101 protein-coding genes, 1 tRNA gene and 1 riboswitch (2 of these 103 running past the window's edge) are annotated in these 112994 nt (G+C 68.9%); of the genes, 55 read left to right on the top strand and 47 right to left on the bottom strand.

Features of this window, described 5'->3' with window-relative positions; all coding sequences use genetic code 11:
- Window positions 1–1240, top strand: partial view of an NADP-dependent phosphogluconate dehydrogenase gene (gndA, locus tag ACFVWL_RS12975; protein ID WP_387183273.1) — the 3' portion only. The gene continues 209 nt to the left of window position 1, outside the view; only the last 1240 of its 1449 coding nucleotides appear in the window; its start codon lies off the left edge, out of view; its stop codon occupies window positions 1238–1240.
- A gap of 75 nt (window positions 1241–1315) precedes the next feature.
- Here the strand turns inward: gndA and ACFVWL_RS12970 are convergent, their stop codons facing one another.
- From ACFVWL_RS12970 to ACFVWL_RS12955, 4 genes are all read right to left on the bottom strand, one after another.
- Window positions 1316–2041 (bottom strand): ABC transporter ATP-binding protein, encoded by a 726-nt coding sequence (locus ACFVWL_RS12970; RefSeq protein WP_387183271.1) that lies wholly within the window; start codon window positions 2039–2041, stop codon window positions 1316–1318.
- Between the two features lie 58 nt (window positions 2042–2099).
- Window positions 2100–3563, bottom strand: coding sequence for an ABC transporter permease (locus ACFVWL_RS12965; RefSeq protein WP_387183268.1), 1464 nt, complete (start codon window positions 3561–3563; stop codon window positions 2100–2102).
- Window positions 3564–3666: 103 nt separating this feature from the next.
- Complete coding sequence (locus tag ACFVWL_RS12960) at window positions 3667–4311, bottom strand: bifunctional 4-hydroxy-2-oxoglutarate aldolase/2-dehydro-3-deoxy-phosphogluconate aldolase (RefSeq protein WP_387183265.1); 645 nt, start codon at window positions 4309–4311, stop codon at window positions 3667–3669.
- Entirely contained in the window at window positions 4308–5216 is a 909-nt protein-coding gene (locus ACFVWL_RS12955; RefSeq protein ID WP_387183262.1) for an SMP-30/gluconolactonase/LRE family protein, read from the bottom strand. The genes ACFVWL_RS12960 and ACFVWL_RS12955 overlap by 4 nt, the downstream gene beginning before the upstream one ends.
- 112 nt (window positions 5217–5328) lie before the next feature.
- On the opposite strand from ACFVWL_RS12955, the gene ACFVWL_RS12950 reads away from it, so the two are divergent.
- Both ACFVWL_RS12950 and ACFVWL_RS12945 read left to right on the top strand, forming a co-directional pair.
- Window positions 5329–6246: a dihydrodipicolinate synthase family protein gene (locus ACFVWL_RS12950; RefSeq protein ID WP_387183260.1), complete on the top strand. Its 918-nt coding sequence runs from the start codon at window positions 5329–5331 to the stop codon at window positions 6244–6246.
- A complete protein-coding gene (locus tag ACFVWL_RS12945) occupies window positions 6243–6962 on the top strand; it encodes an SDR family NAD(P)-dependent oxidoreductase (protein ID WP_387183257.1) in 720 nt (239 codons plus the stop codon). The genes ACFVWL_RS12950 and ACFVWL_RS12945 overlap by 4 nt, the downstream gene beginning before the upstream one ends.
- Window positions 6963–7114: 152 nt before the next feature.
- On the opposite strand, the gene ACFVWL_RS12940 is transcribed toward ACFVWL_RS12945, so the two are convergent.
- The 3 genes from ACFVWL_RS12940 to ACFVWL_RS12930 are packed head-to-tail and all read right to left on the bottom strand — an operon-like array spanning window position 7115 to window position 10273.
- Window positions 7115–8428 (bottom strand): hypothetical protein, encoded by a 1314-nt coding sequence (locus ACFVWL_RS12940; protein WP_387183254.1) that lies wholly within the window; start codon window positions 8426–8428, stop codon window positions 7115–7117.
- A gap of 49 nt (window positions 8429–8477) precedes the next feature.
- Window positions 8478–9335 (bottom strand): carbohydrate ABC transporter permease, encoded by an 858-nt coding sequence (locus tag ACFVWL_RS12935; RefSeq protein ID WP_167253394.1) that lies wholly within the window; start codon window positions 9333–9335, stop codon window positions 8478–8480.
- Window positions 9335–10273: a carbohydrate ABC transporter permease gene (locus ACFVWL_RS12930; protein WP_387183252.1), complete on the bottom strand. Its 939-nt coding sequence runs from the start codon at window positions 10271–10273 to the stop codon at window positions 9335–9337. Before ACFVWL_RS12930 ends, ACFVWL_RS12935 begins: the two co-directional genes overlap by 1 nt.
- 229 nt (window positions 10274–10502) lie before the next feature.
- Here ACFVWL_RS12930 and ACFVWL_RS12925 point away from each other — a divergent pair, with 229 nt between their 5' ends.
- The gene (locus ACFVWL_RS12925; RefSeq protein WP_387183250.1) at window positions 10503–11306 is read left to right on the top strand and encodes an IclR family transcriptional regulator; all 804 of its coding nucleotides are present in this window, start codon (window positions 10503–10505) and stop codon (window positions 11304–11306) included.
- 96 nt (window positions 11307–11402) lie between these two features.
- Window positions 11403–12563, top strand: coding sequence for a mandelate racemase/muconate lactonizing enzyme family protein (locus ACFVWL_RS12920; RefSeq protein ID WP_387183247.1), 1161 nt, complete (start codon window positions 11403–11405; stop codon window positions 12561–12563).
- A 70-nt stretch (window positions 12564–12633) separates the two neighbouring features.
- Here ACFVWL_RS12920 and ACFVWL_RS12915 read toward each other — a convergent pair whose 3' ends face one another.
- Window positions 12634–16641: a hypothetical protein gene (locus ACFVWL_RS12915; protein ID WP_387183244.1), complete on the bottom strand. Its 4008-nt coding sequence runs from the start codon at window positions 16639–16641 to the stop codon at window positions 12634–12636.
- Window positions 16642–16766: 125 nt separating this feature from the next.
- Here ACFVWL_RS12915 and ACFVWL_RS12910 point away from each other — a divergent pair, with 125 nt between their 5' ends.
- The 3 genes from ACFVWL_RS12910 to ACFVWL_RS12900 all read left to right on the top strand — a co-directional run bounded on the left by ACFVWL_RS12910 (window position 16767) and on the right by ACFVWL_RS12900 (window position 20101).
- Entirely contained in the window at window positions 16767–17732 is a 966-nt protein-coding gene (locus tag ACFVWL_RS12910) for an acetylxylan esterase (RefSeq protein ID WP_387183241.1), read from the top strand.
- Between the two features lie 114 nt (window positions 17733–17846).
- Window positions 17847–18575, top strand: a complete 729-nt coding sequence (locus tag ACFVWL_RS12905) for a response regulator transcription factor (protein WP_017828429.1) — start codon at window positions 17847–17849, stop codon at window positions 18573–18575.
- Window positions 18576–18601: 26 nt separating this feature from the next.
- Window positions 18602–20101, top strand: a complete 1500-nt coding sequence (locus tag ACFVWL_RS12900; protein WP_387183237.1) for a sensor histidine kinase — start codon at window positions 18602–18604, stop codon at window positions 20099–20101.
- Between the two features lie 24 nt (window positions 20102–20125).
- On the opposite strand, the gene ACFVWL_RS12895 is transcribed toward ACFVWL_RS12900, so the two are convergent.
- From ACFVWL_RS12895 to ACFVWL_RS12870, 6 genes are all read right to left on the bottom strand, one after another.
- A complete protein-coding gene (locus ACFVWL_RS12895) occupies window positions 20126–21700 on the bottom strand; it encodes a flavodoxin reductase (protein ID WP_387183234.1) in 1575 nt (524 codons plus the stop codon).
- A 53-nt stretch (window positions 21701–21753) separates the two neighbouring features.
- Complete coding sequence (locus tag ACFVWL_RS12890; RefSeq protein WP_387183231.1) at window positions 21754–22635, bottom strand: FAD:protein FMN transferase; 882 nt, start codon at window positions 22633–22635, stop codon at window positions 21754–21756.
- Window positions 22636–22649: 14 nt separating this feature from the next.
- Complete coding sequence (locus ACFVWL_RS12885; RefSeq protein WP_387183229.1) at window positions 22650–23123, bottom strand: hypothetical protein; 474 nt, start codon at window positions 23121–23123, stop codon at window positions 22650–22652.
- Window positions 23124–23216: 93 nt separating this feature from the next.
- Entirely contained in the window at window positions 23217–24251 is a 1035-nt protein-coding gene (locus ACFVWL_RS12880; protein ID WP_387183227.1) for a ribose-phosphate diphosphokinase, read from the bottom strand.
- A gap of 6 nt (window positions 24252–24257) precedes the next feature.
- On the bottom strand, window positions 24258–25688 hold the full coding sequence (gene glmU / locus ACFVWL_RS12875) for a bifunctional UDP-N-acetylglucosamine diphosphorylase/glucosamine-1-phosphate N-acetyltransferase GlmU (protein ID WP_387183224.1): 1431 nt from the start codon (window positions 25686–25688) through the stop codon (window positions 24258–24260).
- Window position 25689: 1 nt separating this feature from the next.
- Window positions 25690–25761 (bottom strand) — tRNA-Gln (locus ACFVWL_RS12870).
- 112 nt (window positions 25762–25873) lie between these two features.
- On the opposite strand from ACFVWL_RS12870, the gene ACFVWL_RS12865 reads away from it, so the two are divergent.
- Genes ACFVWL_RS12865 through ACFVWL_RS12855 form a run of 3 tightly spaced genes read left to right on the top strand, consistent with a single transcriptional unit; the run spans window position 25874 to window position 27830 of the window.
- The gene (locus ACFVWL_RS12865) at window positions 25874–26347 is read left to right on the top strand and encodes a GNAT family N-acetyltransferase (protein WP_387183221.1); all 474 of its coding nucleotides are present in this window, start codon (window positions 25874–25876) and stop codon (window positions 26345–26347) included.
- Window positions 26348–26377: 30 nt separating this feature from the next.
- On the top strand, window positions 26378–26872 hold the full coding sequence (locus tag ACFVWL_RS12860) for a MarR family winged helix-turn-helix transcriptional regulator (protein ID WP_029260528.1): 495 nt from the start codon (window positions 26378–26380) through the stop codon (window positions 26870–26872).
- A 19-nt stretch (window positions 26873–26891) separates the two neighbouring features.
- A complete protein-coding gene (locus ACFVWL_RS12855) occupies window positions 26892–27830 on the top strand; it encodes a pseudouridine synthase (RefSeq protein WP_387183217.1) in 939 nt (312 codons plus the stop codon).
- On the opposite strand, the gene ACFVWL_RS12850 is transcribed toward ACFVWL_RS12855, so the two are convergent.
- From ACFVWL_RS12850 to ACFVWL_RS12840, 3 genes are all read right to left on the bottom strand, one after another.
- Window positions 27817–28476, bottom strand: coding sequence for a methionine ABC transporter permease (locus tag ACFVWL_RS12850; RefSeq protein WP_021198776.1), 660 nt, complete (start codon window positions 28474–28476; stop codon window positions 27817–27819). The genes ACFVWL_RS12855 and ACFVWL_RS12850 overlap by 14 nt on opposite strands.
- Window positions 28476–29519 carry a methionine ABC transporter ATP-binding protein gene (locus tag ACFVWL_RS12845; protein WP_387183213.1) on the bottom strand — a complete coding sequence of 348 codons (1044 nt, stop codon included), beginning with the start codon at window positions 29517–29519 and terminating at the stop codon, window positions 28476–28478. Before ACFVWL_RS12845 ends, ACFVWL_RS12850 begins: the two co-directional genes overlap by 1 nt.
- Before the next feature lie 102 nt (window positions 29520–29621).
- Entirely contained in the window at window positions 29622–30533 is a 912-nt protein-coding gene (locus ACFVWL_RS12840) for a MetQ/NlpA family ABC transporter substrate-binding protein (RefSeq protein WP_387183210.1), read from the bottom strand.
- Window positions 30534–30828: 295 nt separating this feature from the next.
- On the opposite strand from ACFVWL_RS12840, the gene ACFVWL_RS12835 reads away from it, so the two are divergent.
- Window positions 30829–31458 carry a hypothetical protein gene (locus tag ACFVWL_RS12835; RefSeq protein WP_387183208.1) on the top strand — a complete coding sequence of 210 codons (630 nt, stop codon included), beginning with the start codon at window positions 30829–30831 and terminating at the stop codon, window positions 31456–31458.
- 85 nt (window positions 31459–31543) lie between these two features.
- Here the strand turns inward: ACFVWL_RS12835 and ACFVWL_RS12830 are convergent, their stop codons facing one another.
- From ACFVWL_RS12830 to ACFVWL_RS12820, 3 genes are all read right to left on the bottom strand, one after another.
- Window positions 31544–32521 carry an NADP-dependent oxidoreductase gene (locus ACFVWL_RS12830; protein WP_387183205.1) on the bottom strand — a complete coding sequence of 326 codons (978 nt, stop codon included), beginning with the start codon at window positions 32519–32521 and terminating at the stop codon, window positions 31544–31546.
- Between the two features lie 90 nt (window positions 32522–32611).
- Entirely contained in the window at window positions 32612–34378 is a 1767-nt protein-coding gene (locus ACFVWL_RS12825) for a Na+/H+ antiporter (RefSeq protein WP_387183202.1), read from the bottom strand.
- Window positions 34379–34418: 40 nt separating this feature from the next.
- Window positions 34419–36236 carry an ABC-F family ATP-binding cassette domain-containing protein gene (locus ACFVWL_RS12820; RefSeq protein ID WP_387183199.1) on the bottom strand — a complete coding sequence of 606 codons (1818 nt, stop codon included), beginning with the start codon at window positions 36234–36236 and terminating at the stop codon, window positions 34419–34421.
- A gap of 42 nt (window positions 36237–36278) precedes the next feature.
- Between ACFVWL_RS12820 and ACFVWL_RS12815 the strand changes: the two genes are divergently transcribed.
- A complete protein-coding gene (locus ACFVWL_RS12815) occupies window positions 36279–37235 on the top strand; it encodes a spermidine synthase (RefSeq protein WP_387183196.1) in 957 nt (318 codons plus the stop codon).
- On the opposite strand, the gene ACFVWL_RS12810 is transcribed toward ACFVWL_RS12815, so the two are convergent.
- Window positions 37232–38347: a DUF998 domain-containing protein gene (locus ACFVWL_RS12810; protein ID WP_387183193.1), complete on the bottom strand. Its 1116-nt coding sequence runs from the start codon at window positions 38345–38347 to the stop codon at window positions 37232–37234. The two genes, ACFVWL_RS12815 and ACFVWL_RS12810, sit on opposite strands and share 4 nt — an antisense overlap.
- A gap of 152 nt (window positions 38348–38499) precedes the next feature.
- On the opposite strand from ACFVWL_RS12810, the gene ACFVWL_RS12805 reads away from it, so the two are divergent.
- From ACFVWL_RS12805 to ACFVWL_RS12795, 3 genes are read left to right on the top strand one after another with little or no spacing between them, the layout of a single operon-like run.
- Window positions 38500–39150 (top strand): HAD-IA family hydrolase, encoded by a 651-nt coding sequence (locus tag ACFVWL_RS12805; RefSeq protein WP_387183190.1) that lies wholly within the window; start codon window positions 38500–38502, stop codon window positions 39148–39150.
- 58 nt (window positions 39151–39208) lie between these two features.
- Window positions 39209–39565: a YidH family protein gene (locus ACFVWL_RS12800; RefSeq protein ID WP_028503454.1), complete on the top strand. Its 357-nt coding sequence runs from the start codon at window positions 39209–39211 to the stop codon at window positions 39563–39565.
- Complete coding sequence (locus tag ACFVWL_RS12795) at window positions 39562–39984, top strand: DUF202 domain-containing protein (protein ID WP_387183187.1); 423 nt, start codon at window positions 39562–39564, stop codon at window positions 39982–39984. Before ACFVWL_RS12800 ends, ACFVWL_RS12795 begins: the two co-directional genes overlap by 4 nt.
- Before the next feature lie 32 nt (window positions 39985–40016).
- Here ACFVWL_RS12795 and ACFVWL_RS12790 read toward each other — a convergent pair whose 3' ends face one another.
- The gene (locus tag ACFVWL_RS12790) at window positions 40017–40454 is read right to left on the bottom strand and encodes an Lrp/AsnC family transcriptional regulator (RefSeq protein ID WP_196802707.1); all 438 of its coding nucleotides are present in this window, start codon (window positions 40452–40454) and stop codon (window positions 40017–40019) included.
- Window positions 40455–40604: 150 nt separating this feature from the next.
- Here ACFVWL_RS12790 and pdhA point away from each other — a divergent pair, with 150 nt between their 5' ends.
- The 8 genes from pdhA (at window position 40605) to paaZ (ending at window position 50704) form a co-directional block, all read left to right on the top strand.
- Window positions 40605–41723, top strand: coding sequence for a pyruvate dehydrogenase (acetyl-transferring) E1 component subunit alpha (gene pdhA, locus ACFVWL_RS12785; protein WP_387183183.1), 1119 nt, complete (start codon window positions 40605–40607; stop codon window positions 41721–41723).
- Window positions 41720–42748 (top strand): alpha-ketoacid dehydrogenase subunit beta, encoded by a 1029-nt coding sequence (locus tag ACFVWL_RS12780; RefSeq protein WP_387183180.1) that lies wholly within the window; start codon window positions 41720–41722, stop codon window positions 42746–42748. Before pdhA ends, ACFVWL_RS12780 begins: the two co-directional genes overlap by 4 nt.
- A complete protein-coding gene (locus tag ACFVWL_RS12775; protein ID WP_387183177.1) occupies window positions 42745–44166 on the top strand; it encodes a dihydrolipoamide acetyltransferase family protein in 1422 nt (473 codons plus the stop codon). The genes ACFVWL_RS12780 and ACFVWL_RS12775 overlap by 4 nt, the downstream gene beginning before the upstream one ends.
- 136 nt (window positions 44167–44302) lie before the next feature.
- Complete coding sequence (locus ACFVWL_RS12770) at window positions 44303–45622, top strand: MFS transporter (RefSeq protein ID WP_387183175.1); 1320 nt, start codon at window positions 44303–44305, stop codon at window positions 45620–45622.
- A gap of 132 nt (window positions 45623–45754) precedes the next feature.
- Window positions 45755–46960 (top strand): thiolase family protein, encoded by a 1206-nt coding sequence (locus ACFVWL_RS12765; RefSeq protein ID WP_387183172.1) that lies wholly within the window; start codon window positions 45755–45757, stop codon window positions 46958–46960.
- Window positions 46960–47715 carry an enoyl-CoA hydratase/isomerase family protein gene (locus ACFVWL_RS12760; RefSeq protein ID WP_387183169.1) on the top strand — a complete coding sequence of 252 codons (756 nt, stop codon included), beginning with the start codon at window positions 46960–46962 and terminating at the stop codon, window positions 47713–47715. The genes ACFVWL_RS12765 and ACFVWL_RS12760 overlap by 1 nt, the downstream gene beginning before the upstream one ends.
- Window positions 47712–48581, top strand: coding sequence for a 3-hydroxyacyl-CoA dehydrogenase family protein (locus tag ACFVWL_RS12755; protein ID WP_387183167.1), 870 nt, complete (start codon window positions 47712–47714; stop codon window positions 48579–48581). The genes ACFVWL_RS12760 and ACFVWL_RS12755 overlap by 4 nt, the downstream gene beginning before the upstream one ends.
- A gap of 41 nt (window positions 48582–48622) precedes the next feature.
- On the top strand, window positions 48623–50704 hold the full coding sequence (gene paaZ, locus ACFVWL_RS12750; protein ID WP_387183166.1) for a phenylacetic acid degradation bifunctional protein PaaZ: 2082 nt from the start codon (window positions 48623–48625) through the stop codon (window positions 50702–50704).
- Window positions 50705–50726: 22 nt separating this feature from the next.
- On the opposite strand, the gene ACFVWL_RS12745 is transcribed toward paaZ, so the two are convergent.
- The 7 genes from ACFVWL_RS12745 to dhaK all read right to left on the bottom strand — a co-directional run bounded on the left by ACFVWL_RS12745 (window position 50727) and on the right by dhaK (window position 58932).
- Window positions 50727–51368, bottom strand: a complete 642-nt coding sequence (locus tag ACFVWL_RS12745) for a TetR/AcrR family transcriptional regulator (RefSeq protein ID WP_387183164.1) — start codon at window positions 51366–51368, stop codon at window positions 50727–50729.
- An 88-nt stretch (window positions 51369–51456) separates the two neighbouring features.
- Window positions 51457–52782: a phenylacetate--CoA ligase PaaK gene (paaK, locus tag ACFVWL_RS12740; protein ID WP_387183162.1), complete on the bottom strand. Its 1326-nt coding sequence runs from the start codon at window positions 52780–52782 to the stop codon at window positions 51457–51459.
- Between the two features lie 21 nt (window positions 52783–52803).
- Window positions 52804–53232 carry a hydroxyphenylacetyl-CoA thioesterase PaaI gene (paaI, locus tag ACFVWL_RS12735; RefSeq protein ID WP_387183159.1) on the bottom strand — a complete coding sequence of 143 codons (429 nt, stop codon included), beginning with the start codon at window positions 53230–53232 and terminating at the stop codon, window positions 52804–52806.
- A 136-nt stretch (window positions 53233–53368) separates the two neighbouring features.
- Window positions 53369–54655, bottom strand: a complete 1287-nt coding sequence (locus ACFVWL_RS12730) for a hypothetical protein (RefSeq protein ID WP_387183156.1) — start codon at window positions 54653–54655, stop codon at window positions 53369–53371.
- A 151-nt stretch (window positions 54656–54806) separates the two neighbouring features.
- Window positions 54807–57299 (bottom strand): phosphoenolpyruvate--protein phosphotransferase, encoded by a 2493-nt coding sequence (gene ptsP, locus ACFVWL_RS12725; RefSeq protein WP_387183153.1) that lies wholly within the window; start codon window positions 57297–57299, stop codon window positions 54807–54809.
- The gene (dhaL, locus tag ACFVWL_RS12720) at window positions 57299–57940 is read right to left on the bottom strand and encodes a dihydroxyacetone kinase subunit DhaL (protein WP_387183150.1); all 642 of its coding nucleotides are present in this window, start codon (window positions 57938–57940) and stop codon (window positions 57299–57301) included. Before dhaL ends, ptsP begins: the two co-directional genes overlap by 1 nt.
- On the bottom strand, window positions 57940–58932 hold the full coding sequence (gene dhaK, locus ACFVWL_RS12715; RefSeq protein WP_105526754.1) for a dihydroxyacetone kinase subunit DhaK: 993 nt from the start codon (window positions 58930–58932) through the stop codon (window positions 57940–57942). Before dhaK ends, dhaL begins: the two co-directional genes overlap by 1 nt.
- A gap of 156 nt (window positions 58933–59088) precedes the next feature.
- Here dhaK and ACFVWL_RS12710 point away from each other — a divergent pair, with 156 nt between their 5' ends.
- Window positions 59089–59856, top strand: coding sequence for an IclR family transcriptional regulator (locus tag ACFVWL_RS12710; protein WP_105526753.1), 768 nt, complete (start codon window positions 59089–59091; stop codon window positions 59854–59856).
- A gap of 28 nt (window positions 59857–59884) precedes the next feature.
- On the opposite strand, the gene ACFVWL_RS12705 is transcribed toward ACFVWL_RS12710, so the two are convergent.
- Entirely contained in the window at window positions 59885–62020 is a 2136-nt protein-coding gene (locus ACFVWL_RS12705) for a RecQ family ATP-dependent DNA helicase (RefSeq protein ID WP_387183145.1), read from the bottom strand.
- Between the two features lie 92 nt (window positions 62021–62112).
- Here ACFVWL_RS12705 and ACFVWL_RS12700 point away from each other — a divergent pair, with 92 nt between their 5' ends.
- The 8 genes from ACFVWL_RS12700 (at window position 62113) to ACFVWL_RS12665 (ending at window position 68787) form a co-directional block, all read left to right on the top strand.
- On the top strand, window positions 62113–62532 hold the full coding sequence (locus ACFVWL_RS12700) for a pilus assembly protein CpaE (RefSeq protein WP_387183142.1): 420 nt from the start codon (window positions 62113–62115) through the stop codon (window positions 62530–62532).
- Window positions 62533–62617: 85 nt separating this feature from the next.
- On the top strand, window positions 62618–63592 hold the full coding sequence (gene paaA, locus ACFVWL_RS12695) for a 1,2-phenylacetyl-CoA epoxidase subunit PaaA (RefSeq protein WP_387183139.1): 975 nt from the start codon (window positions 62618–62620) through the stop codon (window positions 63590–63592).
- Entirely contained in the window at window positions 63592–63897 is a 306-nt protein-coding gene (gene paaB, locus ACFVWL_RS12690; protein WP_017828375.1) for a 1,2-phenylacetyl-CoA epoxidase subunit PaaB, read from the top strand. The genes paaA and paaB overlap by 1 nt, the downstream gene beginning before the upstream one ends.
- Window positions 63894–64757 (top strand): 1,2-phenylacetyl-CoA epoxidase subunit PaaC, encoded by an 864-nt coding sequence (paaC, locus tag ACFVWL_RS12685; protein WP_387183136.1) that lies wholly within the window; start codon window positions 63894–63896, stop codon window positions 64755–64757. Before paaB ends, paaC begins: the two co-directional genes overlap by 4 nt.
- Complete coding sequence (gene paaD / locus ACFVWL_RS12680; protein ID WP_387183132.1) at window positions 64751–65245, top strand: 1,2-phenylacetyl-CoA epoxidase subunit PaaD; 495 nt, start codon at window positions 64751–64753, stop codon at window positions 65243–65245. Before paaC ends, paaD begins: the two co-directional genes overlap by 7 nt.
- 1 nt (window position 65246) lies before the next feature.
- Complete coding sequence (gene paaE / locus ACFVWL_RS12675; protein ID WP_387183129.1) at window positions 65247–66410, top strand: 1,2-phenylacetyl-CoA epoxidase subunit PaaE; 1164 nt, start codon at window positions 65247–65249, stop codon at window positions 66408–66410.
- An 11-nt stretch (window positions 66411–66421) separates the two neighbouring features.
- Entirely contained in the window at window positions 66422–67192 is a 771-nt protein-coding gene (locus tag ACFVWL_RS12670; RefSeq protein WP_387183126.1) for an enoyl-CoA hydratase/isomerase family protein, read from the top strand.
- A 71-nt stretch (window positions 67193–67263) separates the two neighbouring features.
- Window positions 67264–68787 (top strand): ATP-dependent DNA ligase, encoded by a 1524-nt coding sequence (locus tag ACFVWL_RS12665; protein WP_387183124.1) that lies wholly within the window; start codon window positions 67264–67266, stop codon window positions 68785–68787.
- A 14-nt stretch (window positions 68788–68801) separates the two neighbouring features.
- On the opposite strand, the gene ACFVWL_RS12660 is transcribed toward ACFVWL_RS12665, so the two are convergent.
- Window positions 68802–69311, bottom strand: a complete 510-nt coding sequence (locus tag ACFVWL_RS12660) for a phosphoribosyltransferase (protein WP_387183122.1) — start codon at window positions 69309–69311, stop codon at window positions 68802–68804.
- Between the two features lie 163 nt (window positions 69312–69474).
- Here ACFVWL_RS12660 and ACFVWL_RS12655 point away from each other — a divergent pair, with 163 nt between their 5' ends.
- The 3 genes from ACFVWL_RS12655 to ACFVWL_RS12645 all read left to right on the top strand — a co-directional run bounded on the left by ACFVWL_RS12655 (window position 69475) and on the right by ACFVWL_RS12645 (window position 72427).
- Window positions 69475–71124, top strand: coding sequence for a thiamine pyrophosphate-binding protein (locus ACFVWL_RS12655; protein ID WP_387183119.1), 1650 nt, complete (start codon window positions 69475–69477; stop codon window positions 71122–71124).
- 150 nt (window positions 71125–71274) lie between these two features.
- Entirely contained in the window at window positions 71275–71964 is a 690-nt protein-coding gene (locus ACFVWL_RS12650) for a hypothetical protein (RefSeq protein ID WP_387183116.1), read from the top strand.
- Window positions 71965–72031: 67 nt separating this feature from the next.
- Window positions 72032–72427 carry a VOC family protein gene (locus ACFVWL_RS12645; RefSeq protein ID WP_387183114.1) on the top strand — a complete coding sequence of 132 codons (396 nt, stop codon included), beginning with the start codon at window positions 72032–72034 and terminating at the stop codon, window positions 72425–72427.
- On the opposite strand, the gene ACFVWL_RS12640 is transcribed toward ACFVWL_RS12645, so the two are convergent.
- The 6 genes from ACFVWL_RS12640 to ACFVWL_RS12615 form a co-directional block, all read right to left on the bottom strand.
- On the bottom strand, window positions 72424–72798 hold the full coding sequence (locus tag ACFVWL_RS12640) for a VOC family protein (RefSeq protein WP_387183111.1): 375 nt from the start codon (window positions 72796–72798) through the stop codon (window positions 72424–72426). The two genes, ACFVWL_RS12645 and ACFVWL_RS12640, sit on opposite strands and share 4 nt — an antisense overlap.
- Window positions 72799–72910: 112 nt before the next feature.
- On the bottom strand, window positions 72911–73540 hold the full coding sequence (locus ACFVWL_RS12635) for a response regulator (protein ID WP_387183109.1): 630 nt from the start codon (window positions 73538–73540) through the stop codon (window positions 72911–72913).
- Window positions 73534–74643: a histidine kinase gene (locus ACFVWL_RS12630; RefSeq protein ID WP_387183107.1), complete on the bottom strand. Its 1110-nt coding sequence runs from the start codon at window positions 74641–74643 to the stop codon at window positions 73534–73536. Before ACFVWL_RS12630 ends, ACFVWL_RS12635 begins: the two co-directional genes overlap by 7 nt.
- A gap of 44 nt (window positions 74644–74687) precedes the next feature.
- Window positions 74688–75443: an ABC transporter permease gene (locus ACFVWL_RS12625; protein ID WP_387183105.1), complete on the bottom strand. Its 756-nt coding sequence runs from the start codon at window positions 75441–75443 to the stop codon at window positions 74688–74690.
- 1 nt (window position 75444) lies between these two features.
- Complete coding sequence (locus ACFVWL_RS12620) at window positions 75445–76419, bottom strand: ABC transporter ATP-binding protein (RefSeq protein WP_387183102.1); 975 nt, start codon at window positions 76417–76419, stop codon at window positions 75445–75447.
- A gap of 84 nt (window positions 76420–76503) precedes the next feature.
- Window positions 76504–78375, bottom strand: coding sequence for an FAD-dependent monooxygenase (locus ACFVWL_RS12615; protein ID WP_387183101.1), 1872 nt, complete (start codon window positions 78373–78375; stop codon window positions 76504–76506).
- A gap of 160 nt (window positions 78376–78535) precedes the next feature.
- Between ACFVWL_RS12615 and ACFVWL_RS12610 the strand changes: the two genes are divergently transcribed.
- The gene (locus tag ACFVWL_RS12610) at window positions 78536–79246 is read left to right on the top strand and encodes an IclR family transcriptional regulator (protein ID WP_387183099.1); all 711 of its coding nucleotides are present in this window, start codon (window positions 78536–78538) and stop codon (window positions 79244–79246) included.
- A 71-nt stretch (window positions 79247–79317) separates the two neighbouring features.
- On the opposite strand, the gene ACFVWL_RS12605 is transcribed toward ACFVWL_RS12610, so the two are convergent.
- Window positions 79318–80697, bottom strand: a complete 1380-nt coding sequence (locus ACFVWL_RS12605; RefSeq protein WP_387183097.1) for an MFS transporter — start codon at window positions 80695–80697, stop codon at window positions 79318–79320.
- A 153-nt stretch (window positions 80698–80850) separates the two neighbouring features.
- Here ACFVWL_RS12605 and ACFVWL_RS12600 point away from each other — a divergent pair, with 153 nt between their 5' ends.
- The 9 genes from ACFVWL_RS12600 to ACFVWL_RS12560 all read left to right on the top strand — a co-directional run bounded on the left by ACFVWL_RS12600 (window position 80851) and on the right by ACFVWL_RS12560 (window position 90050).
- Window positions 80851–82320: a fumarylacetoacetate hydrolase family protein gene (locus tag ACFVWL_RS12600; protein WP_387183096.1), complete on the top strand. Its 1470-nt coding sequence runs from the start codon at window positions 80851–80853 to the stop codon at window positions 82318–82320.
- Window positions 82317–83030, top strand: a complete 714-nt coding sequence (locus ACFVWL_RS12595; protein ID WP_387183094.1) for a GntR family transcriptional regulator — start codon at window positions 82317–82319, stop codon at window positions 83028–83030. Before ACFVWL_RS12600 ends, ACFVWL_RS12595 begins: the two co-directional genes overlap by 4 nt.
- The gene (hpaE, locus tag ACFVWL_RS12590; RefSeq protein ID WP_387183091.1) at window positions 83027–84526 is read left to right on the top strand and encodes a 5-carboxymethyl-2-hydroxymuconate semialdehyde dehydrogenase; all 1500 of its coding nucleotides are present in this window, start codon (window positions 83027–83029) and stop codon (window positions 84524–84526) included. Before ACFVWL_RS12595 ends, hpaE begins: the two co-directional genes overlap by 4 nt.
- A gap of 93 nt (window positions 84527–84619) precedes the next feature.
- On the top strand, window positions 84620–85783 hold the full coding sequence (gene hpaD, locus ACFVWL_RS12585; RefSeq protein ID WP_017828355.1) for a 3,4-dihydroxyphenylacetate 2,3-dioxygenase: 1164 nt from the start codon (window positions 84620–84622) through the stop codon (window positions 85781–85783).
- Window positions 85784–85792: 9 nt separating this feature from the next.
- Window positions 85793–86578: a 2-keto-4-pentenoate hydratase gene (locus ACFVWL_RS12580; protein WP_387183088.1), complete on the top strand. Its 786-nt coding sequence runs from the start codon at window positions 85793–85795 to the stop codon at window positions 86576–86578.
- Window positions 86563–87363 (top strand): HpcH/HpaI aldolase/citrate lyase family protein, encoded by an 801-nt coding sequence (locus ACFVWL_RS12575; RefSeq protein ID WP_387183085.1) that lies wholly within the window; start codon window positions 86563–86565, stop codon window positions 87361–87363. Before ACFVWL_RS12580 ends, ACFVWL_RS12575 begins: the two co-directional genes overlap by 16 nt.
- A gap of 114 nt (window positions 87364–87477) precedes the next feature.
- On the top strand, window positions 87478–88722 hold the full coding sequence (locus tag ACFVWL_RS12570) for an MFS transporter (protein WP_387183080.1): 1245 nt from the start codon (window positions 87478–87480) through the stop codon (window positions 88720–88722).
- Window positions 88723–88744: 22 nt separating this feature from the next.
- Window positions 88745–89467, top strand: coding sequence for a DUF6882 domain-containing protein (locus ACFVWL_RS12565; protein ID WP_387183077.1), 723 nt, complete (start codon window positions 88745–88747; stop codon window positions 89465–89467).
- Window positions 89468–89498: 31 nt separating this feature from the next.
- Window positions 89499–90050 (top strand): hypothetical protein, encoded by a 552-nt coding sequence (locus tag ACFVWL_RS12560; RefSeq protein ID WP_387183074.1) that lies wholly within the window; start codon window positions 89499–89501, stop codon window positions 90048–90050.
- 100 nt (window positions 90051–90150) lie between these two features.
- Here ACFVWL_RS12560 and ACFVWL_RS12555 read toward each other — a convergent pair whose 3' ends face one another.
- Window positions 90151–91029, bottom strand: a complete 879-nt coding sequence (locus ACFVWL_RS12555; protein WP_387183071.1) for a bifunctional methylenetetrahydrofolate dehydrogenase/methenyltetrahydrofolate cyclohydrolase — start codon at window positions 91027–91029, stop codon at window positions 90151–90153.
- Window positions 91026–92300, bottom strand: a complete 1275-nt coding sequence (gene glyA / locus ACFVWL_RS12550; RefSeq protein ID WP_387183068.1) for a serine hydroxymethyltransferase — start codon at window positions 92298–92300, stop codon at window positions 91026–91028. Before glyA ends, ACFVWL_RS12555 begins: the two co-directional genes overlap by 4 nt.
- Before the next feature lie 37 nt (window positions 92301–92337).
- Window positions 92338–92422: riboswitch (ZMP/ZTP riboswitch) on the bottom strand.
- Window positions 92423–92530: 108 nt separating this feature from the next.
- Here glyA and ACFVWL_RS12545 point away from each other — a divergent pair.
- The 6 genes from ACFVWL_RS12545 (at window position 92531) to ACFVWL_RS12520 (ending at window position 100125) form a co-directional block, all read left to right on the top strand.
- Window positions 92531–94042, top strand: a complete 1512-nt coding sequence (locus tag ACFVWL_RS12545) for a family 20 glycosylhydrolase (protein ID WP_387183064.1) — start codon at window positions 92531–92533, stop codon at window positions 94040–94042.
- A complete protein-coding gene (nagA, locus tag ACFVWL_RS12540; protein WP_387183061.1) occupies window positions 94039–95211 on the top strand; it encodes an N-acetylglucosamine-6-phosphate deacetylase in 1173 nt (390 codons plus the stop codon). Before ACFVWL_RS12545 ends, nagA begins: the two co-directional genes overlap by 4 nt.
- A 711-nt stretch (window positions 95212–95922) precedes the next feature.
- Window positions 95923–97941, top strand: coding sequence for a sigma-70 family RNA polymerase sigma factor (locus ACFVWL_RS12535; RefSeq protein WP_387183058.1), 2019 nt, complete (start codon window positions 95923–95925; stop codon window positions 97939–97941).
- Between the two features lie 9 nt (window positions 97942–97950).
- A complete protein-coding gene (locus ACFVWL_RS12530; RefSeq protein WP_387183056.1) occupies window positions 97951–98322 on the top strand; it encodes a YrdB family protein in 372 nt (123 codons plus the stop codon).
- Between the two features lie 38 nt (window positions 98323–98360).
- A complete protein-coding gene (locus tag ACFVWL_RS12525; RefSeq protein ID WP_387183054.1) occupies window positions 98361–99725 on the top strand; it encodes an FAD-binding oxidoreductase in 1365 nt (454 codons plus the stop codon).
- Entirely contained in the window at window positions 99718–100125 is a 408-nt protein-coding gene (locus tag ACFVWL_RS12520; protein ID WP_387183051.1) for an NUDIX domain-containing protein, read from the top strand. Before ACFVWL_RS12525 ends, ACFVWL_RS12520 begins: the two co-directional genes overlap by 8 nt.
- A gap of 29 nt (window positions 100126–100154) precedes the next feature.
- Here the strand turns inward: ACFVWL_RS12520 and nagB are convergent, their stop codons facing one another.
- The 5 genes from nagB to ACFVWL_RS12495 all read right to left on the bottom strand — a co-directional run bounded on the left by nagB (window position 100155) and on the right by ACFVWL_RS12495 (window position 107695).
- Window positions 100155–100934 carry a glucosamine-6-phosphate deaminase gene (gene nagB / locus ACFVWL_RS12515; protein ID WP_387183048.1) on the bottom strand — a complete coding sequence of 260 codons (780 nt, stop codon included), beginning with the start codon at window positions 100932–100934 and terminating at the stop codon, window positions 100155–100157.
- Window positions 100927–101892 (bottom strand): ROK family protein, encoded by a 966-nt coding sequence (locus ACFVWL_RS12510; RefSeq protein ID WP_387183045.1) that lies wholly within the window; start codon window positions 101890–101892, stop codon window positions 100927–100929. Before ACFVWL_RS12510 ends, nagB begins: the two co-directional genes overlap by 8 nt.
- A gap of 43 nt (window positions 101893–101935) precedes the next feature.
- Window positions 101936–103123, bottom strand: a complete 1188-nt coding sequence (locus ACFVWL_RS12505) for an ROK family protein (RefSeq protein WP_387183043.1) — start codon at window positions 103121–103123, stop codon at window positions 101936–101938.
- Window positions 103124–103202: 79 nt separating this feature from the next.
- Entirely contained in the window at window positions 103203–106487 is a 3285-nt protein-coding gene (locus ACFVWL_RS12500; RefSeq protein ID WP_387183040.1) for a family 20 glycosylhydrolase, read from the bottom strand.
- Window positions 106478–107695: an amino acid deaminase gene (locus tag ACFVWL_RS12495; protein WP_387183037.1), complete on the bottom strand. Its 1218-nt coding sequence runs from the start codon at window positions 107693–107695 to the stop codon at window positions 106478–106480. The genes ACFVWL_RS12500 and ACFVWL_RS12495 overlap by 10 nt, the downstream gene beginning before the upstream one ends.
- A 25-nt stretch (window positions 107696–107720) precedes the next feature.
- On the opposite strand from ACFVWL_RS12495, the gene ACFVWL_RS12490 reads away from it, so the two are divergent.
- Both ACFVWL_RS12490 and ACFVWL_RS12485 read left to right on the top strand, forming a co-directional pair.
- Complete coding sequence (locus ACFVWL_RS12490; RefSeq protein WP_387183033.1) at window positions 107721–108125, top strand: RidA family protein; 405 nt, start codon at window positions 107721–107723, stop codon at window positions 108123–108125.
- Between the two features lie 108 nt (window positions 108126–108233).
- Window positions 108234–109724, top strand: a complete 1491-nt coding sequence (locus ACFVWL_RS12485) for a L,D-transpeptidase family protein (RefSeq protein WP_387183030.1) — start codon at window positions 108234–108236, stop codon at window positions 109722–109724.
- A gap of 178 nt (window positions 109725–109902) precedes the next feature.
- On the opposite strand, the gene ACFVWL_RS12480 is transcribed toward ACFVWL_RS12485, so the two are convergent.
- Window positions 109903–112122 (bottom strand): NADP-dependent isocitrate dehydrogenase, encoded by a 2220-nt coding sequence (locus ACFVWL_RS12480; RefSeq protein ID WP_387183028.1) that lies wholly within the window; start codon window positions 112120–112122, stop codon window positions 109903–109905.
- A 175-nt stretch (window positions 112123–112297) separates the two neighbouring features.
- Here ACFVWL_RS12480 and ACFVWL_RS12475 point away from each other — a divergent pair, with 175 nt between their 5' ends.
- A complete protein-coding gene (locus tag ACFVWL_RS12475; protein ID WP_387183025.1) occupies window positions 112298–112756 on the top strand; it encodes a GNAT family N-acetyltransferase in 459 nt (152 codons plus the stop codon).
- Between the two features lie 122 nt (window positions 112757–112878).
- Here the strand turns inward: ACFVWL_RS12475 and ACFVWL_RS12470 are convergent, their stop codons facing one another.
- A protein-coding gene (locus ACFVWL_RS12470) for a hypothetical protein (protein WP_387183024.1) crosses the window boundary here: on the bottom strand, window positions 112879–112994 show its 3' end. The gene runs 703 nt beyond the window's last position; the window shows 116 of its 819 coding nt (coding positions 704–819); its start codon lies beyond the right edge, outside the window — the gene reads right to left on this strand; its stop codon occupies window positions 112879–112881.

Below are 112994 nucleotides of genomic sequence, written 5' to 3'. Positions count from 1 at the left end.
GCGCACCGCGATCATCATGGTCAAGGCCGGCGGCCCGACCGACGCCGTGATCGACTCGCTGGTCGAGGTCTTCGAGCCGGGCGACATCATCGTCGACGGCGGCAACGCCTACTTCCCCGACACCATCCGTCGGGAGAAGGCCGTGCGCGAGACCGGCATCAACTTCGTCGGCGCCGGCATCTCCGGCGGCGAGGAGGGCGCCCTCACCGGCCCCTCGATCATGCCCGGCGGCTCCGACGAGTCCTGGATCACGCTCGGACCGATCCTGAAGTCGATCGCCGCGATCGCCGAGGGCGAGCCGTGCGTCACCCACGTCGGCCACGACGGCGCCGGTCACTTCGTCAAGATGGTGCACAACGGCATCGAGTACGCCGACATGCAGCTGATCGCCGAGGCCTACGACCTCATCCGCCGCGGCACCGGCAAGTCGCCGGCCGAGATCGCCGAGATCTTCGCCGAGTGGAACAAGGGCGAGCTCGAGTCGTACCTGATCGAGATCACCGCCGAGGTGCTGCGCCAGGTGGATGCCGAGACCGGCAAGCCGCTCGTCGATGTGATCCTCGACCAGGCGGGAGCCAAGGGCACCGGCGCCTGGACCGTGCAGACGGCGCTGTCGCTCGGCGTCCCCGTCTCCGGCATCGCCGAGGCGACCTTCGCCCGTTCACTCTCCTCGCACCCCGAGCAGCGCGCGGTCTCCCGCGATCTGCCGGGTCCGGAGGAGGAGTTCTCGGTCGAGGACACCGACGCGTTCATCGAAGATGTCCGTCTGGCGCTCTACGCCTCGAAGATCGTCGCGTACTCGCAGGGCTTCGACGAGATCCGCGCCGGTGCCGCCGAGTACGGCTGGAACATCGACCTCGGCGCGATCAGCAAGATCTGGCGCGGCGGCTGCATCATCCGTGCGCAGTTCCTCAACCGCATCGCCGACGCGTACGCCGAGACGCCGGAACTGCCGGTTCTGCTCACCGCCCCGTACTTCACCGAGGCGATCACCCGTGCCCAGGCAGCCTGGCGCCGAGTCGTCATCGCGGCAGCCGAAGCCGGTATCCCCGCCCCGGCGTTCTCGTCGTCGCTGTCGTACTACGACGGCATCCGCGCCGACCGCCTCCCCGCCGCCCTCGTGCAGGGTCAGCGCGACTTCTTCGGTGCGCACACCTACAAGCGCATCGACAAGCCGGGTACCTTCCACACGCTGTGGTCGGGCGACCGCACCGAGATCGAGGCGGAAGACACGCACTGACATCTTGCCGTCGAAGGGCCGGGTACCGCGAGGCGCCCGGCCCTTCGTGCGTCCCACCGCGATGATCGCGATCCCCTACTTCGTGATGTCCTGCACCACGCCCTTCGCGAGGCGCAGACGCCGTGTCGCACGCTGCGCCACCGCGGAGTCATGCGTCACCACGATGATCGTGATCCCCTCGGCACAGAGCGACTCGAGCAACGTCAGGATCTCGTCGCGCATGCTCTCGTCGAGATTCCCGGTCGGCTCGTCGGCGAGGAGCACCCGCGGCCTCTTGACGATGGCTCGTCCGATCGCGACGCGCTGCTGCTGACCTCCGGAGAGTTCGGTGGGCAGATGGTCGCCTCTGTCATCGAGGCCGACGTGGGCGAGAGCTTCGGCGACCCTGGTGCGGCGCTGCGCCCTGTCGACTCCGAGAGGCTCGAGCGCCATGTCGACGTTCTGCGTCGCGGTGAGCGTGGGGATCAGGTTGAACCCCTGGAACACGAACCCGATCTCCTCCGCCCTGATGCGGCCGAGCTCCTTCGCCGACGCCGATGCGAGTTCTCTGCCGTCCAGCAGGAGCGACCCGGTCGATGGGGTGTCGAGAGCGCCGAGCAACTGCAGCAGGGTCGACTTCCCTCCTCCGGTCGGGCCCTGGATCGTGACGAACTCGCCGGGCATGATGTCGAGGTCCACGCCCATCAACGCCTTCACGATGCGCCCCTTCTGGGCGTAGGTCCTGGTGACGCCCGCGACACGATAGAGCGGCTGCTCGTTCTCGGTCCGCGCCGCCGTCTGCTCGAGGTCTGCCATGGTCATGTGCTTCTCCTTCTCGTCGATTGTCGGGTTCAGTCGGTTCTGCTCGTGCGGGCAGCGCTCATGCCACCGAGCGCAATGCTTCCGCCGGGCTCAGGCGCGCGGCACGCCAGCCGCCGAACGCACCGGCGACCAGACCACCGAGCACCGCGAGACCGACGGCCGCCACCAGGACCCAGGGTGTGAACGGCGCCTGCAGGACGATGTCTGCGGCCGGCTGGCTCTGGAACACCGCGCCACCGCCGGTGGGGCCGCCGCCCATACCGCCGGGGCCTACGCCCTGACCTGCGCCGCCCGCGGCGACAGTGGGCCTCAGGACATTGATCAGCACGATGCCGGCGACGCCGAGGACGAGGCCGACCGCTCCTCCGATGAGCCCCTGCACCATCGACTCTCCGGCGACCTGACGCACCACCCGGCCATTCGACCAGCCGATCGCCTTGAGCGTTCCGAACTCCCTCGTGCGACGCCCGACGCCGGACAGCGTGAGCAGCACCGAGAGCAGCACGGCGACGGCGAGCACGATGGCCGACAGCCAGGTTCCGAGGTTCGTGATCAGCGCGGTCGCGCTGGAGAGGGATCCGGAGACGGTCGAGGCGAGCTCGGACTGCGAGGTGACGGTCGCATCGGGGAGCTCATCTGCGAGCGCGGACTGCACCGCGTCGATCGAGGCGGCCGAATCCGCCTGCACGTAGACGGTGGAGATGACGTCGTCGACGCCGGCGAGTGTCTGCGCGGTGCGCAGCGGGAGATACACGTTCGCCGCCGTGTCCGCACTGTCCGAGGTCGACCCGAGGATGCCGACGACCTCGACATCGGAGCCGGCGACATCGATCGTGTCTCCCACCGCGATCTCGTTCGTACCGGCGTAGGTGCTGTCGACGAGGGCGACGAACGCTTCGGCGTCATCACCATCGAATCCGCGGCCGTCCGTCACCTCGGCCGACGCGAGCGGACCGACCGAGGTTGCTGCGGGGTCGATCCCGAGCACGGAGAACGAGTCGACTCCGAAGGAGCTTCCGCCGCTACCCTGTCCGCCCTCCGGTGGCGACTGTCCTTCCTCGGGAGCGGCCGGCTGCTCGCCGTCCTGCTGCGCGAATCCGCCGCTGGGCACCTCGCCGGAGAAGGTGGAATTCGTGAGGCTCAATGCCCCGGATGCTGCCGCTACGCCGTCCGTAGCGGCGACGGTGTCGAGCACCGAGGAGTCGAGCGTGCCGCGCAGGAGGTCGGTCCGCAGTGCGGACTGTGCGAGCGTGGTGGTCTCGCCGTCGCTCTCGCCCGCATCCGCGTCGAAGTCGAAGCGCGGCCCCTCGCCCTGGCCGGGCTCGACGGCCGCGCCCGTCACGGTGAGATCGGTGCCGACCCCGTAGACGGAGGCGAGGGCCTGCGCCTGCGCATCGCGCACTCCTGCGGTGAGGGCGTTGACGACGATCACGAGAGCGATCGCGATCGCCAGCCCGATCGCGACGATCACCGTCTGCTTCTTGCGGCCGGCGAGTTCGCGCCGCAGATATGTTCCGTACATCTCTCTCCTTCCGCCGCGGCCATCGCGGGGCGAGATCGACGTTAGGAATCGCGCATATGCGGGATCGAGGGACCGGTGATGAGGAGCCTATGGAACGCGCGGGTCACCCCGCGCGCACTGCCTGCACGAATGCCCTGGCGCGCACAGCGAGCGCCTCGAGGTCGCCCCCGGGGGTCGCGGCATCGCCGACGAGGGGTCCGCCGACTCCGATGCCGAAAGCACCGGCGGAGAGGTATTCGCCGACGGTGTCGACGCGCACGCCTCCCACGGGGATGATCCGCGCGTGCGGGAAAGGGTCACGGACCGCGCGGATGAAGCCGGAGCCGAGCGCCGACGCCGGGAACAGCTTTACCGCCGCACTGCCGAGGTCGTGGCCTCGCTGGATCTCGGTGGGCGTGTAGACGCCCGGCAGCACGCCGATGCCCTGACCGACCGCATAAGGAACGGATGCGCTGAGGGTGGGCGTCACCATGAACTGCGCGCCGGCGGCGACCGCCCGTTCGACATCGGCCTCGTCGAGCACGGTACCGGCGCCGATCAGAGCCTCGGCCGGCGCATCGTGCACGACCTGGGCGATCGCCTCCTCCGCGTCCTGCAGAGTGAGCGCGATCTCGAGGGTGAGCACGCCCTCCTCCAGGAGTGTGCGCGCCGCAGCGACGGTGGCGTCGACGTCCGTCCCGCGGAGGATCGCGACGAGCTGCGTACGGCGCAGCCGTTCCTGCAGCTGCGCGTTGTCGACGGTGCTCACCGCACGACCTCCCCTGCGCTGCGGGCGGTCGGCGCCGTGCCGCGCCACGGGAACGCGGGGGCGCCGCCGACATCGACCTGCACGCCGAGCAGAGCGCCGTCGGCATCGGCGGGCTCCGACAGCCCGATGCTCGCCGTCGTGATCACCAGCAGCCGGTCGACGAGTGCCACAGCGGTCGGTCGCTTCGCCGGAAGGGCGATCGTCTCGACGAGCTCACCCTCGGGCGAGTAGCGGCGCACCTCGGATGCGTCCCACACCGCAACCCAGAGCATGCCGTCGAGGTCGATCGCCATGCCGTCGGGGTTGCCTCCCTCGACCCGGCACAGGGTGCGGCGATTCGACAGCGCGCCGTCGGAGGCCACGTCGAAGGCCTCGATGCTGCGGTGCGGCAGCGTGTCGATGTAGTACAGCGTCGAGCCGGTGTGATCGAAGGCCAGTCCGTTGGAGACGGTCACCCCGTCGAGGCGTGCGCTCGGCTCACCGTCTGGGCCGATGCTCCACAGCGTGCAGTGCGGATCGCGGGGCATCGACTGGCTGCCGACCCAGAAGCGGCCGGACGGATCGCCGCCGCCGTCGTTCATGTAGTCGCCCGGGCCCGCGATGTCGCCCGTGAGGGGAGAGACGACGCCGTCGTCGCCGACATGCACCACGCGACGGTCGACGCCGACGAGCCAGCCCTCCCCCTGCTGTGCGAGCGGGATTGGCGCGCCGATCTGCGCGCCGACGAACACGGCGGTCTCGGGAATCACCCTCCCGTGCTCGATGCGGCCGCGGTGCAGCGAACCCGTCGCCATGTCGATCCAGGCGAGGCCCCCGTCGCGAGCGTCCCAGCGCGGCGACTCGGCCTGGACGTATCGGGCATCGGAGAGGATCTCGACGGTTCGGGAAGTCTGGGTGTGCGGCATCCGGGTCATCCTTCTCTGGTAGCTCGTAACCGTTATGTGGCAGACTATCTCACAATATGCATAACACTTGCGAGAAATGTGGACACACGATGATGAAGCGGGGAAACAGCTGATGGCTCCGACACTCCACGGCTTGATGCCCATCCTGGCAACTCCTTTCGACGAGTCGGGCGCCCTCGACCGCGAGAGCCTGCGCCGACTGGTCGAGTTCCAGCTCGCATCCGGAGTCGACGGCGTCGCCGTCTTCGGCATGGCGAGCGAGGGCTTCGCCCTCACCACCGAGGAGCGGCGCACGATCCTGGACGACGTCGTCCGGGTGGTCGACGGCCGGATCCCCGTGATCGCCGGCGTCAACGGCACCTCGACGGCGACCTCGGTCGAGCAGGCGCTCCTCGCGGAAGAGGGTGGTGCAGACGCCCTCATGGTGCTTCCGCCGTTCATGGTGAAGCCACCCGCCGGGACGCTCGTCGACTTCTACGGAGACGTCGCCGACGCCACCTCCCTCTCGGTCATGGTGCAGGACGCCCCCGGCGTCACCGGAGTCGTGATGGCACCGGCGCTGATCGCCGAGATCGCCCGCCTCGAGGGGGTCGACTCCGTCAAGGTCGAAGCACCGCCGACCGCGCCCAAGGTCGGCGCCGTGGTCTCGGCGATCGACGACCCCGACTTCGCGGTGCTCGGCGGACAGAACGCCCAGTTCTGCCTGGAGGAGTATGCCAGGGGCGCCGTCGGCACGATGCCGGCCTGCGAGTTCCCCGACCTGCTCGGTCCGGTGCTCGCCCAGTTCCTCGAGGGGCGCGTCGACGAAGCCCGCGCCGAGTTCCGTCGTATGCTCCCTCTCGTGCTGATCGGTCTGCAGGGCGGCATCGCGTGGGCGGTGCACAAGGAGATCCTCGTCGCGCGCGGCATCATCGACCACGCGACGGTCCGCTATCCGGCCTCGCGCCTGGATGCCGGCAGCCGCGCATCGGTCAAGCTCGTGATCGACGAGCTCGCCCTTCCGCCGATCCCCACCACGGTGCGCGTGTGACCCGCCGCGGCGTGCTGCTGATCGGCGGCAGCTCCGACATCGGTCTCGCGATCGCCCGCGCCTTCGTCGACGGCGGAGACGCCGTCGTCGGGGTGGGGCTCGAGCACTCCGACGACGCCGTCTTCGAGCGTTACCTCGTCGCGGACTGCAGCCGACCGGAGGCCGCGGACGGCGCCGTCGCGGATGCGGAGCACGCGCTCGGCCGACTCGACGTGGTCGTGCTCGCGGCCGGCCGCATGCCGATCGCCCGTGCCGAGGCGACGAGCGACGACGACTGGCGCGGCGCCCTGGGCGCCACCCTCGACTCGGCGTTCTTCGTGGCACGGGCGGCTCTTCCCCGCCTCGCCGCCGGATCGTCGATCGTCGCGGTGACCTCGGTCAACTCGTCGCTCGCGGCACCCGCCCTGCCGGCCTACGCGGCCGCCAAGGCCGGTGTGGACGGCCTCATCCGACAGCTGGCGCTCGACTACGGCCCCCGCGGCATCCGCGTGAATGCCGTGCAGCCGGGCAGCATCTCGGCCGTCGACACCGGCGAGAGCGAGGGCTACCCGCTCGGACGCATCGGCCGCCCGGAGGAGGTCGCGTCAGTCGTGGCGTTCCTCGCCTCCGACGCCGCGTCGTTCGTCACCGGCACCTCGATCCCCGTCGACGGCGGCCTGTCCATCTCGTCCCCCGCCGCCTGGCTGAAGCCCATACTGCGCGACCGCTGGCTCTAGCCGCCCGTTCGCACGACGAAGGCCGCGTCCCCTTGTCGGGACGCGGCCTTCGTCGTTGTTCTTTGCACCTCACCGCAGACGTTCGAATCGCGTGAATGGCCGCATCTCCGGTGGGAACACGACCATTCACGCGATTCGAAGCCGTTGGCGGCTCAGGCGTTGGCGTCGAGCAGCCCCTGCACTTCCTTCTTCAACGCGTTGAGGCCGGCCTGCACCTCGACCTGACCCGCGAGGATCGTCGCGACACCCGCGCCGATGGCCGCGTCGATCTGGGCGGTCACGGCGACACGGTCCCACGCGGCCCCGCGCGCGTGCTCGGAGACCTCGGTGCGGAACGCGCCCTGGAACTTGTCGGCTGCGAGAGCGGGGATCTTGTCAGCCACGCTCTTGGCGGCAGGAGCGACCGCCGAGTTCTCGTACAGCGCGGTCGCCGCCTCGACGTTCGTCGCCGCGTAGAGGATGAAGTCGCGGCTCGTGAGTTCTCCCTCGCCCGCCGTCGCGAAGACACCGCTGCCCCAGGCCCGGTTGAAGGAGTCCTTGCCCCCGGCGGTCGGACGCGAGATGGCGCCGATGTTGTCGATGATGTTCTGCGCGGCACCGTTCGTCTTGACGAAGGTCGACGCGAGCGGGGCGTCGTCGTACAGGGCCGCCCGGCCGCTCGCGAACAGGATGCGGGCATCGCTGCGCGCCACGTTCGTCTGCGTCAGACCGGCATCCTGCAGGGACTTGTACCAGGTGACAGCCTTGACGCTCTCGGCGTCGCCCAGGGTGCACTTCAGGTCGTCGGTGACCACGTCGCTGCCGAAGCCCCACATCCACGGGACGGCGTCCTTGAGGTCGGGGTTCTTGGTGACCGCCGCGTACGGGATCAGCGAGGAGTCCTGCTTCTTGATCTTCTCGAGCGCCGTGGCGAACTGCTCCACGGTCATGCCCGACTTGATCCCGACGCTCTTCGCGATCTCGCCGTTGGTGATGATGCCGATACCGGCGGCCGTCAGCGGCAGCACGAGCAGCTTGCCATCCATCGTGTACGAGTCGAGCACACCCTGCGGGATGCCCAGACCCTTCGCGAGGTCGGTGAGGTCGGCGAGCACGTTCATAGGGGTCAGCACCTGCCACCCGCCCGACTGTCCGACGCCCATGAGGTTGCCGGAGCGTCCGGTCAGAGCCAACTGCGTGGCCGCCTGATCGTACGGGTAGATGACCGGGGCGACCTTGACGCCCTCCTGCTTCGAGAAGCCGTCGAGGATGCCCTGCCAGGCCGACTTCAGGGCCTCCTCGCCGAGCGAGTTGCCGTAGAAGTTGATGCTCTTGGCCTTCGTGGCACCGGCGGCCGTGGCTCCGGCTCCGGCACCGGGGGCGGCGGGGGTCGCGCAGCCGGCGAGCGCGAGAGCGCCGAACGCGGCCAGGACGGTTCCGCCTCCGAGGAAGGCTCGGCGGCTCAGCTGCGAGTTCGAGATGTTCATGAGACTGCTCCTTCGGGATGAGGGGGACGAGCTGTTCTGCGGTGCATCGCTAGCCCTTGACCGCTCCGGCGGCGAGGCCGGAGACGAAATAGCGCTGCAGGAGGATGAAGATGATGACGAGCGGGAGGGAGGTGATGAGGGACGCCGCCATGAGTGCCGGCCAGTCGGCCGTGCCCTCGCGGATGAACGCCTGAGTGAGGCCTGCCGGCAGCGTCTGCTTGTCGGGGCCGGCGAGCGTGAGGGCGAAGAGGAGATCGCTCCAGCCGCGCATGAAGGCGAACATCCCCGCCGTGATGAGACCGGGGACCACGAGCGGGAACACGATGCGGAACATCGTCCCCGTGCGCGAGAGCCCGTCGACCTTGGCCGCCTCGATGATGTCGTCGGGGAGTGCGTCGATGATGCCCTTCAGCAGGAACACCGCGAGCGGCAGCGTGAAGGTCGTGAACGAGATGATCAGCGCGGTGTAGGTGTACAGCAGCCCGGCCGAGCTCAGCATCAGGTACAGCGAGATGAGCAGCAGGGCGCCCGGGATCAGCTGGCCGATGAGGAACATGAACATGACGGCGTTGCGGCCGCGGTAGCGGAACTTCGACAGCGAGTACGCCATCAGACCGCCGACGAGGACCGCGAGCAGCGCGGTGCCGGTCGAGACGATGATGCTGTTCATGAGGTTCTTCAGCAGCAGGTCGTTCTGGAAGAAGCCGATGAAGTTCTCGAACGTCGGGTCGACCGGGAAGAACGGACGGTCGAGGGAGAAGACATCCTCCTTCTTCGTGAACGCGGTCGCCGTGAGCCAGTACACCGGCAGCAGGCCGAACAGGGCGAGCAGGAGGAGCAGCACGCGCCCCGGGATGGACAGGTGGGGGCGGATGATCGACTCCCCCACATCGCGACTACGGCGCATCACTTCTCCAGCCGTCGGTTGAGGAACAGGTATCCGGTCGTGATGATCGCGAGCAGGACGAGCCACAGCGTGCCCATGGCGGAGGCCTTGCCGAGCTCGTAGCTGCCGAAGGCGAGGTCGTAGAGGCTGACCGCGAGCGTGGTCGTCGAGTTGCCCGGCCCGCCGCCGGTCATCACGAAGATCGTGTCGAAGTTTCCGAAGTTGTAGATGAACTCCAGCACCGCGACCAGGGTGACGGGGCCGGCGATGTGCGGGAGCGAGATGTGACGGAACCGCTGCGCGCGCGTCGCACCGTCGATCGTGGCGGCCTCGATCTGCTCGCTCGGGAGGGTCTGGAGCACGGCGAGCGCGACGACCATGATCCACGGGAACGAGTGCCACGTCTTGGCGATGACCACGGCGGCCATCGCGCCGGTCGGAGTGCCGAGCATGCTGACCTCCGGCAGGCCGAAGACCGAGAGCACGTGGTTCACGACGCCGTAGCTGTCGTTGAAGATCCACGCCCAGAGGAAGGAGACGACCACACCGGGGAGCAGCCACGGCAGCATGAGGGCGCCGCGCAGGATGTTGCGGCCGCGCATGCGGGCGTTCAGCAGCAGCGCGAGGGCCACACCGAGCACGAGGGGGAAGACCGTGGAGAGCGACGCGAACACGAGGGTCGTTCCGAGCCGGGCGAAGAACTCCTCCCAGACGGCCGCGTAGTTGTCGAGGCCCACGAACGTGCGGTCGGGGCGCAGGAGCGATTGGTCGAAGAGGCTCGTGAAGATGCTCGACACGAGAGGGAAGATCGCGATCACGAGGAACAGGAGGACCGCAGGAAGTGCGATCATGAAACCGAAGGTGCGATCCTTCGCGCCCAGCGTGGAGCGTCGCCCTGAGCGTGGCTCGACGGCCTTCTGCTCGCTCTCGGCGGGCCGCTCGAGTATGGCTTGTTGCATTGCAGTCACTTTCCCGTAGAGACGACCCCGCGTGGGGCCCTGCGCATCGTCGTCACAGTCGTCGACGTCGACGTGGGGCTATTCAACCACAATGCGGATGCGAAATCCACAAAATGCATAAGACACCCACATTTGTGTTGCTCGAAGCCATTTCACTGAATAGGATGACTGGCAGCGGCGACCAGCCGCAGCGTCGCATCCGCGGCGGCAGCACTGAGGAGGAGTGACCATGGCATCGGAATCGGTGGGCGGCACCCAGACCGTCGAACGAGCGATGTCGTTGCTCGCCTGCTTCACCGAAGAGGCGGGTGAGCTCAGGGTCTCCGAGCTCTGCACCCTCACCGGGCTCGGACAGTCGACCGTCTCTCGCATGATGTCGGCGCTCGACCGCATGAAGTTCGTGGTGCAGGACGCCCGCACCGGGCTCTACCGCCTGGGCCCCGCGGCCGTTTCGCTCGGCACGATCGCCCTCAACGGCTCCCCCATCTTCCGCGCCTCGCGGCAGATCGCGCAGAACCTCGCCCGCAGGATCGAGATCGGCGTGAACGTCGCCGAGCTCAGCGGCTTCACCTTCACCTACCTCTGCAACTTCGAAGGCGCGCTCGCGCCCAAGTCGTTCGCGATGGCCGGCCGCACGGGTCCCCTGCACGCCACCGGCCTCGGCAAGGCGCTGCTCTCGGGCATGACCGACGAGCAGGTGGACGAGTACTTCGCACAGACCCCCCAGCGGTTCACCCCGCACACGATCGTCGACCGCGCCGCCATGCAGGTCGCCCTCGACGAGACCCGAAGCCGCGGTTACGCGACCGAGATCGAGGAGTTGGCCTTCGGCCGCGCGTGCATCGCCGCTCCCATCCGCAACCGCGCGGGCGAGATCATCGCCGGCCTCTCCGCCAGCGGCCCCCTCTCCGTGCTCGATCTGCACGCGCCGCACCAGGAACTCGCGCTGCAGCTGATCGAAGCCGCAGACGAGATCTCCGTGGCTCTCGGCTACAGCCCCTCTCGCACCGCGTCGGCCTTCGCCGCGCTCTGACGCCAAGGCCGCGACGCGGCACCCCGATCCGCCCCTGATCCCTGACCGCGGCACCCGCCGCCGGCCGCTCGCCCATCGATGTCTTTGGAGACCCCTGTGAGAATCACGCGCGTCCAGACCTTCCCCCTCTACCTGTCGAAGGAGGATGCGAACAACTCCTACGCGGGCGACACCGCGGTCGACCACCGCGGCTACGTGATCCGCCCGCCGTGGCGGAGCCTCTACTCCCCCGGCTACGAGACCCTGCTCGTGAAGATCGAGACCGATGAGGGTCTGGTCGGCTGGGGCGAGGCGCTGGCGCCGGTCGCCCCCGTCGTCGCAGCGGCGATCGTCGACAACCTGCTCACCCCCCTCATCGTCGGCGAGGACCCGCGTTCGGTGCGCACGCTCTGGCACCGCATGACCGAGTCGATGCGCGAGCGCGGACACCTCACGGGCCACCAGGCCGACGCCATGGCGGCCGTCGACATCGCGCTCTGGGACCTCTGGGGTCACGCCACCGGCCTCTCGGTCTCCGAGCTCGCCGGCGGACGCTTCCACGAGGTGCTGCCGACCTACGTCTCCGGGATCCGCGGAGTGGATGACGTCGAGCGGGCGGAGAAGGCGGCCGAGCTCGTCGAGGGCGGCGTGCGCCGCATCAAGCTGCACCTCGGCATCGACATCCGCACCGACCTCGCCACCTACGACGCTGTCCGGGGTGTGCACCCCGACCTCGACGTCGCGCTCGACGCGCACTGGACGTACCGGCTCGGCGAAGCGCGGGCCCTCGGTCGGGAGCTCGACGACCGGAAAGCATGGTTCTTCGAAGCACCGTTGGCCCCCGAAGACGTAGAGGGCCACCGTGACCTGGCGAGCGCACTCGCCACCCCGATCGCGGTCGGCGAGGCGATGCGCAGCCGATTCGAGTTCACCGACTGGCTCACCCGCCGAGCCGTCGGCCTCACGCAGCCCGACATCGGTCGCACGGGCATCACCGAAGGCCTCGCGATCGCGGCGGTCTCCGACGCGTTCCACGTGCAGGTCGCGCCTCATCACTCGGCCGCCTTCGGCATCGCGATGGCTGCCGGAGTGCACGTCGCGGCGAGCGCCGCCTCGCTCCTCGCGTTCGAGTACCAGCCGTTCACCCTCCCTGTCGCCAACCGCCTGCTCACGACGCCGCTCGAGGTGCGCGCCGACGGCGGATTCCTCGTCCCGACCGGACCGGGACTCGGCGTCACGGTCGACGAGGACGCGATCAAGGAGTACGTGCGCCACTGATACCCCTCAGCACCTACGACGAAGGGGTGGGCCGGCCGGATCGCTCCGACCGGCCCACCCCTTCGTCATGTCAGTCCCCGATGCGCACGAACTGCGCCGCACTGACCCGGTGGATGCTGGTGTTGCGGACCTCGAGTCGCACGGTCCCGGTCGCACCCGCGCCGTAGCGGAACGACCCCAGCGATCGCCACGCCGCCGCACCCTGGGTCTGATCCACGATCACCTCGGAGCTGCCGTTCTGATGCTCCACGACGTAGGCCGCCGAGGTCGTGGTCGTCGGGTTCGTCGGGTACCACACCGAGACGCGGTAGAGCCCCGCCTGCGGAAGGTCGACGTTCCACGTCACGGTGCTGCCCACGGAGTCGGAGTCGCTGTAGCGCGTGCGGGTGCCGTTCCAGCCCGAGAGTCCGCTGGGGTACCAGTTGCCCGATTCCAGGTAGCCCGGCCACGGCGATTGCGTGTGCGCGATCACGCCCTCGTCGGCGACGCGCACGAGCACCCCTCGGCGCAGGGTCTGATCCAGTCGCGCCTCGAATCGGGTCGATGATCCGGGTGCGACGCCGGAACCCGCGGTCACCGTCCAGGTGTGGGTCAGGTCAGACCTCGGCGGCACGGTGATCGTCGTGCTCTGCTGCCCGACGCTCCAGCCGGTGAGCCCGTAGAGCGCGAGCGTGCCCTGCAACGGCGTCACTCCGGTGTTGATGACGAGAGCCGTCAGCTTCGCGACCGCTCCCGGCCCGCTGACGATCTCGACGTCGGACGTGAGCGACACCAGTCGGCGGCGGTCGATCACCTCGATCGCCGCAGCACGGAGGGTCACCGGATCCTCGCCGGCGATCGTCAGCTTCGCCTTCACCTCGACCTCGCCGAGCGGGGCCGCTGCCGCGATCACGACCCCCGACTCCACCCGCGCCGAGCCCTGGGCGGGAACGGAGATCGCCGGGACGGCGCCGTCGAGGGTCCAGCCCGACGGCGGGGTCAGGGCCACGGTTCCGGTGACCGGATCGTCGGTGGCGTTGCGCACCTCGATGATCAGCGGAACACGGTCGCCCGCGGTTCCGGTCGCCTGGGCGATGACGTCGCCCGCCAGAGCGGCGTTCGCGCCGCTGATCCGGGCGGGCAGCTGCAGCGTGACCTCGGGCGTCGTCGCTCCGCCGGACGTGATCGTGTACCGGAAGGTCTTGGTCAGGTCGTCGACGGGGATCGTCCACTCGAACGGGTATGCCTTCTGCGGAGCCTGCTGCACCGCCTGGGCGCCGATCCGATACGACAGGGTGGCCTGCTGCTCCGTGTCGATCTGCACGTAGGCGTCGTAGCCCTGCCCGTCGGGTCGGACCAGGAGCATCCCGCGTGCGAGCCCGTACTCGGTCGCCGGATCGGAGTCGATCTCGTGGAAGCTGTCGCGACCGTGATCGACGATGTCGTCGAACGGCAGTCCCGGCCGCTGCACGGACACGTTCCGCACCACGAGCGCCAGCAGTCCGCGGGCGGGCACCGTGACGGTGACGCGACCGCTCTGGGCCGCGGCGGCCGAACGGGCACCGTTCGCAGCCACCACTTCGACCGCCGTCGACGAGCTGCGGGGCAGGCCGGTGAGGTCGGTGGAGAGGTCGACGACCACCTGCTGGGCGGTGCCGGCGGAGTTGGTGAGGCTGACGTACAGGGCTCCGTTGCCGACGCCGCCGATCCAGTTGACGAGAGGGTTGTCGACCCCGATGAGTCCCTCGGGGAAGTACGGCCACACGCCGTCCTCACCGAAGAACGTTCCGGGCGCGTGACCGTAGGCGAAGAACTTGAAGTACGCGAAATCGGCCTCGAACACGTGCGGGAACTCGATCGCACCGGCGCTGCGGTAGAAGCTCTCACTGATCAGGTAGTCCATCGCGAGTCCGAGCTGGGCGGGCGCGTGGTGGAAGTAGTACCCCGTGATCCCCACCGGACCACTCGTCGCGAAGTCGGGCTTCATGTGCGCGACCTGGAACTGCCGCCCGTAGTAGCCGGGATACGTCGTGAAGCGGCCGATCACCATGTTGTGCGCGATGTCGGCGAGCAGCTCGTCTCCGGTGTGATGCGCCAGGCGCAGCAGAGCCCCGGCCCAGCAGGGGTTGAACACGTAGCCGCCGCCCGGGTTCGTCAACGTGCTGACGCCGAGCTTGAACGACGACAGCGCCTCGAACGTGAGACCGGAGGGCGAGACGTACCAGGCCGGCACCGCCTCGGTCGGGACGTTCGTGGTCGGGTACGACGGGAGCGAAGAGCGCGTCTCCCAGTCGTACTGCTGCTTTATGACCGACCCGACGGGTACGGTGACGCTCGCGTCGGGGACCGGCCGCACCGCCGTCTGCGTGATGAAGCGCTGCACCTCGCGGTACGCCCCGTCGAGGAACTCGGTCTCGCCCGTCGCCTCGAACATCTCCAGGAGGTCGACCCAGTATTTCGAGAAGCTGTAGGCGAAGCCTCCCGGCGGCTGGCCGTTGCTGCGGTAGGGCGTGAGGATCTGCTCCTGTGAGTACCGCCGGGCGATCAGCGTCGCCTCCGCGAGATAGGCCGGATCCCCCGTGACCCTGTACGTCGCGAGCGCGTTGGAGAACGGCGCCCTGCTCTGACCCACCACCCCCGCCTTGGTCGCCTGCACCGCAAGCCGCTGGATGCCGGCGTTGCGGCCGTGGGTGAGCTGGTACAGCGATGCGAGATTCACGGCGTCGGTGGGGATCCGGCCGATCCGGTACTGGGTCTTGTCGTTGTACACCGGGCTACCGATCATCGGAGTGTGCCCGATGCCCTTGCGGGACAGCTGGTACTCGACGAGCGGACGCGCGCGGCGGTCGTAGAGCGTGCTGTCGGTGGTCCCGGTCAGGTAGTGCGCCGCGAGCACGACACCGCTCGCAGCAGCGCGGACCGCGTCTTCGTTCTCCACGTCGACGAACCCCTTGGCACGGTTCCACCAGCCCGAGTACGAGGGCACGTAGTCGACGGAGTCATCGCCGCTCGGCTCCACCGCGATCAGCGCCGTCATCGCGTGCACGGCATCGGTGAGCGATCGGTCGTAGACGTTGCGGCGGTAGGCGGTGAGGCCGTACTCGTTCCGGCACAGCTGCGTGTACATGCCGTACAGCGAGTCGGCTCGAGCGGCGATGCCGAACGCGAAGCCCCGCTGCTGCCCGACCGTCATGGCCGTGCGCAAGCCCGGCTGCGGTGAGTACATGGACGGCACGATGTCGAGGCTGTCGTTGCGCAGGCTCATGCCGTAGGGCTGCCGATCCGACATGAGCTGTCGTTCGTGCACGAACTCGGCGACCTCCGACGGCAGGTACACCCCCGAGGTGACGGCGACATCGCCCACGGAGTACTGCGTCAGAGCCATCGGGGCGAAGAGCTCCCAGGCACCGAGTGGCGCGGAGCCGTCGAGCACCGAGAGCGCATGCTGGTACGAACCGCACAGCACCTCGTCGAGGTCGTCGAGCGACTTCGCGTCCTGGCTCTGGTAGCCGACGATGTAGTCGCCGGCGGTCTTGGCGGTCAGCACGTAGTGCGCCTCGGGATTGGCACCCTCCAACCGCCAGCGCACGACGAGGTCGACGTCGTCGGTGCTCGTGGTCAACTCGATCGCCTGTGGTCCGAGCACCTGGAACGAGGTGAACCCGAGCCAGCTGGGCGTCAGCGGTCCGTACAACTCGGGGGCGCTTCCCGTCGGCAGCGTGCCATCGAGCACGAGCCACTGCTCATCGAACCTGTGGTCCGGATCGGTGATCGCCAGCCAGCCCCCGTTGTGCGTGACCTCGAGGTCGCGCACGATCGTCGCGCCGCCGTCCCACGTGGCCTGGAAGAACGTCATGCGGTGGTTCTGTCCCACCAGCTGCGCGACCTGGGTGAACGCCAGATTCGGCTTGTCCAGGCGGCGGAGGGCATCGGCGTAGACCCCGCCCGGCGTGGTGAGCTCGGTGGCCGCAGCGGGCGCCGCATAGGGCGAACCGAGCACCGGAGGAAGGACTCCGGCGATCACGAGCATTCGCAGCACGGAGCGGCGGCTCCACAGCAGGGGATTTTCATCGGCTCCGTTGCCAGCTATTGAATCCATGATGCACATACTGCAATCCATATGCGATCATGTCAATGGACCCGCCTCACCGAACCCGCGCGCCGCCCGCTCCGACGGACGCCGGTAGCGTCGACGAGGCAGACCATCTCGAAAGGACCCACGCGGTGACCCAGAACCCTCCAGAGGAGCTGACGGAGTACTCGCTGAGCACCCTCCTGACCCCGCTCGCCTCGCCGGAGGAGCCCGAGGACTTCGACGGCTTCTGGCAGGCGACGTTCCAGGAGTTCGGCGCGGGGCCGGTGGCATGGGAGGTCGCCCAGGAGCACGCCGCGACCGCGACGCATCGCGTGACGGAGATCCGCTTCCGCTCCTCGGCCGGGGAGGACGCCACCGCCTTCGCGATGCTGCCCCACGCCGTCACAGACATCCGCAGCGGCCTCGTCGTCGGACACGGCTACGGCGGCCGGACCGGACCCGACGTCGAACGGGTGCCCGCCCACACTGCGGCGATCTTCCCGGTCGCCCCCGGCACGCACGTCGGCACCGCCAGTCGCTTCCCCGCCTCGCCCGACCAACATGTGCTGGCCGGCATCGCGCACCGCGACACATACTCCCACCGCTTCAGCGCGGCCGACATCTGGCGCGCGGCGACCATCCTCCTCGAGATGACGCCCTCCGCGGCGGGGTCGCTCGACTTCAGCGGCGGCAGCTTCGGCGGCGGCATCGGCGCCCTGGCCCTCCCCTGGGACGCCAGGTTCCGACGGGCGGCCCTCGATGTTCCGAGCTTCGGGAACCACGACGTGCGCCTCTCTCGACGGTGCACCGGCAGCGGAGAGGCCGTTCGACAGCATCTGCAGGACCACCCCGAGGTGCGGCCGGTGCTCGACTACTTCGATGCGGCGATCGCGGCACGACGCCTGCACCTGCCCGTGCACGTGAGCGCAGCGATGCTCGACCCCGCAGTGGACCCGCGGGGACAGTTCGCGGTCTATCACGCACTGTCGGGCCCGAAGCGGCTCGGGGTGCGCGCGGCCGGTCACCTCGACGGCCCCGTCGGCGCACTGTCCGACCGGCTCGCCCTGCAGGACGGCATGGATTTCCTCGCACTTCCCGATGAACGCGTCAGGTGAACACCCCCTCGCCCACACGGCATCGCCCGACATCGGACGACATCGGCCGCATCTCTCAGTCAACGCATAGCGTTCTCCATAGAAATCGCATAGGAGATTCCGCAGAATAGGGACATGACCAGCGACCTGCCCGAACTGCGCCGTCCCGACGGCTCCCCCCTGCGCATCCTCGCCGTCGACGACGAGCAGATGCTGACCGACCTGCTCGCGATGGCCCTGCGGATGGAGGGCTGGGAAGTGCGCACCGCCTCCTCGGGCATGGAAGCGCTCCAGGTCGCGCGCGAGTTCGAGCCGGATGCGCTCGTGCTCGACATCATGATGCCCGACCTCGACGGGATGTCGGTGCTCAAGCGCCTCCGCGAATCGGGCAACCTCGTCCCCGTGCTGTTCCTCACCGCGAAGGATGCCGTGGGAGATCGCGTCGCCGGCCTCACCGCCGGGGGCGACGACTACGTCACCAAGCCGTTCAGCCTGGAAGAGGTGATCGCACGACTGCGGGCGATCATCCGCCGCACCGGTCACGCCACCGCCGACGACGGCCAGTCGATCCTGCGCGTCGCCGACCTCACCCTCAACGAGGACAGCCACGAGGTCGTGCGCGACGGCACCGAGATCGAGCTCACCGCGACCGAGTTCGAGTTGCTGCGCTACCTGATGCGCAACGAGCGCCGGGTGCTGTCGAAGGCGCAGATCCTCGACCGGGTGTGGAGCTACGACTTCGGCGGCAAGTCCTCCGTCGTGGAGCTGTACATCTCGTACCTGCGCAAGAAGATCGACGCCGGCCGAACACCTCTGCTGCACACGGTCCGCGGTGTCGGGTACATGATCAAGGCCCCGCAGTGAGCCCAGCGACGGTGATGAGACGGCCGATGAGCCTGCAGACACGGCTGATGACCGCCGTGATCGGATTCGTCTCGCTGATCCTCATCATCGTCGCCGTCATCACCAGCGCGACGCTGGGCAAGACGATGGAAGACCAGCTCGACCAGAAGGTGAACAACGTCGCACACCAGCTACTCGGTGTGGTCCAGGCCTTCACGCCCTCTGCCACCACCGCGGAGAACATTCTGACCGGCCCGTACTCACCGCCGGCCGGGGTGCTCTTCATCGTCTCGAGTCCGGTGACGGGCTACAGCGGCGCGGTCGTGAAGAGCAACGACGACGACAAACTCACCGGCACCCTGCAGCCACTGACCCGGACGCAGATCACCGAGGTCGCGCTGGCACTGCAGGACGGTGCGACCGTGGCCACGGTCTCGCTCACCGACCTCGGTTCGTACCGGATCATGGCACCGCGGTCGAGCAACGGCGTCTTCGTGGTGGCCGGACTCCCGCGCGATGAGATCCAGAGCCAGCTCACGCAGCTGCTCACCGTGATCGCGCTCGCGACGATCGGCGGTCTGATCCTGCTCGCCCTGACCACAGCCATCACCATCCGGGTGAGCCTGCGTCCGCTCCGCGCCGTCGCCATGACGGCGACCAGAGTGGCCAACCAACAGCTCGACCGCGGTGAGGTGACCATCACCGAGCGAGTACCCGCATCCGAAGCAGATCCGCGCACCGAGACCGGAATCGTCGGGGCCTCGCTGAACAAGCTCCTCGATCACGTGAACACGTCGCTCGCCTCCCGCCAGAAGAACGAGGAGCGGATGCGGCGCTTCGTCGCCGACGCCAGCCACGAGCTGCGCACCCCGCTCGCCTCCATCCGGGGATACTCGGAGTTGTCGCTGCGCGCGCTGCGTCAGTCGAACGCGCAGGCGGAGCGCCCGGAGGTCATCGAGAGCACGACGTCGTCTCTGGAGCGCATCCAGGCCCAGTCGCTGCGGATGACCCGCCTCGTCGAGGACCTGCTGCTGCTCGCCCGTCTCGATGAAGGCCAGGAACTGGTCTACGGCACGGTCGACCTCACCCAGCTCGCTCTCGAAGGCCTCTCGGACGCACGTCCGACGGCGGTCGACCACCACTGGAACATCGACGTGCCCGACGAGCCCGTCACGATCCTGGGCGACGCCGGACGCATGCACCAGGTCGTGGCGAACCTGCTCGCGAATGCCCGCACCCACACGCCCGCCGGCACGACCGTCACACTCAGCGTCGCGCAGGAGGGCGAGGAGGCGGTGCTGCGCGTGCACGACGACGGTCCGGGGATCGACCCCGCCATCCGCGACGAGCTGTTCGCCCGCTTCGCCCGCGGCGACAGCTCTCGAGCCCGCCAGACCGGTGGAACGGGACTGGGCCTCGCGATCGCGAAGGCCATCGTCGAGGGCCACCACGGCTTCATCACCGTGGCCAGTGAGCCCGGCGACACGACCTTCACCGTCCGCATCCCGATGAACCCGGCGACGGCCGGCGACACCGCCGAAGCCTGACCTCCGGCGCTCCCGTCCGTCGGCTCAGTATCCGGCGAAGGCGTCGGTCGTGAGGCTGCGCGCCTTCTGCAGCGCAGGGGCGAGGTCGGCGATGAGCCGCGGCGGTCCCGAGATGAAGGCGTGACGGGTGGCCAGGTCGGCGACGGTGCGCTCGAGGGTCTCCGCGTCCAGACGCGCACCCTGCGCCCAGGACCAGTGCGCCGGCAGGTCGGCCGGCTCGTCACGTGTGAACACCACTGTGCGCACCCCCGTCGCAGCGAGCTCATCGCGGAAGGCGAGCTCCGATGCCTCGGATGCCACGTACACGAGCACCACGTCGCGCCGCTGCCCCGTCGCCTGCAACTGCCGCAGCTGCGACACGAAAGGCGTCACGCCGATGCCCGCCGCGACCATGAGCACCGGCTGTTCGCCCCGCGGCAGGATGAAGTCACCCCAGGTGCCGGTCACGGCGAAGGTCGCCCCCGGCTCGGCGGCGGCGAGAGCGCGCTTGTAGCTCGACGGGTGCTTCTGGTCGCCGTTCTTGTACGCGATGCGGAGCGTTGGAAGATCAGCCGGTGCCGACACGATGCTGAACTCTCGCCGAGTTCCGCGGGCGTCGGGGCGATGATGCGGAACGTCGAGCTCGAGGTACTGTCCCGGCAGGAAACGCACCCGCCCCTTGGCCCGGAATGTCAGCTCCTGCGCGGTCGGCGTGACGAACTCGCGCCGTTCGAGCACGAGCCGCACCGACCCGCGCAAGGCGAAGGCGAACGCCACCAGGTTGCCGATCAGCAGCGCGCGCTCCTGTCCGAGCGTGAACAGCCCGGCCACCGAGATCGGCCACCCCGCGAACAGGCCCACCACGACGGCCACCGCGAGCTGCTGCCGACGACGCGGTGGGAGGGTGAGCGGCTCCGACAGCATGAACGCTCCGAGGAACAGGAATGGCGACTGCAGCACCGCGAACTGCAGGGCTGTCGGGATGTCGAAGGCGATGTCGAACTCCACGGCCTGCACCGCCTGCCGCACCACCGAGGTGGCGACGGCGACGAGGAGGAACACCAGCACGACCCGGATCTTCTCGGTGCGCCAGAGCACCGCGAGGCCCAGCACCGCCACGGGAATCGTGAGCACAGGCGTGCCGACCCACCACGACGACGAGGTGCCCAGCCACTCGAAGGCGCCGAATGCTCCGAGGATCGAGACCACGGCGGCTCCGAACGCGGCCGGGTTGAATATGTGGCGACCACGCCAGGCGATCAGATACTTCGAGACGCTCGCGACGGCGCCGGCGAGGGCCAGACCGAGGAGCGTGCCCGGCTCGGCGCCGGGCCGAAGCACGAACAGCAGGATGAGTGCGGTCACCAGCGAGGACTCGATGCGCCACGGCAGCCGGAGGATGCGCTGCGCCGCCGCATCGACAGCGGAGATGACGACCGCGAGCACGAGGAACGACGCCACGAGCTCGAGCGGGGTGGGCGAGACGATCACGCCGAACAGCGACAGCGCGAAGGCGATGACCGCGAGAGCGATGAGCGCGAACAGCACGAGGCGGTACATCGACAGCGAGCCCAGCACCGCGAGGACCCGCTGACGTGCGGCGGCGAATGACGTGATCACGTTTCCACTCTTCCCTACTTCCGGACAGCTGGTTCGGTTCTGGACGGCTGGGCCTAGTTCTGGACGGAGGGGTGCGCGTCTCCCACGACGACGAACAGTTCGGCCGGGCACCCGGGTGACCGCTGCACGCGTCCGTCGGTGCTCATCCGCACCCATTCGACGCCCCAGGTCGCCGCGATCTCGCTGCCGCCGTCGAAGAAGAGGGCCGTCGCCACCGCGTCGGCCGTCATCGCCTCCGGCGCCCACGCCCAGCTGGCGGCCCAGGTGCGCACCGGCAGCCCGGTGCGGGCGTCGAGCACATGATGCAGCCCGCTCCCCCACGCCCTCCGGTTGATCGCCGACGCGCACAGCGCCTGATCCCGCACCTCGACGACCCCGATCGCCTTCGTCGGGTCGTACGGATGCTCGAGGCCGATGCGCACACCGGCACCACGGACTCGGATGTCGCCGCCGGCATCGACCACGAGATCTCCGGGCACGGGCGCCAAGACCTCCGTGACGAGGTCGACGAGACGTCCTTTTCCGAGAGCGCCGACGTCGACCAGGGCCGGGGCGGACGCCGTGACCTCGGTATCGGTCCACGACAGCCGGTGCTCCCAGGCTTCCGGTGCGCGGACCGGTTCCCCCGCGACGAGAGAGTAGTCCGCGTCGTATCCGAGCGCTTCGAGGCTGTCGGCGACGAGCGGGTTCACGGCACCGCCGGTCGCGGCGGAGAGCTCGCGGTAGGCGTCGAGCATCGCCCGGGCGTCGGTGGAGGCGAAGCTGCCTCCTTCTCGACCGAGACGCACGACGTCGGAGTCGGCGCGGAACCGGGACCACTCGCGGTCGAAGCGCTCGATCTCCGCCGTGACCTCTGCGCGCGCCGCGTGCGGCAGCGTGTCGGTCGTCTCGATCTCCCAGTGCGTTCCGATGGCCTCGAAGCGCCAGCTCCCCATGAGGCGTCAGGCGCCTACGAGGCCGCCTGCTCCTTGATCGACTCGACGGCCTTGTTGAATCCGCCGCTGGTGAGCGACGAACCCGCGACGCGGCTGACGTTCAGGTCGTCGAGCGCCTTGCCGTCGACCTCCTCGGAGATCCCGTCGATGAACTGCCCCTGATACTGCTTGCTCTCGGGGGCCTGCGGGTCTCCCGTCACCTCGACATCGGTCACGACGCCGTCGGCGAGCGTGAGGGTGACGGAGATCTTCTCCACCGTCTCCGGCGTCTGGTACGACCCCTCCGCGGTGTACGTGCCGTCGGCATAGGTCGCTGTGGAGTCGCCGCCGGACGATGACGAGGACGAACCGGCGTCCGGCGTGCTGCCGTTGTCAGCCGGAGTCTCGGCGTCGGCGTTCCCGGAGCATCCGGCGAGGACGAAGAGTCCCGCGACCCCGAGGAGTGCGGTTCCCTTGCGGACAGAGGTCGGTACGGTCGTGCGGATCATGGTGGTCCTCCCGGCTCGGTGTCGGCCGACGCGCTCGTCGACCATTCGACCGTAAGCACCGCGGCTATGCGCGGGCTGTGCCGTGACGATGCGTTACGCGTCGCCGCCGAACATGCTCGTCACGGAGCCGTCTTCGAAGACCTCGTGGATCGCACGCGCCAGCAGTGGGGCGATCGGCAGGATCGTCAGCTTGTCCCAGCGACGCGACTCGGTGAGTGGAATCGTGTCGGTGATGACGACCTCGTCGATGGACGAGTCCTGCAGTCGATCGGATGCCGGGTCGCTGAAGATCGCGTGCGTCGCGGCGACGATCACGCGATGCGCACCGGCCGCTTTGAGCGCCTGCGCGGCCTTGACGATCGTCCCGCCGGTGTCGATCATGTCGTCGACGAGAAGGCAGGTGCGGCCTTCCACGGCGCCGACGATCTCGTGCACGGAGACCTGGTTGGCGACCTTGGGGTCGCGACGCTTGTGGATGATCGCCAGCGGTGCACCGAGGCTGTCCGACCAGGTGTCGGCGACGCGCACGCGGCCCATGTCGGGCGAGACAACGGTGAGGATCTCACGGTCGTCGGGCGACAGCGTGCGCTCGAAGTAGTCCAGGAGCACGGGCTTGGCGAACAGGTGGTCGACGGGACCGTCGAAGAAGCCCTGGATCTGCGCCGCGTGCAGGTCGACGCTCATGACCCGGTCGGCGCCCGCGGTCTTCAGCAGGTCGGCCACCAGGCGGGCGCTGATCGGCTCGCGACCACGGCCCTTCTTGTCCTGACGCGAATACGGATAATACGGCGCGACCACGGTGATGCGCTTGGCCGATGCACGCTTGGCGGCGTCGATCATGATGAGCGTCTCCATGAGCCACTCGTTGACCGGCTCGCCGAAGGTCTGGATCAGGAAGAGATCCACACCGCGGATTGACACCTCGAAGCGGGCGTAGATCTCGCCCGAGGCGAACGTGCGGTGCTCGACCGGCGCGATCTCGGTACCGAGCGCTTCGGCGACGGCCGCGGTGAGTTCGGGATGCGAACGTCCACCGGCGACGACGAGCCGCTTCTTGGTCTTCGCGATGATCCCGGGGGCCACGCCGTTGTCGCGATCCAGATCGACCGTCTTCTTCTTGCGCGCCATGTCCGCCTATTCCGCCGAATTCTCGCGGGACGCAGCATCCGCCGCGCCCGTCCCTGCTCTGTTCTTCTCGACCCAGCCTTCGATGTTGCGCTGGGGGGCGACGCTCATGGCCAGCGCGCCGGCGGGGACGTCCTTGCGGACGACGGCGCCTGCACCGGTCTTCGCACCGGCTCCCAGCCTAACGGGCGCGACGAGCACCGTGTGCGACCCGGTGTGCACCTCGTCACCGATCTCGGTGCGGTGCTTGTTCACGTCGTCGTAGTTCGCCGTGATCGTGCTCGCCCCGAGGTTCACCCCGCGGCCGATCGTCGCATCGCCCACGTAGGAGAGGTGCGGGACCTTGCTGCCCTCGCCGATCTCGGCGTTCTTGGTCTCGACGTAGGCGCCGATCTTGCCCTTGGCTCCGAGGATCGTGCCGGGGCGCAGGAACGAGAACGGCCCGACGGTCGCTTCGGCGCCGATGACGGCCAGAGTGGCATCGGTGCGGCGGACGATCGCGTCCTCACCGACCTCGCAGTCGACCAGTGTGGTGTCGGGGCCGACGACCGCACCGGACGCGATCACCGTGGCGCGCAGGATCTGCGTGTTCGGGAGGATCGTGACGTCGGGCGAGAGCTTCGCATCGTCGTCGATCCACGTGGTCGCCGGGTCGATCACGGTGACGCCCTCGAGCTGCCAGCGACGCACGATGCGCTGGTTGAGCAGACGTCCGACCTCGGCCAGCTGGGCGCGGTCGTTGACGCCGAAGGTGACCGAGATGTCGGAGACGACGGATGCCGCCACCCGGTCGCCGTCACGACGGAGCAGGCCGGGCACGTCGGTCAGGTACATCTCGCCCTGGGCGTTGTCGACGCCGACCCGCGGAAGGTAGGCCCGAAGCGTCGCCGCACGGAAAACGTACATCCCGGCGTTGATCTCGCGGACGGCGGCTTCCTCGGCGGTCGCGTCCTTCTGCTCGACGATGCGGTCGACTCCCCCGTCGGCGTCGCGGACGACGCGTCCGTAGCCGGTCGGATCGTCGACCAGCGCCGTCATCAGCGTGGCCGGTGCGCCGGAGGCACGGTGCTCCGCCAGGAACGCGGAGAGGGTGTCGACATCGGCCAGCGGGCAGTCGCCGGAGAGGACGAGCACATCGCCGTCGAAGTCGGCGGGGAGGGCATCGACGGCGACCTGCACCGCACGACCGGTTCCCGGGATCTCGTCCTGGTCGACGAACACCGCGTCGGGGTAGTCGGCCGTGAGGGCTGCGACCACCTGATCGCGCTCGTGCCGGACGACGACCTCGACGTGCGCGGCCTGCAGCCGCCCCGCGGTGGTGAGCACGTGCCCCACCAGCGGACGTCCGCTGATCGGGTGCAGCACCTTCGGCAGGCGCGACTTCATGCGAGTGCCCTGGCCTGCGGCGAGGACGATGATGGCGAGATTGTTCCCAGTCATGCTCCGCCGCCAGGACTCGAACCTAGACCTAACAGCTCCAAAGGCTGTCGTGCTGCCATTACACCACGGCGGACCGCGCCGCCCGCGAGGGCGCCGCGGGGTCAAGTCTGCCATGCTCCGGCCCCGGTTCTGCTGACACCGCCGCCCGTCATCCGCGCGAAATACCGATCTGCAATGCTGACGACATGAGCATCGTCATCGAACAGGTGGAGGCCGCGAGCCCCGCTCTCGCCGAGTTCCTGGTCGCCCACCACGCGGAACTGGAGCACACGGCCCCCGCGGAAAGCCGCCATGCCCTGGTCTTCGAGCGGCTGCTGGCTCCGGGTGTGCGACTGTTCGCCGGCCATCTCGACGGCCGCCCCGTCGCCACCGGGGCGCTGGCGACGGTCGAGGACGGGCATGAGGAGATCAAGTCGATGCGCACCGACCCCGGTCTGCGGGGGCGCGGTCTCGGACGCACGATGCTCGCCTTCCTCCTGGACGATGCCGCGTCCCGTGGCGTCCGCCGGATCTCCCTCGAAACCGGAAGTGCCGAGTTCTTCGTTCCGGCGCGCGCCCTGTACTCCGCGGCCGGCTTCCGCGAATGCGGCCCGTTCGGCTCCTATGCGCTCGACCCGTACAGCACGTTCATGACGCTCGAGCTGCACCCGCCGTCCTGATCCCCGGCCCGCACGCGCGATAATGGGCGGATGAGCGAGGTGGATGAGGTCGACCGGATCGTCGGCGCGTGGAACACCCAGCGCCCCGACCTCGACTTCTCCCCCCTGGAGGTCCTGTCGAGGATGGACCGGCTGTCGCGACACCTCGACCGCGCCCGCCGTGACGTGTTCCGTCGCAGCGACCTGGAGCACTGGGAGTGGGACGTGCTCTCGGCGCTGCGCAGGGCCGGCGCGCCTTTCCAGCTCTCCCCCAAGCAGCTGCTGCAGCAGACGCTGGTCTCGAGCGGCACCATGACCAACCGGATCGACCGCCTCGTCGGGCGGCGCTTCGTCCGCCGCGAAGCCGACCCCGGCGACGGCCGCAGCGTGCTGGTGACCCTCACCGACGACGGGCGCATCCGCGTGGATGCCGCCATCACGCGGCTCGTCGACGTGGAGGCCGATCTGCTGCAGGCACTCTCCCGTTCGGATCGCGATCGCCTCGCCGGGTTGCTGCGCAAGCTGAGTCTGAGCTTCGACTCGTGACCGGCCGCAGCTGATGGGCATGCCCTCTCCTCTCCCCGTGCGCGACGGCGTGGGAGCCACACGGCTGCACGTGCCCCTCACCGGCTCGTGGCCCACCGTCGCCGCGTACATGGTCGAGCGCTTCTTCCACCTCGATCCGGAGCGGCTGCTCGAACGGTTCGACCGCGGCGACATCGTGCGGGCCGACGGCTCTCCCGTCCCGCGCGACGCCCCGCTCGGCAGCGTCGAGTTCGTCTGGTACTACCGCGAACCCGCCGTCGAGACGCGGATCCCGTTCGAGATCGAGATCCTGCACCAGGACGAGCACCTCGTCGTGGTGGACAAGCCGCATTTCCTGCCCACGACGCCCGGCGGCAAGTTCCTGCAGAACTCGGCGCTGGTGCGGCTGCGCAACCTCCTCGACAACCCCGACCTGGCGCCGATCCACCGCCTGGACCGGGCGACCGCCGGGCTGCTGATGTTCTCGTCACGACCCGCGACCCGTGGTGCCTACCAGCTGATGTTCGAGAATCGGCAGGTGCAGAAGGTGTACGAAGCGGTATCCGCCCTCCCCGAGCGCGGCGAGCTCCCGTCGTTCCCCGTCGTCTACCGCAACCACATCGAGAAGCCGCGCGCCCAGGTGCGCGTGCAGGTCGACGACACCAGGGAGCCGAACGCCGAGACGCTGATAGAGCGGATCCGCAGCGACGACCACGTGGTGCACACGCTGCTGCGGCCGCACAGCGGCAAGATGCATCAGCTGCGCGTGCACCTCGCTGCCCTCGGCATCGGCATCCTGAACGACCGGTTCTACCCGGAGCTGCTCGACGACCTGCCCGACGACTTCGACCGCCCGCTGCAGCTGCTCGCTCGTGAACTGCACTTCATCGATCCGCTGAGCGGGACGGAGCGGGTGTTCACCACTCGTCGCACCCTGCAGGAGGCGCCTGCCGACGAGGCTTCCCTCAGCGGCGCATGACCTTGCGGGCCAGGCGGGTTCCGAGCGTCTGCGCCACGTGCACGAAGACGACGATGAGCAGCACGGCCGCCCACATCACCACGGGCTCGAACTGACGACGTCCGTAGGTCAGTGCGAAGTTCCCGAGACCGCCTGCACCGATGTAACCCGCCATCGCGGTCATGTCGATGAGGGCGACGATGACGAACGTGTACCCGAGGATGAGCGGCCCCAGGGCCTCCGGGATCACGACGGTGAAGAGCGTCCGCCAGGGGCCGGCCCCCATCGCGCGTGCGGCTTCGATCACTCCGGGTGAGACCCCGACGAGATGCTGTTCGACGATGCGGCCGATCGCGAACATCGAGGCCACGACGAGCGCCACGATCGCGGCGTTCGTGCCGATGCCGCTGCCCACGATGAAACGCGAGAACGGGATCAACACCGTGATGAGGATCACGAACGGGATGGGGCGGAAGAAGTTGATGAAGAGATTCAGGACTGCGGAGACCGCCCGATTCTGCAGCATCCCTCCCGGCCTGGTGAGGTACAGGCCGACGCCGATCAGACCGCCCAGCAGGCCGCCCAGCACCAGAGTGAGAGAGACCATGTAGAGAGTCTCGACAGCAGCCGTCCAGAACTCCGGCCCCAGCTCGATGAGACGATCCATCAGCGCACCTCCTCGCTGTCGATGTCGGACACGTCGACATGTGGGGCGATGCTCGCGAGCGTCTGCTGGATGACACCGTCCTCGCCGCGGATCGCGAGAGTGAGGTGCCCGAAGGCACGCCCGCGGATGTCGTTGATGCCCCCGAACACGAGCTCGAATTCCAGTCCCGCGTCGGCGAGCTGGAGAAAGACCTGCGCCTGGGACGGACCGCCGTCACGGAAAGAGAACGTCACGAGGCGTCCATCGTGACGTTCACGGAGCACCGCCCGTTCAGACGGAGAGGGCACCCCCTTCACGACCGTGCCGACGAACCGCTGCGAAGCGGCGTGCTGTGGGTTGGAGAAGACCTCGAACACGTCGCCGTGCTCGATGACGCGACCGCGGTCCATGACGGCGACCTTCGTTGCAATCGTCTGGATGACATCCATCTCATGCGTGATCACGACGATCGTCACGCCCTGTTCCTCGTTCACCTTCTTGAGCAGTGCCAGTACCTCGTGCGTGGTCTCCGGGTCGAGCGCGCTGGTCGCCTCGTCTGCGAGGAGGATGGCCGGCCTCGTGGCGAGGGCTCTGGCGATGCCCACACGCTGCTTCTGACCGCCGGAGAGCTGTTCGGGGTATGAGCGCGCCTTGTCGCTCAATCCCACGAAGCTGAGCAGCTCGGTGACACGCGCCTCGATGTCGGGCTTCGACCATCCGGCCAGCTTGAGGGGATACGCGACGTTCGCCCGCACGCTCTTCGACGAGAAGAGATTGAACTGCTGGAAGATCATTCCGATTCCGCTGCGCACCCGGCGCAGCTCGCGCTCCGCGAGAGCCGTGATCTCCACGCCGCCGACAGTGATGCGCCCCTCGGAGGCAGGCTCCAGAGCGTTGATGAGACGCACGAGCGTCGACTTGCCCGCCCCGGAGTATCCGATGATGCCGTAGACATCTCCCTGATCGATCTGCAACGTGACGCCGTCGACCGCCGTGATCTGCTCGTCAGCCCCAGCCGGGGACGGGTATCTCTTCGATACGTTCTCGAGGGACACGATGGGCATGGAGTGCTCCGGTCTTGAGGGGGGAAGGAAGGGCGTGGTCGACCTGCAGACGACGAATCGGGCGACGCTCGCGCGTCGCCCGATTCTCTCAGGTCGACCTGATCAGCTGTTCGCCGCGACGTCCTTCTGAACGTCCTTGAGCAGCGAGGCCAGCTCGTCGGCCGGCGTCTGCAACGTGACGCCGGTGCCGCCCGACGACTTCGCCAGACCTTCCTGCACGTTCTTGTCGGTCTGGAAGATCTCGACCAGTTTGAGGTAGGTCTCGTTGTCGACGTCTTCGGCGCGGGACGCGAAGATGTTCACGTACTGGAGCGCACTCGGGTCCTCGGGGTCGTCGGTGAAGAGCGCGTCGTCGAACGAGAGCCCCGCATCCTCCACGAAGTCGTTGTTGATGACGGCTGCTGCGACGTCGGGCAGGGCTTCAGGGGTGAGGGCCGCCTCCAGCGCTGTGACCTTGACCTTGGACGTGCTCTCATCGACGTCAGCGAGATCCGAGAAGGCGGTGCCGCCGTCCTTCAGATCGACGAGTCCGGCGGCCTTCAGCACCAGCAGCGCCCTGGCCTGGTTCGAAGCATCATCGGGTACAGCGACGGTCTCGCCTTCCGGGATGTCCTTGACGGAATCGTACTTCGTCGAATAGAGACCCAGCGGGTAGATCTGCGTCGATCCGATCGCCGCGAGATCATCGCCCGATGCCTCGTTGTACTGAGCCAGATACACGATGTGCTGGAACTGGTTGAGGTCCACCTCACCCTCGCTCAACGCGGGGTTCGGAAGCTCGTACGAACCGAAATCGACGAGCTCGACGGTGATGCCTTCCGCCGCAGCCGCATCCACGAACGCGGGCCACTGCGGATCGCTCTCGCCGACGACGCCGATCTTGACGACCTCGTTCTCGGACGATCCCTCACTGCCGGATCCGGCATCGGACGACCCCGTGGCGCACCCGGTGAGTGCGACGAAGAGCGGGACCGCGGCGAGCGCGGCCAGGATGGAAGTGGTGCGGCGTGACATGTGAAGGAGTTCCTCTCTTGGGGGACTCGAATACGTTAGGCAGGCCGCGCGACGCACGCGGAATCGAGTGTCACACGGCGTCACAGCGACAGGTCGACCGTCTTCACCCGACTCGAATCGACCGCGCGCGCCTGCGCCCTGGCCGACCGTCATCGAACGACACAGGCTGCGACGGTGAGAAACAGTCGGCGACGGCGAGAAACAGTCGGCGACAGCAATCGCACCATGTGTTCTGCTCGACGCACTCGAAAGAGTGTCGGTGCCGTCCGGCGCCGATCCCACGACCGGAGACGTCATGAAAACACGAAAGAAAGTCGCACTCGCCACGGCCACCGCGGTACTTCTGTCCTTCTCACTGCCTGCCGCCGCTCACGCGGCGGCAGAGGAGCCTCTCTACGCGAACTCGACAGTCGTCGTCACCGATGTGAGGACCGGAGCGATCGTGTATCAGCAGTCGGAGCAGATACCTGTGGATACGAACAGCACGTCGGCCACGATCGAAGCGCGGATCCCTTCGACCGAATCATCAGCTGCTCCGACCGAGCCGGGCATCATCGCCCCGCGGTCCTCCGTCGGCGGGAATCACGACAACGGTTCGGTCAAGTCGTCGATCACGATCCAGTACACCTTGAAGGGCGATCAGATTCGGACAGAGAAGGTCACGGGCAGCTGGACGCCCGACCCGGGGTTCGGACTCAAAGAGCGGAAGGTGGAGATCTACAGCGGCGGTGGAGTGCCGTCGATCATCAAGAAGGCGCCGACGGCGAACAGCTACAGCTACAGCACCGGATGGGGCTTCCAGATCAAGCCACCGCAGAACTCTCTCACCTCCCCTCGGGTTCTGGCCGAGGTGAAGTACCAGCTCTCGGGGACGGGCAGTGCGTGGCTGAAGCTGACGCACTGGGTCGACCTGTCCGGTATCTGATCCCGTGGTGAGGAAGGGTCCGAGCAGTGTTCGCACGCTCGGACCCTTCTCTCACCTCACACGCGAAGGCGTGCGGCACACAGCGTCACAGCGGGCGCGAAGAGCGCGGTGCGCGCAACGCCAGCTTTCCCACGTAATGGCTTCGCAGCGCGTGGTGCGCCTGGGCGACCTCGTCCGCGTCGAACACCTGCGCCACGTGCGGGGCGATGAGGCTGGACTCGATGACCTCGTTCAGACGCTGCAGTGCCGCTCGGCTGCGGTCGCCGTCGTAGAACGACACACGTTCGACGACCTCGGCCGACGGCGGCGGATTCACACCGTGCGCCCACGCGATGCGCCCCGACGGTGCCACCCCGCGCAGCGCATCCTCGGCCGCCCGACCTCCGGCGGTGACGAGTGCGCCGTCGAGGCCCTCCGGAGCGAAGCCCTCGATGGCCGCCATCACGTCATCCCGCCTCCCGTCGACGGCGACATCGGCGCCGAGGCCCTCGGCCAGCGACACTCCGTCCTGTCCTGAGGCCACCGCGAGCACCCGGAGTCCACGGTGTTTGGCAAGCTGCACCGCGAGGTGACCGATCCCTCCGCTCGCGCCGAAGATCATCACGGTGTCTCCGGGGCGCGCATCGATCGTGTCGAGTCCGCTCGTGGCCGTCAGCGCGTCCCAGGCGAGCACTCCGGCCTGCTCGTCGGTCAGGCGCGCGGGCACCGGGGCGACATGCTCCTGGTCGACCACCGCATACTCGGCGTAGAACCCGCCTCGCGGGACGGGGGTCGACGCGGCGTACACCCGATCCCCCGGAGCGAAGCGCGTCACGTCGGCGCCGACCGCCTCGACCGCCCCCGCACCTTCCCACCCGAGGATGTAGGGGAAGGTCGACGGCACGCCGAAAGCTCCCTCGTAGTGGCCTGCGCGCTCCTCCCGATCCCATGACCCGATGCCGGCGACATCGATGCGGATGAGCACATCGCCTTCGCCGACCGCGGGGATCGGAACCGACTGTTCGCGCAGCTCCCCCTCGTCGCCGAATCGATCGAGAATGATGGCTCTCATCGTGGTGGACATCGGTCTCCTCGTTCTCAGGCGGATCGTTCTGGCGGGTGCGCTCCGTCGTCGTCTCGATGCGCTCCGACCGCGGTGACGTCCGCTCGGTGTTCAGTCGTACTCCTCGATCCCCTGCAGGCGCACCTGCTCGAGGTCGAGTCGGGCGGAGATGCGGCGCACGACGACGTCGTCGACCGTGCCGGCGCCGCGCAGCCCGAGGAGGACCTCACGCTTGCGGTCGATGAGGGCGAGCTTGAGACGCGTGTGCTCCTCATGCCGGATCAGCGGCGAGCGCTGCGCGAGGTCGACATCGGTCGAGGTCGCGATCATCTGCAGCACCGTGCCGTCGGTGGCCTTCCCCTCTGTCGCCTGCGAGGTTCCGCCTCCCGTGGTGGGGTCGTCTCCGATGTCGGCGGTTCCGGCACTGAGGGGGTCGGGCTCGCCGAGCATCTCGTCGAGAGCATCGGCTTCCGCGTCGACGAGGGCCTGCTCGCGGGCCAACGACCGGGCGTTCGCGAACTCGAGCATCTGATAGCCCTCCGACCGCACGCGATCGAGGACCTCCTGCCCCACGCCGTGCTCAGCCGCGAGGTCGTCGAGAGCGGCGAGCGCCGCCCCGGAGATCGCCCGTTCGGCGAGTTCGTATTCCTCGTCCTCGACGTGGTCGACGGGGAACCGCGCCCACCGCACGATCGCGGGCAGGAGCGGTCCCTGCACGAGCAGACTCAGCAGGATGACGCCGGCGGTCACGAACACGATCTCATCGCGACCGTTGATGGCCCCACCCTCTGTGATGCTCGTGGGGACCGACAGCGCGATCGCGAGCGAAACGGCGCCGCGCATACCGGCGACGGTGGAGACGACTCTGGCCCGTGCCCTGGCGCCGCGTGCGGGTCTCGGACCGGCCTGACGCTGGAACAGCACGTTCAGCAGCTGGAACAGATAACGCACGACCAGCAGTGTCGCCCACACCGCGAGGGTGATGAGCACGAGACGGCCGATCGCCGCTGCCGAGATCTCGTGCACGACGTACTGCACCTCGAGCCCGATCAGCACGAACAGGGCGCCGTTGAGCAGGAAGACGCCGAACGGCCAGGCCGCATCTGCCTGGCGTCGGGACGAGGCGGTCGTGACGCGCGGTGACACGTACGCGACGATGAGCCCGGCCACGACGACCGCGAGCACACCGGAGGCGTGCACCATCTCGGCGACGAGGAACGCCGTGAACGGGATCAGCAGCAGGGCGACGTTGATCACGATCGTCGACGAGGTGCGACGCAGCAGCAGGTAGCCGAGAGCGGCGACCACGACACCGGCCGCGATCCCGCCGACGTAGGAGACCAGCACGTCGAGGGTGACCGACAGCGGGGTGATCTGGCCGCCGAGTGCGAGCGACACCGCGATCGCGTACAGCACCAGTGCCGTGCCGTCGTTGGTCAGGCTCTCGGCCTTGAGCTTCATGAACATGCGGCGCGGCAGCAGCCGCCCGAGGGCCGCGACGGCCGTGGCATCCGGTGGCGCGACCGCGGCACCCAGGATGAGGGCGATCTCCCACGGCATCCCGAACAGCACACCGATGCCGGCGACCGCGAACGCCGAGGCGACGACGAGCACCGTGCTCATCGGCAGGATGTAGCGGAAGTCGCGTCGGATCGACCGCAGAGACGTGGTGAGGCTCTCCCAGAAGAGCATCACCGGGAGGAACAGCAGCAGCACCGTCTCCGGAGGCAGCTGCACTTCTCGCAGCTGCGGCACGAAGCCGAGCAGCAGTCCGAAGATGACGAGGACGAGGGGCAGCGCGAGGCGCACGCGCCGGGCGATCAGGGTTCCGACGAGAATCGTGAGTCCGAGCAGGACTGTTACTTCGAGGCCTTCCATCCCTACCTCCCAACAGCGTTGAGAGAAGGATATTCCTCGGTCAGCCGATCTCCTCGTTGAGTTCGAACCAGCGCAGCTCCAGCTCCTCGATCTCAGCCTGCTGCTCGCTGATCTTCTTCATCCGGTCGCCGAGGCCCGCATAGTCGGACTGGTCGTGGTCGGCCAGCGCGGTCTTCGCCGCGTTCACCTGCTGTGTGAGCTTCTGGATGCGCCGCTCGAGGGCTGAGATCTCCTTCTGAGCGGTGCGGAGAGCTGCGCCGTCCAGGCCCTTGGCCGCTGCCGTCGCCGTCGCCGCTGAGGTCGCGGTCTGCTTCGATCCCGTGGAGGCCTGCAGGTGGCGCAGCCGCAGGTACTCGTCGACCCCGCCGGGGAGATGGCGCAGATGCCCGTCGAGGATCGCGTACTGCTGGTCGGTGACGCGCTCCAGGAAGTACCGGTCGTGGCTGACGACCAGCAGCGTGCCCGACCAGGAGTCGAGAAGGTCTTCGATCGCGGCGAGCATGTCGGTGTCGAGGTCGTTGGTCGGCTCGTCGAGGATGAGCACGTTCGGCTGGTCGAGCAGCACCAGCAGCAGCTGCAGCCGGCGCTGCTGACCACCGGAGAGATCCTTGACCGGAGTGGAGAGCTGGGCGGAGTCGAAACCGAGCCGCTCGAGCAGCTGGCCCGGCGTGAGGTCCTGCGCCTTGGAACCGGCACCCATCGTGTACGAGGTGCGCAGGCCCGAGATGATGACGCGCACCGGGTCGTTCCAGTGCTGCGTGAGCTCGTCGAGTCGCTGCGTGAGGGTCTGCACCTTCACGGTCGTGCCGCGCTTGACCCGGCCGACGGTCGGCTCCACGGTGCCGGAGATGAGTCCGAGCAGCGTCGACTTGCCGGCACCGTTCACGCCGAGGATGCCGGTGCGCTCCCCCGGTGCGATGCGCCACTCGATGTCGCGGAGCACGACTTTCTCGCCGCCGTCCGCGGTCGGGTAGGTCACACCGACGTCGAGGAGGTCCACCACGTCCTTGCCGAGGCGTGAGACGGCCAGCGACTGCAGCGACACCTTGTCGCGGATCTCGGGCACGTCGGCGATGAGCTCGTTGGCCGCGTCGATGCGGAACTTCGGCTTCGCCGTGCGGGCGGGTGCACCGCGACGGAGCCAGGCGAGCTCCTTCTTGGCGAGGTTCTGGCGCTTCGCCTCGGTGGCCGAGGCCATCCGGTCACGTTCGACGCGCTGCAGGATGTACGCCGCGTAGCCGCCCTCGAAGGGCTCGACGATGCGGTCGTGCACCTCCCAGGTCTCGGTGCTGATCTCGTCGAGGAACCACCGGTCGTGGGTCACGACCATGAGAGCGCCCGAGTTCGGTGACCAGCGCTTCTTGAGGTGCCCGGCGAGCCAGGTGATCGCCTCGACGTCGAGGTGGTTGGTGGGCTCATCGAGGGCGATGACGTCCCAATCCCCGGTCAGGAGCTTCGCGAGCGAGACCCGGCGGCGCTGCCCGCCGCTGAGGGATCCGATCTCGGCATCCCACGGCAGATCGGTGAGCAGCCCTTCGATGACGTCGCGCACTCGAGCGTCGCCCGCCCACTCGTACTCCGGGGTGTCGCCGACGACCGCGGCGCTGATCGTGAGGTCGTCCGGAAGGTTGTCGGCCTGATCGAGCACGCCGATCCGCGTTCCTCCGCGCACGGTGACGCGTCCGGAGTTCGGTTCCTTGATGCCGGCCAGCATGCCGAGCAGGCTCGACTTGCCGTCACCGTTGCGACCGACGATGCCGATGCGGTCGCCCTCCTCGATGCCGAGGGTCACGGAGTCGAAGACGACCCTGGTCGGATATTCGAGGTGGAGGGCTTCAGCCCCGAGAAGATGTGCCATGTTCCCTCAAGGGTAGTCGCGTGCCCGATCTAAGATCGACGGGTGCCAAGGAATCGCCGGGTGTTCTCGCTCATGCTCGACAATCGCAAAGCGAAGCTGGTGGAATCGAGAAGGCGAGCCGGGCGCTACGAGCTCAGCGTCGATGGGATTGCGCAGTCCGTCGTGTCGATGACCGATCCCACCGAACTCGAATACGCCTACACACAGCACATCGCCAGGGCGATGGATGCTGCGGCTGAGCCCGGGACACCGCTGTTCACCGTGCATCTGGGGGCCGGAGCACTCACCCTGGCACGCTACGTCGAGGCCACCCGTGCCCGATCCCGTCAACTCGTGGTCGAGTTCGAGCCCGCTCTCTATGCCGCAGTGATCGCCGCGCTGCCCCTGCCCCCCGGCGCTGATCTGCGGGTCATCTTCGGCGATGCCCGAGCGGTCGCAGACGCGGATCTTCCGGACGCGACGGGATCGTCGGTGCCGTCACCCCCTTCCCCCGTGCTCGGCGCCGCAGCGCACGGTGACACCGTGTCTGGCAGCAGCGCGGTCGACAGCAGCGCGGTCGACACTGATTGGGTGGATGCGCGCTTCACCGTCGTCGATCTGTGGGATGCCGCGGTCATCCGGCATCGTGTGGCCAGCCAGGAGTTCTACCGCCGCGTCGCCGCGCGCTCCGCAACGGGCGGCGTCGTGGCCGTGAACCTGCTCGACGGGCACCCGTTCGAGTACTCACGGCGACAAGCCGCCACACTGCGCACCGTGTTCGACCACGTCGCGGTCGTTCTCGACGCAGAACCGGAAGACGATGAAGGACCACTCGGCAACGTCGTCATCTTCGCGAGCGATGAGCCGCTGGACATCGTGACGAACCCCGATCTTCTCGGCTCACCGCGACCTCACATGCTCCACGACGGTTCTCTGACGTCGTGGATCGCTGAAGCGCGCATCATGACCGACGCCGACGGCACGGACTCCCCCGACCCCGACGATCCGATCTGGGACTAGCTCGCCTCCGCCGAAGCACTGGCCGTAGCTGCCGGCGCGGTGACCGACCCCGCTGTACGCAGGAACACGATGATCCAGCTGAAGATCAGCACGGCGGCGATCAGCTCGACCGCGGTGAGGTTGTAGTACCCGACCGCGAAGAACGCCGCGAGCAGGATGATGACCAGCACGTACACCCACCCGAAGGCGACGAACACGCGAGGGATGGTCGGCAGGAACCAGGGCAGCCCGACGACGACGATGCCGAAGACGACGGTCATTCCCGTGGCGACGGTGTTGTGCAGGAGGAAGAACTCGTCGACGGGGAAGATGCCGACGCACGCGAGGAAGATCCCCATCAGGATCAGCCCCCCGCGCACCATGAACCGCCCTCGACGCTCGTTCGGGCTCTCGGCCGGGAGGCCCGCGGTCGCGTAGCGCGAGATCGTCGTGATCATCACCCCGGCGATGACCAGCGTCACGTTGAAGGCGACCGATGCGCTGTTGGTGCTCATGCCGAGCGCGGACAGGTTGTCGCGCCACCAGTGCACGTCGCTGGAGGCGAGCATGCTGGCGAACGCACCGACCACGAGGAAGACCGCGAGCACCAGCGACAGCACCATCGGGGTCAGCGCCACGGCGCTGAGGAACGAGACGTATCCGGTCAGCGCGAAGGCGACAGCCACCAGGACGGCGCCGGGGAACGGGAACACCGGGGCATCGGTGAAGCTCCGTTCGAGAAGCTCGGCGATGCCGAGCCAGCCGAGACAGGCGATCGCCGCATGGGCGAAGGCGATCGCCGTGAGGTCGTACCACCGCAGCCGATCGCCCGGCACGCTGAACCCGTCGCGTGCGGCATCCGGATCCTGCTTCTCCGGGCGGACGGCGAGACGACCGAGGGTGAAGGCGATGATCGCGGTAGCCGCACCACCCCACGCGGCGAAGACGCCGATCGAACCGCTGCCGCTGATCGCCAGATCGTGCCCCCAGAACACCGGGAGACCGATGACGAAGCCCGCGACGAAGAAGCCGGCGCCGACGATCAGCGCGGTCGCCTCGAAGACGGCTTCTGCTGTCTCCGGACCCCGCACCTGCCGCAGCACCTGCATGACCCTGCTCGCGAGTGCGTTCATCCTCGTCCTTCCCGGACCACATCCTAGAAGGCGCGCGCTCTGGCCGCCGCGCGGTCGACGCCCCCGAGTTTCGCGACAACGGCGTGCGTGGTTCGCCGCACTTGAGAGCGCCCTGCCCCGACACCATCCGCTGCCGGCAGTAGCCTGGACGGGTGACTCAGACCATCGCCGCCCGCGCCGCCCTCCTCGACATGGACGGCACCCTCGTCGACTCGACTGCTGTCGTGGAAAGGCTGTGGCTCGCGTGGGCCGAACCGCATGGCATCGATCCCGAGACCGTGCTGCGCACCGTGCACGGCCGACAGGGGCATCAGAGCATGGCGATCATGCTGCCGGAGCGCGATCATGCGATCAACCTCCACGAGAACGACGTCATGCTCGCGAACGAGGCGGACGACGTCGACGGCGTGATCGAGATCCCGGGAGCCCGCGAGTTGCTCGATGCTCTGCGCCCGTTCCCGCACGCGATCGTCACCTCTGCCAACGTCGCCCTGATGACCGCACGGATGCGCGCGGCAGGACTGAGCGTCCCCGAACAGAGAGTCACGGCCGAGGACGTGTCCGCTTCCAAGCCCGATCCCGAAGGCTTCCTCCGTGCGGCAGAGCTGTTGGGGATGGCTCCGGCGGACTGCGTCGTGTTCGAAGATTCCGGCGCGGGTATCCAGGCGGGTCTCGCCGCGGGCATGCGCGTCATCGGCGTCGGGAAGCACGCGGCAGCGCACAACCCCACCGTTCTGGTCACAGACCTGTCGCAGGTTTCCGTCACGGCCACACCCGACGGGTTCGAGCTCACGATCGACTGACGTATGACCCCTCTCGCCCGTTGACTCGCCGAGAACACGGCGCCGCTACGATGAGGCGATGCGACGTTTCCCTGCCTCGGTGTACGCCATCGGAGAGGAACCCGATCCGCGTTTCTCCCTCGCGAACGAGCGGACGTTTCTCGCCTGGACTCGCACCGGGCTCGCACTGATCGCCGGTGGCGTCGCCCTGGAAGTGCTCGGACTCGACCTGCACGCCGGATTCCGCCTCGCTGCCTCGCTGCTGCTGATCATCACCGGCACTGCCGTCGCACCGCTCGCCTGGTGGGAATGGATGCGCGCCGAACGTGCATTGCGCCAGTCGCGTCCCCTGCCCGGCGCGTTCTCTGCGGTCGTGCTCGCCGTCGTCGTCACCGTCGTCGGTCTGCTCGTCGTGGCCGGGGTGCTCTGGCGGTGACGGGTCAGGGGCCGAGCGTTCGAGGGCCGTTCGATCCGGGTCTGCAGCCCGAGCGCACCGAGCTCGCGTGGCGCCGCACGGCTCTCGCGATCGCGATCGGCTCCCTCGTGTCGCTCCGGATCTTCCCCCTGATGCTGCCCTCGGCATTCGCGGCGTGGGGGTTCGTCCCGGGAGCAGTCGGCCTCGTCGCGGCCTGCGCGCTCTGGTCGGCCGCACGGCGACGTCAGCTGCGGATGACCGCGTGGCTGCATTCGACGTTGCCTGGTGCGATGCCTGGTGCGATGTCTGCCGGCCCGACGGCGCCGCAGGACCCACCCGGCGGCGGGATGCTGCTCGCCCTGACGGTGCTCGCGGCGGCGTTCGGGATCCTGTGCATCGGGATCGTCGTGGTGTCGTCTCTGCTCGCCAACGCGGGTTGACCGAGAGCTCAGGCAGCTGGCGACGCACCGGCTCAGTTCCGCGGGTAGTCCTCGAAGATCAGGGTCGTTCTGGTCGAGCGGATCGACGGGATCGCCTGGATGTCCTCCAACACGATGCGACGCAGATCACGGGCATCGTTCGCCCGCACCAGCAGGATCACGTCGAAGTCTCCACCGACCAGGGCCATGTGCTCGATCTCGGGAATCGCTCGAAGCCGCTCGCTCACCGCCTGCCACGTCGCCTGCTCGATGGCGAGCGTCACATAGGCGCTGGCGTGGTGCCCCAGGAGAACCGGGTCGGTACGCACGCCGTAGCCGGTGATGACGCCGGCGTCGGTGAGTCGTTTGATCCTCGCGTGCGCGCCGGCACGGGAGATGTGCACGGCATCGGCGATCGCCGTCATAGACGCCCGCGCATCGCGGCGCAGCTCTTCGAGGATCGCGTGATCCGTCTCATCCAGCGCGACCATGAGCCCCCTCCATCGGTGCAGAATTTCTGACACTTCGATCAAGAATGCACCACTAGTCACCCTTTCATCCAGGATCCGACGAAAGATCTTGGATGAATGTCGTGTCCGAGGCATGCTGTCCTCATCGAGTTCGGCAAGGAGGGCGAACGCATGCTGCACACCGACCTGCTCCCGCGAGACACCGCGGTGCAACTGATCGACGAAACCGGGGCCCCGGTCACGGACGAGCAGTACGTGCTCCCGGATCCCGACACGCTGCTGGCCGCCTACCGCGGTCTGGTCGAAGGCCGGCGGATCAACGATCAGGCCGGAGCCCTCGTGCGTCAGGGCCGCCTCGCCGTCTACCCGTCATCGCACGGGCAGGAAGCATGTCAGGTCGGCGCCGCGATGGCGCTCGACGCCACGGACTGGCTGTTCCCCACCTATCGCGACTCGGTCGCCGTCATCGCGCGCGGCGTCGAGCCCTCCGACGCGATGGTGCTCCTCAAGGGCGACTGGCACTCGGGTTACGACGTGCGCGCGCATCGCGTCGCCCCGCAGGCCACTCCGCTCGCCACCCAGCTGCTGCATGCGGTCGGCTTCGCCCAGGCGGCCAAGCACCGCGGCGAGGACACCGTGGTGCTCGCACTCTGCGGTGATGGTGCCACCAGCGAGGGCGACTTCCACGAAGCCATGAACTTCGCCGCGGTCTTCCACGTACCGGTCGTCTTCTTCGTGCAGAACAACGAGTTCGCGATCTCCGTCCCTCTCTCCCGCCAGACGGCGGCGCCCTCGCTCGCACACAAGGCCATCGGCTACGGAATGCCCGGACAGCGCGTCGACGGCAACGACGTCGCCGCCGTCCTGACAGTGCTCGGCGAGGCCGTATCCCGTGCCCGCGCCGGCGGCGGACCGAGCCTCGTCGAGGCGCACACGTATCGGATGCAGGCGCACACCAACGCCGACGACGACACCCGCTACCGCGAGCGCGAGGAGGTGCAGTCCTGGATCGCGCGCGATCCGCTGCAGCGCCTTCGCACATACCTCACCTCCACCGGCGCGCTCGATGCCGACGCCGAGGAGCGCTTCGCCGCCGGGGCGGAGGAGATCGCGACAGCGATGCGCGCCGCTCTGAACACCGACGCAGACCTCGATCCCGAAGACCTTTTCCGCTTCGTGACGGCGACCCGATCCCCCCAGCTCGATGAGCAATGGCGCCTGCTGCGAGACGAGATCGACAGGTCGCATCTCGCCGATGCCGGAACCACGCCGAACGGAGGCCACCGATGACGATCGCACAGGACGACATGCGAACCGAGGGTGCCGTCGACACGAAGACGACCATGACCATGGCCGCCGCGTTGAACAGAGCGCTGGCCGATGCCATCGAGTCCGATCCTGACGTGGTCGTCTTCGGCGAGGACGTGGGCGCGCTGGGCGGCGTCTTCCGCATCACCGACGGTCTCACCGCACGCTTCGGCGAGGAGCGCTGCTTCGACACCCCGCTTGCGGAATCCGGCATCGTCGGCACGGCCGTCGGCATGGCCATGAACGGTCTGCGTCCCGTGGTCGAGATGCAGTTCGACGCGTTCGCGCTCCCGGCGTTCGAGCAGGTCGTCAGTCATGTCGCGAAACTCGGCAACCGCACCCGCGGAGGCATGCGGATGCCGCTGGTGATCCGCATCCCGTTCGGTGGCGGCATCGGCGGCGTCGAGCACCACTGCGACTCATCCGAGGCCTACTACGCGCACACGCCCGGCCTCACGGTCGTCAGCCCGTCCACCCCGCAGGATGCGTACTCGCTGCTGCGTGCGGCGATCGCCTCCCCCGATCCGGTGATCTTCCTCGAACCGAAGAAGCTGTACTGGGCCAAGGGCGAGGTCGACACCTCGATCACCGCCGAGCTCGGAACGGCCCGCATCGCCCGCGAGGGCACGGACGTGACACTCCTCGCCTACGGTGCTTCGGTGCCGCTCGCGTTGGAGGTCGCAGAGGTGGCCGCCGCGGAGGGACGCAGCGTGCAGGTCGTCGACGTGCGTTCGCTCTCGCCGTTCGATGACGCGACCGTGACGGCCGCCGTGAAGTCGACCGGCCGTGCCGTCGTCATCGCCGAAGCCCCGGGATATGTGAGCGTCGCGTCCGAGATCCAGGCACGGGTGTTCGAGCGCTGCTTCGAGTACCTCGCCGCCCCGGTGCGACGGGTGACCGGCTTCGACACCCCCTACGCGCCCCCGAAGCTCGAACACTGGTATCTGCCCGACGTCGACCGCGTGCTCGACGCGATCGACACGCTGCACTGGGAGGACGACGTATGAGCACTCCCCTGAAGCCGCACGCCGGCGCACAGGTGTTCCTCCTGCCCGACCTCGGTGAGGGACTGACCGAGGCCGGACTCGTGCAGTGGCTCGTCGCCGTGGGCGACACCATCACCACCGATCAGCCGATCGCCGAAGTCGAGACCGCGAAGAGCATCGTCGAGCTGCCGTCGCCGTTCGCCGGCATCGTCACCGCATTGCACGGCACCGCCGGCGACACGATCGACGTCGGCGCTCCGGTGCTGGAGGTGGCGGACTCCCTGACCTCGACGGCCCCGCCCAGCACCGCACCGGTTCAGCCTGAGCACGAAGCGTACCGCGAAGAGGAGCGTGCCGGTTCGGGGAACGTCCTCATCGGCTACGGCACCGCCGCCCGCACGTCGAAGGGGCGACGCCGCCCGGCCGCAGCCTCGGTGACCGCGCCTCGGGTGTCCGCGACGCCGCCGGTGCCCGCGCCGACAGCGATCCATTCCGCCCCGAGCACCCCCGCGACTCCTCCGTCGCCGGGATCGTCCGACCGCCGCCCCGTGGCCGTCCGTTCCCCGCTCGTTCGTCGACTCGCTCGGGATCTCGGCCTCGACGTGCACACGATCACCGCGACCGGCGCCGACGGTGCCATCACCCGCGCCGACGTTCTCCAAGCCGCCGTCGAGAACGCCGTCGACGGCGTCAGCGCCCACCACGATGCACAGGAAACCCGATCCGGCGAGACGGTCGACGGCCTTGCCGTGCTCGCGCGCGAACGGATGTCGCCGCTGCGCAGAGCCGTCAGCGCCAAGCTCACCCGCAGCCGATCCGAGATCCCCGAAGCGACCGTCTGGGTCGACGTCGATGCCACCGCGCTGTGGGACCTGCGTTCGCAGATGGCTCCGGAGGGAGAGAAGGCTCCGTCGGTGACCGCGCTCCTCGCCCGCTTCGTGCTCCTGGCCCTCGAGGACTACCCCGTTCTGGCCTCGCGCCTGAGCGAGAGCGGAGACGAGATCATCTCCTTCGAGGGCGTGAACCTCGGGGTCGCGGCAGACACCGAACGCGGGCTCCTGGTTCCGGTGGTCCCCCGCGCACACGCGCTCACCGTCGCGCAGCTCGACACGGCGCTGCGCGAGCTCACCACCACGGCCCGCTCCGGAACGATGCCGCCGGAGCGCCTGCGGGGATCGACGTTCACGCTCAACAACTACGGGGGCCTCGGCGTCGACGGCTCAGCCGCGATCATCAACCACCCCGATGTGGCGATCCTCGGCATCGGCCGGATCATCGAGCGCCCGTGGGTCGTGGACGGGGCGATCGTGGCCCGTCGGATCGTGCAGCTCTCGCTGGCGTTCGACCACCGCGTGTGCGACGGCGGCTACGCCGCGGGCTTCCTGAGGCGGGTGACCGAGCTCATCGAGCATCCACTGCGCGCATTCGGAAGGGTCTGACCGGAAGTCCGGAATTCTCGATTCCGACGATGCCGATGCACTACGCTCGGCAATTACTGACCGACCATTCGGTCATGAATGACCCGGAGCGCTTCACCGCCCTCTCCCCTCGGTATCGCAGAACAACGGAGTTCGCATGACGTCAGCAGTCTCTGACCGCACCCCGACCGCACGGATGCCCGCCGAAGAACGGCGCGTGCTCGCCGGCACCCTCGTCGGCACCTCGATCGAGTGGTACGACTTCTTCATCTACGCCCAGGCTGCGGGATTGGTGCTCGCACCGCTGTTCCTGGCCCCGATCGCCGAAGAGAGTCCGGGCTTCGCCCAGGTGCTGTCGTTCGCGACGATCGGCATCTCCTTCCTCTTCCGCCCACTCGGCGCGATCGTCGCCGGCCATCTCGGCGACAAGCTCGGGCGCAAGAAGATGCTCGTTCTCACGCTCATCATGATGGGCCTGTCCACGTCGCTGATCGGCCTCCTGCCGACGTATGCGGCGATCGGCGTCGCGGCGCCCATCCTTCTCATCCTGCTCCGCATCGTGCAGGGGTTCTCCGCCGGCGGAGAGTGGGGCGGAGCCGCGCTGATGGCGGTCGAGCATGCACCGAGCAACCGACGAGGACTCTTCGGGGCGTTCCCGCAGATCGGCGTCCCCGTCGGCATGATCCTCGCCACATCGACGCTGTGGGTGCTCACCAGCTCGATGTCGCCTGAGGCCTTCCTCGAGTGGGGGTGGCGCATCCCGTTCCTGTTCTCGATCGTGCTCATCGCCGTCGGCTACGTGATCCGCCGTGCCGTCGACGAGAGCCCGGTCTTCGAGGATCTGCGCCGCCGTCGCAAAGAGGCCTCCGCGCCGCTGACCCGCCTGTTCCGCCAGAACACCAAGCAGGTCGTCCTCACTGCCGTCATCTTCATCGCCAACAACGCGGCGGGATACCTGCTCATCGCGTTCTTCGCGACCTACGCCGTCACGACGCTGGGCATGGAGCGTCCGCCGGTGCTGCTGGCGACGACGCTCGCCTCGTTCGGCTGGCTCATCTTCACCCTCTGGGGCGGACATCTCTCCGATCGGCTCGGTCGCATCCGCACCTTCCAGATCGGCTACGTCGCGCTCGCGCTCTGGGCGGTGCCGATGTGGTTCCTCATCGACACCGCGAACATCTTCTGGTACTTCGTGGCGCTGTTCGTCATGACGTTCGCACTCGGGCTCTCCTACGGCCCCCAGGCCGCGCTCTACGCGGAGATGTTCCCCGCGAACGTGCGCTACTCGGGCGTCTCGATCGGATACGCCCTCGGCGCGATCCTCGGCGGAGCGTTCGCGCCGATGATCGCCGAGGCCCTGATGAACCAGTTCCACGCGGCCTGGACGATCGGCGTCTACATCGCCGTGGCCGCCGTGATCTCCCTCATCGGGGTCTCCCTCGTCAAGGAGACGAAGGGCGTCGACCTGCTCACGTGAGGAACACATAAGCGCCCGGGATCGCAGCCGCACCCACGTCTGTGACATAATTACCGGACGATCGGTCAGTAATTCGAGATCGATCGTCCGGACAACGGGAAACCGTCGAGACAACGCAGTCAGGAGTTCCGCATGACCGAGGCATACCTCGTCGGAGGCGTACGCACCCCGGTCGGACGCTACGGCGGCGCCCTGGCCTCCGTGCGCCCGGACGACCTCGCATCGATCGTCGTTCGCGAAGCTGTGCGGCGTGCGGGAATCGATCCGCTGCAGGTGGAGATCGACGAGGTCATCCTGGGCGCCGCCAACCAGGCCGGCGAGGACAACCGCAACGTCGCCAGGATGGCCGTCCTGCTCGCGGGCCTTCCCGACAGTGTTCCGGGCATCACGGTGAATCGGCTGTGCGCATCGGGCATGTCTGCCGTCACGATGGCGGCGCAGGCGATCCGCGCCGGTGACGCCGACATCATCCTCGCCGGCGGAGTGGAGTCGATGACGCGCGCGCCCTGGGTGCAGGCCAAACCGGAGAAGGCCTGGGCGAAGCCCGGCGCCGCGTTCGACACCTCGATCGGCTGGCGATTCCCGAACCCTCGCCTCCTCGCGCGCGAGAAGGCGACGTTCACGATGCCGGAGACGGCGGAGGAGGTCGCCCGCCTCGATGGCATCAGCCGCGACGAGGCGGATGCGTTCGCCGTGAGATCGCAGCAGCGCGCCGCGTCGGCGATCGCCGGTGGGCGCTTCGATGCGGAGATCGTCGGCGTCCCCGTCAGCACACCTGTCAACCCAGGCGGCGAGGTCCTCATCGATGAGGGCCCGCGGCCGGAGACGACACTCGAAGGCCTCGCACGACTGCGGCCCGTCGTGGCCGGCGGTCAGGTCGTCACGGCAGGCAACTCCAGTGCGCTCAACGACGGCGCCTCCGCGATCGTCGTGGCGAGCGCGGAAGCGGTCGAGCGCTACGGGCTGGTGCCGCGGGCACGCATCGTGGCCGGCACCAGTGCGGGCCTGGCTCCCGAGGTCATGGGCCTCGGCCCGGTTCCTGCGACGCAGAAGGCGCTGCGTCGGGCCGGGCTCTCCATCGATGACATCGGCTCGATCGAGCTCAACGAGGCGTTCGCCACGCAGTCCATCGCCTGCATCAGAAGACTCGACCTCGACGAGTCGCGCGTGAACGCCGACGGCGGAGCCATCGCCCTCGGCCATCCGCTCGGCTCCTCCGGTTCCCGTCTACTGGTCACTCTCCTCGGACGCATGGAGCGCGAGGGCTCTCGATACGGCCTCGCCACCATGTGCGTCGGCGTCGGACAGGGCGCGGCCCTGATCGTGGAGAGGGTGTGATGTCCGAAAGACTCCTCGGCGACGAGCCGCTCCTCATCGAAAGGCACGACGACCGCGTGGTCGCGACGCTCAATCGTCCGCACAAGCGCAACGCGATCGACCAGGCCACGATCGATGCGCTGCACGTGCTGTGCGCCGAGCTCGAGGCCATACCGCGCCCACTGATCCTCACCGGCGCCGACGGCGTCTTCGCGGCGGGCGCCGACATCGCCGAGCTGCGTGAGCGACGTGCCGCCGACGCGCTGCGTGGGATCAACGCCCATGCGTTCATCCGACTGGCCGAGTTGCCGATGCCGGTCATCGCCGCGATCGACGGCTACGCGCTCGGCGGAGGAGCGGAACTCGCCTACGCCGCGGACATCCGCATCGCCACGCCGACGCTCGCCATCGGCAACCCCGAGACCGGGCTGGGCATCCTCGCCGCGGCCGGGGCCGGATGGCGTCTGAAGGAGATCATCGGCGACGCCAGGGCGATCGAGCTGCTGCTCACCGGCCGCACCGTGAAGGCCGAGGAGGCGCTGCGCATCGGGCTCGTATCGGCGATCCACGACCTCGCCGAGCTGCTGCCGGCCGCGCACGCCATCGTCGATCGCATCGCCCGCAACGACCGAGCAGCCACCATCGCCACCAAGCGCGTGTTCCGCGCACCTCGCGATCGCCACCCCGCCGTCGATCTGGAAGCTCAGGCCGAGCTGTTCGAGAGCCCGGAGAAGTTCCGGCGGATGACCGACTTCCTGGAGCGGAGAAGCCGATGACCGAGAGCAGTTCCCTCGCCCCCGAACAGGTGGGAGTGCTCGGCGGTGGACGCATGGGCGCCGGCATCGCACACGCCTTCCTGCTCGCAGGTGCCCGGGTCGCCGTCGTAGAACGCGACACCGACGCGGCAGATGCGGCGGCCGTCCGCGTGCTCGAATCGGTCGATGCCTCGATCGCCCGAGGCACAGCGCTCGAATCCGTCGAGGAGTATCGGGAGCGCTTCACCACGGGCACGGATGCCGCACTGTTCGCCCCGTGCGCGCTCGTGGTCGAGGCCGTGCCGGAAGACCTCGCCCTCAAGGTCGATGCGCTCCGACGCGTGGAAGAGCAGATCGCGCCCGACGCCGCGATCGCCTCGAACACCTCCTCCATCTCGATCGATGAGCTGGCCGCGGTGCTCGACGATCCGTCGCGCTTCGTCGGCATGCACTTCTTCAACCCCGTGCCAGCCTCCACGCTCGTCGAGATCGTGCGGGGGGCGAGCACTGCTCCCTCGCTCGTCGACTCCGCGCGCGGATGGGTCGCGGCGCTGGGCAAGACACCGATCGTCGTGGCAGACGCCCCCGGATTCGCGTCGTCGCGGCTCGGCGTCGCCATCGGGCTCGAGGCGATCCGCATGCTCGAGGAGGGCGTCGCCTCCGCCGAGGACATCGACGCCGCGATGACGCTCGGATACAAGCACCCGGTCGGTCCGCTCCGGCTCACCGACATCGTCGGACTCGACGTGCGGCTCGGCATCGCCGAGTACCTCGCCGCGCATCTGGGCGCGCGCTTCGAACCTCCGGCCCTGCTGCGCCGTCTGGTCGCCGAGGGGCACCTCGGACGCAAGAGCGGACGCGGTTTCTACGAATGGGACGCCTCATGAAGGGAACCCTCATGAAAGGAACACTCGTGAAAGGAACACAGATGACCGAGATCCTCCCCAGCTACGTCGAGGGAGCGTGGTGGACGCCGTCGTCCGACGCGGCGGCCACCGACGTCCGCGATGCATCGACGGGCGAGGTCGTGGCCCGCGTCTCGACCGACGGGCTCGACCTGGGTGCCGCGCTGGATCACGCCCGCACCGTCGGTCAGGCATCGCTGGGAGAGCTCACCTTCCATCAGCGCGCCGTCCGGCTCAAGCAGCTCGCCCTCGCCCTCACCGCGCGCAAGGCGGAGCTGTACGAGCTCTCCAGTCGCACCGGCGCCACCGCGCAGGACTCCTGGGTGGACATCGACGGCGGGATCGGCGTGCTGTTCGCTTACTCCAGCAAGGGCCGGCGCGAGCTGCCCAACGCGAAGGTGTACGTCGACGGAGGCGTCGAGAACCTCTCCAAGGACGGCTCCTTCCTCGGCCGCCACATCTACACCCGGCTCCGCGGCGTCGCCGTGCAGATCAACGCCTTCAACTTTCCGGTGTGGGGGTCGCTCGAGAAGTTCGCCCCCGCGTTCCTCGCCGGCGTGCCCACCGTGGTGAAGCCCGCCACCCCGACCGGATACCTCGCCGAAGCGATGGTGCGCGTGATGGTGGAATCGGGCCTCCTTCCGGACGGCTCGTTGCAGCTCGTCTCCGGCAGTGTCCCCGGCCTCTTCGATGAGCTGCGGCTCGGAGACCTCGTCGCGTTCACGGGTTCGGCGTCCACCGCCGAGCACCTGCGCGCTCACGATTGCGTCCAGACGGGAGGCGTGCGCTTCACGAGCGAGACAGACTCGATCAACGCCTCGATCCTCGGGACGGATGCCGTTGCCGGCACGCCCGAGTTCGACGCCTACGTCAAGCAGCTCGTCGCCGAGATGACCACCAAGGCCGGGCAGAAGTGCACGGCCATCCGTCGTGCGATCGTGCCGGCGGGTGCCGTCGACGACGTGATCGCGGCGGTCCGTGATCGGCTGTCGACGCGCGTGGTCCTCGGCGACCCGCGCGCCGAGGGCGTCACGATGGGTCCGCTCGCCTCGATCGCACAGCGCGAGGAGGTGCTGCGCCAGGTCGGCCGCCTGCAAGCCGGCGGCGGAGAGCTCGTCATCGGCACGACGGATGCGCCCACCGTCCGCCAGGGAGACGGCACGGAAGGCCCCGCCCCCGACGGAGCGTTCGTGGCGCCGATGCTGCTGCGCTTCCAGGATCCGGAGAGCGCGGCGGTCAACGAGATCGAGGCGTTCGGCCCGGTGTCGAGCATCGTCGGCTACCGCACCCTCGACGAGGCGAGTGCCCTCGTGGCCCGGGGCGGAGGGTCGCTCGTGACGAGTGTGGCCACGCACGACCCCGAGGTCGCCGTCGCGCTCGCCACCGGCATGGCCTCCTACAACGGCCGAGTGCTCTTCCTCGACCGCGATGACGCACGCAGCTCGACCGGGCACGGCTCGCCCCTCCCGAACCTCGTGCACGGTGGCCCCGGCCGCGCGGGCGGAGGCGAGGAGCTCGGCGGTATCCGCGCGGTGCTGCACCACATGCAGCGCACGGCCGTGCAGGGGTCGCCCGAGATGATGACCGCCCTCACCGGCGTCTGGCACCAGGGTGCGGCCTCGCGTCCGTACGCGCAGAGCGGCGGGGTGCATCCCTTCCGCAAATCGCTGGCCGAGCTCCAGGTGGGCGATCAGGTGGCCAGCGGCTCCCGTACCGTCACGCTCGACGACATCGAGACGTTCGCGGCGTTCACCGGCGACACCTTCTACGCGCACATGGATGAGACCTCGGCCGCGGCGAACCCGTTCTTCCCCGGTCGCGTCGCGCACGGGTACCTGCTGGTGTCGTGGGCTGCGGGGCTCTTCGTCGACCCGGCGCCCGGGCCCGTGCTCGCGAACTCGGGGCTGGAGAACCTGCGGTTCGTGACGCCGGTCTCCCCCGGCGACGACATCCGCGTCGAGCTCACCGCGAAGCAGATCACTCCGCGAGAGACCGACGAATACGGGGAGGTGCGCTGGGATGCCGTGCTGAAGAACCAGCACGACGACATCGTGGCCACATACGACGTGCTCACACTGGTCGCGAAGGAGCAGGCGGCGGCGTAGCAGCGATCGCGCCGGAGCCCGGTCAGACGGCCGCGGCTCCGGCGTCGTCGTTCGTGCGCAGCCCGTCGAGCGCGATCGCGACCACGTCGTCGGCGAGACGGTCAGCGCCCTCGCGCCCACCGGGCCGGTACCACTCGACGATCGAGTTGATCATCCCGAACACGAGTCGCGCGACGACGCTCGCATCGATGTCGGCCCGCAGTGTCCCCTCGCTCTGCGCCTCCGAGACGAGGGCGGTGATACGACGGTCGAACGCCCGGCGGCGGATCAGCGCCTTGCGCTCCACGTCGGTGTTCCCTCGCACGCGCAGCAGCAGCGTCACAGCGGGCAGCTGCTCCACGAGCACCCGGACGGCCCCGCGCAGAACGTGCTCGAGCCGGTCGACGGCGCTCGGCGCATCCGCCCTGCCGTCCGACTCGGGAAGCGGATCCTCCACCACGGCCTCCAGGCCGCTCAGTGCCGCGTCGAGCGCGAGGTCGAGGATCTCGTCTTTCGAACCGAAGTGATGGTAGATGGCCGACTTCGACAGCCCGAGCCGCTCGGCGAGCATGCCGATGGATGTGGCGTCGTACCCGTACTCGTTGAAGGCGGCGACGGCGACCCCGAGGATCCCCTGCTGGTCGTAACCGGGGCGGCCTCGTCGTGTGCTCTGCATCTCGGACATCACCCCACAGTCTCGCATCCGATGACGCGCCCGGCCCGGAGCGCAGACCGCGAGGCGAATGCGGTGTGGCCCCGGGGGTCGCTCATCGTCATCGCAGGTCGTACACGCGCTTGTACTTCCCCTCGCTCCGGGGCAGCGTCCCCGGCTCCTCCAGCTGGACGGCGACCGTCGATCCGACGAAGATCTTGATGCGCTGCGCGAGCACCTCCGCGGCACTCAGGCAGGTCTCGACAGACAGGTCCGGGTGTCGTTCGATCCGCACTTTCAGCGTGTCCATCCGTGCGTCCTTCGACAGTTCGAGGATGAAGTGCGGAGTCAGCTGTTCGATCCCCAGGACCAGCTCCTCGATCTGCGTGGGGAACAGGTTCACCCCGCGCAGGATGATCATGTCGTCGTTGCGGCCGGTGATCTTCTCCATCCGCCGCATACCGGGGCGTGCGGTCCCCGGAAGCAGCCGGGTGAGGTCGCGGGTGCGATAGCGGATCACGGGGAACGCCTCCTTGGTGAGGGAGGTGAAGACGAGTTCGCCGAGTTCGCCGTCCGGAAGCACCGCTCCGCTCTCGCCGTCGATGATCTCCGGCAGGAAGTGGTCCTCCCACAGATGCGGGCCGTCCTTGGTCTCGAGACACTCGTTGCCCACTCCCGGCCCCATGACCTCGCTGAGCCCATAGATGTCGAGAGCGTCGACTCCGAGGCGCTGTTCGAGCTCGTGCCGCATCTCGTTCGACCACGGCTCGGCACCCAGCACCGCGACCTTCAACGAGGTGGAGCGCGGGTCGACCCCCTGCGCCGCCATCGCGTCGGCGATCGTGAGCAGATAGCTCGGCGTGCAGAGGATGGCATCGGGCTCGAAGTCGAGGATGAGCTGCACCTGGCGTGCGGTCTGGCCGCCGGACATCGGGATGACGGTCGCTCCGAGCGCTTCGATGCCCGCGTGCGCGCCGAGTCCGCCTGTGAACAGTCCGTAGCCGTAAGCGTTGTGCACCTTCATGCCGGGGCGGATCCCGCTCGCACGCAGCGACCGCGCCACCAGCGACCCCCAACGTTCGAGGTCGCCCTTGGTATAGCCGACGACCGTCGGACGGCCGGTGGTGCCGCTCGACGCGTGGATACGGGCGACGTCGGACATGGGCACCGCGAACATCCCGAACGGGTAGGTCTCGCGCAGGTCCTCCTTGGTCGTGAACGGCAGCAGTTGCACATCGGCCAGGGTGCGGATGTCTTCCGGACGCACACCGGCGTCATCGAGCTTGCGCGTGTAGAGGGGAACGTTCGCGTACGCATGGCGCACGGTCTGCTGAAGCCGTTCGAGCTGGAGAGCGGCGATCTCATCGCGGCTCATGCGCTCTTCGGCATCGAGCTCGGATGCTGCGGGAGGGCGGACACGGGAGGCTGTTGCGGTCGTCGTCGACACGGGATACTCCGGGAGTGGGGATCAGAAGGTCTGGTTGGTGGTGCGGGAGCGCCCGCGGAACTCGGCGACGGGATCACCCTGCTCATCGATGACCGTCACGTCGTAGATGCCGGAGCGGCCGGTGCGCGAGCGTCGGATGGCCGTCGCCGTGAGCGTTTGGCCGGAGACGGTCGACTTGAGGAAGGAGATATCCGCTCCGGCAGCCACCGTGACCCGGTCGTCTTCATTGCAAGCGATCGCGAAGGCGGTGTCGGCCAGGGCGAACACGAACCCGCCGTGGGTGATGTGGAAGCCGTTCGTCATGTCGTCGCGCACGCGCATCGACACGACCGCATGACCTGGATCGTCGCGTTCGACGACGAGGCCCAGTGCGGCCGATGCGCGGTCGCGCTCCATCATGGCGCGATTCGGGCGCACCGACTCCGTCGTCTGCGTCGTCGCTTCTGTCATCGTCGACCTCCTCGTCGAGCGGGCCGGATGCCGCAGTCGCGTCATCCGATCCGCCCATACTAACCGACCGATCGTTCAGTTAGTCGGAAGAGTCGATGGGTCGAGGCCCCGAGGTATGCCGCCCGACGAAGAGGGCTCAGCCGAAATCGGGAATCTGGCGCAGCGTAGCGTCTTCCGTCAGGATTCCGGTGATCACGGCCGCAGGGTCCATCGCGTCACGGTCGACACGGAATCGGATCACCGCGCCCTCCCGGGTCGTCCAGTCGTAGAAGTACTCGCCGGACGACACGATCCTGACCGACGTCCCCCCAGGGAACGCGCTCATGGCCTCGGCAACCGTGTCGCCGATCCGTACATCACCCGCAGCTGGCAGCGCAGCAGGGTCTTCGCGGGGCTCATCCGAAACGTTGGCGAAGCCGACCGAGACGGCGGCGACGACGGTGCCCGCGTCGCCCGTCCAGAGCAGCAGAGAGGCAGCCCCGTCCGGACTGACGAGTCGCGTCTGCCCGCCGTCCCACTCCGGCCTGATCACCTTCGCTCCCGGCACCACCGCGATGGCGTCTTCGAGCTCGGAGCCGAGAAGGATCGGACCGACACCGCGGTCGGTCACCTCCCACGTACTCCACGCGGCAGCCGGGTCTGCCGCCGGCGGGGTCTCCGGCGCCTCCGGCGGATTCGCCGTCAGCTCCTCGACCAGCTTCTCCCTGGCGGCGGACGCTTGGTCGCGGAGGAACTCCGCGGCCTGCTCGCTGTCGAAAGCAGCTTCTCCCGAGAACGGCTGCCAGAAGTTCACGACGACGTTTCCGACCGTGGCGTAGCCCAGGTAGAGCCTGTTCCCGCCGCCGAAGCCGTTGTCGATGACCAGTGAGCCGGCGACAGCCCTCACTCCGTCATCGGATTCCCGCACCGTCGACTCGAACGTCGAAGGACCGCCGTAGGTGAACTCGGCGCACTGCTGCGCGGCTCCGACGTACTGATCCATCAGGGCCTGCGCCGTAGCCTCATCGGCGAACTGGAGGACGTGCAGCCACCCGTCCCGTCCGTCAGGGAGGGAGCTTGCCCAGGTGACCGAGCGGGCACCGATCGATCTCAGGGACGGTTCATAGGCGAATGCGCCGCAGATCGCCGGCACGGGATCGGGCCCGCCTCCGTCTGAGACCTGAATGAGCGACGGGGTCGGCGCGGCGACCTCCCCGACGTCGGGGAGCAGACCCGAGATCTCTTCGGCATCCGGCAGGAACCAGTCGAGCTCGTCTCCGACGAAGACCGCCGGGCCGTCGTAGGGAGCCGGCGCCGAACTCTCCGGCGACGGGGTCGGCTTCGGTGTGGTCTGGGGTGCAGGAGTGCACCCGGACAGGGCGACGAGGACACCGGCGGCGAACAGCCCGAGCGCGCCTCGCGAAAATGACCGCTGTGTGGACATGTGCCCTCCGATTCATCGTGGCGCCGTACTCGAAGCCCCCTGGCTTGAGCATAGGTGCGAAGCACGCGGGGCTCTTCGGGAGCCCACATGTCGATATCAGAATGGAATGAGACACATGTCATTGCACGCATATAGGAGTGCCGGATGCCCTTCAGGCGCGGGCTAGCGCCGCCGCAGCCGCCGTTCTGGCGGCCCCGGCGGAGGACGCTCCGATCGCGGCAGCAGCTGCTCTTCGGCAATCGTCGGATGACAGCTCACTCAGCCTCGCGGCCACTCGCCCGAGTGAGCGCGGAGCCATCGACAGCGATGTCACCCCCAGTCCGACCAGAACCGGTGCGAGCTCGGGGTCGCCACCCGCCTCGCCGCACACCCCCACCGGCTTGCCTGCAGCGCGACCCGCATCGCCGACGGCCGCGATGAGTCGCAGCACCGCGGGCTGCCACGGATCGTTGAGGTCGCCCAACTCGCTGAGCAGCCGGTCAGCCGCCATCGTGTACTGGGCGAGGTCGTTGGTGCCGAGGCTCACGAAGTCGACGACCTCGAACAGTTCGGCGGCGAGCAGGGCGGCCGACGGCGTCTCGATCATGATGCCGACCCTGTCCAGCCCCGCCGCCCGACACCGTTCGGCGAAGCCTCTTGCCTCGTCGACGGTCGCGACCATCGGCGCCATCACCTCGACCTGCGCGTGCTCTTCGGCAGCCGCCCGCGCGAGAGCGGTCAGCTGATCATCGAGGAGCTGCGGCCGACGTCTGGCGATACGCAGCCCGCGCACGCCGAGGGCGGGGTTGTCCTCGCTGTCGGAGTTGGCGAACGGCAGCGGTTTGTCGCTGCCCGCATCGAGCGTGCGCACGACGACCTTGCGCCCGGGGAACGCGGCGAGCACACCGCGATACGCGGCGATCTGCTCGTCGATGCTCGGAGCGTCGGTGCGGTCGAGGAAGCAGAACTCCGTGCGGAAGAGCCCGACGCCCTCGGCGTGGGCAGCGGCCGCGCTCGTCGCGTCTGCCGCTCCCCCGACGTTCGCGAGGAGGGGGACGCTGTGCCCGTCGGCAAGGGCGCCGATGCCATCGAAGTCGACGACGACGGCCGACGCGTGTGCTTCGTCGACACGGGACTGCGCAGGCTCGACCTCGACAGTGCCGCGGTCACCGTCGACGAGCACCATCGCTCCCGAGGGGATCGCTCCGGCTTCGGCGAGACCGACCACCGCAGGCAGACCGAGAGAGCGCGCGATGATGGCCGTGTGCGAGGTCGGTCCGCCCTGCACCGTGACGAGCGCGACACAAGCGCCGCCGGCGAGCAGCGCGGTGTCTGCCGGAGCGAGATCGGTGGCGACCAGCACGAAGGACTCGTCGCGCTCGGGAACCCCCGGCATGTCGACCTGGAGGATCTCGGCGATGATCCGGTCGCGCACATCGCGGATGTCGGCGATGCGCTCGGCCATTCGGCCCCCCAACGCGGCGAGGGCCTTCTCATGGACGACGGCCGTCTCCCAGACCGCGCGGGCGGCACTGCGCCCCTTCGCCCTTACGAGCGCCGTGGCCTCGGACACGAGCTCGGGATCGGACGCCAGGAGGCGAGAGGCATCGAGGATGGCTCTCGCCTCCCCCGTCGCCTGCGCGGTGCGCGAACGGAGCTGATCGGCGACGGCGACGGATGCCCACTCGATCGCGGAGACCTCGGAATCCCGATCGGCTTCGGGGACGACCACGGCCGGGTCGGGCTCGGGAAGCGGCGGCGCAAGGTGGACGACGGGTGCGGCGACCCGACCGGAACTCACTCCGCGCCCGCGAAGCACGGAACCGGGCGTAACCGCTTGCGCCAGGTCGGTTTCCGATGGGGAGGCCGGCACCTCAGCCGAGGAACCGGTCGCGGTCGGTGCGGTGTCGTGCGCGGGTTCCGCCGATTCCATCCCCTCACCGAATCCGTCGTCGAACAGCGCGACCAGACGATCCAGCGCCTCCGCCGCGTCGTCACCACGTGCGGTCAGCTCCAGATCGTCGCCCTGCCGTGCGCCGAGGACGAGGAGCCGCGTCAGGCTCGCCGCTGCCGCATCCGGGCCGTCGGGAAGGCGACGCAGGAGTACGTCTGCTCCTGCCGTGGCCTTGGCGATCAGGGCGGCTGGGCGCGCATGGATCCCGAGTGGATTGCGCACGCGCACCCGACGGACCAGCACGGCGCCGTCCGCCCCCGGGGCGACAGCCGCCTCCACTGCGTGCTCTTCCTCGATGCCGAGCGCCCCGGTCTTCGCCCCCAGTGCTGCCACCGCCTCAGCGGCCACCGTGTCGAGCGAGCCACCGGTCGCGGCAGACACCACCGCAGAGAGCAATCCTTCGACGAACGGCGCAGGAGCCAGTCGCACAGGCACGTCGCTCGCGCGCAGCTCGAGCGCGAGCTCGGCGCTGAGCACGGCCGACCCGAGGTCCATGAGGACCAGCACGCCGTCGCAGTCTGCGGCGAGCTCGTCGATCGCGGCTGCCACGGCCACTGCGTCCGTACCGAGGATCGGTGCGCCATCGCTGTCGACGCCGGCACCGGCCGCGACCAGCACGTGCACTCCCCCGCCCTGGACCATCTGCAGGGCGAGTTCCAGCGCCGCCTCCCCGAGCCGTGCGCTGTGGGAGACGGCGACGATGCCGATCATCAGGCGCTGTCCGCGATCGTCGCAGCGAGCGTGTCGAAGAGGATGGCCGTCGACGCGGCTCCCGGATCGAGATGGCCGGCGCTGCGCTCCCCGAGATAGCTCGCTCTGCCCTTGCGGGCGACCAGGGGCAGCGTGGCGTCGCGGCCCGCCGCAGCCGCGTCCGCTGCGGCCCTGGCGGCAACTGCGACCGATGAACCACCGGCGAGCGCAGCGTCCATCGCGTCGACGGCGGGAGCCATCGCATCGAACATCGTCTTGTCTCCGGCCTCTGCCTTGCCGCGCGCCACGATGCCCTCGAGTCCGGCGCGCAGTGCGGCGGCGAGACCGGGGCCGTCGAGCTCTGCCACCGGGCCCGCTGCCATCCCCATCCGCAGGAAGAACGTGCCGTAGAGAGGACCGCTCGCTCCACCGACAGAGCTCACCAGGGTCATGCCGACCGTTTTCAGGAGCTCGTCGACCGTGGAGGGTGTCCCGGCCGCGAGCTTCTCGCCGACGGCACTCATGCCCCGGGCCATGTTCGCACCATGGTCGGCGTCGCCGATGGCCGAGTCGAGTTCGGTGAGCCAGTCGCGTTTCTCGGTCACGGCCGTGCCGAAGCGAGTCACCCAGTCGGCGAGGACAACAGTGTCGACCGCGGCCATCAGGCGCCCCACCGCAGACCTGGCGTGTTCACCGGGGCATCCCACAACCGCAACAGCTCGTCATCGGCCTTGAGCAGGGTGACCGAGCACCCGGCCATGTCGAGCGAGGTGATGTAGTTGCCGACCAGGTTCCGTGCGATCTGCACTCCGGACTTCTCCAGGATCGCCGCGACCTCGCCGTACATGAGGTACAGCTCGATGAGCGGCGTCGCCCCCATGCCGTTCAGCATCACGATCGCGGGGCCCGCGGCATCGATGTCGGCGAGGATCGGCTCGACCAGTTGCCTGGCGATCTCTGAGGCCGGGGCGAGGGGTTCGCGGTGACGCCCCGGTTCGCCATGGATGCCGATGCCGATCTCCATCTGGTCGTCCGGAAGGTCGAACGTGGGTTTGCCCGCCGCCGGCACTGTGCAACTGGTGAGAGCCATGCCCATCGAGCGGCCCTGCCCATTCACCTTCTTGGCGAGTTCGACGACGGCGGCGAGGTCGCGCCCCTCCTCCGCGGCCGCGCCGACGATCTTCTCGAGCAGAACGGTGAGGCCCACTCCGCGGCGACCCGCTGTGTAGAGGGAGTCCTGCACGGCGACATCGTCGTCTACGGTGATGCTGCCGACCTCGATTCCCTCCATGGCGGCGAGTTCGGCGGCCATCTCGAAGTTCAGGACGTCGCCGGTGTAGTTCTTGACGATGTGGAGCACGCCGGCCCCGCGGTCCACGGCTTTCGTGGCGACCTGCACACGGTCGGGTGTCGGGGAGGTGAAGACCTCGCCGGCGACCGCGGCGTCGAGCATCCCGGTTCCGACGAAGCCGCCGTGCAGAGGCTCATGGCCGGAGCCGCCACCGGAGAGGATCGCGACCTTGCCCTGCGCCTTGGGTGTGGCACGCGTGATGACGTGGTTCTCGAGGTCGACGGAGAGCTCGGGATGAGCGAGCGCCACGCCCCTCAGCGATTCGACGAGAACGTCCTCAGGGGCGTTGATGAGCTTCTTCATCGTTCGATCTCCTTTGATCCTTCGTGATTTTCGCAAAAATCGGAAAGCAATTCGTTAATGTCGAATATGCTCGGAGCCTGCCGGGTTGTCAAGATCAATCCTGAAGCCCGGCATGACGATCCGGCTCGACGACGAACCGGAAGGAGAGGGGCCACCGTGATCCAGTCGATCGACCGCGCGGCGAAGATCCTCGAACTGCTCCAGGGAGCACGCCACCTCGGCATCACCGACCTCGCCGCAGCGCTCAGCCTGCCGCCGTCGACCGTGCACGGGATCGTGAAGTCGCTGCGCTCGCACGGACTCGTCGCGAAGGAACGCGGGGGGCAGCGCTACATGCTCGGCCCGACCCTGCTGCGCCTGAGCAACGTGTACCTCGACACGCTCGACGTACGCGCGAGGGCGATGCGGTGGACGCAGGAGCTCGCCCGCCGCACCAACCTCTCCGTGCGTCTGGGCGCCCCGCACTTCACGGACGTGCTCGTCATCCACCACAACCTGCGGCCGGACGACAGTCAGCAGATGCTGGAGACCGGCGTCGCGATCCCCGCACATGCCTCGGCGATGGGCAAGGTGCTGCTCGCCTACGATCTCGGCTTCCAGCAACGCGTCTTCGAGCAGCCGTTGCGCAGTCTCACCGGCGACACGGTGATCGACACCGCTCGACTCACCCTCGAGCTCCCGGCGATCGCCGAGCGCGGAACCGCCGGCGAGTTCGACGAGGCGGTGCTCGGCGAATCCTCGATCGCCGCCCCCATCGCCGACGCGTCGAACGACATCGTCGCTGCGGTCGCCGTCGTGATGCCGACCTCACAGACGCCCGCCTCCGATGCGATCTTCAACGCCCTGCGCGAGACCGCCCGAAACATCTCGCGAGAACTCGGCTCCACCACGTGGCCGCCGCGCGTCGCGCCCGCAGAGGACTGAGTCCCTCGGCCCCGAGTCCGACCCGCGGTCAGCCGCGCAACGCGAGGGCGAAGGGCAAGACCTGGGTCGCCCCCGCCTGACGGAGCACGCGGGCCCCGACAGTCATCGTCCACCGGCTGTCGACCAGGTCGTCGACGAGAAGCACCGGCCCCGGCGGCACGTCGAGGTGCTGAGCGCTGAAGCGATCCCAGAGCCCGGCGAGCCGGAAGACACTGTTGCCACCCGGCTGACCCGTCGGGCCGCCTCCGATCGGTTCGAGCGCGCCGAGGTACGGCAGGCGCCCGACGTCGGCGAGGCCGCGCGCGAGGGAGTCGACCAGCAGCGGGTGCGAACGCGAGGGCATGGCGACCACGGCCACCGGTCTCTCATCCCATCCCCATCCGGCGAGCACCCTGATGCAGGCCTGGAGCAGCTGCGGCGTCACGACCACGTCCGACGCACCGGCGGCGAACAGCTCGCGCAGCGCCCCACCCCAGCCCAGGTCGGTGAGGCGCGCCAGCGCACGTCCCTCGCCCGCCTGCTCGTCGGCGGCGATGCGGCCCTTCACCGGCACGTCGAGCCGATCCGCGCCGGTCGGCCAGGCACGCCGAGGCTCGATCGGAACACCGACGCGGTCGAGCGACTGGGCGGCCTGCGTGCTCGCGGACTCCCCGATCTCCCGCGGGAACCACCCGCCCGCGCAGTTGTCGCATCTCCCGCAGGGCGCAGCCGTGTCGTCGTCGAGAGAACGCTGCAGGAACTCCATCCGGCATCCGTCGGCCTGCTCGTACTCGATCATGTGCTGCTGCTCGGCGAGACGTTCGGCGGCGATGCGCTCGTAGCGCTCGGCGTCGTAGCTCCACGGTTCACCGGTCGCGACCCATCCGCCCTGCACGCGCCGCACCGCGCCGTCGACGTCGAGCACTTTCAACAGGAGCTCGAGCGGCGTGCGGCGGATGTCGACCATCGCCTCGAGTGCCGGCGTCGAGATCGGCGCGTCGCCGAGCGCGCCGATCACCCGCTCCGCCCGTTCACGATCCGGCATCGAGGCCGTCGCGAAGTAGTGCCAGATGTCTCGATCTTCGGCGCCCGGGAGCAGCAGCACGTCGGCGCTCTCGCTGGCACGACCGGCGCGACCGACCTGCTGGTAGTACGCCACGGGCGATGAGGGCGCGCCCAGATGCAGGACGAAACCCAGGTCGGGCTTGTCGAACCCCATGCCCAGGGCGCTCGTGGCGACGAGGGCCTTCACCTCGTTGCGCTTGAGCATCCCCTCCGACTCGGTGCGCTCCTCGGTATCGGTCTGCCCGGTGTACGCGCGCACGTCGTGACCGTGGTCGCGCAGCAGCCGGGCCGTGTCGACGGCGGCAGCGACCGTCAGCGTGTAGATGATGCCGGAACCCGGCAGGTCGTCGATGTGGCTCAGGAGCCACGCGAGGCGACTCGCCGAATCGCGTAGGCGCAGCACACCGAGTCGCAGCGAGGTGCGCGCCAGCGGTCCGCGGATCGTGAGCACCGGCTCCGCTTCCGCGTCACCGGCCGCGTCGCCATCGGACTGGAGGCTGCCCAGCTGCTCGGCGACATCCGCCACGACACGGCTGTTGGCGGTCGCGGTGGTCGCGAGCACCGGCACGTCGGCCGGCATCTGCGCGATCAGGTCTCGCAGCCGCCGGTAGTCGGGACGGAAGTCATGTCCCCAGTCGCTGATGCAGTGCGCTTCGTCGACCACGAGCATGCCGATCCGACGCACGAGGGCCGGCAGCTGCTGCTCACGGAAGGCGGGGTTGTTGAGGCGCTCCGGCGAGACCAGCAGCACATCGACCTCGTCGCGATCGAGCTGCCCGAGCACGTCGGACCACTCGTGCGCATTGGTGGAGTTGATCGCGACGGCGCGCACCCCTGCCCGTTCGGCCGCGGCGATCTGGTCGCGCATGAGTGCCAACAGCGGTGACACGAGCACGGTCGGCCCCGCCCCCTGTCTCCTCAGCAGCAGGGTCGCGACGAAGTACACCGCCGACTTGCCCCAGCCGGTGCGCTGCACGACGAGCGCGCGGCGACGCCCTTCGACCAGCGCCTCGATCGCCTCGTACTGCCCGTCGTGGAAGTCGGCGTCTGGGCGTCCGACGAGCTCGCGCAGCGCCGCGCGCGCGGCCTCACGGGTATCGGCGGGGGCTGCGGAAGTCATGCCCCCACTCTGCCCCACACCGCCGACACGGCGATGCCCTCTTCCCCAGGTTCGTCGACCCCGCGGCGAGTCCCGTCGTCTAGCGTGAGGGGATGATCACGCGTGAGCTGGCCGTCGCCCTGCGAGACGCCGGATTGGCGTGGCACCCGGCCGAGGGCGACCGATTCCAGCTCGATCTGCCTGAGGAGGTGGAGCTCGAAGCGGAGGCCGAGACCTTCACGGTCAGCGAGATGACGATCGAGGCCCGCCAGACACCGAGCGGAACCGACCTGGCGTTCAACGGGACCACCGAGTGGGCGCTCGACGCGGTGACCCTCGCTGACGCGGTGTGGCTGCCGCGCGAGGACCAGTTGCGCGACCTTCTGCGGGGGACCTTCCGGGCCCTGAAGCGACTGGAGGACACCTTCCGCGTCGAGATCGAAATCGCGGGAGTCCCTCTCGCCTTCGAGCATCCGGACCCCTCTGAGGCGTATGGCCGCGCGCTCCTGGAGCTGATCTCCCGCTCGCACTGAGCGTCGTCTTGAAGACGTTCCTCTTCTGTGTCAGAATTACCTAACGATCGGTCAGTAAACATGACCTGATATCGAGGAGTCGATGATGACCAGTCCTGCAGATCTGTCCCTCGTGGGCGAGCTCTCCGATGAGGAACGCCTCTTCGACGAGCTCATCGCCAACGAGCAGCGCATCGAACCGCGCGACTGGATGCCCGACGCGTACCGCAAGACCCTTGTCCGGCAGATCTCCCAGCACGCGCACTCCGAGATCATCGGCATGCAGCCAGAAGGCAACTGGATCACGCGCGCACCGAGCCTCAAGCGGAAGGCGATCCTGATGGCGAAGGTGCAGGACGAAGCCGGGCACGGCCTCTACCTCTACTCCGCCGCGCAGACGCTCGGTACCACCCGTGACGAGATGATGGACCAGCTCATCAGCGGCAAGGCCAAGTACTCCTCGATCTTCAACTACCCCACCCCGACCTGGGCCGACATGGGCGCGATCGGCTGGCTCGTCGACGGTGCCGCGATCTGCAACCAGGTGCCCCTGTGCCGAGCATCTTACGGTCCGTACGGCCGCGCCATGGTGCGCGTCTGCAAAGAGGAATCGTTCCACCAGCGCCAGGGCTTCGAGATCCTGCTCACGTTGATGCAGGGCAGCGAAGAGCAGCGGGAGATGGCGCAGGATGCCGTGAACCGCTGGTACTGGCCGAGCCTCGCGATGTTCGGGCCGCCCGACGACCAGTCGCCCAACTCGGCGCAGTCGATGAAGTGGAAGATCAAGCGGTTCTCGAACGACGAGCTGCGCCAGCGCTTCGTCGGCATGCTCGTACCCCAGGCCGAGATCCTCGGCGTGACCCTGCCCGACCCCGATCTGCGCTTCGACGAGGAAAGCGGCCAGTACGTGATCGGCGAGATCGACTGGGAGGAGTTCTTCGAGGTCGTGCGCGGCAACGGCCCGTGCAACGCCGAGCGTCTCGAACGCCGCCGCACGGCCCACGAAGAGGGCGCCTGGGTGCGCGAGGCCGCCGCCGAATACGCCCGCAAGCAGTCCCTCAAGACGAAGGCGGTGGCGTGATGGCCACTCCGGGAGCGGACGAGCGCGAACCCTGGCCCCTGTGGGAGGTCTTCGTGCGAGCGAACCGCGGGCTGAGCCATGTGCACGTCGGCTCGCTGCACGCTCCTGATGCCGAGATGGCCATCCGCAACGCGCGTGACCTCTACACGCGCCGCGGGGAGGGCGTCTCGATCTGGGTCGCCCCGGCCGATGCGATCACCACGAGCGACCCCGACGCCAAGGGTGCGTACTTCGAGAGTCCGGCGGGCAAGAACTACCGCCATGCCGTGTACTACACGGCATCCGAGGGAGTGCCGCACCTGTGAGCGCACCACACCCGAACACCGCGCACGAGGCCGCCGACGTCCACGGTGACATCCACGGCGACGTCTCCGTCGACGAGCTCCGCCTGTCGCAGGAACTCTCCGGCACCGGGGCTGTCGCCGCATCGGCCGACATCGCCGAGTACGCGCTGCGCCTCGGCGACGACGCGCTCATCCTCTCCCAGCAGCTGGGCGCGTGGATATCCCGCGCCCCCGAGCTGGAGGAAGACGTCGCTCTCGGCAACATCGCTCTCGACCTGCTCGGCCACGCGCGCTCGTTCCTGCACTACGCGGGCTCGTTCGACGGCCGCAGCGAGGACGACCTCGCGTTCTTCCGCGACGAGCCCGAGTTCCGCTGCGCGTGGATCGTGCAGCAGCCCAACGGCGACTTCGCCCAGACGATCGCCCGGCAGTTCGTCGTGGCCACATACATGTTCGAGTTATACTCGGCCCTCCGCGCCAGCAGCGACGAGACCTTCGCCGCGATCGCCGAGAAGTCGCTCAAAGAGGTCGACTACCACCGCGATCACGCCGTGCAGTGGGTGCTGCGCCTCGCTGGTGGCACCGAGGAGTCCCGCACCAGGATCATCCGGGCGATCGGAGACGTCTGGCCGTACGTCGACGAGCTGTTCCGCGACGACGACCTGATCGACCGCCTCGGCGACGCGGCTGTGCGCCCGTCGATCCTGCGCGCCGGATTCGACGGCGTGGTCGACACCGTCTTCGCCGAAGCCGAGCTGACCGTCCCCGCCGTCGTCTCGTCGTCGGCGGGCGGGCGGAACGGCGCGCACGCGACGCCTCTCGGCCACGTCCTCGCCGAGATGCAGGTGCTGGCACGACGGCATCCGGGAGCGACATGGTGACGCTCACTCCGACGCAGGCCGCGTGGCGGATCGCCGCCTCCGTTCCCGACCCCGAGGTGCCCGTGCTCACGATCGAGGACCTCGGTGTCCTCCGCGCGGTCGAGGTCGACGGGACCCGTGTGCATGTCGACATCACCCCGACCTATAGCGGCTGCCCCGCGATGGACACGATCCGCGACGATGTGATCCTCGCCCTCACCGCCGCCGGCTTCGACGAGGTACACGTCCGCCTCGTGCTCTCCCCCGCCTGGACGACGGACTGGATGACGGATGCCGGCAAGACCAAGCTCGCGGCGTACGGCATCGCGCCACCCTCCGGCCGGGCCGCCGTGTCGACCGGGCCCATCCGGCTCTCGCTGAGCGTGCGATGCCCCCGCTGCGGGTCGCTCGACACCCGCGAGGTCTCCCACTTCGGCTCGACCTCGTGCAAGGCGCTGTTCGAGTGCCGCGCCTGCCTCGAGCCCTTCGACCATTTCAAGGTGCACTGACATGTCGCTCTTCACCTCGGCGCCCGCGCCCTCCCCGCCTGCGACGGCTCCGCGCGCGGCCTCTCCCCGGAAGCGCGCCCGCTTCCACACCCTCACGGTCGAGGACGTGCGCCCGCTCACCGACGACGCGGTCGAGGTGACGTTCACGGTTCCGGCCGCACTCGCCGACGAATACGACCACCTTCCCGGTCAGTATGTGGCCCTGCGCACCACGCTCGACGGCGTCGAGGTGCGGCGCTCCTACTCGCTGTGCCGCGCGCCGGAGCACCGCGACGACGGGCAGGACACGCGCCTCAGCGTCGCCGTGAAGCGCGATGAGGGCGGGCTCTTCTCGACGTGGGCGCAGACCGGGCTGCACGCCGGATTCGAGATCGACGTGATGAGCCCGCAGGGCACCTTCACCTCGGCACTCGACGACCTCGACGACCGGCACGTGGTGGGGATCGCCGCCGGTTCCGGCATCACGCCCCTGATGGCGCTCGCGCACACGGTGCTGACCCGTTCGGAGTCCTCGCGGTTCACCCTGCTCTACACGAACCGCGCCACGCTCGACGTGATGTTCCTGGAAGACCTGGCCGACCTCAAGGACCGCTACCCCACCAGACTGGTGCTGCACCACGTGCTCTCCCGCGAGCAGCGGGCGGCCCCCGTGCTGTCCGGTCGGATCGACGAGGAGAAGCTGCGCACGATCCTCGGCACGCTCATCCCACCCACGACCGTCGACGAATGGTTCCTGTGCGGGCCGCTCGCCCTGGTCGACCTGTGCCGCGAGGTGCTGGCGGATGTCGGCGTCGACCGTTCCCACATCCGCTTCGAGCTGTTCACGACCGGTGACGAACCGGCACGCGCGGCCCGCCCGGTGCAGGTGCGCGCGGGCGAGAAGACCGTGCGCATCGAGGTCACCCTCGACGGCGTCTCCTCGACTGTGGAGAGCCCGGTCGACGCGCACGAGTCGGTGCTCAACGCGGCGCTCCGTGTCCGCCCCGATGCGCCGTTCGCGTGCGCGGGCGGCGTCTGCGGTACCTGCCGAGCGCGGGTGATCGAGGGCAGTGTCACGATGACCGAGAACTACGCCCTGGAGCCCGACGAGCTCGAGCGCGGATTCGTGCTCACCTGCCAGTCCCATCCGACCAGCGACCGCGTGGTCGTGGACTACGACGTCTGACCGGAGCCCTGATGATCGACCTCACCCTCGCCGACGACGTCGCCACGATCGTGCTGAACGCGCCGTCGAAGCTGAACGCCCTCGACGACCAGGCACTCGCGGAGCTGGATGCGGCATATGTCGCGGCGGAGGCTGCGGGCGTGCGGGCGCTCGTGCTCCGCGGAGAGGGACGCGCGTTCTGCGCGGGGCGCGACATCTCCGGCGTCGACCCTCGGAACGACGACGTGATGGGCTACCTCGGCGGGCTCGTGACCCCGCTGCTGCGGCGGATGTCGCGGTTCCCCGCCCCGACGTTCGCGGTCGCGCACGGTGCATGTCTCGGGGTCGGGCTCGGCCTCCTGATCGCGACGGATGTCGTGTACGTCGCCGAGTCTGCGAAGATCGGGTCCCCGTTCGCTGCGCTCGGCGCGACGCTCGACTCCGGAGGTCACGCGCTCTTCCTCGACCGGCTCGGCGCGCACAAGACGCTCGACCTCATCTACACGGGGCGGCTGATGAGCGGCACGGAGGCCGTGGCATCGGGCCTCTTCTCGCGCGTCTTCCCGGATGACGAGGTCGTGCAGGCGACGACGGATGCCGCCGGGACGGCCGCACGCGGCGCCACGGCGGCGTTCCTGGCGAGCAAAGAACTCATCGCCCGCATCCGCGACGAGCGGCTCACGCTCTGGGATGCGGTCGGCATCGAGAACGCCGCCCAGGCCGCGCTCTGCGACACCGACGACTACCGCGAGGGCTTCTCCGCGTTCCAGGAGAAGCGGAAGCCGGAGTTCCGCGGGCACTGAGCGGGCCCGTCAGCGCACCAGCTGGGAGACCCTGCGACCCGAGTGTCGGACCCCGGTGCGAGAATGCCCACATGCTGCTCGCAGAGCTCGTCTCCACCACCGACCGTGTCGGAGCCACGTCGTCCCGGCTCGCCAAGATCGAGGCCCTCGCCGACCTGCTCACGCAGGCGGAACCGAGCGAGATCGCCGCGGTCATGGGTCTTCTCCTCGCGGCTCCCCGCCAGGGCAAGCTCGGGGTCGGGTGGCGAGGCATCGCCGCCCTCGACATCACGCACACCGAGAGTCCGACGTTGTCCGTGCTCGACGTCGACCGGGCCCTGGACTCGCTGGCGGCGACGTCCGGTTCCGGCTCCACCTCCGCCCGGAGCAGCATCCTCGGCGAACTCGCCTCTCGCGCCACGGCCGCCGAGTGGGACTTCCTGGTCAGGGCCATGCTCGGCGAGCTGCGCACCGGCGCTCTGTCCGGGGTGCTGCTCGACGCGATCGCCCGGGCCTCCGATCGACCGCCGGCGACCGTCCGGCGCGCAGCCATGCTCTCCGGCGACCTCGGCGAGACCGCCCGCATCGCGCTCACGGGAGACGCGGACGACCTCGAAGCCGTGGGGCTGCAGGTCGGGCGTCCCGTCCTGCCGATGCTGGCGGGCACCGCCGCGACGCCGTCCGCCGCACTGGAAGTCACCGGGCGGGCGTCGGTCGAGTACAAGCTCGACGGCGCCCGCATCCAGGTGCACCGCCATGGCGACGACGTCGGCGTCTACACCCGGAGCCTGGCCGACATCACGCACCGCGTGCCGGAGCTCGTCGAGATCGTGCGCGCGCTGCCGGCGCAGGATCTGATCCTCGACGGCGAGACGCTCTCGCTCGACGAGGACGGGGGCCCGCGACCGTTCCAGGAGACGATGTCGCGGTTCGGCGCCGATGTGTCTCGCGAGCTCGTCCTGCGGCCGTGGTTCTTCGACGTGCTGCACGTGGATGGGCGCGACCTGATCGACGAGCCGCTCTCCGTCCGGCTGGCCGAGCTCGAACGGGTGGCCGGGGAGTGGCGGATGCCGGGCATCGTGACCGACGATGCCGACGCCGCCGAGCAGCTGTCGCGCGATGCCCTCGCCGCCGGCCACGAGGGTGTCGTGGTCAAGGCGGTCGACGCACCCTATGCGGCCGGTCGACGCGGCAAGTCCTGGGTGAAGGTCAAACCGGTGCTGACATTCGACCTGGTCGTGCTCGGGGCGGAGTGGGGTTCGGGCCGGCGTCGCGGCTGGCTCTCGAACCTGCACCTGGGCGCGCGCGACCCTGCGGGAGAGTTCGGCGACCCCGGTGGCTACGTCATGGTCGGAAAGACCTTCAAGGGGCTCACCGACGAGCTGCTGCGCTGGCAGACGGCGGAATTCCCCGAACACGAGTCGCACCGCACGGCGTCGACCGTGTTCCTGCGCCCCGAGCTCGTCGTGGAGATCGCGATCGACGGGGTGCAGCGCTCACCGCGGTATCCGGGAGGCATCGCGCTGCGTTTCGCCCGCGTGAAGGGCTACCGGCAGGACAAGTCTCCGGCCGAAGCCGACACGATCCAGACGCTGCGTTCCCTGCTGCACGGCTGACGATCCGGCCCCGATCACGCGGACGGTGCGAGACCCTGATCCTCTTCGCGGACGGTTCCGCGGAACGACCACGGGAAGTTGATCCAGAGGTCGGTGTCCTTCCACGCGAAGTCGGGCTGGATGATCGTGGAGGGCTTGGTGTAGATCGTGACCGACCGCACGTCGGCGCCCTTGTCCTTCAGCAGCTGCACGGCGAGAGCGAGGGTGCGTCCCGAATCGGCGACGTCGTCGACCAGCAGCACGCGGCGCCCGTCCAGGTACGCCATGTCGAGCTCGGGAGGAAGCACCTCCGGAGCGTCGAGCACGGTGCCGATGCCGGTGTAGAACTCGACGTTGATCGCTCCGCAGTTCTTGGCACCGAGGCCGTAGGCGATCGCCCCGGCCGGAAGCAGCCCGCCCCGGGCGATGGCCACGACGACCTCGGGCATGAAGCCGCTGTCGAGGATGTTCCGTGCCAGATCGCGCGTCGCCGCCCCGAAGCCGTCCCAGGTGAGTGTCTCGCGCTCGATCTCTGCATCAGTCATTCCAGCATTCTCCCGCATCCCGCGATGGTCTCCCGCCGGTAGACTGAGCGGGTCCGGCCCGGCCGGTGCCTGAAAAAGAGGCACGAAGCACTTCGCGAAGACGCGAAGGCGAGACACATACGGATCCCGCAGTTCCTCCGTCCCTGTCTCGAAAGGCTTTCGCATGCCCACCGTCTCCGCGCACGTCGCCCTCACCCTCGACCAGCACATCGATGCCGTGTTCGGGGTGATGGGCAATGGCAACGCCTACTTCCTCGATGCGATCGAGACGCAGACGGATGCCGTGTTCACGGCCGTCCGTCACGAACAGGGCGCCGTGGTCGCCGCCGACGCCCACTTCCGCGCATCCGGTCGTATCGCCGCCGGCACCTCGACGTACGGCGCCGGCTTCACGAACACCCTGACCGCGCTTGCCGAGGCGGTGCAGGCGCGTGTGCCTCTCGTCCTCGTCGTGGGCGACGAGCCCACGTCCGGTCCCCGCCCCTGGGACGTCGACCAGATCGCCCTCGCATCCGCGGTCGGTGCCCGCACCTACACGGTCGGACGCGCGGATGCCGCCGCCACCACGGTCATCGCGATCGAGCACGCCCTCACCTACCGACTCCCGGTCGTCCTCGCGATCCCCTACGACGTCGCAGCGCTCGATGCCGGCGAGGTCCCGGACGCTCCGTCGCCGCGCATTCCGGCCCCGCTCGCCCCGCGCGGCGAGTTCGCCGATGCGATGCTCGACGAGATCACGGCAGCTCTGGCCGGCGCCGAGCGACCGTTCCTGCTCGCCGGTCGCGGTGCGTGGCTGTCCGGAGCGAGCTCCGCGCTGGGAGAGCTGGCTGCAGCGACCGGGGCCCTCACGGCTTCCTCAGCGCTCGGCCGCGGGGTCTTCCCCGACACGCGGTACGACCTCGGTGTGACCGGCGGGTTCGGTGCAGACGGTGCGATGGAGCTCGTGCGTTCGGCCGACGTCGCCGTGGTGTTCGGTGCCGCGCTGAACCAGTTCACGATGCGATTCGGCGAGCTGTTCGCGCCGGGCACGCGGGTCTTCCAGGTCGACATCGCCCCGGCCGCGACGCATGCGCACGTCGGAGGTTTCGTACGCGCCGATGCCCGTCTGGCCGCGGAGGAGCTCGTTTCCCGGATCGGTACCGCCGGATCGACGAGCCCCTGGCGCGAGACGGTGGACGTTGCAGCCGCTCGGGCCTACGACGCCGGCGACGACCTTGCTCCCGACGGACGCCTCGACCCGCGCTCCGCTGCCCGCCGCATCGCCGAGCTGCTGCCGGAGGACCGCGTCGTGGTGTCCGACGGCGGGCACTTCATCGGATGGGCGAACATGTACTGGCCGGTCGCGGCTCCCGACCGCATGATGATGGTCGGCACCGCGTTCCAGTCGATCGGGCAGGGATGGCCGAGTGTGGTCGGCGCAGCATTGGCACGGCGCGAGTCGACCGTGGTGCTGACGTCCGGCGACGGCGGCGGGCTGATGGCGATCGCCGATCTGGAATCCGCCGTCCGCGCCGCCGCCGGCCGTGGCATGGCCGTGGTCTGGAACGACGCTGCCTACGGCGCCGAGGTGAACCTCTACGGCCTCAAAGGACTGGCGGAGGGCCCCATGCGCATCCCCGAGGTCGACTTCGCCGCATTCGGCGCGGCCGTGGGCGCGGAAGGCGTCGTCGTGCGCACCCTCGCCGATCTCGACCGTCTCGCGAGCTGGGCGGAGGAGGACGCGGCATCGCGACGGTTCCTGCTCCTCGATCTGCGCATCTCGGGTGACGTGATCGCGCCGTACCAGCAGGAGATCATCCGCGTGAACTCCTGACGTCGAGGCATCCGATCCGAACTCTCGCGTAACGGATCCGCGGGACGGCCGTCTCATCAGCTGATGCGGCTATCCGCGGAGACGTCTTCCACGAGATCGCCGCGCACTGCCGCGACAGGTGGAACCGCCGAGAGAACGAAGGACCTCGTCATGCCCGCGAAGCCGATCTTCACCGACGCGCGCTTCCGAGTCCCCACGACGGTCCTCATCGACATCGCCCTCATCGGTGGTTCCGCCACTGTGCTGTGGAACAGTGGCGGAACCACCGTGATCAACGGCTCCTGGCTGCAGCAGATGTTCTGCATCGTGCTCGCCGGAGCCTGCATCGCCGTCAGGCAGGGCCTCGGTGCCGCCCACCGCGCCTCCGGCCACGGTGTCATCTCCGTCGGCACCGAGCGCCTGATCGCGATCTCGGATGTCGTCGTACTCGCTGCGACCATCGGCGTATGGATGCTGTCGCAGCAGTACTACATCGGATGGCTCGCCGCCTTCGGGGCGCTGACCCTCGTGCTCGCCTCGGGATATCAGTTCCTGAGCGCGCGGATCACCGCTCCGACCAGGCGTATCCACGACGCACGCAGGCAGCGGGTGTCCGCACGGCTCGCGTCGCTCCCCTCGCTCCGTGTGATGACCGGAGCCGCGGGGCTGGGTGCGCTCATCGGAACCGCCGAGATCCACGAATGGAATCTCGACATCATCACCGGGCTGATCGTGCTCCTCACCGGCGCCATCATCCTCGGCCTGGTGGCGCAGGCGTGGATCATGGCCGTCACCGTCGGGCCGCACGACGCGCCGCCGCCCCGCTCCCCTGTTCCGCCACACTTTCCCACGTCGCGCTAGACGATCGCCCGCAGCCATCGACCGCTCACACGTCCTCGGGCCGGCCTCCATCTGGCAGACTCGGACGATGCCGGGTTTCCATCACGTCGAGCTGTGGGTCGCCGACCTCGACACGGTGCGTGCGGAGTGGCGCTGGGTCCTGGATCGCCTCGGGTTCGTGCTCGACAGCGAGTGGCCCGGCGGCGAATCATGGCTCGCCGGCGACGCGTACCTCACCCTCACGATGTCGCCGAAGCTGTCGGACGCCACGCATGATCGTCGACGCGCCGGCCTCAACCATCTGGCGTTCCACGGCGGTGCACGTGCCACCGTGGATGAGATCATGACCGCTGCACCCGCCCACGGGTGGAACGCCCTCTACGCCGATCGCTACCCGCATGCCGGAGGCGACCGGCACTACGCCGGCTGGCTCGAGAACGCCTCGGGATTCAAGATCGAGATCGTCGCCGACCCCGACCTCTAGGCGCCGTAATCCGGAAGCTGCTGCAGCGTCCAGGAGTTGCCGTCGGGGTCGTCGAATGACACGAACCGCCCCCAGTCGAGCTCCTGCACTCCGCGTGCCTGCACGCCCAGGCTCTGCAGGTGGGCGAGCGCCTCGTCGGCATCCGGCACCACGACCTGGATCGTGTTCTGCTTCCCGGGCTCGAGGTCGATGCCCAGACCGGTGCCGAACGCGATCGAGCATGCGGATCCGGGGGGCGTCATCTGCACGAAGCGCAGGCCCTCGGTGGGCGTCTGGTCCCAGTCGGCGTTGAAGCCGATCTTCTCGTAGAACTGCTTCGAGCGGTCCACATCGGTGACCGGCACGAAGATGAGTTCGATCTTCCAGTCCATCACGCACTCCTCCTGTCGGGCGTCGTCGCCCGTCGGCGTCCACCGTACGCGCGGCCACCGACGTCTCACCAGCCCTGAACCCGCTGTCCGCGGCCGCGGACCACGCCACGCGTCAGATCCACCCCTTGTCGAGAGCGAGCCGCACGGCCTGGGCCCGGTTCGCCGCGCCGGTCTTGCCGATGGCGGCGGAGAGGTGGTTCCGCACGGTCCCCGCCGACAAGAACACCTCGGCGGCGATCGCGGCGGCGGAGCGTCCGTCCGCGGCGAGCCGCAGCACCTGCCGTTCCCGGTCACTCAACGGGTTCGCTCCGTCGAACAGGCTGTCGGCGGCGAGCACCGGGTCGAGGACCCGCAGCCCCGACTGCACGCGACGCACGGCCTCGGCGAGCTCTTCGGCAGGGGTGTCCTTCACGATGAACCCGCTCGCACCGGCATCCAACGCGGAGCGGAGGTATCCCGGGCGCGCGAAGGTCGTCACCACGAGGATGCGCGTCCCCTCGCTCACCTCCCGAATGCGTCGCGTCGCCTCCACGCCGTCCATCCCCGGCATCTGGATGTCCATCAGACACACATCAGGGCGCAACTGCTCCGCGAGACGCACGGCCTCCGTACCGTCCGAGGCCATGCCGACCACGGCGAGGTCGGGCTCGAGCTCGAGCAGAGCTCCGAGCGCACCGCGCACGAGCGCCTGGTCATCGGCGATCAGCAGCCGGATGGCGTCGCCCGTCGACCCGTTCACCATGTCACCTCCACGCGCGTGCCCTCGTTCTCCGTGGTGTCGAGGGCGAACGCCGCGCCCGCCACCGCCGCGCGCTCGCGCATGCCGCGGATGCCGTTGCCTTCTGCCGCGACGATGCCCACGCCGTCGTCCTCCACCACCAGCCGCCCGGGATGCAGCAGCACCCGGACCGTGCGAGCCCGCGAATGACGAAGGCTGTTGGTCGTCGCCTCGCGGAGGATCCAGCTCGCGGTGATGGCCTGCACCGGCGACAGCGCATTCGGCTCACCCTCGACCTGCATCTCGATATCCGCCGCGCGGAACGAGTCGCGGGAGGACGCGAGCTGCTCGACGAGCGTCGTCGCGCGCACCCCGGCGACCGTCGAGCGGACCCCGGCGATCGCCTCGGCCGTGAGCCGCTCGATGTCGGCGAGTTCACTCTTGGCCCGCTCGGGATCGGAATCCATCAGCCGCCGCACCAGCTGCGCTTTGAGGCCGACCACCGTCAGAGAATGCCCGATCAGGTCGTGCACGTCGCGGGCGACGGCTTCACGCCCCTCGCTCGTCGCCAGTTCGAGGCCGAGCTGCTCCGCCTCCGCCGAACGCAGGATGAGCCACGTCGACACCGTGTTGACCACGCCGAGCAGCGCCACGATCGCGAGGACCGACAGGTAACTCAGCCCGCCGGGGAGCAGGAACACGCAGAGTGCGGTCACCGTGACCGCCGCGATGGTCGTGATCCAATGCCAGACCCGGGTCAGACCGTAGGAGGCGAACGACATGATGAACGGCAGGAAGCTGAGTGCCGATCCGCCCTCTGCCGGTACCGAGATCAGCGCACACAGGATGAGGGCCCCGAATGTGACCCACTGCCGTGTCGACGGCGGACGCCCCAGTCCGCCGCCGCCGCGCATGCCGTGTATGAAGCCGGTGACGTACAGCACGACGAATGCGACCAGCGCGACCCACCCCACGACCACCCAGGTCAGGGCCGCCTCGGACCGCAGCAGCGCGATCACCGGGTAGACGAGGAAGACGAGCCAGACCACGGCCATCAGCCAGCCGAACCGCGCCCAGGGGTCCTTCCCCGTGGCGCGGTTCTTCTCGCGATTCGCGTGTGCCGTCATCCGTCCAACCTACTGTCGCCGCCCATCACAGCCCCCGATCGCCGCTACTGCCGCGCCCGGGAGCGCTTCATGCCCATCATGACCAGCAGCGCGAACAGCGCGAGCCAGACGACGACGTTGAGGAACAGCAGCCACAGCGGATCGGTCTGCCCTGTCGTGAGCACCCCGTCGGTGAGCGGCCACCTGCTCAGGGCGACGAAGCCGTACAGGGGGGTGAACCGGGCGATGTCGAGCATCACGCCGTCGAGAGGCATGAACACGTTGCCGAAGAACGCGAAGAACGTCATCGAGATCGAGGCGAGGGCCGCTGCCGAGTCCGAGCTGAAGAACAACCCGACGCCGAGGCCGAAGAGTCCGTACATGAGGCCGATGCCGAGGATGATGCCTGCCGTCGCAACCCAGCGCCAGGCGTCTTCGGCCTGCGCACCGGTCATCATCCCCGCGGTGAACACCGCCACCAGCGCCAGGGCCGCGAAGGCCACTGCTGTGAGCAGCTTGGTCAGGGCGTAGCCGGCCGTCGTCAGCGGGGTCATGGCGAGCTGGCGTCCCCAGCCCTGCTTCGCCTCGGTCGCCGCGAGCGACGTGAGCGAACTCATCGCGACCGCCGTGCCGTAGGCGGCCATCGAGGTCATGACGTAGAAGGAGACGTTCCCGTGGCCGGCCGACAGCGACCCGTAGCCCATCCCGGCGCCGAACAGCAGATACATCGCGACCGGCATCGCCAGGGTGAACGCGAGCGTGTAGGGGTTGCGCAGCTGGCGGACGCCTTCGATGCGCAGCATGGTGGGTGAGACGAGCATGTCAGTTCTCCGTCAGAGCAGTGAAGGCGGTTTCGAGTGTGGGAGCGGCGATCTCCAGATCATGGGCGCCGTGGTCGAGCAGGATGCGGGCTGCAGCATCGGAGTCCGCGGCGCGCAGACTGAGGCGGTCTCCGTCGAGTCGCACGGCAGCGACGCCCTCGATCGCGCTCAGCGTCGTGACCAGCTCTGCAGAGCCTTCGCCGATCGTCGCCGAGACGGTCCGCTCCCCGAGGCTGGCACGAAGCAGCGCGGTGGGAGCGTCGGCGACGACCGTTCCGCGATGCATCACGACGGTCCGGCGCGCGAACTGCTCCGCCTCCTCGAGGTAGTGCGTGGCGAAGATGATCGTGCGTCCGGCATCCGCATCCGCCCGCATGACGTCCCAGAAGTGACGGCGAGCCGTGACGTCCATGCCCGCAGTGGGCTCGTCGAGCACCAGGATGTCGGGGTCGGAGACCATCGCGAGCGCGAACTTCACCCGCTGCTGCTCGCCGCCGGAGCATTTCGAGACGCGCCGGCGCGCGAGGTGCTCCAGGTCGGCGCGGGCCATGACGTCGTCCACTCTGCCGAGCGCCTCTGCGCCGTAGAGGGAGGCGATGAGGCGCACGGTCTCGCCGACGGTCAGGTCTCCGAGCAACCCGCCGGTCTGCAGCACCGCCCCGATCGCTCCGCCGGAGGTGGCTCGCTCCGGTGTCACACCGAGCACACGCACGGTGCCGCTGCTGGGCTCGGTGAGTCCCAGCAGCATGTCGAGCGTGGTCGTCTTGCCCGCGCCGTTCGGCCCCAGCAGCGCCACGACCTCGCCGCGCCGGATCGACAGGTCGACCCCGTCGACGGCCTGCACGCGACGGTCGCCGGTGCCGAAGTGTCGCTTCACGGCGCTCAGCTCGAGCACCACGGGGCCATCGGTCGGAGCAGCGGATGCCGGTCGCGCGGAGACCCGCGTCGCCGTCCCGTCCACAGAGGAGTTCGTCATGACTCCAGCCTCGTCCGCAGAGGCCGGCAGGGCTGGAGGGCAGTGTCATCTCCTCGACATGACACGTGTCATGTCGAGGTCTGATCAGCGCGCCGGAAGCAGCGCCCCCTCGAGGAACTCGGCCAGCTCGGCCGTGTCGCCAAGCGGCAGGATCGCCGCCACGTACTGGTCGGGGCGCACCACGATCACCACGCCGTCGCGCGACAGCTCCCGCTCCGCGAAGATGTCGGTCTCGGTCCACTTGCTGGGCCCTGCCGCATAGACCTTCTCCCAGTCGGTGAGTCCGAGCGGACCGGTCTTCGGCTGGAACAGCGCGGGAGCCGAGGTGACCTCGACCTCTTCGAACGGCTGCGGGTAGACGGCCTTCACATCGAAGACCGCATCGACGTCGGCATCCGTAGGCGTGAAGCACGCGAACAGCGGCGCGGCCTTCTCCGCCCACGCGGCGAGCGCCTCGCCGGTGCGGTCGCCGAACGCGTACACGCGCCAGCGTCCGTCGGCCTTCGCGTGGTGTCCGAGGTGCGCGACGTTGCCGTCGCCGACCCGCACGACCTCGGCCGACTTGAACCGCTTGCCCAGCGGGTAGCCCACGGCGAGCGCCTGGTGCGCGTCGGACCCCGTGATCATCGACGAGGTGTACTGCGTCATGAACCCGGACGGGAACTCGGCCGTGGCGAGGTAGTAGGTCGCGAGCTCGTTGGGATCGGAGATCTCCTCGGGCTTTCGGGCCATCAAGGTCGACCACTCGCGGTCGAAGTCGATCAGCTGCTGGGCCACGGGGCGCCGCTCGGCTCCGTACGTGGCCAGCAGGGCTTCGGGGGCACGGCCGGTGAGCACGGATCCGAGCTTCCAGCCGAGGTTGAAGCCGTCCTGCATCGACACGTTCATGCCCTGTCCCGCCTTGGCGCTGTGCGTGTGGCAGGCGTCGCCGGTGAGGAACACCCGGGGTGTGCGTCCGGAGCCGTCGATCACGTCGTCGAAGCCGTCGGTGACGCGGTGGCCGACCTCGTACACGCTGTGCCAGGCGACTTCGCGCACATCGAGTGTGTACGGGTGCAGGATCTCGTTGGCGCGGCGGATGATCTCCTCGATGGGTGTCTGCCGCACCCGGTGGTCATCGTCCTCTGCGACTTCGCCGAGATCGATGTACATGCGCGAGAGGTATCCGCCCTCTCGGGGGATGTGCAGGATGTTCCCCGCCTCGGAGTTGATGGCGCACTTGGTGCGCCAGTCCGGGAAGTCGGTGTTGACGAGCACGTCCATGACACCCCAGGCGTGTGCGGCGGATGCGCCGACGTGCGTGCGTCCGATCGCCTGGCGCACGCCGCTGCGGGCGCCGTCGCACCCGGCCACGAACTTGGCACGGATCGTGCGCTCCTCCCCTGCACGCTCACCTGCGACGTATCGGATACCCACCTCGACGGGGTACTCCCCCTCGTCGTGGACCGTGAGGCCGGTGAACTCGACCCCGTAGTCGGGGACGATCCGCCCCGGCCCGTTCGCTGCGGCCTCGGCGAAGTAGTCCAGCACGCGCGCCTGGTTCACGATGAGGTGCGGGAACTCGCAGATGTCGTAGGCGTAGTCGGAGGTGCGCGACGTGCGGACGATCTCGTCGCGCTTGTCGGGGTTCGGCCCCCAGAAGTTCATCCAGCCGATGTTGTAGGCCTCCGCGATGATGCGCTCGGCGAACCCGAACGCCTGGAACGTCTCGACGCTGCGGGGCTGGATGCCGTCGGCCTGCCCGAGCGGAAGACGTCCATCGCGCTTCTCGATGATGCGGGTGGAAATGCCGGGGTACTGCGACATCTGGGCGGCGAGCAGCATTCCCGCAGGCCCCGAGCCGACGATGAGCACGTCGATCTCGTCAGGGAGGTCGGCTGACCGCGCCGCCCCGATGCCGGCAGCGTCCTGCACGCGCGGGTCAGCGGAGACGTAGCCGTGGTGGTGGAACTGCATCGTCGTCGATTCCTTCCGGACTTCTTCGTCGGGTGTCACTTGTCGGGTGTCGCCTGTCGGGTGTTGCACCCGGAACCGATGTGTTCTATATTCGAACACAGAGTTCTACTATTGAACACAGCCTAAACCGCGCCGTCCGCGATCGCAAGGGAGCGCCCGTATGCCCGAGACCACGACCCCCTCTCCCGCATCGCAGACGCTCAGCCGCGGCATCCGCATCCTCGAGGTGCTGGCCGACGCCCGAGGCCCCCTCACGATCGACGAGATCGCGTCCCGCCTCGAGGTGCACCGCTCGATCGCGTATCGCCTGCTGCGCACCCTCGAAGATCATGGGCTCGTCACGCGCGATGCGGCCGGCGCCGTGGGCCTCGGGGCCCGGATGGCGGCCCTCGCTGCCGGGGTCGCCCACGACCTGCAGGCCGAGGCCCTCCCCGAACTCACCGCGATCGCCAACGAGCTGGGCATGACGTGCTTCCTCGCCGTGCTCGACGGCGAGGAGTGCATCACCCTCGCGAGTGTCGAGCCTCGCCATGCCGTCGCGAGCGTCGCCCAGCGCCCCGGGGCCCGCCACCCGGTCACGGTCGGCGCCCCCGGGAAAGCGATTCTCGCGCAGGTCAGCGAGCGGGACTGGCCCGCAGAAGCCCCGTCATCGCTCCCTGCCGACGTCGACGCGACCCGCCGCCGCGGATACGCGACGAGCCACGATGAGGTCATCCCCACCGTGCAGTCGGTCGCGGTCCCCCTCGCCCTGCGCGGACAGCGACCGGCTGCCATCGCCGTCGTGCACGTGGCCACCGACCTCGACGACGCCGAGATCGCCGCGCGACTGCAGCACTCGGCGACAGTCGTCCGCGAGGCGCTCGACGGCTGACCCGATCGCACGACATGTGAGCACGCCCACCCGAGGGCGGACGTGCTCACGTGTTCGGGGCGGCCCGGCGATCAGGCCTTGGCGAGCCCGTAGATCGGGCTGACGGACTGCTCCTCTTCGTGGTCGGGCCCCAGCGGGATCCCGGAGCGGTCACGCAGCAGCAGCGTGGCGATGAGGCCGAGCACGGTCATGCCCGCGAGGTACCAGGTGACAGCCTGCGTCGACCCGGTCGCGCTCACGATCGCCGTGGCGATGGTCGGCGCGAAAGCCCCGCCGGCGATGGCACCGATCGCGTACGAGATCGACACTCCGGAGAAACGGATGCTCGCGGGGAACAGCTCGGCGTAGAGCGCCGCCTGCGGGCCGTACGTGAAGCCGAGGCCGATCGTGAGGATCGCGAGCCCGGCGAACAGCAGCCCGACCTCGCCCGTGTTGACGAGCGGGAACAGCGTGAACACACCGACCAGCTGCAGGGCCCAGCCGACGATGTACGTGGTGCGGCGGCCGATGCGGTCCGAAAGCCAGCCGGCGAGGAGTGTCGTGAGCAGCCAGGTGACCGCCGAGCCGGCGACGGCCCAGAGCACCGGGCCGCGCTCGAGGCCGATCGGCCCCTCGGGATTCGTGGCGTAGCCCTGGATGTATCCGCCGGTCGTCATGTAGCCGACCGCGTTGTTGCCGGCGAACACGAACGCGGCGATGATCACGAGCAGCAGGTGCTTGCGGAACAGCTGCGCGATCGGCATCCGCGCCTTCTCCTTGCGCGCGGCGAGCTCGGTGAAGACCGGGCTCTCCTCGACCTTGCGGCGCACGTAGTAGCCGACGAGGATCAGCACGACGCTGAGCAGGAACGGCACACGCCAGCCCCAGACCGCGAACTGGTCGCCAGGGGCGATCACGGTCATCAGTGCCATCACACCCGAGGCGAGCAGCAGACCGAGAGGCACGCCGATCTGCGGCGAGGCGCCGAAGATGCCGCGCTTCTTGCGCGGAGCGTGCTCGACCGCCATCAACACGGCGCCACCCCACTCGCCACCGGCCGAGATGCCCTGGATGATGCGCAGGAGCACGAGCAGGATCGGCGCCATGATGCCGATCGTCTCGTACGTGGGCAGCAGACCGATGAGCGCGGTCGCGGCACCCATCAGGATCAGCGTCCACATCAGCACGGTCTTGCGCCCGAGCTTGTCGCCGTAGTGGCCGGCGAGGAAGGCGCCGAGCGGGCGGAAGAGGAAGCTCACGCCGACGGTCGCGAACGCGATCAGTGCACTGTCGGCTCCGAGAGGCTCGAAGAACAGCTGCCCGAACACGAGACCGACGGCGGTCGCGTAGATGAAGAAGTCGTACCACTCGACGGTGGTGCCGACGACGGTGGCGAACACGACACGGCGCCGATCGGCCGCTGTCGCGATGGTTCCGGTGGGCGTGAACCCAGCCTGTGACTGCCCGCTCATGGGGTGTCTCCTTTTGGTTGTGACCGCATTGTCACGGCGTGCAGCGGAGCGGATCCGAAATGCTTGCCGAGGGGTGAACCGATGATATATGATTTCGAATACGACGCACAAGGCGTCCGCACGACCACGCAGACGAGCGCAAGGAGGCGCCCCGTGACGGCCCCCATCAACCGCCCCGGCAAGATCATCGCGATCCACCTGAGCTATGCCTCACGCGCCGATCAGCGCGGCAGGCGCCCCGCCGCCCCCTCCTACTTCTTCAAGCCGGCCAGCTCCGTCGGCATCTCCGGCGGCACCGTCGAGCGCCCGGCCGGCACCGAGCTGCTCGCCTTCGAGGGCGAGATCGCGCTCGTGATCGGCACCGCCGCACGCCGTGTCTCCCTCGACGAGGCGTGGGCGCATGTGGGGTGGGTCACCGCGTCGAACGACCTCGGGCTGTACGACCTCCGCGCGAACGACAAGGGCTCCAACGTCCGCTCCAAGGGCGGCGACGGCTACACGCCGCTCGGCCCCGACCTGATCGATGCCCGCACCGTCGACCCCGCAGCCCTCCGCGTGCGCGCCTGGGTCAACGGAGAACTCCGCCAGGACGACACCACGGCCGGGCTCATCTTCCCGCTCGCGCAGCTCGTGGCCGACCTGTCCCAGCACTTCACGCTCGAGCCGGGCGACGTGATCCTCACCGGCACCCCTGCGGGCTCATCGGTCATCGTCCCCGGCGACGTCGTCGAGGTCGAGGTGGACGCACCGGAGGCGCCGGGAGCTCCGACCTCAGGTCGCCTCATCACCACCGTGACGCAGGGCGAGGCTCCCTTCGACGGCGACATCGGGTCGCTCCCCGCCGTCGACGACCTGCAGCGCACCGAGGCCTGGGGCTCCCGCGAGGAAGCGGGTCTGCCACCCGTCGACAAGGCTCCGGCGCTCTCCCCCGAGCTGCGGGCCCAGCTCCTCGAAGCGCCGACTGCCGGACTCTCCGCCCAGCTCCGCAAGCGCGGGCACCACTCCTGCTTCGTCGACGGAGTGTCGGTGAACATCCCCGGCACCAAGATCGTCGGCACCGCGAAGACACTGCGCTTCGTCCCGTTCCGCGAAGACCTCTTCACGACCCACGGGGGCGGATACAACGCGCAGAAGCGCGCATTCGATGCGGTGGAGGACGGCGAGATCATCGTGATCGAGGCCCGGGGCGATGCCACGACGGGCACCCTCGGCGACATCCTCGCCCTGCGCGCGAAAGTTCGTGGAGCGGCCGGCGTCGTCACCGACGGCGGGGTCCGCGACTTCGACGCCGTCTCCGAGATCGGTCTTCCCGTGTTCTCGCAGGGTGCGCACCCCTCGGTACTCGGCCGCAAGCACGTGCCGTGGGACGTGGATGTCACGATCTCCTGCGGCGGCGCGACCGTGCAGCCGGGCGACATCATCGTCGGCGACAGCGACGGCGTGATCGTCATCCCTCCCGCCCTCGCGGAAGAGGTGGCAGCTGATGCCGTCGCACAGGAGATCGAAGACGCCTGGATCGCCGAGCAGGTCGCCGCCGGCCACCCCGTCGACGGCCTGTTCCCCCTGAACGCCGAGTGGCGCGCCCGCTACGAGGAGGCCATCTCGGACCGGAGCGTGCGATGACCACGACGGCGGCCAGCAAGTCCGAGGTCGCGTACGAGTGGCTGCGCTCGCGCATCACGGGGCACATGTTCAGCCCCGGCTACCGTCTGGTGCTCGGGTCGATCGCCGAAGATCTGAAGATGAGCGTCGTCCCCGTGCGCGAGGCGATCCGCCGCCTCGAAGCCGAGGGACTCGTGACGTTCGAGCGCAATGTCGGAGCGCGCGTGACTCTCGTCGACGAGAGCGAATACGCGCACACGATGCAGACGCTCGGCCTCGTCGAAGGCTGTGCCACCGCGCTCTCCGCTCCCCTGCTCGACGAGGCCGCCCTCGATGAGGCCGCCGGCATCAACGAGCGGATGGCGCAGATGCTCGATCATCTCGACGCGCACGCCTTCACCGAGCTCAACCGCCAGTTCCACTCGGTGCTGTTCGAGCCGTGCCCCAACCCGCATCTGCTCGACCTCGTGCACCGTGGTTGGTCGCGGCTCTCCGGCATCCGCGACACGACCTTCGGGTCGATCCCCGGACGCGCCCAGCACTCGGTCGAAGAGCACGCCGAGATCCTCGACCTGATCCGAGCGGGTGCCGACCCGCTCGAGATCGAACTCGCCGCCCGCAACCACCGCTGGCGCACGATGGACGCGTTCCTCGACGCGCTGCACACCCGTTCCGCCCAGACGACTTCCGCACAGACGACTTCCGCACAGACGACCGGAGAAATCTCATGACCGATTCGCGCATCCCCGCCGACCTCCCCGACCACATCCAGCACTACATCGACGGCGCCTTCGTCGATTCCGTCGACGGCGACACCTTCGACGTGCTCGACCCGGTCACCAACCAGACCTACACGACCGCCGCCGCCGGCAAGAAGGCCGACATCGAACTCGCCGTCGCGGCAGCCACGCGCGCATTCGACGAGGGCCCCTGGCCGCGGATGCTCCCCCGCGAGCGCTCGCGCGTGCTGCACCGGATCGCCGACATCGTCGAGTCCCGCGACGCACGCCTGGCTGAGCTCGAGTCGTACGACTCCGGCCTGCCGATCACGCAGGCGCTGGGACAGGCCCGCCGCGCCGCCGAGAACTTCCGGTTCTTCGCCGACCTGATCGTCGCGCAGTCCGACGACGCCTTCAAGGTGCCGGGCAAGCAGATGAACTACGTCAACCGCAAGCCGATCGGTGTCGCCGGCCTCATCACGCCGTGGAACACGCCGTTCATGCTCGAGTCGTGGAAGCTCGGGCCCGCACTCGCGACCGGCAACACGGTCGTGCTCAAGCCTGCCGAGTTCACGCCGCTGTCGGCATCCCTGTGGGCCGGTATCTTCGAGGAGGCGGGGCTGCCGAAGGGCGTCTTCAACCTCGTGAACGGTCTCGGCGAAGACGCGGGCGACGCGCTCGTGAAGCACCCCGACGTGCCGCTCATCTCGTTCACGGGCGAGAGCCGCACCGGACAGATCATCTTCGGCAATGCCGCCCCGTTCCTCAAGGGCCTGTCGATGGAACTCGGTGGCAAGTCGCCCGCCGTGGTCTTCGCCGACGCCGACCTCGAGGCCGCGGTCGACGCCACGATCTTCGGCGTCTTCTCCCTCAACGGCGAGCGCTGCACCGCCGGCTCCCGCATCCTGGTCGAGCGCTCGATCTACGAGGAGTTCGTCGAGCGCTACGCCGCGCAGGCGAAGCGGGTCAAGGTCGGCTACCCGCACGACCCGGCCACCGAGGTCGGAGCGCTCGTGCACCCCGAGCACTACGACAAGGTCATGAGCTACGTCGAGATCGGCAAGACCGAGGGCCGCCTGGTCGCCGGTGGCGGTCGCCCCGAGGGCTTCGAGGAGGGCAACTTCGTCGCACCGACCGTGTTCGCCGACGTCTCCCCCGACGCCCGCATCTTCCAGGAGGAGATCTTCGGCCCGGTCGTCGCGATCACGCCGTTCGACTCCGACGAGGAGGCGCTGTCGCTCGCGAACAACACCAAGTACGGGCTCGCCGCCTACATCTGGACGAACGACCTCAAGCGCGCACACAACTTCGCGCAGTCGGTCGAGGCCGGCATGGTGTGGCTGAACAGCAACAACGTGCGCGACCTCCGCACCCCGTTCGGCGGAGTGAAGGCCTCGGGCCTCGGTCACGAGGGCGGCTACCGCTCGATCGACTTCTACACCGACCAGCAGAGCGTGCACATCACGCTCGCGGCGCACTCCCACAACCCGACCTTCGGCAAGAACTGATCCCACTGTCTCGTTCCGGTCGCACTTCGTGCCGCCCCGCCGACGCGGATGCGACAGAAAGTGCGACCGGAACCCTCACGCAAGGACGCTGACATGACACACCGCGACGACATGACCCTGACCTCCTCGGGCTTCTACGTCTCCCAGGAGGCGCCGATCCGCTCGGACAACCCGATCGCGACGCCGCAGAGCTCGCCCCCGGACATCCTCCGCTGCGCCTACATGGAGCTCGTGGTCACCGACCTCGCGGCCTCCCGACAGTTCTACGTCGACGTCCTGGGGCTCTACGTCACCGCGGAGGACGACGAGGCGATCTACCTGCGTTCGACCGAGGAGTTCATCCACCACAACCTGGTGCTGCGCAAGGGCCCGATCGCCGCCGTGGCCGCCTTCTCGTACCGGGTCCGCACGCCCGAAGACCTCGACCGCGCCGTCGAGTTCTACACGGAGCTCGGCTGCGACGTGCGCCGCAACGAGAACGGTTTCGTCAAGGGCATCGGCGACTCGGTGCGCGTGGTCGACCCGCTCGGCTTCCCGTACGAGTTCTTCTACGCCACCGAGCACGTCGAGCGGATGTCGTGGCGCTACGACCTGCACATCCCCGGCGAGCTGGTGCGCCTGGACCACTTCAACCAGGTCACCCCCGACGTGCCGCGCGCCGTGGGGTTCATGCAGGACCTCGGCTTCCGCGTCACGGAAGACATCCAGGACGAGGAGGGCACCGTCTACGCCGCCTGGATGCGCCGCAAGCCCACCGTGCACGACACCGCCATGACCGGCGGCGACGGACCCCGCATGCACCACGTGTGCTTCGCCACGCATGAGAAGCACAACATCCTCGCCATCTGCGACAAGCTCGGAGCCCTGCGCCGCTCCGACTCGATCGAGCGCGGTCCCGGCCGTCACGGGGTCTCGAACGCGTTCTACCTCTACCTGCGCGACCCCGACGGGCACCGCGTCGAGGTGTACACGCAGGACTACTACACCGGCGACCCCGACAACCCGGTCATCACCTGGGATGTGCACGACAACCAGCGCCGCGACTGGTGGGGGAACCCCGTCGTCCCGTCCTGGTACACGGATGCGTCGCTGGTGCTCGACCTCGACGGCAACCCGCAGCCGGTGGTCGCCCGCACCGACTCCAGCGAGATGGCGGTGACCATCGGCGCCGACGGCTTCTCGTACACGCGCGCGGACGACGACAAGGACATGCCCGAGTACAAGCAGGGCGAGTACAAGCTCGGCCACCAGCTCTAGGAGGCACGGATGCTGTCAGCAGACACGATCACGAGGATCGCGGCGGAGCTCGCGGAGGCCGATCGCACGCATGCGGTGATCCCCCGTATCACGGCACGCTATCCGGAGGCGACGGTCGAGGACTCGTACGCGATCCAGGGGGTCTGGCGGGACTCGCAGATCGCCGCGGGCCGTCGACTCGTCGGTCGGAAGATCGGGCTGACGTCCAAGGCGATGCAACAGGCCACGGGAATCACCGAGCCGGACTACGGCGTCATGTTCGACGACACCGTGTACGAGTCGGGCGCCGAGATCCCGGTCGATCACTTCTCGAACGTGCGCATCGAGGTGGAGCTCGCCTTCGTCCTCAAGCGACCGCTCGAAGGCCCCGACTGCACGTTGGAGGATGCCCTCGCGGCGATCGACTACGCGGTGCCGGCACTCGAAGTGCTGAACTCGCACATCGAGCTCGAGGGCCGCACGATCGTCGACACGATCAGCGACAATGCCGCCTACGGGGCGATGGTGCTCGGCACCGTGCACAAGCGTCCCGACGAGATCGACCTGCGCTGGGTTCCGGGGGTCCTCTCCCGCAACGGCGAGATCGAGGAGACCGGTGTCGCGGCCGGCGTGCTCGGTCATCCGGCCACCGGGGTCGCGTGGCTCGCGAACAAGTTCCACCAGCACGGCGCGCGTCTCGAGGCCGGGGAGATCATCCTGGCAGGATCGTTCACGCGCCCGATGTGGGTGTCGCGCGGCGATGAAGTGCTGTGCGATTACGGACCGATGGGAACAATTGCATGCCGCTTCGTCTAGCCCCCTCGTTCCGCGAGCAGCTCGCGGACTCCGATCGTCCGTTCGTGGGCATGTGGGTCTGCTCCGGCAACCCGCTGCTCGCCGAGGTCGCCGCGGGGTCAGGCCTGGATTGGCTCCTGATCGACATGGAGCATTCGGCCAACACGCTCGAATCCGTGCTCGTGCAGCTTCAGGCCGTCGCCGCGTACCCGATCGCTCCCCTCGTGCGGGTGCCGTCGAATGACACCGTCGCGATCAAGCAGGTCCTCGACCTCGGGGCGCAGAACCTGATCGTGCCGATGGTGTCGTCGGCCGACGAGGCCCGTGCCGCCGTCGCCGCCACCCGCTACCCGCCGGAGGGCGTGCGCGGAGTGGGCAGCGCTCTGGCGCGCAGCGCCCGCTGGAACCGCGTCGATCGCTACCTGCAGGAATCCGCGCAGCACATCTCCCTCACCGTGCAGATCGAGACGGCCGCCGGCGTCGAGGCCGCAGCGGACATCGCCGCGGTCGACGGCGTCGACGCGGTGTTCGTCGGCCCCTCCGACCTGTCTGCGTCGATGGGCCTGCTCGGTCAGCAGACCCATCCCGATGTCACGGCTGCGGTCGAGAAGGTCTTCACCGCGGTCAAGGCTGCGGGCAAGGCGGTCGGTGTCAACGCGTTCGACCCTGCCGCTGCCGACGCCTACCTCGCCGCGGGCGCCGACTTCGTGGCGGTCGGCGCGGATGTCGCCCTGCTCGCCCGAGCATCCGAAGCCCTCGCCGCCCGCTTCAACTCCGTCGACACAACCTCCCGCGCCAGCTACTGACCCTTTCGAATCGCGCACCTGGTCGTATTTCCGGCCCCGAAGCGACCAGTTGCGCGATTCGAAAGGTCATGCCCCGTGGCAGGATGGCCGGATGCACTGGAGTGAGGTCGTGAGGTGAGCCGCGGGCTCGCCGCGATGCGGGACCGCAACTTCCGGTGGTTCTTCCTGGCCCGCGCGATCACGATGATCGCGGGTTCGATGTCGTCGATCGCCCTCGCCTTCGCGGTTCTGGAGATCGACAACGATGCGCGGTCGCTGTCCTTCGTGCTCGCTGCATTCACGGTGAGCAACATCGTGTTCGTGCTGTTCGGCGGCGTTGTCGCCGACCGCCTCCCACGGGCGCTGATCATCCAGGCCTGCTACGTCGTCGACATCCTCTCGATCGGCTCGATCGCCGCGCTCCTCTTCACCGGCAACGCCACGATCCCGCTGCTCGTCGTGCTCTCGATCGTCAACGGCGCGTCCACCGCGTTCGTGCTGCCCGCGATGCAGGGCATCATCCCGCAGCTGACGACTCCGGAGCATCTGCAGCAGGCGAACGCGATGCTGTCGTTCGTGCGCTCTGCTGTGACGATCGGCGGTCCGATCATCGCGGGCATCCTGGTCGCGACCGCGGGGCCGGCCTGGGCGATGGTGGTGCAAGCCGCCGGCTGGGTCATCGCGATCCCGGTGCTGGCTCTCGTGAAGCTCCCTCCCCCGTCGCACGCGGGCGGCACCACGATGTTCCACGACCTCCGTGTCGGCTGGAGCGAGTTCTGGAGTCGCTCCTGGCTCTGGACGATCGTGCTGGCCTTCATGGTCATGAACGCCATCCACGTCGGCGCGTGGGGTGTGGTGGGTCCGTACATCGCGAAGAACAACGACCTGCTGGGCATCACCGGGTGGGGCTGGGTCGTGAGCGCCGAGGGCGCCGGTGTGCTGCTCATGACCCTGCTGCTGATGTGGTTCCCGCTGCGACGACCACTGCGCTACGGGATGATCGGCATGGCGGCCTTCGCGATCCCTGTCACGATGCTGGGCGTCCACCCCGCCGTCGTCTTGCTCGCCATGGCCGCATTCATCGCGGGCGCGGGCGCCGAGGTCTTCAGCACCGGATGGAACCTCGCGATGATGGAGAACATCCCCGGCGAGAAACTCTCCCGAGTGTCGAGTTACGACATGCTCGGGAGCTTCGTCGTGATGCCCATCGGCACCCTCGTGTACGGCTGGCTGATCACGCACGCCGACCCCGCGACCGTGCTCATCACCTCCGGTGCGGTGTACGCGGTGATCGCTCTGGCCACCCTGATGGTGCCGAGCGTGTGGCGGATGGGACGTCCGGAAGCCGCGACGATCCCGCGTGAACTAGCGGATTCATAGCATCGACCGCGAGACTGTCGGCATGACCTTCGCCGCGCTCCAGCCCCTCGCCGACCGTGCCGCTCTCTTCGTCGCGCTCCGACAGGACGCTCTCTCCGCCGCTGCCGACGCCCTCGGCGAGCACCGCTGGGACGCAGACCTGGCCGCCGGCACCCTCACTTTCACGGCCGATGCCGATCCGTCGCGCCAGCTCGTGGCCCGCGCGCACCTGATCGCGACGATCGCGCCCGGCCCGCGGTCGCTCCTGTGGGCCTGGGCACACCCGAGCGGCGACCCCCAGGGTGTCGCGGCGCAGCTGCACGCGTACGGCAGCGAGCACGGTATCGCGGAGCTGACCACAGCCGAGGTCCCGTTCCCCACCGAAGTGTCGGCCGATGACGAGTGGATCGCCCAGGCCGCGCACACGGTCGGCGGGGTCGCGGTCGAGCTCACCGGCCGTTCCCCCTACTACTCCGCCCCGGTCGGCAACGGGACCCGTGCCGTGTTCCTGCTCGATGCACCGCTGGCGCCTCTCACCGTGGCGGATGCGGTCATCGCGCTGCCTCGAGTGCTCTCCGGCGCGAATCTCCCCGACGCGCGCACCGCGGTCTGGGACCTGGCCCGACTCGCAGGCTGGACCCTCACGTGGACCGATGAATCGTTCTCGGGTGCGACCGTGTCGGATGTCACAGGTACCGCGACCTTCCGCTTCGACGAGCAGGCCCGCATCAGCGGCATCGAGAGCACCCTGCACGCACAGGGGTGATCGCCCGCCGGAGGTATGGGATTCTGGTCGCATGAAGAACGGAATCGTCCGGTTCGCCGCGCTCTACGTGTTCAACGTCGCGGCGCTGCTGCTGATCGGCCTGCTGCTCCCCGGCGTCTCGGTGGGGTTGAACGCGTTGTGGGCCTCCGTCGTCCTGACCCTCGCCGCACTGTTCGTGAAGCCCCTGCTCGCCGGCGCCTTCCGCACGTCCGCGGCGAAGTCGGCAGCCGAGCGCACCAAGACCGGCGAGAAGGTCGTGCAGTACGTGCTGGTGTATCTCGTCGAGCTCATCATCTGGGTGCTCACCGTATGGCTGAGCGGTGTGCGCGCCTCCGGCTTCTGGGCTTTCGTGCTGCCGCCGCTGGCGCTGCTGTTCGGGTGGATGATCTACGACCAGATCGACGACAGACTCCGGGCGAAGGCCGGCGAGATCTACGACTCCGTGCAGGCGCGCGTGAAGGGCGGCGGAACGAAGACCGCGCTCACCTCCACAACCGAATCACCCGAGTCCAGAGCAGCCCGTGACGAGCTCAGCGACGGGCTGACGCCCGAACAGCGGCGGATGCTCGACGAGCTGGGCTGATCCGTTCGCGTACGCGCCCCGAATGGAGAATGGCGCCCATCCCGTCACCGGGAGGGCGCCATTCCTGTGCCGAGTGCCGAGCCTCGAGTGCCGAGCCTCGTCAGAGCGACCGCTCGGCCGCTTCCACGACGTTCGTCATGAGCAGCGCGACCGTCATCGGGCCGACGCCGCCCGGGTTCGGCGAGAGATACCCCGCGACGTCGGCGACCCCAGGGGCGACATCGCCGAACACGAGGCTCTTGCCGGTCTCGGGGTCGGTCTCGCGCGTCACGCCGACGTCGAGCACGGCAGCACCGGGCTTGACGTCTTCTGCACGGATCAGATGCTTGACCCCTGCGGCGGCGACGATCACGTCGGCCTCACGCAGATAGCGCGGCATGTCGACCGTGCCGGTGTGCGTGAGCGTCACCGTGGCGTTCAGATCGCGCCGCGTGAGCAACAGGCCGATCGATCGACCGATCGTGACGCCGCGCCCGACCACCACGACGTGCTTCCCCTTGAGGTCGTAGTCGTTGCGCAGCAGCAGCTCGATCACCCCTCGCGGTGTGCACGGCAGCGGGGTGTGGATGGGCCCGTTGACGTTGAGAACCAGACGCCCGAGGTTGGTCGGGTGCAGCCCGTCGGCATCCTTCGCCGGGTCGATCCGCTCGAGGATCGCGTCGGTGTCGAGGTGCTTCGGCAGCGGCAGCTGCACGATGTAGCCGTGGCACGCGGGGTCGGCGTTGAGTTCGTCGATCAGGGCTTCGACGTCGGCCTGCGTGGCGTCGGCGGGCAGCTCGCGTTGGATCGAGTTCATCCCGATCGCCTCGGACTGCCGGTGCTTCATGCCCACGTAGAGCTGCGAGGCCGGGTCGGCGCCGACGAGCACGGTCGCGATGCCCGGCGTGATCCCCCGCTCCTTCAGCGCGGCGACGCGCTCGGTCAGCTCCGCACGGATCGCCGCCGAGGCGGCCTTCCCGTCGAGGATCTTCGCGGTCACTGCTGCAGGTCCGGGTAGAGCGGGAACGCAGCGGCGAGCGTGTCGACGCGGGCACGCAGCGACTCGACATCGGCACCGGGAAGCAGCGCGAGCGCGATGATGTCGGCCACCTCGGTGAACTCGACGTCGCCGAAACCACGGGTCGCGAGCGCCGGGGTGCCGATACGCAGCCCCGAGGTGACCATCGGCGGACGGGGGTCGTTCGGGACGGCGTTGCGGTTCACCGTGATGTGGATGTCGTGCAGCAGGTCTTCGGCCTGCTTGCCGTCGATCTCGGCGTCGCGCAGGTCGACCAGCACCAGGTGCACGTCGGTGCCGCCGGAGCGCACCGCGATGCCGGCGTCCTTCACATCCTGCTGCGACAGGCGCTCGGCGATCAGCTTCGCACCACGCAGCACGCGCTCCTGGCGCTCCTTGAACTCCGGGGTGGCTGCGAGCTTGAACGCCGTCGCCTTCGCGGCGATCACGTGCATGAGCGGGCCGCCCTGCTGACCGGGGAACACCGCGGTGTTGATCTTCTTGGCGAGATCGGCGTCGTTGGTGAGGATGAAGCCCGAGCGCGGACCACCGATCGTCTTGTGCACGGTCGAGGAGACGACGTGGGCATGCGGCACCGGGTTCGGGTGCAGACCAGCGGCGACCAGACCGGCGAAGTGCGCCATGTCGACCCAGAGCAGCGCACCGACCTCGTCGGCGATCGCGCGGAAGGCCGCGAAGTCCATCGTGCGGGGGTAGGCCGACCAGCCGGCGATGATGACCTTCGGCTTGTGCTCGATCGCGAGACGGCGCACCTCGGCCATATCGATCGTCGAGGTCTCGGGGTCGACGCCGTAGGCGACGATGTCGTACAGACGACCGGAGAAGTTGATCTTCATGCCGTGCGTCAGGTGGCCGCCCTGGTCCAGCGACAGGCCGAGCAGGGTGTCGCCGGGGCGCGCGATCGCATGCAGGACCGCCGCGTTCGCCGACGCACCGGAGTGCGGCTGCACGTTCGCAAACTCGGCACCGAACAGGCTCTTCGCCCGCTCGATGGCGAGGGACTCGGCGACGTCGACCTCTTCGCAGCCGCCGTAGTAGCGGCGTCCGGGGTAGCCCTCGGCGTACTTGTTCGTGAGCACGGAGCCCTGCGACTGCAGCACCGAGACGGGCACGAAGTTCTCCGAGGCGATCATCTCGAGGAAGGTCTGCTGGCGCTTCAGCTCGCGATCCAGGACCTGAGCGATCTCGGGATCGACCTCGGACAGCGGGGCGTTGAAGTAACGGTCGGTCATGACGTGCTCCTTTGACAACGGATTCGAAAGGGGTGTTCCTATCGGCCCAGGCGCGCGGTCGAATTCCGTGGTCAGTCGCTCCCCGGTGGTAGTCCACCCAGACGCCAGTCGCGACGGTTACGAGCATAGCCGATGCGGGAGGCCGCGCACGTTGACATGAGGATCGTCGTCGCAGAATCGATTCGACTTCTGCCATTCCGCTCGGCGACGCCGACGGGTAGGTTTTGTTCATGGTCCTTCCTCATCCTCTCCCGCTCGTGCCCGCGCCCGTGTCCGCCGTCGCACGCGAAGGGCGGATGCCGATCACCGCGACGACGCGCGTGCTCGGCCCCTCCCCCGCCGTCGCCCAGCTGATCGAGGCGGTCGAGTGCCGCACCGGAATCCGGCTCTCCAACGCCGATGAGGCCCCCGCCGAGATCGAACTGCTCGTCGACCCCGACTCCTCGGCGCCAGAGGGCTACACGCTCGAGATCGGTGATCGTGCGATCGTCGTCGGCGCCGATGAGGCGGGGCTCTTCTACGGTCTGCAGACGCTGCTGCAGCTGCTGCGCCAGGACGACTCCGGCTGGGCGCTGCTCGGCGCCGATGTCGCCGACTCCCCGCGCTTCCCGCGACGGGGCGTCATGCTCGACGTCGCTCGGCACTTCTTCGGCGTCGACGACGTGAAGAAGTTCATCGACAGCACCAGCGCCCTCAAGTTCAACCACCTGCACCTGCACCTCACCGACGATCAGGGCTGGCGTGTGCACATCGACTCCTGGCCGCTGCTGACTGAGCGTGCCTCCGCCACATCGGCCGACGGCGATCCCGGCGGCTTCTACACGAAGGACGACTACCGCGAGATCGTGGCGTATGCCGCGTCCCGTCACATGATCGTGATCCCGGAGATCGATCTGCCGGGTCACACCCACGCGATCGGCGTCGCCTACCCCGAGCTCGTCGAGGCGCCGGTGCTCAACGACAACCTCATCGCCGATTCCGCGCGACTGGGCCAGCCGCTGCCCGTCGCCGGAGAGACGTATCTCGGCTGGGGCGTCGGCCACTCCAGCGTGCGCATCCACGACGAGCGCACCTACGACTTCGTCCGTGACGTCGTCCGCGAGCTGGCGGAGATGACCCCCGGACCGTACATCCACATCGGCGGCGACGAGTCCCTCGGCACTCCCCAGGCCGACTTCGACCTGTTCGCCGAGCGCACGACCACGATCGTCGTGGAAGCGGGCAAGATCCCCGTGGCCTGGCACGAGATGGGCTCCGCAGCGAACATCGCCGAGGGAACCGTCGGACAGTACTGGGGCAAGACCACCCCCGAGGGCACGCATGCCGAGGAGGCCACCCACTTCGTCGAGCGCGGAGGCGCCCTCATCATGTCGGCGGCAGATGTCACCTACCTCGACATGAAATACACGGAGGACTTCCCGCTCGGCCTCACCTGGGCGGCGATCATCGACGTCCGCTCCGCGTACGAATGGGAGCCCACCGCCGTGCTGGACGTGCCGGACACTGCGATCCTGGGCGTCGAGGCTCCGCTCTGGTCCGAGACCACCCGCACGCTCGGCGAGGTCGAGCAGCTGGTGTTCCCGCGCGCTGCGGCTCAGGCCGAGGTCGCCTGGTCGCCGAGAGAGGCACCGGAGCGCGAATGGGAGTCGTTCCGCGTGCGCGTCGGCGCGCTCGCGCCGCTGTGGAAAGCTGAGGGGGTCGACTTCCACCCCGCAGACGAGATCCCCTGGAGCGCACGTTGAGCACCCACTCCTCCGCCACCGGTTCGCTGGTCATCCACTCCGCTCGGATCGTCGATCGCGGCGACGTCGTCGAGGATGGCTGGGTCCGCATCGAGGACGGCATCGTGACCGCCCGCGGCACCGGATCGGAGTGGACGTCGGCCGATGAGGTCGTCGACGCGAGGGCCGTCGCCGGGTCGGGCGCCCTGCTCACGCCCGGGTTCGTCGACATCCACGGACACGGCGGAGCCGGAGCCGCGTTCGACGACGGCGTGGAGGCGATCCGCACCGGACGCGACCTGCACCGCGCACACGGCACCACCCGCGCTGTCGTCTCGCTCGTCACGGCCTCGCTGGACTCTCTCGCCCGCAGCGTCGCGCTCATCGCCGATCTGACCGAGACCGACGCCGACATCCTGGGCTCCCACCTCGAGGGGCCGTTCCTCGATCCCGGTCACCACGGCGCGCACGAGCTGTCGCTGCTGCGTCACCCGGCGCCCGTGGACGTCGCCCGACTGCTCGATGCCGGTCGCGGCACCGTCCGTCAGGTCACGATCGCGCCGGAGCTTCCAGGTGGACTCGACGCGATCCGGCAGATCGTGGCTGCGGGATCGGCAGCCGCGGTCGGCCACACGGATGCGGATGCCCCGATGGCGGTGGCGGCGTTCGAGGCGGGAGCTTCCATCCTCACCCACGCTTTCAACGCGATGCCGGGCATCCACCACCGCGCTCCGGGACCGGTGCTGGCGGCTGCTGCCGATCATCGGGTGGTGCTCGAGGCCATCGCCGACGACGTGCACCTCGACCCGCACGTCGTCAAGCTCGTGTTCGACTCCGCGCCAGGGCGGGTGGCCCTGATCACCGATGCGATGGCAGCAGCAGGAAGCGCCGACGGCCACTACGACCTCGGCGCGGTGAGCGTCACGGTCGAGAACGGCGTGGCCCGAACCGATGACACCGGGTCGATCGCCGGTTCGACACTCACGCAGGACGTGGCCCTGCAGCGTGCAGTGCGGGCGGGCGTGACTCTGCCCGAAGCCGTCCGCGCGCTGACCGAGACCCCGGCACGGGCGATCGGGCGCGATTCCGCCCTCGGCAGCCTCCGCATCGGAATGCTCGGCGATGCCGTGCTGATGGATGCGGAACTGCGCGTCGCGCGCGTGTGGTCAGGACCACGGCTGCTCGTCTGAGACGGCGCCGCGCGCGACGCGCAGCTCTGCGCTCTCCGGTCATGCGTGTGTGATGGGGTGGGAGGCCGCCGTTCCCCAGATCGGCGGCCTCGTTCCCCCTCGTGAGACGGGCGGCCGGGCTCTCCTCCCCCGAGGCTCCCGACCTGCCCGACCGGCGCGAATGCCCCCCGCGCCAGTGCCTGGATTCCGCCCCCCGGTGGAATCCTTACGGCTGTCTCTATGGATGAGACGACGCTCATCCCGTTTCATTACGCGACTTCCCGAAAAACTTCGAGAAGCCCTCTCGATCCTCGGACCGAACGTGTGGGAGGCCGCCGTTCCCCAGATCGGCGGCCTCGTTCCCCTTCGTGAGACGGGCGGCCGGGCTCTCCTCCCCCGAGGCTCCCGACCTGCCCGACCGGCGCGAATGCCCCCGCGCCAGTGCCTGGATCCCGCCCCCCGGTGGAACCCTTACGGCTGTCTACATGGGATGAGACGGTGCCCGCGCCGATTCATTACGCGACTTCCCGAAAAAACTTCGAAAGGGTGTCGATCACCGGTCACGCGAGACTGCGGGCACCTCTGCGCAACCCGAGCATCGGCTCGGAGTTCGCGGCAAGGGTGGCTTCCCTGGGAGATTCGCGAGAGAATGGAGAAGTCGCGTGATGAGAGGCGCTCTCATGCGTCTCTTCCCGTGGAGGCGCACCTGCGCCCGGCGACAGATGGATGATTGTGCACGAAGAGAACACGACTCACGACGAAACGATCGGCGACGCCGACCTGATCCTCCGCACCCGTTCGGGAGACACGGAGGCGTTCGGTGAACTCTGGCGACGGCATTACCCGTCGGGGCTCTCCGTGGCGCGCTCGGTCACTTCCTCGATCGACCCCGACGACCTCGTGCAGGAGTCCTACACGCGCATCTATCAGGCGATCATCAAGGGCGGCGGGCCCAACGGCTCCTTCCGCGCCTACTTGTTCACGAGCATCCGCAACACCGCGGCAGGCTGGGGACGTGCACGCCGAGAGACCGCGATCGACGAGCTCGACACGGTCGCCGACCCTGACACGACCGACCAGGCTGCGAGCGAGGCGCTCGATCGCAGCCTCACCGCGCAGGCCTTCCGCAGCCTTCCTTCTCGTTGGCAGGAGGTGCTCTGGTACACCGAGATCGAGCAGATGAAGCCGCAGGAGGTCGGGCCTCTCCTCGGGATGAAGGCCGGCGCCGTATCGCAGTTGGCGTTCCGCGCCCGCGAAGGTCTCCGTGAAGCCTGGATCCAGGCGCACCTGCGCAGCGCCGAAGACGGATCCGAGTGCCAGTGGACCATCGAGCACCTGGGTGCGTACTCGCGCGGCAACCTCAGCACTCGCGACCACAAGCGACTCGAACTGCACCTCGACGAGTGCGCCCGGTGCATGATCGTCGCCGCCGAGGCGAAAGACGTCTCCAAGCGTCTCGCCCTCGTGCTGCTCCCTCTCGTCCTCGGCGTCACCGGCGCTGCCGGCTACCTCGCCACGCTGCAGGGTGCAGGCACGCCCATCGTCGCACTGGCGGCCATGCCGTCGAGCATCCCCGGCGCCGTCTTCGCCGGCGACCCCGGTGCCACGCACGCCGTGACGGGCCTCGCCAGTGGCGGCGGCTCGGGGTCGGGCGGCTCCGCGGGAGGCACGGCGGGTTCCTCCGCCGGCGCGGGATCCTCCGGTGGTGTCTTCACCGGGATCGGTGCACTCGTCGGCGTAGGGTCAGCCGCGCTGGTGGTCGCCGGCGTCGTCGCTGCTGCCGCGATCGTCCCCGGACTCGCCGGCGCTGATCCCGCGACCTCGCTTCCGAACGCCGGAGACGAGGATCCGTCGTCGATCTCCGCAGATGTCGGACCGGATGAGAAGATGAGCCTCGACGAGCCGGTCGTCATCGAACCACCCGTCACCGTGCCGGAGGAGACTCCCGCACCCCCGGTCGCAGACGAGAACCCGCAGCCCGGCGCCGATCAGTCCGGTCCGGCCGTCACACCGCCACCCGCCACCGTGCCTCCCACGGCCCCGGTCGAGCCGGCCACGCCCGTCGAACCCGAGAAGCCCGTCGATCCGGTCGACCCCGTGGACCCGGCCATTCCCACCGACGTTCCCGAGTGGGCAACGGCGACCATCTGGTTCGATGAGCTGACCGTGCACTACAGCGTGCCGATCACCGGCATCCCGGGCGCGACGGTCGAGGCGCTGCTCGACGGCAGCCACGGCGGCGGCGACAAGATCGTCCTCGACGACAGCGGAGCAGGAACCATCGACCTGCGACCGGACACCTTCCAGTACATCTTCGCCCGCTCGACACTCGTCAGCTTCCGGTACATCTTCGACAACGGCACCACCGGGCTCTCTGTGACCCCGTCGCTGCTCGAGCTTCAGCCCGACCGGCCGATCATCGACGGACCGATCGAGGAGATTCCTGTCGAGGTGCTCTCCGCAGAAGCAGCTCCGGTCACCTCGGCGCCCGGCGACGACGCCCTCGTCGCCGCCGAAGCTCCGGCAGAGGCTGCCACGGCACCCGTGGACGCCACCTCCACTGTCCCGACGCCGGCCGAGACGGCACCCGCCGCCCCCGCCCCGGTCGAGACCGCGCCCGTCGTGGCCGAGCCAGCCGCTCCCGCTCCTGCTCCCGTCGAGCAGGCACCGATCGCTGCCCGGGCCGCCGATGTCGCGGCACCCGTCGACCCGGCCGCTGCACCGGCCGAGGACGCGCCCGTCGCCGAATAGACTGGATCCATGTCCTCGGATCCCACTCCCGTTCCCGGCGTCGACCGTCCGGTCATCACCGCTCTCGACATCGTCCGCGCTGTCGTCCTCGTCGTCGCCGTGGCGTCTCTCGCCCTGTGGGGTTTCGCGAGCTGGGACCTCCCCTGGAACATCGTCATCGGCATCGGAGCACCCGTCATCGTGATCCTGGTCTGGGCGCTCTTCCTGTCGCCGCGGCCGGTCCTGCGCGTGCATCCGTTCCTTCGCGCCGCCGTCGAGCTTCTGATCTACGTCGGCGTCACGATCGCCTGGTGGTCGATGGGACAGGCGCTGATCGGCACTGCCTTCGCCCTTGTCGCCGTGGTCGCCGGTGTGCTCAGCGGTCGACGCGCCCTGGCGTGAGCCCGCCGTCGTGAGCACACCGTCGTGAGCACCGCATCGTGAGCGTCCTCTCCCTTCTCCGGGAGTCTCTCGGAGCGCTCGTCGACACCGACGAGACCTCGCTGGAGGAAGCCAGGGCCGATCGCTCCGGTCATGCGGCCGCTGGTCGGCCTCTCGCCGTCGTCCACGCCGAGCGGGTCGAGCATGTGCAGCAGACCATGCGCATCGCCACAGCCACCCGCACGCCCGTCGTGGTGCGCGGTGCCGGGACGGGTCTCGCCGGTGCCGCGAACGCGGGTACGGGCGAAATCGTGCTGTCCCTGCGCCGGATGACCGCGATCAAGGAGATTCGCGCAGACGACCTGCTCGCGGTCGTCGAACCCGGCATCCTCAACGCCGATCTCAACGCGGCACTCGCCACGCACGGTCTCTGGTGGGCACCGGACCCCGCGAGCCGCGACATCTCCACGGTGGGCGGCAACATCGCGACAGGCGCCGGTGGGCTGCTCTGCGCCAAGTACGGGGTCGTGCGCGACGCTGTCCTCGGTGTCGACCTCGTCCTCGCCGACGGCAGGCTGCTGCACCTCGGACACCGCAGTGTCAAAGGCGTGACCGGTCTTGATCTCACCGCGTTGGTCGTGGGCTCCGAAGGCACACTGGGCGTCGTGGTCGGAGCCACTCTCAAGCTGCGCCGACTCGTGCCGGGCGAGACCTGCACCGTCACCGCGACCTTCCCGGGAGTACGCACTGCTGCCGCCGCCTCGGCCGACGTGACCGCGGCGGGCGTGCAGCCGGCGATCATGGAACTGATGGACGCGGCCAGTCTCGCTGCCGTACATGCGCTCCTCGCTCTCCCCGCCCCGACTCCGGGGGCGGCCCAGTTGACCATCCAGACCGACGGACCGGCCGCGGCCGTCGAAGCGGACGCGATCGCCGCGATCCTGCGCGCCCACGACGGCGTCGCGATCGTGTCCCACGACCGAGCGGAAGGCGAGCGTCTCCTCGCCGTCCGCCGCTCGATGCACGCGGCGATGGCGTCGCTGGGCACGACACTGATCGAAGATGTCTCGGTACCGCGCAGCGCCATGCCGGCGATGTTCGACGAGATCGCGCGCATCGAACGCGACTACGGCATCACCATCCCGACGGTCGCCCACGCCGGCGACGGCAACCTGCATCCGAACTTCGTGTTCGAGGGATCGGAGACACCGCCTCACGTCTGGGCGGCGGCCGACGAGCTCTTCCGCGCCGCGATCCGCCTCGGGGGAACCCTCACGGGCGAGCACGGCATCGGCATCCTGAAACGCCGCTGGCTCGCCGACGAGCTGGGCGACGACCAATGGCGGCTCCAGCGTCAGATCGCCGCGGTGTTCGACCCCCTCGGCATCCTCAACCCCGGAAAGGTGTTCAGCCCCGATGCCTGACATCCATGTGAGCGCAGCCGTGATCGTCGACGAGGCCGGGCGGGTGCTGGTCGTCCGCAAGCAGGGCACGTCCATGTTCATGCAGCCGGGCGGCAAGCCCGAGGCCGGGGAATCCGCGGCGCAGACGCTGATCCGCGAGCTCGACGAGGAACTGGGGCTCGTGCTCGACGAGTCCGCTCTCCGCCCGCTCGGCACCTTCGTCTCCGCGGCCGCGAACGAACCCGGCCACAGAGTCGTCGCCGAGGCCTTCGCGACCTCCGTCGATCCCGGAGCCGTGACCGTTCAGGCCGAGCTCGCGGAGCTGCGCTGGATCACTCCCGCAGACGTCGCCACGCTTCCGCTGGCGCCGCTGAGCCTCGAACACCTGCTCCCGATCGCCTGGCCCGCGCCGGCGGCGTGAGCGCGCCGGGGCGGGGCGTCAGGCGGATATCAGATGCCCTGCCAGGACGGCTTGTTGGCGAACGTGTAGCGGTAGTAGTCGGCGAGCGCGAGGCGTGAGGCCGCCGCTTCGTCGACGACGATCGTCGCGTGCGGGTGCAGTTGGATCGCGGATCCGGGCAGGAGCGCGGTGAGCGGGCCTTCGACGGCACCGGCGACGGCCTCGGCCTTTCCCTCACCGAAGGCGAGCAGCACGAGGTGACGCGCTTTCAGGATCGTTCCGAGTCCCTGCGTGATGCAATGCATGGGCACGTCGTCGATCGAGTCGAAGAAGCGGGCGTTGTCCTCGCGGGTCTGCTCCGTGAGCGTCTTCACGCGGGTGCGCGATGCGAAGGATGAGCCCGGCTCGTTGAACCCGATGTGTCCATCCGTGCCGATGCCGAGGATCTGCAGGTCGACTCCGCCTGCGGCCTCGATGGCCGTCTCGTAGTCGTCGCCCGCGTGCTGGATCGTGGCCTGCGCGCCGTTCGGGACGTGGATGCGCTGCGGGTCGAGTCCGAGCGGCTCGACGACCTCGCGGGTGATGACGGAGCGGTAGCTCTCCGGATGCGCCGGGTCGATGCCGACGTACTCGTCGAGGGCGAAGCCGCGCACCTGCGAGACGTCGCGACCGGCGAGCTGGGAGCGGAGCGCCTGGTACACAGGCAGCGGAGTCGATCCGGTGGCGAGACCGAGGACCGCGTCGGCACGACGGGCGATCAGCTCCACGATCTCGGTGGCGACCAAAGCGCCGGCGGCCTCGGCATTCTCGACGATGACGACCTCAGCCATGCGGAACGATCTCCTTCTCGGTGATGGATGCGCCGACCAGTGCGGCGCCGAAAGCGGCAGCGGGAGAGCCCGCGGGGAGCAGTTCTATTCTCTCATCCAGGCGGAGCGACCGCATGAACGGTGACGCCTCGGCGCCGGCATGGAGGGCCGCACGGATACCGTTCTCGAGCCGGTCGCCGAGAGCGGTGAGCCCTCCCCCGATGACCACCGTCTCCACGTCGGCGGAGAGCACGAGCACACGCACCGCGGCTGCGGCGCCGTGGTAGAGGTCGTCGCGAAGGGAGAGCGCCAGCGGATCGCCGGCATCCGCCGCGTCGAAGATATCCCGGATCGGCAGCGCACCGGGACGCCCCCAGGCCTTGGCCAAGGCACCCCCGCCGCAGAAGGTCTCGACGCATCCGTGCTGTCCGCAGCCGCACAGGCGCCCGCGGGGGTCGACCGAGAGATGACCGACCTCGCCAGCCGTTCCCCGGGCGCCGCGCCAGATGCGGCCGTCGATCACGATGCCGGCGGCGACGCCCGTGCCGAGGTTCAGGTAGGCCATCGAACCGGCGACTCCGCTCAGCACGGCGGCGCCGAGGGCGGCGGCCTTCACGTCGTTCTCCACCCGGAAGGGCACGCCGAGAGCGCGCTCGGCCTTCGCGGCCAGGTCGAGGGACTCCACACCGAGGTTGACCGCATGATCGACGCGTCCGGCCTCCGCGTCGACGAGTCCGGGGATGCCGATGCCCACGGAGCCGACATCCGAGAGAGCGAACCCGCTCTCGTCTGCGAGGGCCGTCACGGCCGTCACGATGCTCTCGACCACGGCATCATCGCCCCACCCCGTCGGTCGGCGCAGTCGTCCGCGGATGTCGCCGGCGGGGTCGACGGCGACCGCATCGATCTTGGTGCCGCCGACGTCCAGGCCCACTCGAATCCGCCGACCGGGGCGGTCGGCAGTGCTCGCACCCGTCATCGGATGCTGCTCCCCGCCGTGTCGGTGAAGGTGGAGGTGACGATCACGACACTCCCAGCTGTCCGGAGAGCACCATCACGGCGGCTCCCCGCAGGACGATGTCCTCCTGGTGCGTCAGACGCACCACGACGTCTTCGAACACTCCCTCGAGGGTTCGCGCGTGCAGGGTCTCGATGGCGGCGTCGATGAGGATGCCGCCGAGCAGTTCAGCGGGGCCGGAGAGCACCACCTCGGAGAGGTCGAGGGCCGCGACGATCGGGGCGATGGCGATCGCCATGCGCGTTCCCGCATCGCGGAGGATCTCGTCGCGCCCGTCGGGATCGGCAGCGATCGCCGCACCGAGGCGGCTGACGCTGAGCCAGGCTTCGAGGCAGCCGTCTTTTCCGCACGCACAGCGCGGTCCGCCGTCGGTTCCGACGACGACATGTCCGATCTCCCCCGCGGCGAAGCGGCTGCCGAGCAGGGGCTGGCTGCCGGTGATGAGGCCGGCACCGACGCCCTTGCCGATCTTGATCAGCATGAAGTCCGCCTTCGCGTCGCCGAAGGTGTACTCGGCGAGCACGGCCGCGTTGGCGTCATTGCGTGCGAGGACGGGAAGGTCGAGGTCGACGCCGAGCTTCGCCTCGAGCGGGAAGTTCGTCCAGCCGAGGTTGGGAGAACTGAGGACGAGACCGTCGGGGCGCACGACGCCCGGGGTGCCGATGCCGACGCCGAGCAGCGGCTGGGTCGACGCGGCGACCAGGGTCTGCGCGAGCTCGAGCAGCGCCGCGTAGGCGGCATCGCCGTCGGGCGATTCCGGCCGTGGCACCTCGCGCCGTTCGAGCACGTCGCCGTCGAGGCTCAGCACCGCACCCGTGAAGGCGTCGGGGCCGGAGAGGTCGAGTCCGACGATCTGGTGGCCGAAGCGGTCGATGTCGATGAGGATGGGTGGCTTGCCGGGACCGACGGCCTCACGCACGCCCATTTCGATGACGATGCCGTCGGCGATGAACTCGGCGACCAGGTCGGAGATCGTGACCCGGGTGAGCCCCGTCTCCCGAGAGAGGTCGGCGCGACTCATCGCCCCTGCGTGGTAAAGCGTCTGCAGCACCAGGGCGCGGTTGTGTCCGCGCGCGTGCTCGGGCAGCACCTTGGATCGCGAGCGCAGGTGGCGCCCTGGGCCGAAGGCGTGCGCATTCGCACCGACGTACTCTGACGGCGATGCGGAACGCTGTTCATCCGAAACGGACATGTTTGTTAGTAGACCTTACGAACAAAATTTGCGCAACCTCTGCTCGCGGACGCGCGAGGAGGGTTACCGAAACGTTACATTACTTTCGATCGTCGGCGACGACCGTGTTCGAGCGCTCGAGGAGACGCTCCACCAGCCCGGCGACGATCTGCTCCCGAGCGGCGATCGTGAGCGGCTTCCCCGGCACGCCGGGGCGGCGCTGTGCAGGCTCCGGCCCGTCAAGGGGACGATACCGCACCCCCGCGGCGGCGAGCCGGCGCAGGTGCATCGGAAGACGCCGTCCGAAGTCCGCGTACGGTCTCGCCTCGCCTCCCTCCCAGAGTCTCTCCGCAATCGCCGAGAGACGCGGGAACATCGCGAAGTCGACGCGATCCCTGGTCGGCAGATGCTCGCTCCACACGTTCGCCTGCCCTCCCACCGCGCCGTCCTCGACGCGCAGCGAGTAGGCCCGTTCGATCGTCAGCGGCGGGCCGACCCTGATCGGCTCCTCCTCCGACTCCGACTGCGGGTAGTCGAGGTAGACCTCGAGATCGGGACACGCCACGACCTCGATACCCAGACGCAGCGCCTCACGCATCGCGGCAGGGCCCCGCCACGCCAGGATGCGCACCCCGTCGGGCACATCCCCTTCGAGGACCTCGTCCCAGGCGAGGGCGGTGCGACCGCGGGCACGGACGTGCGCGACGAAGTGCTCCGTGAACCACGGCTGCACATCGTGCGGGGAGTCGAGACCGAGCTCTCGCATCCGCTCAGCGGCAGCGGCGCTCTCCGCCCACTCGGTCACCGGCACCTCGTCACCGCCGATCCCGATCCACTCCGAGTCGAACACATCGCACAACGCGTCGATCGCGGCGCGACCGAACGTCAGAGCCTCATCCGTCGGCGCGAGGGTGCGCGGATTGACCCCGAAGCGCTCCCAGGCGGAGAGAATCGGGTCCCCGACATCGACGTTGCCGAGTTCGGGGTAGGCGGCGAGACCCGCCTGGATGTGTCCTGGCAGCTCGACCTCGGGCACAAGGGTCACGAATCGATCGCGCGCGTAGGTGACGAGGTCACGCAGGTCCGCGGTCGTGTAGAAGCCCTCGTGCACGCCGACCTCGACGGTCGACAGCGGGCCGTGTCCGAGCTGCGTGGCCTCACGCCGCGCGCCCACCTCGGTGAGCCGCGGGAACCCCGGCACCTCGAAGCGCCATCCCTGGTCGTCGGTGAGGTGCAGGTGGAGGACGTTGAGGTGATGGTCCGCGAGGATGTCGATCAGCCGGCGGACGTCGTCGACGCTCCGGAAGTGCCGGGCGACGTCGAGCATGGTCCCGCGCCAGCTGTATGCCGGTGCGCCCTCCCAGATGCCGGTGGGGATCAGCGCCGTCGCTGCCTCCGGGTCCCTGAGCTGTCGCAGCGTGGTGACGCCCCGGAACACCCCGACGGGACTCGCGCCCCTGACCTCGACGCCGGAGGCGCTCACGGTCACGCGGAAGGCCTCATCGCCGATGCGTCCCGCCGCTGTCGCATCCGCACCGAGGGTCTCGTCGACCACCAGGCGGATCGGAGGAAGCTCGTCGGCGCCCCCGCGACCCCCCAGCGCTGCGACGGCACCCAGCCTGGCGACGGCGGCGGCGAGATCGGGCGCGGCGAGGATCGGCGTCCGGTCCGTCCACACGAATCCGGGAGCGGCCGGATCGATGCGGGAGTCGATCCGCGGCACCGTCGCGCGGTGCGGGGGCGGCGGCATCCGCAGCGCACGGCCGGGAGTGCGGCCGGTCGCGTCGCCGTCCGACACCACAGGAACCCCTCCGACCAGCACCTCGACGATGCCGTGCGGGGCGGTGAGAGGCGCATCGAACGTCGCGCCTGCGGCAATGGTCTCGGGATCGAACAGCACCAGGTCGGCGATCGCGCCCTGCCGGACGACGCCGCGGGGAGCGTCACCGCGATCGAGCCCCAGACGTCTGGCCGGAGTCCCCGCCAGGTGCCGGACGGCCTCCTCCCAGGTGAGGATGCCGAGTTCGCGCACGTAGTGCCCGAGGTACCGCGGGAACGTGCCCCGCCCGCGCGGGTGCGGACGGGCACCGATCAAGATCCCGTCGCTGCCGCCCGCGTGGCGCGGATGACGCATGATCGCGCGGACGTTCTCCTCGTCGCCGATGTGCATGAGGATTCCGGTGGCACCGGCGTCCTCGAGGATCGTGTCGAGCACGACGTCGACGGCACGACGGCCGGTCGTGGTGGAGATCTCGGCGATCGTGCGTCCGACGAGGGCGGCGAGTGCGGGGTTCGCCGTGCCGGAGATCTGGATCTGCGTCCAATCGGCTTTCTCCCCGTGGAAGCCGTCGCAGCCGATCTCCTCGAACTCCACACGCACGGCTTCGCGGCCTGCGGCATCGAGCCCGGCGATGGCGGTGAGCAGATCGCCGGTCGCCGCGAGCCTGCTCGGCAGCAGAGCGGAGAGGGTGGTGGCGCCGGGCAGATATGGATAGGTGTCGAGGGTGACGTCCACGCCGTCCGCGATCGCCTCGTCGACCAGAGCCAGGAGCTCATCCGCGCGCCCGCGGTTCGGGGCGAAGTTCATGGTGGCGTGGGTGAGATGCACGGGGCATCCGGTACGACGACCGATGTCGAGGGCCTCCCGGTACGCCTCGAGCGCGCCTCCCCCGTAACTGCGGGTGTGCGGCGCCCAGTACCCGCCGCGTTCGGCGACGACCCGGCACAGGGCTTCGAGCTCGGCGGTGTCGGCGTACATCCCCGGCGTGTAGGTGAGACCGCTCGACATTCCGAACGCTCCCGCGTCCAGCGCCTCGCCCAGGAGGTCGGCCATGGCGGATACCTCGGCCGACGTCGCCGGACGATTCTCATGACCGACGACCATCATGCGCAGGTTCCCCTGCGGCACGAGGACGGCGGCATTCGCGACCGCTGCGGCGTCGATCGCCGCGAGCAGATCGTCCATCGTCCGCCATGGCACGTCGGCGGGCATCCCGTTCCACCCGGCGATCTGCGCCGGGATGACGGCGGCCGTCGCCTCGTCGAGCGGCGCGTAGCCGAGCCCGTCCTGCCCGAGCACCTCGGTCGTGACGCCCTGGCGGATCTTCGCGTCGTGCGCTGCGCCGGTCAGCACGGCGAGCTCGCTATGCGCGTGCATATCGATGAACCCCGGGGCCAGCACGAGACCGGCGGCAGCCACCTCGACCGCGCCATCGGGGAGTTCGAGCTCGGAGTCCGCGATCCCCTCCGGGAGGATCGCGACGATTCTCGCCCCCTCCACGGCGACGTCGGCGACGTACCGAGGCGCACCCGTCCCATCGATGACGGTGGCTCCTCGGAAGACCCGCACGAGCCCGGCGGCGGCCTTCTCGGCGCTCAGAAGCATGTCGCCACCGCTCCGATCACGCGAGGGTCGGCGGCGTCAGGGTCGTCGATCACCGCGACCACCCGCCACTTGTCGAACGCCGTGCACGGGTGCGAGAGCCCCAGCCGCACGACATCGCCGACGGCGACCGTCGCGTCATCCGCGAGGCTCAGGAACGCGTGCTGATCGTTCAGCGCGGTGATCTCGCCGGCGACGCTCTGCGGAACAGGCAGGTCGAGGTCGAAGGGCACGTCGCGCCGACCGGCATCGAGCAGTGCGAGGCCGTCTTCGGGCTGCGACACCACACGCGACCACGCGTGCATCGCCGAGCGGAGCGGCGCGGTCCCCGTGAGCGGGCCGAACGGCGACATCCGGGAGTAGAAGCCGTCGTCGTGGATCTGGAAGGCGCCGGAGCGGAGCACGACATCCGTCTCGGCGCCTGCGGTCGCGAGCACCACAGCCGCCCGATCGGGGAACGAGCTGCCGCCGGCGCTGAGCACGGGGCGCACATCGTCCGGGTACTCGAGGCGCGCGTGCAGCTCGACGAGCGTCCGGAGGTAAGCATCGACGGCGGCGACGGAGGTCTCGCTGCGATCCGGCCCGAACGGGCCCTCGTATCCCGTGACGCCGGCGAGGCGCAGTCCCGGCGCGACCGAGATCGCCTGCGCGATCCGCTCCCCCTCCTCCACCGTCCGTGCACCGGTGCGACCGTGCACGCCGCCGAGTTCGACCAGCACATCCAGCGGCCGCGTGGCGTCGCGCATGCCCTCCGCGAGGATCACGACCCCATCGAGGGAATCGGCCCAGCACAGCACACGCAATCCCTCGTCCGCAGCGAGCAGCTCCCCCAGTCGACCCACGGCGGCAGGATCCGTGACCGCGTTCGCGATCAGCACGGTCGAGACGCCGGCGTCGACGGCCACCTCGGCCTGCCAGGGCGTCGCGACGGAGATCCCCCATGCGCCGGCGTCGAGCAGCCGCTGCCACAGGGCGGGAGCCATCGTGGTCTTGCCGTGCGGCGCGAGCAGCACCCCCTGATCCGCGGCCCACGCGAACACGATCTCCTCGTTGTGCGAGAGTGCGGCCTCGTGCACCGTCAGCACCGGGGTGACCAGATCGGAGAGGTGCAGATCGGCGTCGGCCACCTCCGAGAGAGGGAGTCCCGCGGCGCGCGCCGGGAAGCCCTTCGTCCAGGCGCCGAGAACGGGATCCGGAATTTGTAGAGGCATCTAACAAGGCTACTAGGCTGGCGGCATGACCGCGAAGATCCGAGTTTCCACCGACGCCGCCCCCGCACCCGCCCACACCTTCTCGCAGGGAATCCGCAAGGGCCCGTTCGTGCAGGTGTCCGGCCAGGGCCCCGTCGACCCGAAGACGAGCGAGTACCTGTTCCCCGGAGACGTCGCCGCCCAGACCACCCGCACACTCGAGAACGTGAAGGCGATCGTCGAAGCCTCCGGTGCGACGTTCGACGATGTCGTGATGCTGCGCGTCTACCTCACCAAGCGCGAGGACTTCCCGATCATGAACGATGCCTACGGCGCCTTCGTCACCGCGCACACCACCGACGGCGTCCTGCCCTCGCGCACCACTGTCTTCACCGGCCTGCCGCGCGAGGAGATGCTGGTCGAGATCGACGGAATCGCCATCATCGACTGACATCCGCGGCGCGGGGAGGAACGGTATCACGGACCGTTGCCTCCCCGTTACCTCCCATCCCGTACCATTGGACGTCAGGACACGTTTGAGAGCCGGGGGGTGAAGTTCGTGACCGATCTGATTTCTGCGCCGGGCGCAGCAGCCGAGGCGCATGGAGATGACTCCGCGCCCACCGCAGTGCTGGCGCCCACCGATGCTCCCATCGAGACCGTCCCGCCCACCACAGGCGAGCAGCCTCTCGCCTGGGCGCCCATCGAACCGTCGCCCAAGAAGCGCCGGCTCGGCCTCTGGATCGGTCTGGGCCTCGGCGTCGTCGCCCTCGGTGCCGGTGCTGCATCGATGGTTCTCATCGCACCGGGCACCACGGTCGCCGGGATCCCCGTCGGTTGGATGACGCCCGGAGCCGCCGCTGACGCTGTCAACTCCCACCTGGCCGAGACCGAGGTCACGCTCACGGGTGACGGCGAGGGCGCCGTCCTCACCGGTGCCGACCTCGGCGTGGACGTCGACGCGACCGCGCTGGCCGACACGGCCTTCGCCGAGCATCCGCTCTGGAATCTCGGCGCATGGATGGGCGATCCCGTCCCCGCAGAGATCGCTTTCGACTCCACGAAGGCGACCGACGCCCTGCGCGGCGCGGTGCCGACCAGCTTCGACGATCCCGTGGATGCGGGTGTCGTCTTCGACGCCGCCAGCGGCGCCTTCGTCATCACCCCCTCCGAACCCGGTACCGGAATCGATGTCGCCGACCTCAACGCCGCCTTCACCGCGGCGGTCGGAGAGGGCCGCAGCGCCTTCGAGTACTCGGGGGATGCAGCCGAGGCACTGCCCGCCGTCTCCGACGACGACGCGACGGCCACCGCGACCACCCTCAACACGATGCTGCCGACGATCGGCTTCTACGTCGGTGCGGAGCGGACCGTGCCGGTCGACCCAGCGGTCGCCGCCTCCTGGCTCTCGGTCATCGACGATGACGGCCAGCTGAGCATCAAGGCCGATCCGCAGGCGATCCAGGCGACGGTCGACGGCCTTCCTCCGCTCGTCGACCGTGCCCCGGTCAACGCGACGAACATCGTCGATTCCGCCGGCACCGTGCTTCGCGCGGAGCAGGAAGGCGTCGCCGGCCGCGCAGTCGGAGACACTTCGGGGATCGCGGATCAGTTCGCCCAGCAGCTCGCGGCAGGCAACGGTGCCTTCGCCCTGTCCGTCACCGAGACACCGTTCGAGACGGTGAGCCTGTTCCGCCGCATCGACATCAACCTGAGCTCGCAGCGGGCCGTCCTCTACGAGAACGACGTCGTCGTGAATTCGTGGGCCGTCTCCACCGGCCTGCCCGGAACACTGACGCCCACGGGCAACTTCAAGGTCTTCGCACACACCCGCATCCAAGACATGGGTTGCTACGAAGGTGCTCCGTACTGCACCGAGGACGTGCCCTGGATCACCTGGTTCGCACCGAACATCGGTTTCCACGGAACGTACTGGCACAACAACTTCGGCCAGCGCATGAGCCACGGTTGCGTCAACCTGCCGATCGACCTCGCCAAGTACGTCTACGACTGGTCTCCCAAGGGCCTCGAGGTCTCCGTCCACTACTGAGGAGCGCCTTCTCCCGCCCTGTGAGCCGGCGGGAGAAGCACGTCCCCCGTGCCGCTTGTGACGAGCGGGCCGTCGCCAGTCGAGCGCGCCGTCCGCAGACCGAACGAGACCCCGGGATTGCTCTCTCGGAGAACGAAGAAGGGGGCGGATGCCGCAGCATCCGCCCCCTTCCGTCGATTCAGCGCAGGGCGTCGACGATGCCGTTCAGCGTCGCGGAGGGACGCATGACCGCCTCGACCAGCGCATCGTCCGGACGGTAGTAGCCACCGATCTCGACCGGCTTTCCCTGCACCGCGTTGAGCTCGGAGACGATGGTCTCCTCGTTCTTCGCGAGCGTCTCGGCAATCGGCGCGAAGGCCGCGGCGAGGTCGGCGTCCTTCGTCTGCTTCGCCAGCTCCTGGGCCCAGTACAGGCTCAGGTAGAAGTGGCTGCCGCGGTTGTCGATCGTGCCCAGGGCGCGGCCGGGCGAACGGTCCTCTTCGAGGAAGGTTCCGGTCGCGGCATCCAGAGTCTCGGCGAGGACACGCGCCTTCTCGTTGCCGGTACGGTCAGCGAAGTGCTCGAGCGATGCCGCCAGCGCGAAGAACTCTCCGAGCGAATCCCAGCGCAGGTAGTTCTCCTCGACGAGCTGCTGCACGTGCTTCGGCGCGGATCCTCCCGCACCGGTCTCGAACAGACCGCCACCCGCCAGCAGCGGCACGATCGAGAGCATCTTGGCGCTCGTGCCGACCTCGAGGATCGGGAACAGGTCGGTCAGGTAGTCGCGCAGCACGTTACCGGTCACCGAGATGGTGTCGAGGCCGTGGCGCATGCGCGCAAGCGTGTAGCGCGTGGCCTCCTCGGGCGCGAGGATCGTGATCGTGAGGCCCTTGGTGTCGAGCGTCGCGAGTCCCTGGTGCACCTTGGCGATGATCTGTGCATCGTGGGAGCGGTTCGCGTCGAGCCAGAACACGGCGGGGTCGCCCGTTGCACGCGCACGGGTCACCGCGAGCTTGACCCAGTCCATGACCGGGATGTGCTTGGTCTGCGTCGCACGCCAGATGTCGCCCTTGCCGACCGTGTGCTCGATGAGGACCGTGCCCTCGCTGTCGAGCACCTGGACGATGCCGTCTGCCGCGATCTCGAAGGTCTTGTCGTGGCTGCCGTATTCCTCGGCGGCCTGCGCCATCAGACCGACGTTGGGGACCGTACCGATCGTGGCCGGGTCGAGCGGGCCGTTCGCGATCACGTCGTCGATCACGGCCTGGTAGACACTCGCGTACGAGGAGTCGGGGATGACGGCGAGCGTGTCGGCCTCTTCGCCCTCCTTGCCCCACAGCTTGCCGCCGTTGCGCACGAGGGCCGGCATCGACGCGTCGACGATCACATCGCTCGGAACGTGCAGGTTCGTGATGCCCTTGTCGGAGTTCACGTACGACAGACGCGGGCCCTCGGCGATGGCCTTGTCGAAGGCTGCGGCGATCTCCGCACCGTCGGCGACGTTCGCGAGACCCGAGAGGATCGAGCCGAGACCGTCGTTCGCGCTGAGACCTGCGGCGGCAAGCTTGTCGCCGTACTGCGCGAACACATCGGCGAAGAAGGCCTTCACGACGTGACCGAAGATGATCGGGTCGCTCACCTTCATCATGGTCGCCTTGAGGTGCACCGAGTACAGCACGTCATCGGCCTTCGCCGCCTCGAGCGTCTCGGCGAGGAACGCGTCGAGCTCCTTGGCGGAGAGGAACGTCGCATCGATGATCTCGCGCGGAAGGACCTTGAGACCCTCCTTCAGCACGGTGACCGTTCCGTCTTCCGCCGTATGACGGAAGCTCAGCACGTCATCGTGAGCGGCGACCCAGGAGCGCTCGTTGTGCTTGAAGTCGTCGTGTCCGAGGGTCGCGACGCGCGTCTTCGAGCCTGCAGCGAACGGCTTGTTGCGGTGCGGGTGTTTCTTGGCGTAATTCTTCACCGCGAGCGGGGCGCGGCGGTCGCTGTTGCCCTCGCGCAGCACCGGGTTCACGGCGGAGCCCTTGATGCGGTCGTAGCGGGCTCGGACATCCTTCTCCTCGAGCGAGGAGGGCTCATCCGGGAAGTCGGGGATGTCGTAGCCCTGCTTCTGCAGCTCGGCGATCGCGCCCTTCAGCTGCGGGATGGATGCCGAGATGTTCGGCAGCTTGATGATGTTCGCCTCGGGAAGCGTGGCGAGACCGCCGAGCTCAGCGAGCGAGTCGCCGACCTGCTGCTCCGGTGCGAGCTTCTGCGGGAAGGCGGCGAGGATGCGGCCCGCCAGCGAGATGTCGCGCGTCTCGACCTCGATGCCGGCCTGGCCGGTGTATGCCTGGATGATCGGGAGGAACGAGGCGGTGGCGAGCGCCGGTGCCTCGTCTGTGTACGTGTAGATGATGGCGTCGTCGGTCACCGGGAGGTACTCCGTTCGCGGGGAAATTTGTCTCGATACCAAGATACCTGAGCGGGTCTGACACTGTGGCCCCGGGCCTGTGCCCGATGCCGTCGGATGTCGACGAATGGCCAGAGCACGTCGAAATGTTCACCGGGAGCGTGTCCCGCCCGCTCGGAGGGGTTAGCCTGGGTCCATGTCCGAACTGCGCATGGTCGAACTCTCCGCTGCGACGATCGTCGCCGTGAACAACCTGTCGCTCAAGCCCGGACAGGAGCAGTTCCTCGCTCCGGTCTCCTACGGGATCGCAGCGACCGTCATCAACCCGCAGACCTCCTGGCAGCGGGTGATCCTGGATCGCAACGAAGTCGTCGGCTTCGTCAGTGCCAACTTCGACTCCGAGGCGCCGGAGGAGCACTTCCGCTCCGTGCTGTGGCGCATCAACGTCGACGCCGACGATCAGGGCCGCGGTGTCGGCCGATATGCCGTCGAAGCGCTCGTCGACGAAGCCCGCGAACGCGGCGTCGACCACGTCAACGTGATCTACGAGGCAGGTGAAGGCGGTCCGGAGACCTTCTTCCACCGTGTCGGGTTCACTCCCGTGGGCGAGACGGCCTACGGCGAGGTCATCGCCGAGATCCGGGTCACGACCTAGACCGGGCGGCGGGGTCTCGAATCCCCTCCCCCATCGAGACCTCGTCGCCCTTCACGGCGCTCGTGGGGAGCGCTCTCATGACGCTGGTCTCCTCTCGTCCTCGGGGCGGGGGTCTCCTGCCCTCAGGGGCGATCGTCGGGCGTGCCGCCGGGCTTGCGACGACTCGTCCAGGAGGAGAGCGCGGCTGCGGCCGCGCCGGCTGCCCGATCGATGGCCTCGGCCGAACGGTTGAGCATGT

The sequence above is a fragment of the Microbacterium sp. NPDC058269 genome, from assembly GCF_042881445.1.
Lineage (GTDB): Bacteria > Actinomycetota > Actinomycetes > Actinomycetales > Microbacteriaceae > Microbacterium.
This window is presented reverse-complemented; position numbering and strand designations above follow the sequence as displayed.

Bases quoted from the DNA above. Each gene is read 5' to 3' on its own strand.
- ACFVWL_RS12970 (WP_387183271.1), bottom strand. From the start codon at position 2,041: ATGACCATGGCAGACCTCGAGCAGACGGCGGCGCGGACCGAGAACGAG.
- ACFVWL_RS12965 (WP_387183268.1), bottom strand. From the start codon at position 3,563: ATGTACGGAACATATCTGCGGCGCGAACTCGCCGGCCGCAAGAAGCAG.
- ACFVWL_RS12955 (WP_387183262.1), bottom strand. From the start codon at position 5,216: ATGCCGCACACCCAGACTTCCCGAACCGTCGAGATCCTCTCCGATGCC.
- ACFVWL_RS12950 (WP_387183260.1), top strand. From the start codon at position 5,329: ATGGCTCCGACACTCCACGGCTTGATGCCCATCCTGGCAACTCCTTTC.
- ACFVWL_RS12940 (WP_387183254.1), bottom strand. From the start codon at position 8,428: ATGAACATCTCGAACTCGCAGCTGAGCCGCCGAGCCTTCCTCGGAGGC.
- ACFVWL_RS12935 (WP_167253394.1), bottom strand. From the start codon at position 9,335: ATGCGCCGTAGTCGCGATGTGGGGGAGTCGATCATCCGCCCCCACCTG.
- ACFVWL_RS12930 (WP_387183252.1), bottom strand. From the start codon at position 10,273: ATGCAACAAGCCATACTCGAGCGGCCCGCCGAGAGCGAGCAGAAGGCC.
- ACFVWL_RS12925 (WP_387183250.1), top strand. From the start codon at position 10,503: ATGGCATCGGAATCGGTGGGCGGCACCCAGACCGTCGAACGAGCGATG.
- ACFVWL_RS12915 (WP_387183244.1), bottom strand. From the start codon at position 16,641: ATGGATTCAATAGCTGGCAACGGAGCCGATGAAAATCCCCTGCTGTGG.
- ACFVWL_RS12905 (WP_017828429.1), top strand. From the start codon at position 17,847: ATGACCAGCGACCTGCCCGAACTGCGCCGTCCCGACGGCTCCCCCCTG.
- ACFVWL_RS12900 (WP_387183237.1), top strand. From the start codon at position 18,602: ATGAGCCTGCAGACACGGCTGATGACCGCCGTGATCGGATTCGTCTCG.
- ACFVWL_RS12890 (WP_387183231.1), bottom strand. From the start codon at position 22,635: ATGGGGAGCTGGCGCTTCGAGGCCATCGGAACGCACTGGGAGATCGAG.
- ACFVWL_RS12885 (WP_387183229.1), bottom strand. From the start codon at position 23,123: ATGATCCGCACGACCGTACCGACCTCTGTCCGCAAGGGAACCGCACTC.
- ACFVWL_RS12880 (WP_387183227.1), bottom strand. From the start codon at position 24,251: ATGGCGCGCAAGAAGAAGACGGTCGATCTGGATCGCGACAACGGCGTG.
- glmU (WP_387183224.1), bottom strand. From the start codon at position 25,688: ATGACTGGGAACAATCTCGCCATCATCGTCCTCGCCGCAGGCCAGGGC.
- ACFVWL_RS12865 (WP_387183221.1), top strand. From the start codon at position 25,874: ATGAGCATCGTCATCGAACAGGTGGAGGCCGCGAGCCCCGCTCTCGCC.
- ACFVWL_RS12860 (WP_029260528.1), top strand. From the start codon at position 26,378: ATGAGCGAGGTGGATGAGGTCGACCGGATCGTCGGCGCGTGGAACACC.
- ACFVWL_RS12855 (WP_387183217.1), top strand. From the start codon at position 26,892: ATGCCCTCTCCTCTCCCCGTGCGCGACGGCGTGGGAGCCACACGGCTG.
- ACFVWL_RS12850 (WP_021198776.1), bottom strand. From the start codon at position 28,476: ATGGATCGTCTCATCGAGCTGGGGCCGGAGTTCTGGACGGCTGCTGTC.
- ACFVWL_RS12845 (WP_387183213.1), bottom strand. From the start codon at position 29,519: ATGCCCATCGTGTCCCTCGAGAACGTATCGAAGAGATACCCGTCCCCG.
- ACFVWL_RS12840 (WP_387183210.1), bottom strand. From the start codon at position 30,533: ATGTCACGCCGCACCACTTCCATCCTGGCCGCGCTCGCCGCGGTCCCG.
- ACFVWL_RS12835 (WP_387183208.1), top strand. From the start codon at position 30,829: ATGAAAACACGAAAGAAAGTCGCACTCGCCACGGCCACCGCGGTACTT.
- ACFVWL_RS12830 (WP_387183205.1), bottom strand. From the start codon at position 32,521: ATGTCCACCACGATGAGAGCCATCATTCTCGATCGATTCGGCGACGAG.
- ACFVWL_RS12825 (WP_387183202.1), bottom strand. From the start codon at position 34,378: ATGGAAGGCCTCGAAGTAACAGTCCTGCTCGGACTCACGATTCTCGTC.
- ACFVWL_RS12820 (WP_387183199.1), bottom strand. From the start codon at position 36,236: ATGGCACATCTTCTCGGGGCTGAAGCCCTCCACCTCGAATATCCGACC.
- ACFVWL_RS12810 (WP_387183193.1), bottom strand. From the start codon at position 38,347: ATGAACGCACTCGCGAGCAGGGTCATGCAGGTGCTGCGGCAGGTGCGG.
- ACFVWL_RS12800 (WP_028503454.1), top strand. From the start codon at position 39,209: ATGCGACGTTTCCCTGCCTCGGTGTACGCCATCGGAGAGGAACCCGAT.
- ACFVWL_RS12790 (WP_196802707.1), bottom strand. From the start codon at position 40,454: ATGGTCGCGCTGGATGAGACGGATCACGCGATCCTCGAAGAGCTGCGC.
- pdhA (WP_387183183.1), top strand. From the start codon at position 40,605: ATGCTGCACACCGACCTGCTCCCGCGAGACACCGCGGTGCAACTGATC.
- ACFVWL_RS12780 (WP_387183180.1), top strand. From the start codon at position 41,720: ATGACGATCGCACAGGACGACATGCGAACCGAGGGTGCCGTCGACACG.
- ACFVWL_RS12775 (WP_387183177.1), top strand. From the start codon at position 42,745: ATGAGCACTCCCCTGAAGCCGCACGCCGGCGCACAGGTGTTCCTCCTG.
- ACFVWL_RS12770 (WP_387183175.1), top strand. From the start codon at position 44,303: ATGACGTCAGCAGTCTCTGACCGCACCCCGACCGCACGGATGCCCGCC.
- ACFVWL_RS12765 (WP_387183172.1), top strand. From the start codon at position 45,755: ATGACCGAGGCATACCTCGTCGGAGGCGTACGCACCCCGGTCGGACGC.
- ACFVWL_RS12760 (WP_387183169.1), top strand. From the start codon at position 46,960: ATGTCCGAAAGACTCCTCGGCGACGAGCCGCTCCTCATCGAAAGGCAC.
- ACFVWL_RS12755 (WP_387183167.1), top strand. From the start codon at position 47,712: ATGACCGAGAGCAGTTCCCTCGCCCCCGAACAGGTGGGAGTGCTCGGC.
- paaZ (WP_387183166.1), top strand. From the start codon at position 48,623: ATGACCGAGATCCTCCCCAGCTACGTCGAGGGAGCGTGGTGGACGCCG.
- ACFVWL_RS12745 (WP_387183164.1), bottom strand. From the start codon at position 51,368: ATGTCCGAGATGCAGAGCACACGACGAGGCCGCCCCGGTTACGACCAG.
- paaI (WP_387183159.1), bottom strand. From the start codon at position 53,232: ATGACAGAAGCGACGACGCAGACGACGGAGTCGGTGCGCCCGAATCGC.
- ACFVWL_RS12730 (WP_387183156.1), bottom strand. From the start codon at position 54,655: ATGTCCACACAGCGGTCATTTTCGCGAGGCGCGCTCGGGCTGTTCGCC.
- ptsP (WP_387183153.1), bottom strand. From the start codon at position 57,299: ATGATCGGCATCGTCGCCGTCTCCCACAGCGCACGGCTCGGGGAGGCG.
- dhaL (WP_387183150.1), bottom strand. From the start codon at position 57,940: ATGGCCGCGGTCGACACTGTTGTCCTCGCCGACTGGGTGACTCGCTTC.
- dhaK (WP_105526754.1), bottom strand. From the start codon at position 58,932: ATGAAGAAGCTCATCAACGCCCCTGAGGACGTTCTCGTCGAATCGCTG.
- ACFVWL_RS12705 (WP_387183145.1), bottom strand. From the start codon at position 62,020: ATGACTTCCGCAGCCCCCGCCGATACCCGTGAGGCCGCGCGCGCGGCG.
- ACFVWL_RS12700 (WP_387183142.1), top strand. From the start codon at position 62,113: ATGATCACGCGTGAGCTGGCCGTCGCCCTGCGAGACGCCGGATTGGCG.
- paaA (WP_387183139.1), top strand. From the start codon at position 62,618: ATGACCAGTCCTGCAGATCTGTCCCTCGTGGGCGAGCTCTCCGATGAG.
- paaB (WP_017828375.1), top strand. From the start codon at position 63,592: ATGGCCACTCCGGGAGCGGACGAGCGCGAACCCTGGCCCCTGTGGGAG.
- paaD (WP_387183132.1), top strand. From the start codon at position 64,751: ATGGTGACGCTCACTCCGACGCAGGCCGCGTGGCGGATCGCCGCCTCC.
- paaE (WP_387183129.1), top strand. From the start codon at position 65,247: ATGTCGCTCTTCACCTCGGCGCCCGCGCCCTCCCCGCCTGCGACGGCT.
- ACFVWL_RS12670 (WP_387183126.1), top strand. From the start codon at position 66,422: ATGATCGACCTCACCCTCGCCGACGACGTCGCCACGATCGTGCTGAAC.
- ACFVWL_RS12665 (WP_387183124.1), top strand. From the start codon at position 67,264: ATGCTGCTCGCAGAGCTCGTCTCCACCACCGACCGTGTCGGAGCCACG.
- ACFVWL_RS12660 (WP_387183122.1), bottom strand. From the start codon at position 69,311: ATGACTGATGCAGAGATCGAGCGCGAGACACTCACCTGGGACGGCTTC.
- ACFVWL_RS12655 (WP_387183119.1), top strand. From the start codon at position 69,475: ATGCCCACCGTCTCCGCGCACGTCGCCCTCACCCTCGACCAGCACATC.
- ACFVWL_RS12650 (WP_387183116.1), top strand. From the start codon at position 71,275: ATGCCCGCGAAGCCGATCTTCACCGACGCGCGCTTCCGAGTCCCCACG.
- ACFVWL_RS12645 (WP_387183114.1), top strand. From the start codon at position 72,032: ATGCCGGGTTTCCATCACGTCGAGCTGTGGGTCGCCGACCTCGACACG.
- ACFVWL_RS12640 (WP_387183111.1), bottom strand. From the start codon at position 72,798: ATGGACTGGAAGATCGAACTCATCTTCGTGCCGGTCACCGATGTGGAC.
- ACFVWL_RS12635 (WP_387183109.1), bottom strand. From the start codon at position 73,540: ATGGTGAACGGGTCGACGGGCGACGCCATCCGGCTGCTGATCGCCGAT.
- ACFVWL_RS12630 (WP_387183107.1), bottom strand. From the start codon at position 74,643: ATGACGGCACACGCGAATCGCGAGAAGAACCGCGCCACGGGGAAGGAC.
- ACFVWL_RS12625 (WP_387183105.1), bottom strand. From the start codon at position 75,443: ATGCTCGTCTCACCCACCATGCTGCGCATCGAAGGCGTCCGCCAGCTG.
- ACFVWL_RS12620 (WP_387183102.1), bottom strand. From the start codon at position 76,419: ATGACGAACTCCTCTGTGGACGGGACGGCGACGCGGGTCTCCGCGCGA.
- ACFVWL_RS12615 (WP_387183101.1), bottom strand. From the start codon at position 78,375: ATGCAGTTCCACCACCACGGCTACGTCTCCGCTGACCCGCGCGTGCAG.
- ACFVWL_RS12610 (WP_387183099.1), top strand. From the start codon at position 78,536: ATGCCCGAGACCACGACCCCCTCTCCCGCATCGCAGACGCTCAGCCGC.
- ACFVWL_RS12605 (WP_387183097.1), bottom strand. From the start codon at position 80,697: ATGAGCGGGCAGTCACAGGCTGGGTTCACGCCCACCGGAACCATCGCG.
- ACFVWL_RS12595 (WP_387183094.1), top strand. From the start codon at position 82,317: ATGACCACGACGGCGGCCAGCAAGTCCGAGGTCGCGTACGAGTGGCTG.
- hpaE (WP_387183091.1), top strand. From the start codon at position 83,027: ATGACCGATTCGCGCATCCCCGCCGACCTCCCCGACCACATCCAGCAC.
- hpaD (WP_017828355.1), top strand. From the start codon at position 84,620: ATGACACACCGCGACGACATGACCCTGACCTCCTCGGGCTTCTACGTC.
- ACFVWL_RS12580 (WP_387183088.1), top strand. From the start codon at position 85,793: ATGCTGTCAGCAGACACGATCACGAGGATCGCGGCGGAGCTCGCGGAG.
- ACFVWL_RS12575 (WP_387183085.1), top strand. From the start codon at position 86,563: ATGCCGCTTCGTCTAGCCCCCTCGTTCCGCGAGCAGCTCGCGGACTCC.
- ACFVWL_RS12565 (WP_387183077.1), top strand. From the start codon at position 88,745: ATGACCTTCGCCGCGCTCCAGCCCCTCGCCGACCGTGCCGCTCTCTTC.
- ACFVWL_RS12560 (WP_387183074.1), top strand. From the start codon at position 89,499: ATGAAGAACGGAATCGTCCGGTTCGCCGCGCTCTACGTGTTCAACGTC.
- glyA (WP_387183068.1), bottom strand. From the start codon at position 92,300: ATGACCGACCGTTACTTCAACGCCCCGCTGTCCGAGGTCGATCCCGAG.
- ACFVWL_RS12545 (WP_387183064.1), top strand. From the start codon at position 92,531: ATGGTCCTTCCTCATCCTCTCCCGCTCGTGCCCGCGCCCGTGTCCGCC.
- ACFVWL_RS12530 (WP_387183056.1), top strand. From the start codon at position 97,951: ATGTCCTCGGATCCCACTCCCGTTCCCGGCGTCGACCGTCCGGTCATC.
- ACFVWL_RS12520 (WP_387183051.1), top strand. From the start codon at position 99,718: ATGCCTGACATCCATGTGAGCGCAGCCGTGATCGTCGACGAGGCCGGG.
- nagB (WP_387183048.1), bottom strand. From the start codon at position 100,934: ATGGCTGAGGTCGTCATCGTCGAGAATGCCGAGGCCGCCGGCGCTTTG.
- ACFVWL_RS12510 (WP_387183045.1), bottom strand. From the start codon at position 101,892: ATGACGGGTGCGAGCACTGCCGACCGCCCCGGTCGGCGGATTCGAGTG.
- ACFVWL_RS12505 (WP_387183043.1), bottom strand. From the start codon at position 103,123: ATGTCCGTTTCGGATGAACAGCGTTCCGCATCGCCGTCAGAGTACGTC.
- ACFVWL_RS12500 (WP_387183040.1), bottom strand. From the start codon at position 106,487: ATGCTTCTGAGCGCCGAGAAGGCCGCCGCCGGGCTCGTGCGGGTCTTC.
- ACFVWL_RS12495 (WP_387183037.1), bottom strand. From the start codon at position 107,695: ATGCCTCTACAAATTCCGGATCCCGTTCTCGGCGCCTGGACGAAGGGC.
- ACFVWL_RS12490 (WP_387183033.1), top strand. From the start codon at position 107,721: ATGACCGCGAAGATCCGAGTTTCCACCGACGCCGCCCCCGCACCCGCC.
- ACFVWL_RS12475 (WP_387183025.1), top strand. From the start codon at position 112,298: ATGTCCGAACTGCGCATGGTCGAACTCTCCGCTGCGACGATCGTCGCC.